The sequence below is a fragment of the Sinorhizobium sp. BG8 genome (genome assembly GCF_016864555.1).
GTDB lineage: Bacteria > Pseudomonadota > Alphaproteobacteria > Rhizobiales > Rhizobiaceae > BG8.
Genome location: NZ_CP044011.1, coordinates 952313 through 1063384 on the forward strand (window position 1 = coordinate 952313; position 111072 = coordinate 1063384).

The window sequence follows — 111072 nt, forward strand, 5'->3', positions numbered from 1 at the left end:
TTGAGCGGCAAGGCGGAAGTCATCATCGATTCTCCGGCCGGTCCAATTAAACTTGCCGAAATGGGTTGCAACGCCGTGCTGGGAGAAATCGCGATCCTTTGCGATGGGGTACGCACTGCCACCGTCAAGGCATCCACACCTCTCGAAGTCCTGCGCATCAGCAAGGACCATTTCCTCAAGCTGATGTCCGACAATCCTGCCGTGACGATTCAAATCATGCGCGTCCTGGCCCAGCGGCTGACAAATACGACAAACGAACTGGGTCTTGCCCGCGCGAGGCAGGATGCATGAGCCTTCTCTGCTAGGTCTCTCCCTCTCCGGTACCGCCAGCGGCGACGACACTGTGAGCATGCCGATCGCTGCCGGAGCCTTCATCGGTTGCAAGCAAGGCGAGTGCCGACATATGCTGGGATTTTCATAGGTATTTTCTGTAAAGGTCCTTCTTATGAGCAGTTCAACTGGCCTTGCGTCTGACCCGACGAAAGACGCAGGTACGGTTACGGTCAAGTTCTGGGGCGTCAGGGGAACCCTGCCGGTGGCCGGTCCGGAGTTCGCACACTATGGCGGCAACACCATCTGCATTGAAGTGCGCTGCGGGCCTCATGTCCTCCTTTTCGATGCGGGATCGGGTTTGCGGCCGGCCGGAAAGGTGCTAGCAGCCGAGGGACTGACCGACATCAACCTCTTCTTCTCCCACTGTCACTACGACCACATCATCGGATTTCCGTATTTCGATCCGATGTTCAAGAAGAAGACGTCGATCTGCGTGTGGTCCGGTCATCTCGCGGGGGTAAAGACCACCAGCGACATGCTGCGGGAGTTCATGAGCCCGCCCTGGTTTCCCGCTCCCCTGGATATCTGTACCGCAACACTGGAAACCCGAGACTTCGACCCGGGCGACACACTGTCGGTGGCGGAAGGCCTGACGATCAGAACCGGAATGCTGAACCATCCCGGAAACGCGGTCGGCTATCGCGTGGAATGGGGCGGCCGCGTCATCGCCATCATTACGGACACCGAACATGAACCGGGTGTCAACGATCCGACAGTTCTCCAGTTGATCGAGGGCGCCGATCTCTTCATCTACGACAGCACCTACAGCGACGAGGAGATGAAGCGGTATCGCGGCTACGGTCACTCTTCATGGCAGCAGGGGATCCGTCTTGCGGAGGAGGCAAAAGCCCGCAAGGTCGCCTTCATCCATCATGCCCAGTGGCGAACGGACCCCGAGCTCGCAACGATTGACGAGCGCGCGCGCCTCCAGTTCCCCGGGGCATTCGTGGCAAGGGACGGACAGACCCTGGTGCTTTGACGTCAGGCGTTCGCGCGTGTGGTCCCCGCGCGCGTAGCGTGGCATGACACTGGGATGGACCCTGCGTGGGCCTTGTTTGGGGCCTGTTCCGGCGCGTAGAGTTTTCGTCTTCGGCCGCTCCGGCGAGAATTGCGCTTCCCCATCGCAGGAAGTCCCGGCTATGTAAGGCAATGCCCTTTCCCCGTCCCTCCGACAAGACGCTCAGAACGCTTAGGCTCGCATCTGGCCTTGTCATGCTCCTCTTCGTGATGATGCACTTCACTAACCACGCGCTGACGCTCGTGTCGCTGGGTGCGGCCGAGCGTGCCAGATACTGGATCGGATCGCTGTGGTGGAACCCCGTGGGAACGACGCTGTTTTATGGGGCGCTTGCCGTTCACCTGTCGCTGGTGTTGCGCTCGATCTACCTGCGGCGAACCCTTAGAATGCCCATTCACGAGGCATTGCAGATCGTCCTCGGCCTCCTGATCCCCCTGCTGATCGTCCAGCATGTCGTGGGGGTCCGGTTTTCCCGCCTTCTCTACGGTGCGGACATCGACTACCAGACCGTTATCTACAAGCTGTGGGTCATTTCGCCCCTCGGCGGACTTCGCCAGAGCGTCGCACTTGTCGTCATCTGGACGCACGCTTGCCTCGGAGTGTTCTTCTGGCTTCGGTATCGAAATTGGTATCGGTTCGCCTCGCCTTACCTTCTGGTCGTCGCAATATTGCTGCCAGTGCTCGCGCTCCTCGGTTTCGCCACGACCGGAAGGGCACTGGAGGCGATCGCGATCGACGCGGGTCTCGTCGGGCGAAATCCCCAGATTGAGGAGCAGTCCGTTCCTCGCGAGGATCGGGGCATCGATCAGGAGGCCATGAATGCGAATCTCGAAAGGATAGAGCGAACAGCCATCGGGGTGTTCGGGGGCATGCTGCTATCGGTGTTGTTGCTTCGCGCCTTGCGTGCCTGGAGGCAGAGATCGACGGACATTGAGATAAGCTACGAGGGCGGCGCCATGGTGAGGGCACCGAGAGGGCTCAGCCTGCTTGAGGCAAGCCGTCTCGGAGCGGTGCCGCACTATGCGGTCTGTGGCGGCAAAGGGCGCTGTTCCACATGCCGGGTGCGGATACTGAGCAGCAAGTTCCCGCTGCCTCCGCCGGGAGACATCGAGCAGGCGACGCTCCGCCGCATTCATGCCGATCCCGATGTCCGTCTGGGCTGTCAGCTCCACCCCGAACACGACCTGAAGATCGCTCTCGTCCTTGCCCCGCAGGAGGAAGTCGAGTTGCCGGTCGGAAGCGGCAGCGTGCGGCCGGGGCGCGAGGCGGAGATCGCCATCCTCTTCTGCGACATCCGCAACTTCACGATGCTCACGGAGACGCGGCTCCCCTATGACGTCGTCTTCTTGCTCAACCGCTACTTCGCCATCGTCGGTCAGGCGGTGGAGCAGGCCGACGGCCGGCTCGACAAGTTCATCGGCGATGGCGCCATGGCGCTCTTTGGTCTGGATGGAAATTCGGAAAACGCCTGTCGAAACGCGCTGAAGGCCGCCGCAAACATCATTCGCAACATCGATCGTCTCAACGAAGAGCTCAGCCGAGAGTTCACCTTGACCATTCGGGTTGCGATCGGAATCCACGCCGGCCCTTCGATCGTCGGCGTGATGGGCTACGGCGCGGCAAAGAATCTGACGGCGATCGGTGACACGGTGAATGTGGCAAGCCGCCTCGAAAGCGTGGCAAAGGAGTACGACAGCGCGATCGTCGTATCCGAACCGGCGATCGTTCAGGCACGGGCCGAGAGAGGGGATCTGCAGAGCCGCAAGATTGCCATCCGGGGGCGCGTCTCGGAAATGCGTGTGTATCTCGTGACCGAGGAAGAGAGTGGGCGCTTCGCCTGAACCCCGGGCGCGGCCTCTCCAGCGCTTCGTTCACCCCTGGGAGGCGGGAGTGGCTGGGGGGTAGTGTGTGCCCCGCCTAAGGTCACCGGCTTCAGGATGAGGTCACGCCCAAATGCGAGGCGCTTTGGCGTGAGTGGCGAAGCCGAGGAATCGCGACGCCCCCTGGAGGCCTTGGCCGTTAGCTCGCGTCGGTCCGGCGATAGAGGAAGTATCTATCTGGATCGATGGTTGCGGGCTTGGGGAGCGCACTGAGCGCGGCGTGATCGAGCGGCAGGCCACTGACAGCGAGGCCGCCGGGAGCAAGCATGGCTGCGACGCGCTGGGGCAGCCATGTCAGGGTGATCGCATCCTTGTCGGGATAGCCGGTGCCGATATCGGCATGCACCAGCGCGGCGCCGCAGCCGGCAAACGTGGCAGCCGTCTCCTTGATCTCGCCGATCACGAGGTTTTCCGGATCGGGCACTGATGAGGAATGTGCGGCATTCGCTCGATCGAAGGCAACGATCCGGCGGTCCGGAAAGATTTCCCGAAGATGGTGGTAAGTCCTGCCGTTGCCGAGGCCGATCTCAAGGATCGGCCCACCGTCGACCAGGCCGATCTGGTCCCGGACGTGGTTGAGGATATCGCGCTGGGCCGTGAGGCGGCGAATGAAACTGTCCAGTCGACTCATCCTGCTGCATTCCCTCCTGGCTTGCGCCCTGCGGCCTGCTTGTTCAGGCCTTGATGATCGTTTCTCTGGCAATGCCCCGGCGCGCAAAGACGTTGCGTGTGTCGATGACGAGTGGTGACCATTCGGCCAGGGCGGCATAGTCCACGCCGTCATGGTCCGTTGCGACCAGTACGGCATCAAAAGCGGAAATGCTCTCCTTCGTCCACGGTACCGACCGCATGCCCTTCAGCGCGCTGTATTCGCGCGTGCGCGGGATCTCGGCTATGTGCGGATCGAAATAGGACGCCCGGCCGCCGCGCTCGATGATCAGCTCAAGGAGCTTCAACGAGGGACTTTCACGTATGTCCGGAACGTTCTTCTTGTAGGCCAGTCCCAGGACCAGCACGTTCGACCGGCTGAGCGCCTTGCCGAGCCTGACATCGAGAGCCTCGGCCAGCCTCGATATGACATGGCGCGGCATCGCGGTATTGATTTCGCCCGCAAGCTCGATGAATCGCGTGGGCAGGTCGTATTCCCGCGACTTCCAGGTCAGATAGAAGGGATCAATCGGTATGCAGTGACCGCCAAGCCCGGGACCGGGATAAAACGGCATGAAGCCGAAGGGCTTCGTCTTGGCGGCGTCGATCACTTCCCAGACGTCGATCCCCATGGCCTCGTAGACGATCTTCAGCTCGTTCACGAGCGCGATGTTGACCGCGCGGAACACGTTTTCTGTAAGCTTGACCGCCTCGGCGGTCGCATTGGACGACACCGGCACCACGGTCTTGACCACGGCGCCATAGAACGCCTTCATCAGCTCCGCCGCAGCTTCACCCTCGCCGGCGACGACCTTCGGTATCGTGGAGGTCTCGAAGTCGCGGTTGCCGGGGTCCTCGCGCTCCGGAGAGAATCCGAGAAAGAAATCGGTGCCGCAGACAAGGCCCGAATCCTCGAGGATCCTTTTGACCGGCCCGTCCGTGGTACCGGGATAGGTGGTGGACTCGAGCACCACGAGTTGGCCCGGCCGCAGTCGCTTGGCAATCTCGCGGGAGGTATTCTCCACAAAGGAAAGATCCGGATCGCGATGGCGGGTAAGCGGCGTGGGCACGCAGATGGCGATCACATCGCATTCCGAAAGGCGAGAGAAATCGCAAGTCGCCTCGAAACGGCCGGCGGCCCGCTCCTCGTTGAGCACCTTTTCCGGCACGGCTTCGATGTAGCTGCGGCCGGCGTCGATGGAAACGATCTTGTCCGGATCGATGTCGAAGCCCGTCACCTGGAAACCGCCGCGCGCGATCGTCATGGAAAGCGGCAGTCCCACATAGCCGAGGCCGATCACGCCCGCCTTTGCCCGTCTCTGTTCGATCAGCGAGTGAAGGCTTTCGAAATGCGAAGACTTTGATGTCAAGGCCGCCGTGGCTCCATGCATATTAGGAAGAGGCCCTCAGTTGAGAGAGAACCGGGCGGGTGTCAAGGGTGCCACGTGGCGAAACATTGCTACCCTACATTAGGGTATACGACGTCCGGTCTGGATTTTGCGGATGTTTTGTACTTTATTGCCGCCGTCGGGCGGACGGTCCCGATCGCAGCTGCAAGTGACGCCGGGCAAGAGAATTGATCGCCTATCCCAAATCGCAAGAGGTGCAGGAAATCTGGACTTTCCGAGCCCAGCCAATGCGGTTTGTTCCTGCGAAAGCCCGGAAATCGGCCGACGATGAAGCCGCGGCCGGCATGGTCCTCGGATGAGGATCGCATTCTATTCTCCGCTGAAGTCGCCCCGTCATCCCGTTCCGTCCGGCGACCGGCTGATGGCCCGGCAGATCGTTGGAATTCTCCAAAGCGCCGGCCACGAGCTCGAAGTCGCATCGGAGTTCCGCTCGTTTTCTCCGTCGCTGACGGCTGGCGAATGGCAGGGTCTGCTGGATGGCTCCCACAAGGAGAAAGACCGCCTCGCCGAGGCCTGGGAGGCGGCAGCACCGCCGGACCTCTGGTTCACCTACCATCCCTACTACAAGGCGCCAGACCTAATCGGTCCGGACCTGTGCCGCCGCTTTTCGATCCCCTATGTCACGGCGGAATGCTCCTATTCGCAGCGAAGGAACCAGGGGTTTCACGCGAAGACGCAGGACCTGCTGCTCCAGGGGCTCGAGCTGGCGGCGGTCAACATCTGCTTCACGGCGCGCGATCGCGCCGGACTGGAGGCCGCAGCACCCGGTGCCGCCTTCGCAACGCTCCCGCCATTCATCGACTCGGCCCGGTTCCTGGAACGCCCGTTGGCGTCGGGAGACGGGCGCCTCGTCGCCGTGGCGATGATGCGGAGCGGGGACAAGTTCGACAGCTACGTGGCACTCGCAAAGGCGCTCGCCGAAATCTCGCACCTGCCGTGGACGCTTTCCGTGGTCGGGGATGGGCAGCGTCGCGAGGAGGTCAAGGCTCTCTATTCGCGCTTCGCGCCGGACCGGATCGAATGGCAGGGCGAGAAGACGCCCGACGAGATTGCAGAAGTCTTTTCGGCAAGCAGCATCTATGTCTGGCCCGGGCACGGCGAGGCCTACGGCCTTGCCTATCTCGAAGCGCAGGCGTCGGGGTTGCCGGTAGTAGCCGAACGGACGGCGGGCGTGAGCGAGGTCGTTCGAAACGGTGAGACGGGTTTCCTGACGCCCGAGCGGGATACTACCGCCTATGCCGCTGCGATTGCGGGGCTGCTGACCAATTCCGAAAGGCGCCGTTCAATGGCCGAAGCCGCCCGCAGGTTTGTCGGGGAGGAGCGCTCGCTTGCCCCCGCGACCGCTCGACTTGCCGAAATCCTCGAAAGTCACCTGGGAAGGAAGCCATGACGCTCGCAGCGCTTCGCACCGTGCTCGACATCCGCGCCGACGCGGGGAACCCCGCCACCTTGTGGCTGAGGGATGATGATGTCGTCGAGCCCTGTGGTCCGCTTGATCGACTGCTCGGGCTTGCCGAGCGTGCGGCAGTGCCGGTGACGATAGCCGTTATTCCGGCTTTCACCGGAAACCCGCTCGCTGAGCGTCTCAAGGATACGCCGCTGGCCGAAGTGGCGGTCCATGGCTGGTCGCACGAGAACTACGCCGGTCCCCGAGAGAAGAAGCAGGAACTCGGACCGCATCGTCCGCTCGCTGACGTGGTCGAGGAGCTGCGTGCCGGGCGTGATCGCCTGTCCGTACTTCATGGCGAACGTTTCCTGCCGATGATGGTGCCACCCTGGAACCGGATCGACCGTGCCGTCGTCGAAAGCCTGCCCGCCTGCGGATACGAATCCCTCTCGGTCTTCGGGACGGAAAAGCGGGCACCGCTGGCAGTCCTCAATACCCATGTCGATATCATCGACTGGCACGGCACCCGTGGAGGCCGGGATCATGACACGCTGTTCGCAGAAATTGCTGCGCGTCTCTCCCTGCCGGCGCATGCCGGGTCGCCCACGGGGTTCCTGACCCATTGCCTCGTGCACGACGCTGCGGCCTGGGAATTCCTTGAACAACTCTTCGAGGCGACCCAAGATCATCCGGGTTGCCGGTGGAGCCCCGCATCCGAGCTCACACGGGCAGGCCCTACACGATCACCAGGATTTCCAGGCCAGGAGTAGCCCGGCCTCGTTCTCATCTGCCGCCTTGCACAGGGCCTTGACCTCCTCGTGAGGCGTCCCGCGGGCGACGCTGGCCGCGACGAACGATGCGTCGGGGATAGACACCGGGCCGCCCCTGGAGACGACTGTGAAGATCAGCGGGCCGGTCGACCACCAGGCGGGTGCGCCGGGCATTGCCTCCCTCAGATGCGGGAGCGCTTCGAGCGTCCTGCGGAAAACCAGATGGCGCGGCGGTGCGGCGATGAAGGAGTTGGTGAGCAGCAGGCTACCGGCGGAAGTATTGCGGGGGACATCCTCGGCAAGCGCCGAGAGGCCGACGAGAGGCAGGAAATCGTGGAAGCTCACATCCCGCCTTGCCGGATACCAGTCGCAGTCGAGATAGATCCCGCCGAATTCCTCGAGGATCGCATAGCGGGCCACGTCCACCGCCCCGGGATAGTCACCGTCTTCAAGCATGCCGGCAAAGACCGGATCGCCATCGAAGCCCGCTTCACTGAGCTCGCCTTCACGCCAGAGACGGTACTCGTAGCCGTGTGCTGCCGCGTGCTCCGCCCATGCCACGGTCGATGCCGGAGGCTCGTTCGGGCCTATCCAGATCTGGTGGATCACCCGGGGCACGGCCTCGCGGCTCGCGGCGGCGAGAGCCTTGCGCTCTGCGGCATCGAACCGTCCGTACTTTTCCGTCATCGCGGGCGGAGGCACCAGATTGAACTGGTAGCCGATGCGCTTCAGAGGGTCGCCTTCCGCCTTGGCAAGACGGAGCATCGCCGCGTGAAGGCGCCGTGGCAAACCGATTGCGGTTGGTGTTCCGAGCAGGTGGTTGTCGGGGTCCGCGACCAACGCGTCGTACATGACCCGAACCTCGTCGAACCGTCGCTGCTCCTGCAAGGCCCGGGCCTCCTCCAGAATTGCGGCGTAGTGATGCTTCGTCTTCATGCCTAACCTTCCCGGTGCGCAGTCGGCCGCTATTGCCGCGGGCGGATCGCTTTATGGCCCGAGATGGGCCCCATCTCAATGCCTCTGTCATGATTGCCCGCTAAGCGTGTTGCGAAAATCAGCCGGTCCGCGAGCACCGTTTGCGACCTGAGATTTTATGCGAATGAGGAAATATGGACAGACGTCAATGGCTGCGATAGCCTCAAGAGATAACAATAAATTCCTCTGTCCGCGTCAGCAGGATGGAGGTGGGGGGCAAGGAACCCGCTCCGCATGAGTTCAGGTGCAGATCTACTTCGAATTGAAAGCCTGGGAATTTCGTTTTCCATGCTCGGCCACCATGTCGATGCGGTCAGGAGTGCGAGCCTGCGCATCCTCCCGGCAAGGTGACGGCACTGGTCGGCGAGTCCGGTTCAGGCAAGTCCGTGATCGGGCAGACGATCATGGGCATCCAGCCCAAGAACGCCACGTCGCGCGGCAAGGTGCTGTTCAACGATGTGAGATCCGGCAATGGGCCGATCGACCTCCAGCAGCTCCCGCGGGATGGTGCCGAGATTCGAGCGATCCGCGGCAATCGCATCGGGATGATTTTTCAGGAGCCGATGACCTCCTTCTCGCCGCTCCACACGATCGGCAACCAGATCAGCGAAGCGCTGCGCATCCATAGCGAGGCGACCGAGGAGGAGATCACGGCGCGATGCCATGAGATGCTTGGTCTCGTGGGCTTCTCCGATCCGGCAAAGGTTTTCCATCTCTATCCCTTCGAACTCTCCGGCGGCATGCGCCAGCGGGCGATGATCGCGATGGCTCTGATCTGCAATCCCGCCCTGCTGATTGCCGACGAGCCGACCACGGCCCTCGACGTCACGATCCAGGCGCAGATCCTGAAGCTCCTCAAGGATCTCCAGTCCCAGTTGAACATGGCGATGCTTTTGATCACTCACGATCTCGGAGTGGTCGCCAATCTCGCGGACGAGGTGGTGGTGATCTACCAGGGAGAGATCATGGAGGCCGGGCCGGTCGAGGAAATCTTCAAGGCGCCGACACATCCCTATCTCAAGGGGCTCATGGCTGCGGTGCCGCACTTCCACATGGAGCGGGGTCAGAGGCTGAAGCCGCTGCGCGAAGTATCGGTGCACAGCGCCAACCTTCTCGGCAAGAAGGACCATGCGGTCCGGCACGACAGGCCGGATATTCTCCTGTCAGCGACCAATCTCAGCAAGACCTTCGGGATGCGCAAGTCGGGCTGGTTCGGTGGGGCAGCGGCCACGGGGACGCGCGCCGTCGATGATGTGAGCTTTGAAGTCAAGCGTGGTGAAAGCCTCGGCCTCGTTGGTGAAAGCGGCTGTGGCAAGACGACCGTCAGCAAGATCCTCATGCGCGCGGTGACGCCCGATACCGGCTCAGTCATTTTCGAGAGCGCGGACGGTCCCGTCGATGTCCTGGCGGCCGAAGGCGATTCACTGCAGTCGCTGCGCACGAAGATCCAGATGGTGTTCCAGGATCCTGTTTCCTCCCTGTCCCCGCGCATGACGATCCGGCGCATCCTGAGCGAGCCGCTGGAGATACATCGACGTGGTGATGCCCGGACGCGAGCGGATGCGGTGAAGGCTCTCATCCGGGCGATCGGCCTGGACGAACAGGCCCTGAGCCGATACCCGCACAGCTTCTCCGGCGGTCAACGGCAGCGGATCGGCATAGCAAGGGCACTGGCCCTCGGGCCCGAGCTCATCATATGCGACGAGCCGGTCTCTGCGCTCGACGTCTCCGTGCAGGCGCAAATCCTGAACCTGCTCAAGGATCTGCAGAAGGATCTCGGCCTCACCTACCTGTTCATTTCGCATAATCTGGCGGTCGTGAACTACATGGCGGATCGGGTTGCGGTCATGTGTGCAGGGCGGATCGTGGAGGTTGCGCCGTGCGAGATACTCATGAGCTCGCCCGTCCACCCCTATACCAAGTCGCTTCTCGCCGCCGTTCCCTATCCGGATCTCGACCGGCCGCTCGACTATGCGGTGCTGGAACAGGGTGGGGCGGCGAACAAGCACGTTTGGGGACCGCAGTTCGACGACGAGGACCAGGAGGGCGTGATGGCCGCCGCCGATCTCGGCGGCGGGCACTATGTGCTGGCGCGAAGGAGCGTTGATGCGAGGGAATTGCGCCCATGAGCGTCACCCGTCGCACCACGCTTGCCATGCTGGCCTCCACGCTCCTGCCGTTGCAGGCGCGTGCTGCCTTCCAGGGATCTGACTTCTTCAAGCAGAAGGTCGAGGAAGGCCTTCTGCCGGAAACAGCCGCACGGCTGCCCAAAAACCCACGCGTCGTGCCTCTTGCCCAGATGGGACGGGAAGCGGGTCGCCATGGCGGTGGTGTCCGGATGTTGATCGGCGGACAACGCGACATCCGCGTCATGCCCGTGATCGGTTATTCCCGTCTGGTCGGCTACGACGAGAAGCTCGCGCTCCAGCCGGACATCCTGGAGAGTTTCGAAGTCGCCGAGGCGCGGATCTTCACGTTCCATTTGCGCGAGGGACACAGATGGTCCGACGGCAACGAGCTGACGTCGGAGGATTTTCGCTACTGTTGGGAAGACGTCTCGCTCAACAAGGAGATCCACAAGGGGGGCCACCCATCGATCTCCTCGTAAACGGCAAGCCGCCGCACTTCGAGGTCCTCGACAAGTGGACCATACGCTACACCTGGGATGGTCCTAACCCGGTTTTCCTTGCAAAGCTCGCCGCACCGTCACCGGTACGCATTGTGCTTCCGTCGGCCTACATGCGCCAGTTCCACGTGCGCTACCAGGATCCGGAGGTGCTCGCACGGCTCGTCAAGGAGAACGACGTCGACGACTGGAGTGGGCTGCACATCAAGATGTCGCGCCAGGTGCGACCCGAGAATCCGGACCTTCCGACCCTCGATCCCTGGCGCAACATGACCGCGCCGCCGGCCGAGCAGTTCATTTTCGAGCGAAACCCGTACTTCCATCGCGTCGATGAGAACGGCCTGCAACTGCCCTACATCGACCGTTTCGTCCTGAACGTGAGTTCGTCGGAAATCATTCCGGCGAAGACCGGATCGGGCGAGAGCGACCTGCAATTCGCGGGCATCGACTTTGCCGACTACACCTTTCTCAAGGATGCACAAGGGCGGTATCCGTTCAAGGTCGACCTCTGGAAGCGCACGCAGGGGTCTCGCATCGCAATGCTGCCCAATCTCAACTGCGGCGACGAGGTCTGGCGGAAACTCTTCTCGGATGTCAACGTGCGTCGCGCACTGTCGGTGGCGATAAACCGGCGTGAGATCAACGCCGTCTGCTTCTACGGTCTCGCACACGAGAGTGCGGATACGGTCTTGCCTGAAAGCCAGCTCTTCAAGCCGGAATATGCGACTGCATGGGCCCAGTTCGATCCCGACCTGGCCAACAAGCTGCTCGATGACGCCGGCCTGAAGGAGAGGGGCAGTGACGGAATTCGCCGGCTCCCCGATGGGCGGCAGGCGCAGATCGTGGTGGAAAGCGCCGGCGAAAGCACGCTCGAGACCGACGTGCTGGAACTGGTGACCGATCATTGGCGCCAGGTCGGAATTTCGCTCTTCACCCGCGTATCGCAACGCGACGTTTTCCGCAGTCGCGCGCTCGGCGGGCAGATCATGATGTCGGTCTGGATGGGGCTGGACAACGGCATTCCCACGCCCGACATGTCGCCCGAAGGTCTCGCGCCCACCATGGACGACCAGCTGCAATGGCCAGTCTGGGGAATGTACTATCTCTCGGGCGGCAGCGACGGCCATCCGCCGGATCTTCCTGATGTCAAGGAACTGGTCGAACTCCTGCGCCAATGGTTTTCCTCGATCACCAGTGAAGCGCGTCGGGCCATTTGGCATCGCATGCTCGAACTGCGTGCGCAGCAGGTCTACACGATTGGCATCGTGAACGGTGCACTGACACCCATCGTGCGCTCTTCGCGGTTGCGTAACGTGCCTGAAAAGGCACTGTTCGGCTTCGATCCCACCTGCTATCTCGGTGTCTACATGCCGGACACGTTCTGGTACGACAAGGGGGCCTGACGATGCTGCGATATATGCTGTGGCGCATCGCGATGATGGTGCCGACCCTGTTCCTGATCTCGGTGCTCGTTTTCACGATCATCGAGTTGCCGCCGGGTGACTATTTCGAGAGCTACGTCGCCGAGCTGCGCGCGGTGGGCGAATCCGCCGACATGGCCGAGATCGAGGCGCTGCGTTCCCGCTATGGCTTCGATCAGCCCGCGCCAATACGCTACCTCCACTGGGTCGGCGGCATGATGGTGGGGGATTTCGGCTACTCCTTCGAGTATCAGATGCCGGTGAGCGATGTGGTCGGCGATCGCCTATGGCTGACGGTGATGGTCTCGTTCGTCACCATCGTCGTCACCTGGATCCTTGCGTTTCCGATCGGCATCTATTCGGCGACCCATCAGTATAGCTGGGGCGACTACGGGCTGACCCTCCTCGGCCTCATCGGCATTGCCGTTCCGAACTTCATGCTCGCGCTGCTCCTGATGTATTTCGCCAACATGTGGTTCGGGACCTCGATCGGCCATCTCATGGACAGGGAGTATCTCGGCGCTCCGATGAGCTGGGACAAGTTCAAGTCCATTCTCGAGCATCTCTGGATCCCGGTGCTGATCATCGGCACGGCGGGAACGGCGGGCATGGTGCGGAGGCTGAGGGCCAATCTTCTCGACGAGATGAACAAGCAGTACGTGGTCACGGCCCGGGCCAAGGGGCTGCATCCGTTTCGCGTCCTGGTGAAGTATCCGTTGCGCATGGCGCTCAACTTCTTCATCTCCGATATAGGATCCATCCTGCCTTCGGTGATCTCGGGTGCTGAAATAACCGCGATCGTCCTGTCGCTGGAGACGACCGGCCCCATGCTGATCCGGGCGCTCCAAAGTCAGGACATGTATCTTGCCGGTTCCTTCCTCATGTTCCTGGCCTTCCTGACGGTGATCGGCGTGCTGGTGTCCGACATTGCACTTGCCATTCTCGATCCCCGCATCCGGCTCGGCGGAGGCAGCACCAAATGAAGACTCCACTTCCTGAACCGGGCGCGCCACTCGGGCACTTTGTCTCTTCGGCACCTTTCGATCCGTATCTGACGGAATCAAGTGCCGCCACCCAGAGCCGGTTCAGCCAGGCCTCCCAGCTGCAGCTGATGTGGTGGAAGTTCAAGCGCCACCGGGTAGCGTTGATTTCCGGTATCTTCCTGGTCGCGATGTACCTGATGATCGTGGTTGCAGAGTTTCTCGCGCCATACAATCTTCACACGCGGCACATAGATTTCATCTATTCCCCACCCCAGAGGGTGCGTCTTTTCCATGAGGGAAGCTTCGTAGGTCCGTTCGTTTATGGGCGCGAGATGACGTTGAACATGGAGAACCTCCAGCGGGTGTACACGGACAATACGTCCGATATTCAACCGCTTCGCTTCTTCTGCCGGGGGGATGGATATCGCTTCTGGGGCCTTTTTGACGCCAACTTGCATCTCGTTTGCCCCGCAGTCGACGGACAGATGTTCCTGCTCGGCACGGACCGATTGGGGCGCGATGTGCTGTCCCGCATCATCTATGGTGCGCGCATTTCGCTCACAATCGGCATCCTGGGCGTTGCGATGAGTTTCGTCCTTGGCATCGTGATCGGTGGTTTCGCCGGCTACCACGGCGGCATTTTCGACATGGTCGTGCAGCGTGTGATCGAGGTGTTGCAGTCCATTCCGAGTATTCCGCTCTGGCTTGCGCTTGCCGCGATCATGCCTGTCACCTGGAGCCCGATACTCGTCTATCTCGGCATAACGATCATCCTCGGCCTTCTCGACTGGACCGGTCTTGCGCGTGCCGTCCGATCGAAGCTGTTGTCGCTGCGAGAAGAGGACTACGTTCTCGCCGCGCAGCTCATGGGTGCGAGCAGCAAGCGGATCATCGCCCACCACCTGATCCCCGGCTTCATGTCCCATCTCATCGCATCGGTAACGCTGACAATCCCAGGGATGATTCTCGGCGAAACCGCGCTCAGCTTCCTCGGCCTCGGCCTGCGACCGCCGATCACCAGCTGGGGCATTCTTCTGACCGAGGCGCGCAGCGTCAACACGATCGCGCTCTATCCGTGGCTGTTGTTGCCCACGATTCCGGTGATTCTTGTGATCCTGGCATTCAATTTCCTGGGAGATGGATTGAGGGATGCCGCCGACCCCCTTAAGTGAAGTGGAATGAAGCGTGCGTAAGAGCATTCATCGTCAAGCAGGTGCGAGCGTCTACGCTGCGAGGTTTTAACACATGCTACGCCCACTGAAGGATGCCCGCATCCTCATGTACAGCCACGATTCCTTCGGCCTCGGTCATCTGAGACGATGCCGGACGATCGCGCATTCGTTGGTCGAGGACTACCGTGGCCTCAACGTACTGATCATTTCCGGAGCCACGATCGCAGGCGCGTTCGACTATCGAACGCGCGTGGATTTCGTGAAGATCCCGAGCGTGATCAAGCTGCGCGACGGCGACTACACCTCGCTCGACCAGCACATCGATCTTCAGGAAACGCTGAAGATGCGCCGTTCGATCATCCGGCACACCGCCGAAACCTTCCAGCCGGATATCTTCATCGTCGACAAGGAGCCTATGGGCCTGCGCGGCGAAGTCGAGGAAACGCTTTCCTATCTCCAGCGCCAGGGCACGCGACTTGTGCTTGGCCTGCGCGATGTCATGGACGCCCCGCATTTGCTCGAGGCCGAATGGAGGCGCGGCGGTGTGGTGAAGAAGATCGATCGGTTCTTCGATCACGTCTGGGTCTATGGTCCGGAGGATTTTCACGATCCACTGAAGGGGCTCGACGTGCCGCAATCGGTGCGGGGAAGGATGGATTTCATCGGCTTCCTCCAGCGCAGCACCGCGCAGAACGAGCTTCAGTCCCATCGGCCGAAGGAGAAGTACATTCTCGCCACCACCGGTGGCGGAGGTGACGGCGCGGATCTGATCGACAATGTCATCAACGCCTATCATCACGACAAGACCCTGACGCAGAAGGTTCTCATCGTTCTCGGGCCTTACATGCCGAGCGAACAGCGGCAGCGCTTCAGCCAGAGTGCCGCCTCCCTTCCGCAGGTCGAGATAATCGAGTTCGATTCCCGCATGGAGGACTTGATCGCCGGCGCGGAGGCTGTGGTGTCCATGGGAGGCTACAACACCTTCTGCGAGATCCTGTCTTTCGACAAGCCGGCCTTGATCGTTCCGAGGCTGATTCCGCGCATGGAGCAACTGATCCGGGCGCGAAGGGCTTCCGAGATGGGATTCGTCGACATGCTTCTGCCCGAAGAGGCGGACGATCCGGCTCGCATGGCCGCCGCGCTGAAGGCCTTGCTCGGTCGGGCCGCGCCTTCTGCCAGTGGGCAGAGGCTCGAGCTTGATGGCCTCTCCAACATCTCCCGCATCGTCGGAACCTGGCTCGAATCCGACGAAATGCAGGATGCCTCCACGGCAACAGGATAAAGCAGGCCGCAATGCAGAATCGCAAGGTAGTTGTCCTTCTCAAAGGATACCCGCGCCTGTCCGAAACCTTCATTGCCCAGGAGCTTCTGGGCCTGGAAAAGGCGGGCTTCGAACTTGAGCTCGTCGCCATGCGGCGGCCCACGGACAAGAAGCGCCATCCCATCCACGATGAAATCCGTGCCCCGGTTCACTACCTGCCGGAATATCTGCACCAGGAGCCGATCCGGGTACTGAAGGCGCTGCTTGCCGTGCGAAAGAAAGCCGGCTTCCGCAAGGCTTTTCGCTCCTTCCTTGCCGATCTCAAGCGCGATGTCAGCCGCAATCGCTTCCGGCGCTTCGGCCAGGCGGCGGTGCTCGTTGCGGAGTGGCCGGGCGATGCGCACTGGCTGCACGCTCATTTCATTCACACCCCTGCATCCGTCGCGGCCTATGCGAGCCAGATCGCCGATATTCCCTGGACCGTCTCGGCCCATGCGAAGGACATATGGACGTCGCAGGATTGGGAGCTCGCCGGCAAGCTCGCGAGTGCTCGCTGGGTGGTCACATGCACGCGCACCGGTTTTGATCATCTGAAGATGCTGGCCGGCGGCAAGGGCGACGTACACCTGAGCTATCACGGTCTGGACCTCGACCGCTTCCCACCTTTCACCGAGAGGCATTCGCTTCGCGACGGTTCTGATCCGAACGATCCGGTGAGAATTCTCAGCGTCGGCCGTGCCGTCAGCAAGAAGGGCTTCGACTACCTGATGAAGTCCCTTGCGCTCCTGCCATCTGAAATCAACTGGCGGTTCGAGCATATCGGGGGTGGGGAACAGTTGCCGAAGCTGCAGGCGCTCGCCCGCGAGCTCGGTATCGCCGATCGGGTGACATGGAAGGGCGCGCTCGACCAGAAGGACGTGCTCGAGCACTACCGCCAGGCGGATCTCTTCGTGATGGCCTGTCGCGTCACCGACGACGGCGATCGGGACGGCTTGCCGAACGTGCTGGTGGAGGCGGCGAGCCAGCGCCTTGCCTGCGTGGCTACAGACATTTCCGGCATTCCGGAGCTCTTTACGGATCGTGAGAATGGTTTGCTCGTGCCGCCGGAGCAGCCGCAAGCGATGGCGACGGCGCTCGAAACGGCAATCCGCGATCCGCAGCTGCGCGTGCGCCTCGGGGACGCGGCGGAGGCAAGGGTTCGAAACGACTTCGACCATGTATCGAGCATCGGCCAGCTTCGTACGCTGTTTCATGCGGAGTGGAGCCGCACATGACGACGCCGCAAGGAGACACGACCCTCCCAGGCGCCGCGGCGCCGCGCGTTCTGTTTTACGTTCAGCACCTGCTTGGCATCGGCCACCTCGCACGGGCGAGCCGCATCTCCGAAGCGCTTCATGCGGACGGATTCGATGTGACGATCGTGACGGGGGGCATGCCGGTGCAGGGCTTTCCCGGACCGGGGGTGCACCATGTCATGCTGCCGCCTGTCGCTGTCGGCGATGCCGGTTTCTCGGGGCTGGTGACGTCCGAAGGCGTTGCCGTCGACGAAGCTTTCATGAAGAACCGCGCCGGCCTTTTGCTCGAGGCCTTCCACGATTGCAGCCCGGATATCGTCATCGTGGAGGCTTTTCCATTCGGCAGGCGGCAGGTCCGCTTTGAGCTTCTGCCGCTTCTCGACGCAATCGAGAAGAGCCGGCCGAGACCGCTCCTGGTCACCTCGCTGAGGGACATCCTGCAGGAGCGCAGCAAACCCGGCCGCGACGAGGAGACCGTTGCACTGGTGAAGCGGCATTTCGACCGGGTTCTGGTCCATGGCGATCCGACCTTCGTGCGCCTTGAGGATACATTCCCGCTCGCGGCGGAGATTGGCGACAAGGTCGTCTATACCGGCCTGGTCGCTCCCCCGCCGCCGCCATCGCCCGCCGAGAATTTCGACGTGATCGTGTCTGCCGGTGGCGGTGCCGTCGGCGCTTCGCTGATCCGCGGCGCGCTGGATGCTTACCGCCTCCTCGGTGCTACCGGTCGATGGTGCATGATTGCCGGCCCCAATCTCCCGAAGGAAGATTTCGAGAGCCTTGCCGACGAGGCACCGTCCGGCGTCAGCCTCGTACGGTTCCGCACGGACTTTGCAAGCCTCCTCGCCGGCGCGCAGCTTTCCATATCTCAGGCCGGATACAATACGGTCTGCGACATCTTGCGTGCCGGTTGCCGGTCGCTGCTGGTTCCGTTCGCGGCAGGCGGTGAGACCGAACAAACCGTGCGGGCCGAACGCCTGCAGCGACTGGGCCTGGCGAGGGTCTTGAAGGAAGATGGCTTGTCCGGCCCCGCGATGGCCGAGGCAATTCGCTCTGCGCTGGCGACCGATTCCCCGTGCGAAGTTCTGCTGGAACTCGAAGGCGCCCACAACACGGCGTCGATCCTGCGCGAACTGATCGGCCGGGCGTAGCAGACACCGGTCGACGGTAACCCTCGACAGCCGGGCCATTGTCGGCCCGATGCGGCTGGCGCACATCCGATTGCTGCGATCGTTCTACTTCCTGCCGTGAGTTTGTTCACATTGCCGCGGGATAAGCGCAGGCAGCGTGTCGAATCCAGGAGACCTGGTGCAGGCAACCTGCAACGGCGGCCCAGCAGGCTGCCCCTTCGTTCGCAAGACCCGCCAGGCGTCTGAATCGAGCAACCATTCGACGCCAGTGGCTTCCCACTGATCTTGAGATACCGATTTCCGAAGTGAGTAGAAACCCGCGCTGCCCCATCCGACGGTCCGTCGGCACAGGACGCCAAAGGGCGTCTGGTAACAGCATATGGAAAAATCAGGATATTGATCTGGCAGTGATCAATAGGAAATGGTGCCCAGAAGAGGACTCGAACCTCCACGCCTCGCGGCACAGGTACCTGAAACCTGCGCGTCTACCAATTCCGCCATCTGGGCGACGGACCGGCATGTAAGGGGCTCCCCGCCCGGTGTCAACAGGCATTTTGAAGTTTTCACCATGGCGGGCGAGAATTCTTCTATTTCTTGCCCGCAGCCCACTCTGTGATGAGCTTAAGTCCTTGCGCGAGCAGTGCCTTTGCCGCTGTCTCGTCCCGTGCCTCCACATAGCAGCGCATTTCGGGCGCATTTCCTGATGGTCGGAAGTGGATGATTCGGTGATCCTCCAGTGTCACGCGCAGGCCGTCCACGTCGCTTGTCTCGGCGGGTACGCCGATGGGGCGAGGAAGCTGGCGAGCGCCTCACTACCGGAGCGCAGGTGCCTCATAAGCGCCGCGCTCGTCTCGACCGGGAAATTCTCAAGACGGTCTCCGGCTGCCACCGGCAGGCCGAAGGACGACGCGATGTAGGAGAGGGATTGCCCTCTGCGGGCCGCAAGCGCGAGCGCTGCCAGGACCGGCAGAAAACTGTCGCGAGTCGGCAGTGGCGAAAGGACGTTGCCGTTGACGGTGAACGGGGATGCGGTCAGCGTTCCGCCATTGGCCTCAAACCCCATGACGCCCTGCCTGCCGGACTGGACTTCCGCCTGCATGCCCGCGATCACGAAGGGCGACCCGACCTGCGTCCGCATCACCCGATACCGACCGGCCGCTTCAATCCCCGAATTCGAGGTTACCGGTGTCACCACCACCGCCGCGCCGAGGAATCCGGCGGCAATGAGCCCCAGGAGATCGCCACGGAGCGGCGTGCCCGTCTCATCGGCGACGAGCGGTCTGTCGCCGTCCCCGTCCGCCGAGACGATGGCATCGAGCTTCTGCGTGGTCGCCCATTCCCTCAGGCGTACGATCGTCTCCGGCGATACCGCTTCAGTGTCGACTGGAATGAAGACGTCCGACCGTCCGAGCGCCACGGTTTCGGCGCCGAAGTGGGCGAGTACGGTCATGAACAGGTCGCGCGCCACCGTGCTGTGCTGGTACACGCCGATCCTCAGCCCTGCCAGCGCGTTTTCACCGAGGATCCCCGTGACCCGGGCGAGGAACAGCGCTTCCGTCTCCTGTCGGCCATCCGGAGCGGTCTCCGGTCGAACATTCAAGGCCATGCCCTCTGGGCGTATCGCATCCGCTATCGCCGTTATCGCTTTCTCGTCGTCCTTGTCGATTTCACCGTCCGGACGGTAGAACTTGATCCCGTTGCGATCCGCGGGGATGTGCGAGCCGGTCACCATGAGGCTCGCCGCACCGCGCGCAAGTCCCGAAAGCGCAAGGGCAGGGGTCGGAACCGCGCCGCAATCAAGCGCCTCGAAACCCGCCGCCCGCAAAGCACCGATGGCGATTGCGCTGATCGCCGGGCTGGACTCGCGGAAGTCCCGGCCGACGAGTATCGTGTCGCCCGGCTTGGCGATACCGCGGGCGAGCAGATGCCGCGCAAACGCCGTGGCATACAGCGCCGTTGCCGGGCCTTCGAGGTCAACGGAAAGGCCGCGAAGGCCGCTTGTGCCGAACTTGAGGCTCAATGTCTCGTCTCCTAAGGTGTCGACGGAAAGATGGGGCGCGGGGAGAAAGGATCAATCCTCGGTCCTCCTCAGCGCCGTCTGCCTGCCACTGTTGACACACCGGTTTTCGTCATAGTTTCAAGCGCGAAGGCCTACAATCCTGTCGCGGCGACCATGAATAAAACAAAAAGAGTGAACGTAATGGAACGAGGGACGCCAATGGGAGATTCTCCCGCTCGAAATTAAGAGGATCTGTAATGTCGAGCATACGCAATCTTGTCTTTGGGTCCGCGATGACCGTCGCTGCCGCTATCCCTGCTTTCACGCCTGCCCAAGCTCTCCCGCTCGCCGCCCCCGATGTGAAGATCGAGGCGGGGCGCGATGTGGTGAAGGCTCGCGTCGTTTGCAACGCCTATCGATGCTGGAATACCGGTCCGGCGTACTACCGCCCCTATTACCGGCCGTACTACCGCCCTTACCGGCCCTACTATCGCCCATACTACGCCCCGGGATACTACAGGCCGCCGGCCTATGGTGGCTATAGCTCCCACGTGCAGTGGTGCCTCAATCGATATCGCACGTACAATCCGGAGACGAACCGCTACCACGCGGGGGGTGGCGTCTATCCGGTCTGCATTTCGCCCTATCGCTGACGCCGACGAGAATGGTCGGACAGAAAGGAGAGGCGGGCCGAAAGCCCGCCTCTCACCTTTATGTCCTGTCGGTGTGCCCGAGATCCCGCCCCGGCTCGATGACGTCGCGGATGCACTGCTTGAGCTCCTTCGGGCCGGGAAATCCACCGTTGCGCTTGCGTTCCCAGACGATTTCGCCGTTGACGCGAATCTCGAAATTTCCGCCTGTCCCGGGAATGAGCGAGACCTCGCCCAGGCTGTCCGAGAAGGTTGAAAGAAGCTCTTGTGCCATCCAGGCGGCGCGTAGCAGCCAGTTGCACTGGGTGCAGTAGAGAATGGAAACACGCGGCTTCTCGGCGGTCATTGGCAGATTCCTGTCTGGATTTCCGGGTTTTCGATGCGGCCAGGCATGCAGCCGGTCACGACTGCGCCATCCTACACCAGACATCCGGCATTGAAAGCGCGCTCGGCAAGTCACGCGTTCTCACGGAAATGTCAGCTGATTTCATAAGCTTTTATCGGTCACCGCCTTGATTGCGCGAGGGGTTGGTAAAAGAGAATGCCGCATTGCAACATACTTTCTGGAAGGAAGAGAAATGTCCGAACTGAGCAATGCTCGCCCGCGGCTGATCCTGCCCTCGCTCGGCGGGCTTTATGGCGCGCTCGGCGAGAGCGCTGAAACCTTGCTGCGCGTCGTCGCCGGCCTGCTTCTTGTCACGCATGGCTACGGCAAGATCATCAACCCCTTCGGCGCGGTCGGCATGGTGGAAAGTCTCGGCTTCTATCCGGGTGTGTTCTGGTCGCCGCTTCTTGCCGCAACGGAGTTCTTCGGCGGCATTCTCCTGGCGCTCGGGCTGCTGACGCGGCCGGCTGCTGTCGCCACCACCATCGTGCTAGCCGTTACCATCTACTTCCACTGGATCGTGAAGGCTGAGGGCCTCGGCGGTGCCGAAAAGTCGATTCTGTGGGCTGCGATCACTCTCTTCTTTGCGATCCGCGGGGCCAACAGCCAGTCGGTGGACGCCAAGCTTGGACGTCAGTTCTGACCTCTCGTCGCAGGGGTTTTCGAGCCCTCGCGTTTTGTTGCCTCTGCAACGGTGTCGCGTAAATGGTCACCGTTGTAGGGCTTCATCACGATCGGAATTTTCTCGAAGCCCGCAACACCCGCGCGGTGTGATTCGCAGACGGTGGTAAACAGCATCGTCACGTCGAGGTCCAGCAAACGCCGGGCGCGGCGCAGCGCAGGCGACGGATCGAGCGGCAGGTCCATCAGGCAGAGATCGACGGTCCTGAGATCCAGGTCGCGCTGCTCGTCCACCTGCTCCAGCCGCATGACCGAGACACGGCAGTCCATTGCAGCCTTGATCTGGTATTCGGCGTCGAGGGCTATGAGGTACTCTCCCTCGACGATCAGAATGTGGGGGAGACTTCCATTCATGTCGACGCATTCTCCGCATTCGAAGCCGTGCTGCTCGCCGGCTCAAGCGGACATATGTGGGCCTGCGAGCCCCAAGTGTCATTTAAAAATGACATAGCCTTGTCACTTGACGGAACATGTTCGGATCTTCGGCATTGACGCTGAATGCGGGTCTGTCGGAGAGCGAAACCTATGGGGGAAAGTGGGAGTGAGCGGCTCCGCCGAGGCACAGGAGGCGGGTCATGACGGCACCAGCATCATCTCGCACCGCCACCAAATGGCGGACCCCCTGCACGCAGTGTCCGTTGAGATCACTCCACTATTTCCGGGACTTCACCAAGCCGGAACTCGATTTCGTATCGGGGTTCAAGACAGGGGAGCTCTCTGTCGATCGCGGCGCGACCATATTGGTGGAAGGCACGCACAGCGCCCACATCTTCACGGTGCTCGGCGGATGGGGCTTTCGCTACAAACTGCTGTCCGACGGTCGCAGGCAGATCCTGAATTTTGTGCTCCCGGGCGACCTCGTGGGCCTGCAGGGCGGTCTGATGGGCGAGATGGATCATTCAGTCGAGGCGCTCTCTGCCGTCACGCTGTGCGTTTTCGAGCGGTCCAAGCTCGAAAGCCTGTTCGAAAAGCATCCTTCGCTTGCCTACGATCTGACCTGGATCGCCGCACACGAGGAGCGAATTCTCGACGAGAACCTGCTCAGCATCGGTCGCCGCTCGGCCGTCGAGCGAACCGCCTACCTCATTTCGTTCCTCAAAATCAAGGCCGAGGCGGTCGGCATGGTCACGGACTCGAAGAGAGTCATCCCCATTACCCAGCAGCACGTCGCCGACACGCTGGGGCTGTCGCTCGTTCATACCAACAAGACGCTGCGCAAACTGGCACAGGGCGGGCTCATCCGCTGGCTGGACCGCGGCTGCGAAGTGCTTGATCCGGAAGGTCTGCTTCGCCTCTCGCGCTGGGAAGGCGTGAAGGAGAAGAAGCGACCCTTCATCTGAAAGTCCAGACTTACGAAACGACGTCCCAGTGCAGCGGGAACATCGGATCGAAGACAGTGACGGAACCTGCGCCGGTCATCCTCTTCGGCGGAAATTCGATCGGCTCGGCGCGGCGCACGAGGGTTATCGTTTCCTCGTTGGCAGGCAGACCGTACCAGGCTGGTCCGTTCAAGGAGGTGAATGCCTCGAACTTGTCGAGAGCGCCTTCCTCTTCGAAGACGTGGGCCAGGCAGCTCAAGGTATTCAGCGACGAGTAGATGCCGGCGCAGCCACAGGCGCACTCCTTCAGCGGATCGACGTGAGGCGCGGAATCGGTGCCCAGGAAGAAGCGCGGGTCGCCGGAGATCGCCGCAGCGCGCAGCGCAACGCGGTGGGACTCGCGCTTGGCCACCGGCAGGCAATAGTAGTGCGGGCGGATACCGCCGACCAGAATGGCATTCCGGTTGATGATCAGGTGATGGGTCGTAATCGAGCCGGCAAGATTGGCCTTGGAGGATTTGATGTAGTCGATGCCGTCCTGCGTGGTGACATGCTCCATGGTGATCCTGAGCTCAGGCAACCGCCGGCGCAGCGGATCGAGAACAGTCTCGATGAACACGGCCTCGCGATCGAAAATGTCGACTTCAGGCGATGTCACTTCCCCGTGCACGCATAGGGGCAGGCCGATCTTCGCCATGCGCTCCAGCACCGGCATGGCTTTTTCCATGTCGCGAACCCCGCTGTGGGAGTTGGTCGTGGCGCCCGCGGGATACAGCTTGACCGCAGTGATGAGGCCGCTCTGCTTTCCCTTCTCGACATCATCGGGATCGGTGTGTTCGGTGAGGTAGAGCGTCATCAGTGGCTGGAAACGGTCAGCCGCCGGCAGTGCCGCGACAATGCGCTCTCGATAGGCGGCCGCGTCCTCGGTCGTAACGACGGGCGGCACCAGATTTGGCATGATGATCGCCCGCGCGAAATGCCTGCTGCTGTCGGCGATCACGCCTTTCAGCATTTCGCCGTCGCGCAGATGCAGATGCCAGTCGTCCGGGCGCCGCAGGGTGAGTTCGGTGATCGGCAGGTCGTTCATGGCGATGTCTCCGCAAGCGTGGTCGACGGATGCGATAACACCAACCTCCGTCGCAGAACAACGGCAAGGCCTCAGAAACTGTCGATTTGTATGTCAGCCGGTCGGGAATTTTCGAGAATGCGCCGGCCGTTCGGAAGATCGTTGCCGTCGAGCTTCCAGGCGATACCCTCTTCATCGAGACCGTAGTGCACCCAGCGCTGCCGCAGACGTTCCCTGAGTACGTCGAAAGAGGGGGCGACAAGAACGGTGACGTCGAAGCTGTCTTCAAGCGCAGTCCAGGGCGCTTCGTTGAGCAGGAGATAGTTGCCTTCGGCAAGCACGAACCTCGTATCCGGCGCGATCGCACGCGCCGAGGCGATGGCGATCTCGCGCGAGCGATCGAAGACGGGGACCAGCACCTCCTGATCGCCCTTGCGCACGGCATTGACGATATCGACGAAGCCTCGGACATCGAAGGTCTCCGGCGCACCCTTGCGGGGAAGAAGGCCGCGTTCCTCCAGGATCCCGTTGTCCATATGGAAGCCGTCCATGGGAAGCACTTCGGCCGTTTCGCCCTGGCGCAGCAGCTCATCGCGCAACGCCTCGGCGAGCGTCGATTTTCCCGCACCCGGGGACCGGCAATCCCCGCGACGAAACGGCGGGCACCAGTGGCCCGCCGAATGATTTCCTCCGCTATCTGTGCTGCTGTCATGCTCATGCTGCCAACAATTCCTTTGGTGCTTCCTTCGCTCCGGTCATGAAGGCGACCGCGTCGGACATCGTATATTCCTTCGGATTGATGACACAGAGGCGGCTGCCGAGGCGGTGGATGTGAATCCTGTCCGCGACCTCGAACACGTGCGGCATGTTGTGGGAGATGAGGACAATCGGGATGCCTCTCCGGCGAACGTCGAGAATGAGCTCGAGCACGCGTCGGCTCTCCTTCACGCCGAGGGCTGCCGTCGGCTCGTCCAGGATGATTACCTTGGACCCGAAGGCCGCCGCGCGTGCCACGGCGACGCCCTGCCGCTGTCCGCCGGAAAGCGTTTCTACCGCCTGGTTGATGTTCTGGATGGTCATGAGCCCAAGTTCGGTCAGCTTCTCGCGGGAAAATTTCTCCATGGCGGTGCGGTCGAGCTTGCGAAGCCACTTGCCCATGAACCCCGGTTTGCGCAGCTCCCGCCCGAGGAACAGGTTGTCCGCTATGGACAGGGCAGGAGACAGTGCGAGGTTTTGGTAGACCGTCTCGATACCGGCCTTCCGTGCCTCGATCGGCGAGCGGAAATGGACCGGCGAGCCGTCGATGCGGATCTCACCTTCGTCCGGCGTGACCGCGCCGGAGATGGCCTTGATCAGGGTCGACTTGCCGGCGCCGTTGTCGCCGATCACCGCCAGGATTTCACCGGGGTACAGGTCGAAGTCGGCGTGGTCGAGAGCGGTAACCCGCCCGTAGCGCTTGACGAGGTTGCGCGCGGTGAGAATGGGTTCCTGAGCCATCAGCCTGCTACCTTTCTGATCCATTGATCGATTGCGACGGCGGTGATGATGAGCATGCCGATTAGCAGATAGGTCCATTGCGGGTCGGTTCCGATCAGGCGCAGGCCGAGCGAGAACACGCCAACGATGAGAGCGCCGAAAAGCATGCCGAGGATCGAACCGCGGCCGCCGAACAGCGAGATGCCGCCGATCACCACTGCGGTGATGGATTCGATGTTGGCGAACTGTCCTGCCGTGGGCGACACCGAGCCGATGCGTCCGATGAGGGCCCAGCCGGCAAGCGCGCAGATGAGGCCGGAGAGCGTGTAGACCGAGATGAGCATGCCCTTGACGTTAACGCCTGCGAGCTCTGCCGCGTCCGGGTCGTCTCCCACCGCATAGACATGTCGGCCCCATGCCGTACGGTTCAACACGTACCAGAGCAGGCCGACAAGGAGCACCATCGCGATCGCTCCGTAGGTGAACACGGCGCTTCCGAAGCGGATATTCTGGCCGAAGAACTGCAGGATCGGCGCCTGCTGGGCGATGTCTTGGCCACGGATTGTCTCGTTGGCCGAGTAGAGGAAGTTCGACGCGAGAATGATCTGCCACATGCCGAGCGTGACGATGAACGGCGGCAGCTTCATGCGAGCGACGAGGACGCCGTTGATGTAGCCGCAGATTGCGCCTACCGCGAGACCGCAGGCGACCGACATGACGGGCGGCAGGCCATAGCGGAACGTGAACTGCCCCATGACGACGGAAGAAAGCACCATGATCGCGCCGACCGACAGATCGATGCCGGCGGTCAGGATCACGAGTGTCTGAGCCGCCCCGACCATGCCGACGATCGCCACCTGCTGCAGGATGAGCGTGAGGGAGAAGGCCGAGAAGAACTTGCCGCCGAGGATGGTGCCGAATATGGCCAGCGAGAGAACAAGAACGATCAACGGCACGGCTGCCGGACTCGAATGCAGGAAGTGCTGGAACTTTTGAAGAGGCGTCTTATCGTGCGTGTCGAAGGATGCGACCTGCGTCGAACTCCCCGACAGGACCTTTTCATAATCGTGATGCGGATGCGCGGCGGCTTGAGGCTCGCTCATGGGATTTCCTCCGACTGAACCCCGCTCCCGAGGGGTGGCTGTGCCAGTTGGTGCGTCCCGGATGCTGAATGTCCGGTACGGCATCAGCTTTGAAAGCAGCGCATGTTTCGTGCACTTTGTCAAAGCCGTCTGCGTCTATGCGAAGGGCGGCCGGGGCCGCCCTCCAGTGTCAGAATGCGCCGGTCGGCCTTCTCAGCCCCAGCACTTGTCGGTGCCGGCCTTCGTGTCGATCGATTCGACGCCGGTAGCCGGCTTGTCGGTCACGAGCGCGACGCCCGTGTCGAAGAAGTTCTTGCCTTCCGTCGCAGCCGGCTTTTCGCCGGTATCAGCGAATTTCTTGATCGCCTCGATGCCGAGTGCCGCCATCATCAGCGGATATTGCTGCGAGGTGGCGCCGATCACACCCTCGGCGACGTTCTTGACGCCCGGGCAACCGCCGTCGACCGAAACGATCAGCACGTCCTTTTCCTTGCCGACGGCCTTCAGCGCCTCATAGGCGCCGGCTGCAGCCGGTTCGTTGATCGTGTGAACGACGGTGATGGAAGGATCCTTCTGGAGAAGGTTTTCCATGGCGGCGCGACCGCCTTCCTCGTTGCCGTTTGTGATGTCATGGCCGACGATGCGCGGATCGTCCTCGTCGCCGATCTTATTGGGATCCTTGGGATCGATGCCGAAGCCGATCATGAAGCCCTGGTCGCGCAGTACGTCGACGGAGGGCTGCGAGGGTGTCAGGTCGAGGAATGCGATGCGAGCGTCCTTCGCTGCATCGCCAAGCGTTGCTGCTGCCCACTGACCGATCAGCTTGCCGGCGAGCAGGTTGTCCGTGGCGAAGGTCATGTCAGCCGAATCGACCGGCTCGAGCGGCGTGTCGAGCGCGATGACGAGCAGGCCCGCTTCCCGTGCCTTCTGGACCGATGGAACGATGCCCTTGGTGTCGGATGCGGCAATCAGGATCCCCTTGGCACCATCGGCGATGCACGTTTCGATCGCTGCGACCTGGCTTTCGGAGTCACCGTCGACCTTGCCGGCATAGGCCTTCAGCGTAACGCCGAGTTCCTGTGCCTTGGCGGTGGCGCCTTCCTTCATCTTGACGAAAAATGGATTGGTATCAGTCTTCGTGATCAGGCAGGCGGACACGTCGGCAGCCGATGCCGGGGTCGCATATGCGGCGCCAAGCGCCAGCGCGCCAAGAGCGGCGGAAACAATAGTCTTCTTCATGTAATCCTCCCAAGGGACAAGAGTGGGCACCTTCCTCTCGGTTGCCCGGAGACATGAGCGGGCGGCAATTCCACCGCGTCCGATCGTGCTTCCGTTTTCAGAGAACCATCAATGTGGAAGTCTGTCAATAAATAAATCGAATTGAATTATTAATCAAATGTGGCATGCTGCGCGTAAACAGGGCATAGCCTGGAGCGTTGGAAGTTTTGCCGCCGGGGTCTGGTGGCGACCGGAAACGCTCGAATGAAAGCCTCGATGGGCTTCGGGAGGAGACTGGCATGGCGGAGGTAGCCGGACCGGCGCAGGGCGCGTCGGCGGTTGTTCTGGACGCAACGGGAGGAGCGAACCAGATTCGCGTGCGCGCCTACAACGAGAGGCTCGTGATGTCGCTCGTCCGGCGGCATGGCGAGCTTTCCAAGGCCGAAATTGCGCGCCGCAGCGGCCTTTCGGCCCAGACCGTCACTGTCATCATGCGATCGCTCGAGGCGGATGGGCTGCTTGACCGCGGAGAGCCGATGCGCGGCAAGGTCGGACAACCCTCCGTGCCGATGAGGCTGAATGCGGATGCGGTCTATTCCTTCGGCGTCAAGATCGGACGGCGGAGCGCAGACCTCGTCCTGATGGATTTCGTCGGCCGTGTCAGGTTCGAGGTGCGCCGGATCTATGCCTATCCCATGCCCAAAGAGATCCTGGAGTTCATTACGAGCGGGATAGCCGAGCTGGAAAGCCGCCTGACGCCCGAGGAGCGCCAGCGCATCGCCGGAGTTGGCATTGCGGCTCCCTTCGAGTTGTGGAACTGGGCGGAGGAGGTGGGGGCACCCAAGGCCGCAATGGACCAGTGGCACGGCATCGATCTCCGGCAGGAAGTCGCTTCCCGCATTTCCTATCCCGTATTCCTGCAGAACGATGCCACCAGCGCCTGTGGCGCGGAACTCGTCTTCGGCCTTGGCCAGCGTTACCCGGATTTCATCTATTTCTTCATAGGGTCGTTCATCGGTGGCGGCGTGGTGCTGAACTCGGCGCTCTTCTCCGGCCGAACGGGAACGGCAGGTGCCGTAGGGTCGTTGCCGGTCCAGAGACGCGACGGCAAGACCGTCCAGCTTCTGAAGATTGCATCCATCTTCGTACTTGAGAACCTGCTGCGCGCCCACGGCATCGACCCCCAACCGTTGTGGTATTCTCCCGACGACTGGATCGACTTCGGCGAACCGCTGGAAATCTGGATACAGGATGCGGGCGCCGCACTTGCCCAGGCAGTGATTGCGGCCGCCTCGGTCATCGATTTCTCTGCCGCCGTCATCGATGGCGGATTCCCGCCATGGGTCCGCGTCCGCATCGTCGCGGCTGCGCGTGCCGCACTCGATGCGCACGACCTTCAGGGCGTGTCGATGCCTGAGATTCTCGAGGGCGAAGCCGGCAGCAGGGCCCGCGCGCTCGGCGGGGCCAGCCTGCCCCTCTTCGCACGCTACCTTCTCGACCAGAACGTCCTCTTCAAGGAGCTCGCATGATGCTGAAGGGAATAGATCCGATACTGAGCCCGGAGTTGCTCTTCACCCTGAGAGCCATGGGTCATGGCGATGAGATAGCAATCGTGGACGGGAACTATCCGGGCCTCGAGCACGCGCGACGTCTCATCCGCCTCGACGGCGTGCCTCTGATCCCCGTCCTCGAGGCCATCATGAGCGTCCTGCCGATCGACGACTTCGTCCCCGAGGCGATATTCCGCTCGACCGTCAAGCAGGATCGGGACCTGCTCGATCCCGTTCATCGGGAGATCATCTCGAGCTGCGCGCGGCTTGCGCCCGGAATGGCCGTCGTGCCGCTTCTGGGAGGTGATTTCTATCCGCGCGTGCGCGCGGCCCATACGGTGGTCCAGACGAGCGAGCCGCGGCTCTATGCCAATGTGATCTTGCGCAAGGGCGTGATCTATCCCTGACAGCTCTCCCTGTTCCCCGCGGAACAGCCTCGCCCTTGGTAAGGTGCGAAAATCCTGCTTGCCGGATGGAACCGACCATTCGGGAACTGAACAGGAGAGACCCTGATGCGCAAGTTCATCCTCCTCGCCGCGGCCCTTGGAGTTTTCGCCGTATCGTTCGCAGTTCCTTCGAAAGCCGGTTACTACGGCTATTCCAGCGAGCCCGGGCACCAGGTTTATTGCTACGTCAAAAAAATCCGCACCTACGATTTTTACGGCAATCTGATCGTCAAGCGCATCCGTATCTGCGATTAACCGGTTTCGCGAATCCTCCCCGCCTCGCCCGGCTGGCAGTTCCAGCCGGGCTCTTTGTTCGGGGTCTCGTCGGCTCAAAGCTCCCAATAGGGAGGCGTGCCGAAAGCCGCGCGAAGATGTTCTGCCAGGGCACGAAGCTTCGCAGAGGGGTTCCGTCCGTCCGGGTGTGCCATGTAGATGAACTCGTCTTCGGGACGCACGCCGATATCGACCACCTTCAGTGCACCTTCGCGGATCGCAGGGCCTGCGATGAACATGGGCAGCAGGGCGATGCCGAGACCGGCAATTGCCGCGTCCCTGATCATGTCTCCATTGTTGAGGCCGAGAGCCAGCCGGCCGCGCACCACGATCGTTTCGCGCGCGCCTTCCACATTGGTGAAACGCCAGTCCGCCACGCCGCGGTTCGTGTAGAAAATGCCCCTGTGACCATCCAGTTCTTCGAGTGTCGCCGGCGCGCCGTTTCGCTGGACATAATCGGGTGCAGCAACGAGAACCCGTCGGCTCGGCGCCAGGCGCCACGCCATCAGGCGAGAGTCGGGGATCGGGCCGTTCCGGATGACGGCGTCGTAACCTCCTGAACTTACGTCGACCCGCCGATCGTCGAGATCGAGCGTCATCTCGATCTGTGGATACTTTGCCAGGAACGGGTAGAGTGCAGGCCCGAGATGCAGGCGGCCGAAGGTGACGGGGGCGGATATCCTCAACGGTCCGATAAGCATGCCGCGGCGTTCCGCAATGTCGGACGTGGCGTCGGAGACTTCCCGGGCTATGCGGTTCGCGCGCGTCAGAAATGCCTCACCGTCTTCCGTCAGCGTGAGTTTGCGCGTCGTGCGATGAAGAAGGACGGTGCCGAGTTCCACTTCCAGGTCGGCCAGTCTCTCGCTGACGACGGATTTCGATAGTCGCAGCCGCCGGGCCGCTTCGCTGATTGAACCCGATTCCGCGATGGCAACGAAACAGAGGATTGCGTCGAGTTTCATCATTGTTCGGAAAATCCGGAAAGCAGTTCTCGAATTCTCAGACTAATCCGAACGAATGGAATGCGCCATATTCGTTTTCAACAAGGGGCGGAAGTGAGGGCCACGACGGCGCCTCCACCCCAACCGAAGAGGATACGAGCATGTCACGTCTCAATGGAAAGGTAGCAATCGTCACCGGCGCCAGTGCCGGGATCGGCCGGGCAACGGCCAAGCTGTTCGTAGCCGAAGGCGCGAAACTCGTCGTTGGCGCTCGCCGGCAGGGCGAGCTTGATGAACTCGTGGCGGAAATCAGGGCAGCCGGCGGCGAGGCTGTCGCTCTCTCCGGCGACGTACGTTCCGAGGAATATGCCAAGGCGTTGGTGGAACTCGCCGCAAAGACCTACGGCCGGCTCGACATCGCCTTCAACAATGCCGGGACGCTCGGCGAGGGCGGCCCCAGCACGGGAGTCTCCGAAGAGGGGTGGAACGATGCCATCGCGATCAACCTCACGGGTTCGTTCCTCGGCGCCAAGCACCAGATTGCCGAAATGGAAAAGCAGGGCGGGGGCTCGGTGATCTTCACATCGACGTTCGTCGGCTACAGCTTCGCCTTTCCCGGTGTCGCCGCCTATGCGGCAAGCAAGGCAGGGCTGATCGGGCTGACGCAGGCACTCGCCGCCGAATATGGGCCGAAGGGTATTCGCGTGAACGCAATTCTTCCTGGAGCCGTCGATACCGCGATGTATCGTGAGAAGAACAACACGGCGGAATCCCAGTCCTTCATCACCAACCTTCACGCCCTGAAGCGTGTCGCCGCTCCCGAGGAACTGGCACGTTCAGTGCTCTATCTCGCTTCCGACGACGCGGCCTTCGTTACCGGCACGGCCTCGCTGGTCGATGGTGGCATCTCGATCACCCGGACCTGAGGGAAGCCCTCCACGCTTGGAAACACTAGTCTCCCAAAACAGGAACGGGCGGCCGAGGCCGCCCGTTTCCGCATTTCGAATGGTTTCGTAAGGCGTTGGCTATTCGTCGCCCATCTTGAGTGCCGCGATGAAGGCTTCCTGCGGAATTTCGACCTTGCCGAACTGACGCATGCGCTTCTTGCCTTCCTTCTGTTTTTCCAGAAGTTTGCGCTTACGGGTAGCGTCGCCGCCGTAGCACTTCGCCGTCACGTCCTTGCGCAGTGCACGAACCGTCTCGCGGGCGATGATGCGTCCGCCGATAGCGGCTTGGATCGGGATCTGGAACATGTGTTGCGGGATCAGGTCCTTGAGCTTCTCGCACATGACGCGGCCGCGCTTTTCCGCCGCCGAGCGATGGACGAGCATGGACAGCGCATCCACAGGCTCGGCATTGACGAGGATCGACATCTTCACGAGATCGCTCTCGCGGTAGTCGGAAAGATTGTAGTCGAAGGAAGCGTAGCCCTTGGAGATCGACTTCAGCCGGTCATAGAAGTCGAAGACAACCTCGTTGAGCGGCAGATCGTAGGTCAGCATCGCGCGATTGCCGACATAGGTCAGCTCGGTCTGGATGCCCCGCCGATCCTGGCAGAGCTTGAGGATGCCGCCGAGATATTCGTCGGGCGTCAGGATCGTCGCCTTGATCCAGGGCTCACGGAACTCGGAGATCTTCACCACATCCGGCATGTCGGCCGGGTTGTGCAGTTCCTTCTCGGTGCCGTCGGTCATCGTCAGCTGGTAAACCACCGACGGCGCGGTCGCGATCAGGTCGAGGTCGAATTCGCGGGACAGGCGTTCCTGGATGATCTCGAGGTGCAGGAGCCCAAGGAAGCCGCACCGGAAGCCGAAGCCGAGTGCAGCCGAGCTTTCCATCTCGAACGAGAAGGACGCGTCGTTCAGGCGCAGCTTGCCCATGGCGCCGCGCAGTTCCTCGAAGTCGGCGGCGTCGACGGGGAAAAGGCCGCAGAAAACCACCGGCTGCGCCGGCTTGAAGCCAGGAAGCGCTTCGGTCGTCGGGCGCTTGTCCTCGGTGATCGTGTCGCCGACGCGTGTATCCGCGACCTCCTTGATCGAGGCAGTGATGAAGCCGATTTCGCCCGGACCGAGCGAATCCATCGCGACCATCTTTGGTGTCAGAACGCCAACGCGCTCGATCGAGTACTTCGCGCCGGTGCCCATCATTCGGATCGTCTGGCCCTTGCTGAGTCGACCCTCGATGATGCGAACCAGAACCATGACGCCGAGATAGGTGTCGTACCAGCTGTCGACCAGGAGCGCCTTCAGCGGCGCTTTCTCGCCGCCCGGGCTCTTGGGAGCCGGCAGCCGGTTGACGATCGCTTCGAGCACGTCGGGAATGCCGAGGCCCGTCTTGGCCGAGATCAGGACCGCGTCGGAAGCGTCGATGCCGATCACTTCCTCGATCTGGTCCTTGATGCGGTCGGGCTCGGCCGCCGGCAGGTCGATCTTGTTGAGAACCGTCACGAGCTCGTGGTTGTTGTCGATCGCCTGGTAGACGTTGGCGAGCGTCTGAGCTTCCACGCCCTGCGAAGCGTCGACGACGAGCAGCGATCCCTCGCAGGCCGACAGCGAGCGCGAGACTTCGTAGGCAAAGTCCACGTGGCCGGGCGTGTCGATCAGGTTGAGGACGTAGGTCTCGCCGTTGTTCGCCTTGTAGTGCAGGCGCACGGTCTGAGCCTTGATGGTGATCCCCCGCTCGCGCTCGATCTCCATGTTGTCGAGCACCTGCTCGGACATTTCGCGATCCGCAAGACCTCCCGTCGACTGGATCAGCCGGTCGGCGAGCGTCGATTTGCCGTGGTCGATATGGGCCACGATCGAGAAGTTGCGGATGTGGTCGAGGGGCGTGGAGGAATTGGTGCTCATGGGCGCCATATAGCAGCGGCTTGAACGCCCGCAAAGCGGTAAATCGACGGTCTGTTCACCATGTTCGGGCATGCACCAGGGTTTCGCAGCCGGCAGCATCCCGGCCCGGGCATGAAGTGCGTTGCCGATCCCGTATGTCAGAGGTTTGCGAGGTGGGACCAACCCGGTGTGCGGTGAGGGCAAGATTACCCCTTCAGTTAGGTCGCAAGGGACCGAGTCGGTTGCCTTGAATGTCCTTCGCGAGCAAGCTCCTCTGCTCTTGACTCCATTAAAATGGATAAATAATCTATCATAATGGAGACCGAAAACCACAATCTCGAAGGCGCGATCGGCGATCGCGTCCGGCTGCTTCGGACAGCGAAGTCGTTGACGCTCGATGAGCTCGCGACACGCGCCGGTGTGAGCCGCGCCATGATTTCCCGGATCGAGCGCGGGGAGGCGAGCCCCACGGCGCAGCTTCTCGCCCGCCTCTGTCCTCCGCTCGGCGTGACGCTCTCGACCTTCTTCGCGTTTGGCGAAACGCTGGAGAGCCCGCTGTCGAGACGCACGGAGCAGATTGTGTGGCGCGATCCCGAGACTGGGTATCTCCGCCGCTCGGTCTCCCCGCCGGGCACCCCATCGCGCGTGGAGATCATCGAGGTGGAGTTTCCGGCAGGTGCCCGCATTCCCTATCCGCCGGAAACGGCGAAGGAGGGGATGACACAGCATGTCTGGCTTTTCGCAGGTGAACTGGAGATGACGGTCGGCGACATCGTCCACCGGCTGAAGCCCGGAGATTGCCTCTACATGGGCATCACTGACAACCATGTGTTCCACAATCCCGGCAGCACGATTGCACACTACGCGGTCGTCCTCGACCGTGGTCGCGGCTGAGCGACGAAAGGCGACAAGATGAGTGATATCCGTTTGATCGAAGCAGCCGAGGCGCGGGCCCGCATCGATGAGCTTTCCGCGGTGCTGGTCGATTGCGTGGAAGGAGGTGCTTCGGTCGGCTTCATGTCTCCATACCGGCTCGAAGACGCGCGTCCCTTCTGGGAGGCCGTCATTGCGGCTGTCGCTGAGGATGCGACGCTGCTCTTTATCGCCGAGGTGGAAGGTGAAATCGTCGGAACAGTACAGGTCGGAATCCGGCAAATGCCGAATCAGCTCCACCGCGCGGACGTCAAGAAACTGCTCGTCGTGGAGCGTGCCCGCCGCCTCGGACTTGCCCGAGCCCTGATGTCTGCTGCGGAAGAGGCGGCGGCCAGGCGCGGCAAGACGGTCCTCGTGCTGGACACGGCCACGGGAAGTCCGGCGGAGGAGGTCTATGCACGCCTTGGCTGGGAACGCGTCGGCGTCATTCCGGACTATGCGCTCTATCCGGATGGACGCTATTGCGGAACAACGCTGTTCTACAAGCGGGTCGGCCCTGTCGCGATGGCTGCCGCCTGACCACGCACCCATAAGCGCGCGGACACGATCTTTGCCATGCTTCCGCCTCGGGCGCGACCTTGCGCGGAAATCCGCGGACCTTCGAAAAATTCAATCCTGCGAACTGCTTCCATTTGGACAGCTGCCGCTCTAACGTGCGCGCAAAACAAGAGGGAGCACGTTATGCGCGTCATATTTTCCGAAGACCACAAGCTCAGGAATTCGAAGACCGAACTCTACGGGGGGCAGTTGGTGCCACCCTTCGAGGCGCCCTTTCGTGCCGAGTGGATCCTGGCAGCGGTCAAGGAAGCGGGTTTCACCGACGTGGTTGCGCCCAACGAGTATGGCATGGAGACGGCTCTCAAGGTCCATGACGCGGGATTTCTGAAATTCCTAGAAACCGCCTGGGAGCGTTGGCAGGCCGCCGGCTTCAAGGGCGAGGCAATCGCGACGTCGTTCCCCGTTCGCCGCACTTCCCGCCGCATCCCGAAGGATATCGACGGGCAGATCGGTTACTACTGCAACGCCGCCGAGACGTCGATTTCCCCTGGTACCTGGGAAGCTGCGCTGTCGGCCATGTATTCGGCGCTCTCGGGCGCGGATCTGGTGGCGAGCGGCCACAAGGCAGCATTCTCGCTCTGCCGTCCCCCGGGGCATCACGCCGGGATCGACATGTTCGGTGGCTACTGCTTCATCAACAATGCTGCCGTCGCCGCCCAGCGCTTGCTCGACAAGGGCGCAGGCAAGGTCGCGATCCTGGATGTGGACTTCCATCACGGCAACGGGACGCAGGACATCTTCTATGAGCGCGGCGATGTGTTCTTCGCCTCGCTGCATGGCGATCCAGCGGAAGCCTTCCCTCACTTCCTCGGCTATGCGGAAGAGACCGGCAAGGGGGCCGGCGAAGGAACGACACAGAACTATCCCATGGCGCGCGGTACGCCCTACAGCGTCTGGAGCGCGGCGATGGAAGATGCCTTGCAGCGTATCGCCGCCTTCGGAGCGGAGGCGATCGTTGTCTCCCTCGGGGTCGATACCTTCGAGAAGGACCCGATATCCTTCTTCAAGCTGACCTCGCCCGACTATCTGACCATGGGCCGGCGGATTGCCGCGAGCGGCGTGCCACTGCTGGTAGTCATGGAAGGCGGTTACGGCGTTCCGGAAATAGGCCTCAACGTCGCCAACGTGCTCACGGGCATTGTCGGCTGACGGGCGTCGGGATCTGTGGGCGGCGGCGGTTTTGCGCCGCCGTATCATGTTCCTGCCGCAATCGGTAGCTTGAAGCAGAATCACGCAGAACTCTCGGGAGCCTTCATGTACAAGAAAATTGCAATCGTTGCCGTTGCCGCCGCCTACCTCTCCGGTTGTACGACGACTGATCCCTATACGGGCGAACAGAAGATGTCGAACACGGCCGGCGGTGCGCTGATTGGCGCGGGACTCGGCGCGGCGACGGGCCTGCTCGTCGGCAACAATCCCGTTCAGCGGCGCAACGCGGCCCTGATCGGCGCCGGTATCGGTGCGCTCGGTGGCGGTGCGATCGGCAACTACATGGACAACCAGGAATCGGAGTTGCGCGCCCAGCTGCAGGGAACCGGTGTTTCGGTAACCCGCGCCGGCGACCGGATCATCCTCAACATGCCCTCGAACATCACGTTCGCAACGGATGCGGACCAGGTGATTCCGGCCTTCTATCCGACGCTCGATTCTGTCGCGCTGGTGCTGAAGAAGTTCAACAAGACCCTTGTCGACGTCGACGGTCACACGGATTCCACCGGTAGCGCGGCACACAACCAGGCTCTTTCCGAGCGCCGTGCCGGCTCGGTTGCAAACTACCTCGCGGCGCGTGGTGTCGACCAGCGGCGCATGTCCGCCGTGGGTTACGGCAAGGATCGGCCGATCGCTTCGAACGCCACCGAGGCCGGTCGCGCTCAGAACCGCCGCGTCGAGATCTCGATCTCTCCGTTGCGCGAGAGCTGATCCTTCCTGCCGGGACGGGCCATATGCTTCGTCCCGGCATGGCTTGCCGGCTATCATAGATAGATTTCGGCCTGGCGATCTTGTTTGCAGGGCGTGACAGCAGGCATTCCATCAAATTCGCTGAACTTCAGTGTCATAACTATCAATTTGAACATGCATGCGCTTCCAGCTAGGACCTCTTTCCCTAGGAGGATGCATCATGGATCAAAAAATCGTCGCCCGGCCGCTTGCTGGTGATCCCGTAGCGGTGCGAAAAGCCGGCGCAGTGAAGGCCTCGCTGCTGACCGGAACGATTCTGTGTCTCCTCTCGATTTCGAGCGTGCAGTTCGGCGCTGCGCTGTCGGCCGACATCATTTCCGCCCATGGCCCTTTCGCCACAAGCTTCCTGCGCCTGCTTCTCGCCGCCGCGATCCTGGCGGCGATCGTTCGTCCACGAATTCTATCCTACGATGCCCGGCAGTGGAAAAACGCCCTGTTCCTCGGTGTGGCAATGGCGGGGATGACGACCTGCTTCTATGCCTCCATCGAACGCATACCGCTCGGCCTCGCGGTCGCGATCGAATTCCTCGGGCCACTCGCGGTCGCGAGTTTCGGGATGGGATTCGGGCGGAAGCTCTTCTGGCCCCTGGCGGCGCTGGCGGGTGTCATACTGCTTTCGCACAATGGCGAGACCTGGACAGGCGACACGGTCGGGGTTCTGCTCGCCGCGGGCGCCGGCGTGGGCTGGGGTTGCTACATTCTGCTGATGAAGGGCGCGGGCAAGCTCTTTCCGGGCCTCGAAGGTCTTGCGATGTCGCTCGCCGTGGCGGCTGTGGTTTGCGCTCCCCTTGGCCTCGTACGGGCGCCGGAGATGATGGCGCCGGATACTCTTGCGCTGATGACCGGGCTGGCGATCCTTGTGCCGCTCGTTCCCTATGCCCTGGAGATGATCGCACTTCGCCATCTGCCGACCTCGGCCTTCGGCATTCTCATGAGCCTCGAGCCCGCGGTCGGTGCGATAGCTGGGTTCATGGTGCTCGGGCAGGTCATGACCCCCCTGCAGATGCTGGGCACGGGGTTCGTGGTCGCCGCCAGCGCCGGTGTGACGGCAGCTGCCGAGTAACGCCGATCCTGCTTGATTATGCCCGCTTCAGCGCGGGGTCGTCGTCTGCCGGATTGTAGAAGAGGGAGAGAACCAGGCTCTTGGCGATCCGCTCCGCGGTCTCCATGAACCATGCCTTCGCCTCCTGCGAGGGCGCTATGTCGTCCAGTGTTTCCGAGAAAAGCCCGAGCCAGGCCTGAAACAGCGGGGGCTGCAGGCCGGCGATACCCTGATGCGCCATCACCGGCTTGCCACCATAGCCGCCATCCTTGAAGGCCACCGCCGACCAGAAACGCTTCATCTTTTCCATGTGCTCCGGCCAGCGTCCGGCAAGGCGTGCCTCGAAGACCGGCCCCAGCATATCGTGTGCCCGGACGCGTCCATAGAACGTGTCGACAAGAAGCGGGATGAAGCCGGGTGTCACACCGATCTGTTCCATGTCCGCATCTGCCCGGTTGCGGATGGCTTCGAAATGCGACTGGCGGGATGGTGCGGCGGTCTGTTCCATGCCCTTACAGATAGGCAAGCGCGCCGGCCGGCGCAATCGCTCCCTTTGTCGCAGCCGTTCGCGGAGGGCGAACTAGGGTTTCCGCGGATCGTCGCAGCTGCAGTGGGCAGGCCGGAAAGATGATTGCGCGTCCACGCCACTTCGTGGATGGTACCACCAGACGGCGATTCAGTTCTGCAAACGAGGCGTGCATGTTTCCACTCTCGCATATGATGAAGGCCTTCATTCGCAAGGGTCAGTTGACCGTGATCGACGCGACCGGCAGGCGGCACGTCTTTTCCGGAGAACCGGGGCCGAAGGTGACCATGCGCCTCACGGATCCGAAGCTCTATCGCACGCTCGTCTTCAATTCCGAACTCGCGGCTGGCGAGGCCTACATGGATGGGACGATGCGTTTCGAGGATGGGTCGACGCTCCGAGACTTCCTGCGGCTCTTTTCCATCAACCGCCTCTCGCTCGGTTCCTATCCGATCCAGAAGGTGCTGCGTGCGATCAAGATGCGCTTTCGCAAGCGCCAGCAATCCAACCGCAAGGGCCAGGCGCAACAGAACGTCGCGCACCACTACGATCTCGGCAATGATTTCTACAAGCTCTTCCTCGACGAGAACATGCTCTATTCCTGCGCATATTTCCGCGAGGAGGATGAAAGCCTGGAAGCGGCGCAGCGCAACAAGCTGAGGCTGCTTGCCTCCAAGCTTTGCCTCAGGCCGGGGATGAAGGTTCTCGATATCGGCTCGGGCTGGGGCGATCTTGCCCTCTATCTCGCGAAGCTGGAAGACGTCGAGGTACTCGGCGTGACCCTTTCCAAGGAGCAACAGGCGCTTGCTACCAGTCGCGCCGAGGCGGCGGGGCTCGCCGGACGCGTCAAATTCGAGCTCCGTGATTATCGCGACGTCTCCGGGCCGTTCGACCGCATCGTTTCGGTCGGCATGTTCGAGCACGTGGGCGTTCACCACTACGACGAATTCTTCAAGAAGCTGAATGCCCTGATGCCGGACAACGGCCTGGCGGTGCTGCATTCGATCGGACACATGAGCCCGCCGGGCATGGCGAGCGCATGGCTACGGAAGTACATCTTCCCGGGCGCTTATTCGCCGGCTCTTTCCGAGGTTTTTGAGGTGGTGGAGCAGAACAGCCTCTGGGTGAGCGACCTCGAATTCCTGCGCGTTCACTATGCGACGACGCTGGCCCACTGGGGAGAGAGATTCGAGAAGAACCGCGACAAGGTCGTTGCAATGTATGACGAGCGCTTCGCGCGGATGTGGGAGTTCTATCTCATCAGCGCTGAGATGATGTTCCGCACCGGCAGCCAGCTCGTCTTCCATATGCAGCTCTCCCGCTCGCGTGACGCCGCGCCGATCGTGCGTGATTACGTGACCGACAGGCAGCGCGACTACATGGCCCGGGAAAAGGCTCTGTCCCTGGAGGTTTGACGATCTCGGGTGCGACGTCTTGGCCGCGGCAAAGCCTGCCGTATCGCTTGACCGTGGATGCGTGAAATCCTACATTTAGAATTATTCTAAAGAAGGATTTTTCATGCTCTCCCGTTTTCTTCCGTCGTCCAAGCGCTCCCTCGAAACTTTGGGGGAGCAGGAGATCCTGGCACTCGCCATCTCGTCGGAGGAAGATGACGGGCGGATCTACCTCGCCTACGCGGATGCCTTGCGCGACGCCTATCCTCACTCGGCCAGGGTGTTCGAGGAAATGGCTGCGGAGGAGAGCCACCACCGGCAGATGTTGATCGACCTGCATGTCGCCCGGTTCGGAAACCGCATTCCACTGGTCCGGCGCGAGCATGTGCACGATTTTCCCGAGAGGAAGCCTGACTGGCTAATCGCCAACCTGTCGATCGAAACGGCTCGGACGCAGGCCGAGGCGATGGAAGAAGCGGCCCACCGGTTCTATGTGACGGCGGCCGCGCGCGCCACCGATGCGGCCACCCGCAAGCTGCTTGGTGATCTCGCCCTGGCCGAGAAATCCCACGAGTCGCTCGCACGCCGCCTTGGCGAGAAATTCACGCCCGAAGACGTCCAGGCGGACGAGGCGCAGACGGCGAAGCGGCAATTCCTCCTGACCTACATCCAGCCGGGCCTCGCCGGTCTCATGGATGGTTCCGTATCGACGCTGGCGCCGATCTTCGCAGCCGCCTTCGCCACCCAGGATACCTGGCAGACCTTCCTCGTGGGCCTCTCTGCCTCGGTCGGCGCCGGTATCTCCATGGGGTTCACGGAAGCCGCGCACGATGACGGCAAGCTTTCCGGCCGTGGCTCGCCCATCAAGCGCGGTCTTTCTTCCGGCCTGATGACGGCGATCGGCGGGCTCGGCCACGCGCTTCCCTACCTGATCCCGCATTTCATGCTCGCAACGGCAATCGCCGTGGCGGTCGTGTTCGTGGAACTCTGGGCCATCGCCTTCATTCAGAACAAGTATATGGAAACGCCTTTCCTGCGTGCGGCCTTCCAGGTCGTGCTTGGTGGCGGGCTGGTGCTGGCCGCCGGCGTATTGATCGGAAACGCCTGAAGCGCGTTCCCGTCAGCCCTGACTCGATCTTGAAGGTTACTTTGCCTCGGGCCTGATGCGGAAGATTGCAAGTGCCGTGTCGCTGCTGTCCAACCGCTCGAGATAGGGAGGAACGTCTCCTGCCAGCAGCCGTGCATAGAGCCCCTGGGGCTCGGCCTTCGCGACACTTCGCAACTGCATGTCCGACGGGCAGAAGGCGAGTAGGGTGACGCCGGCACCCCTGAGGAAGGCTTCCGCCTGCTTCGGGGGCGCAAGGCCGATGTGGAGCTCCGTCAGCATGCCGCCCTGATTGCGATGGTAGGGTCCGGCGAGTGCTCGATGCTTGGTGTAGCGCAAGATCGACGCACCGAGATCCGGCGGACCGGCCACAACACCTGCAGGTTCGCGCGCGAGTTCCGCCATGGCGAGTGGACTGGTGCAGGAAGGTTTCGCGCGGCTCGGTCCGAGGTTCGCAAGAAGCCGTTCGCGTGACATGCCGGGTACTGCAAGACCCGCAATCGCCCAGGCGGGCGGGACGGAGGCGATCGTCAGCGCCGCAAAAGCAATGCCGAGCTCCAGGTTTTTCGGGTTGGCGTTGGAGAGGCGTCGAAGGTCTGCGATCGCCATTGCGAGCGGAACAACCGCGAGCAGGTTCGAGAAGGCAGATCCGCGCACCTGCATGAGGGCGATCGCGAAAGCGCAGCCGATCATCGCCATCAGCGTGGCATGCGCCTCGATCTCCTCGCCTCGCACCATGCGAACCGCGCAGACGATGAGCGCCAGGACTGCGACAGCGTAAAACCCGCCGATGGAGCCTGGATCTATGCCGAACTGGGCGGTGATCGACTGCGCTTCGATCACCCGGAGAGCCAGAAGGTCTTGAGGAGGGGATCGAGTTCGTTCAGCGGATTCTGCAGGCAGCCGGGCGCGATCGCAAGCGTCGCGGCCGCAATCACCGCGCCGGCGACGAGGAGCGCGACGAAGCGCCCGTTGCGTTCAAGGCGACTGGCCTGCGTTGCCACGAGGAAGAGGGCGCCTCCGCCAAACGTGGCCAGCGCATAGAAGCCATAGGAGAGGTTGTCGCACGTCACCTGGCGATAGTGTGCGGGCGCGATGGTACCGAAGAATGCGAGTGTTGTCACAAGTGCGAGCGCCAAACCGAAGGCGGAGGCAGCACGCAGGAACGGTTCGCCGTGCCAGGCCCACTTGAAGGCAACGAGCAGGCAGACGACCGCGACAAGCGGCGTGGTTTCGGCCCCGATCGCGATCGCAAGGGCGCAGCCCGCGCCGGCGACCGCGAAGCTTCGCGCCCGAAATCTTCCATCGAGGAGCATCGCAGCGACGATTGCGATCAATGCCAGCTGTACATTGTGATGATCGATCGAACCTGGTTGGAAACGGTTGATTGAGACGACGAAGATGGCGCTGAGAAGAAGCGCCACGTGCATGGTCGGTCGCCCGCCGAGGCGCAGGCCCGCGAGCCCCATGCCGTAGAGAAGTGGCACCGTCAGTGCCAGCGGCCAGATAGCAAGGGCCAGCGCCTCGGCGCGTTCCCTGCCCGCAAACACCGAGAAGATGTCGATCAGGTTGGCGATCGGCAGATCGACCAGCCGTGACCAGTGCATGAGCGTTCCGCCCTCTAGCCCCAGCCTGTACTGGGTCGGATCGAACCAGCTCTGGCCCGCGAGAAGGTCGCGTACGACGACGAGGCGCATGATGTCGTCATTGTCCGCACCGACATAGTCGGTGGCAAAGGGCAGGGACACGAGAAGGATGGCGGCGATAGCCGCTACCGCATAGGCGGCGAGGACCTTGAGGGGAAGCTCGGCACGAAGGCTCCGATCATCCGCCTGTGAAGGATGCGGTAGGTCCATCGATACCGTTTTTGCCACCCGCCCGCACCTTTCTCCAGCATTCCCGCGCCGGCGAAACCTAGCCTTAACCTTCTCAAGAAATAGTAAAATACACGGGATGCGTTCAGACCCGCCAACCTTGCAGGAAACGATAGCCGTCATGACGGAAGCCGAATTCCAGGAATATCAGGTGGCGGTCCTGCTGCCATGCTACAACGAGGCGCAGACCATCGGCGACGTCGTCGCCGGCTTCAGGGCGGCACTGCCCCATGCCCGCATCTACGTCTACGACAACAACTCGACCGACAGCACGGCGCTTAGGGCCGCGCTCGCCGGCGCGAGAGTGGTGCGCGAGCGTCGCCAGGGCAAGGGCAACGTGGTGCGCCGGATGTTTTCCGATATCGACGCCGACATCTACCTGATGGCCGATGGCGACGGCACCTATCCTCCGCGGGATGCGCAGGAACTGATACGAACGCTTCTGACCGAAGGGGCGGACATGGTCGTCGGCACGCGTCGCGGCGTGCGCGCCGATGCCGGGCGGCAGGGACACGCCATCGGCAACCGCATCTTCAACCTTCTCTATCGTTCGCTGTTCGGCAGCGACTTCACCGATATCTTCTCCGGCTATCGCGCTTTCTCACGCCGTTTCGCGAAGAGCTTTCCGGCCGTATCCGGTGGGTTCGAGATCGAAACCGAGATGTCGGTCCATGCCTCGCGCCTGCGCCTGCCGGTCGCGGAGCTGGAGCTTGACTATGGCCGCAGGCCGGAGGGCTCCCATTCCAAGCTCTCGACCTTCCGCGACGGCGGAAAGATCCTCTGGATGTTCGCGATGCTGATGAAGGAGACGCGACCGTTCACCTTCTTCGGCGCGATCAGCGGCGCCTTCATGCTGTCGAGCCTCCTGTTCATGGCGCCGGTGGTCACAGCATATTTCCAGACCGGGCTCGTCGACCGGCTCCCGACCTGGGTTCTGTCCATGGCGCTGATGATGATCTCTTTCATGATCTTCACGGCGGGGCTCATTCTCGATTCACTTGCCCGCGCCCGCAGCGAACAGCTGCGCATCCACTACATGGGTCTCCCGTCCACGCGCGGCGAAACCGCGGTCGTTCCTGTTGCTGCCCTGACGGGTCGCGACGATGCAAGGGCCGAAGCCGCATGAGGAAACTTCTCTGGTTCGCCGTGGCCGGCGGAACGGGTTTCCTTGTCGATGCCGGCATGCTCGCCATTCTGCTCTCGCTAACGCCGCTCGGCCCGTTCGCGGCGCGGATCGTTGCGATAGCCGTTGCAATGGCAGCGACCTGGATGATCAATCGCAGCCTCACCTTCGGACGCAGCCGCCACTCGCTCGCGACGGAGGGCGCGCGCTACGGCAGCATCGGCCTGTCATCGGCGTTGCTCAACTATGGGATCTATTCCGGCCTGCTGCTCGCGGTTCCGGAGCTTCCGCCGCTTGTCGCCGTCGCCCTGTCGTCCGGATTGGCGACGGCCTGGTCATGGTTCGGCTATTCGCGTTTCGTGTTTGGCGGGGCAGCCGCGACGACGGAGTGATCGCGGCGCCTGGCGGCTGGATTTACACCGCCTCCCAGCCGTCCTTCTCGCTTGCTCGATAGATCGCATCGATCAGCTTCTGGTTGTTCAGCGAATTCTCAAGCGTGACGACCTCTTCGTCTTGCCCCATGGCCGCACGTGAGAAAGCCTCGGCCTCGCGCTTGTACTGGCGGGCGTCCTGGAAGCGGAAATGCTGCGATTCCGAGTGGGTCTGGTTGGTGAGTTCGACTTCCTCCGTGCCATAACGGTCGGCATTGAAGGGAGATTTCACCTCGATGAATCCCTTGTCGCCGTGGAACACCATCACCTGGCGCTGTGCGAGCTGCGTCGAGATGTAGAAACTCAGTTCGAAATCGCCGAAGTCTGCCCGGACGCTCGAATAGATGTCCGTGCCGAATTCCGGATCGCGGTCCGTTGTGGCCTGCACGCGAAGCGCTTCCTTGCCGGTCGCAAAGCGCGTTGTAATTGTCGGATACACGCCGATGTCAGGCAGGCCGCCGCCGCCGAGTTCCGGAACGTTGCGCATGTTGCCGGGATCGCGATTGTAATAGGTGAATGCACCCTGCACGTGGCGCAACTTTCCGATTGCGCCTTCCCGCAGCAGATCCCGCACTTTCCGCCAGACGGGACTGTAGGTCACCATGTACGCTTCCGAGACAAGAACCTTGTTCCTGTCGCGGGCCTCGATCAACCCGTTGATCTGCGATGCCTTCAATGCGATCGGCTTTTCGCACAGGACGTGCTTTCCGGCTTCCGCCGCCTTGATGGTCCATTCCACGTGCTGTGCGGTTGGAAGCGGAATGTAGACGGCGTCGATCGTGTCTGATGCCAGCATTTCCTCGTAGGAACCGAAGGCATGGGTCACCGAGAACCGGTCGGCCATCGCGCGCGCCTTGGCCTGGTCGCGGCTCGCAATCGCAGTGACCACGCAATTCTCCGCATCCTGGATAGCGGGAACCACGAGTTCTCGACCGATCTTTGCCGTTGACAGAATACCGAAGCGCAACATGGAAATTCCTCCCTGAGTTTTGTCCGCAGACTAGAGCAACGGATCCTCAAATGGAAACATTCTGTTGGCTTGGAGGGAGCCATCCCCCGAAGAACGCCGAGTAAGGGCGCCGCTCTCACACCACATTCCAGTCGGATGTTCACGTCGGTCGCCGGCTCTCGTGGCACCGGGAAAACCCGGTCCCTCGGTTGTTCCTCCAAGACTCGCCGCCCGCAGGAGATCGATCCGTAAAATATCTGTGGCAGAGCGTGAAATTGGCCTCTCGCATCGCTATGTTCCTAGAATCCTTGTTCCTTTCAAAATCCCACCATGGAGAAACCTATGCAGAAGCGCACTCTCGGTCGTACCGACCTCCAGATCGCACCTCTCGTGTTTGGCGGCAATGTCTTTGGCTGGACGGCCGACGAGGCCACGTCTTTCGATCTTCTGGACGGATTTGTTGGCGGAGGTTTCAACGCGATCGATACGGCTGATGTCTATTCTCGCTGGGCGCCGGGCAACAGCGGGGGCGAATCCGAGACCATCATTGGCAAATGGCTGAAGCGCTCTGCCGTTCCCCGGGACAAGGTCGTGATCATCACCAAGGTCGGGTCAGACATGGGGCAAGGCCGCACGGACCTTTCCAGGAAGTGGATCGTCAAGGCTGTCGAGGATTCGCTGAAACGTCTCCAGACGGACCACATCGATCTCTATCTCTCCCATTGGCCGGATGACTCAACGCCCTACGAGGAAACGCTGGAGGCCCATGCAGACCTCGTGAAGCAGGGAAAGATCCGGCACTTCGGTGCTTCCAACCTCGACGCCGTTCAGCTTCAGGCCTCCTTCGACGCGGCTGAGAAGGCAGGCCTGCCGCGCTACACGGTCCTGCAGCCGGAATACAATCTCTATGACCGAGCCGCATTCGAGGGACCGCTCGCCGAACTGTGCCGGCGGGAAGAGATTGGCGTGATCACGTATTTCAGCCTCGCATCCGGCTTCCTGACTGGAAAGTACCGTTCCAAGGCGGATGTGGTGGGGCACACCCGTGGCGAGGGCGTTGCCAAGTATCTCGATGATCGCGGAACGAGGATACTTGCCGCTCTCGACGACGTCGCGGCGGCCACCGGCGCAAAGCCCGCTGAGATCGCTCTTGCCTGGCTTATGGCGAAGCCTGCCGTGACGGCGCCGATTGCGAGCGCGACGAGCACGACCCAGTTGGAAAGCCTGATCAAGTCAGCGCAACTGAAGCTTTCGGCCGAAGATCTGGCTCGCCTGGACCAGGCTGGCGCCATTTGACGCAGGCAGGCGATCCGTCAACGCCGCGAGGCGGGGTTGACGGATCGCCTCCGATCGCGTCATTGTTTCTACTATTACGAGTGGAAATAGTATTGAGCTCGCCAGTTCCTGTGGATAGTCCAGCGATCGCAGTAATTCGTGCAGCTTATAGTTGACCCAATTTTGAGCAATTGATAATACAATTTAAGTTGATCGTGTTTGCATCCCATAATTTTTGAGGGGTATTGTGGACGATGAATGAGGATGTGCCCGAGATCCAAACAGCGGACGACAACATCCTCCTAAAGATCCCGAAGCCGCGACTTCCGGACTCTCTGGATGAAATTCTCAGGCCAAAAACGCAGATTGCGCACCGCTACAGTGTAAGTGCGAACATCGATGAAGCGCGCATAGCGGCTTTCTTCCAGGCAATCGATGCAGTGGCAAAGAAGAGCGGCGCTACCGAATGCGTGAATTTTTCCGTCGACGTGCTCTACGATGACGGATCCAGCAAGTCATTTCGAAGTGTCGATGCCCTCTTGCTGAACAGTCACACCGTGCATGCGACCTCGATTTCGGCAGTGCTTCGCCTCACCTATCTCGTGAAGTTTGCGGGACGCGACCTCGCGACAGAGCAGGACATAAACGTCTACGTGACGTCGAATCGCAGCGGAGTACAATGGCTGCGCGGGAGTACATCGTCCGAGCCCAATCTGGTCATTTCGGTCTCCACGACGCGCCTTCCGTGGGCCGAGGGGATCATCCGCAGGTTTTCACGCCACGTGAGAAACGAGTTCGGCACAGTTGGCAGGCTCTCGAAAGCCATTTCTTCACTTTACTTCAGACGGCCGACAAGCTTCCTCATTCACGGACTGGCCGTTGCGGTCCTCGCGCTTTTCTCGGTCTTCTACCTCGATGATTGTCTGGAGCAGGTGCTGCGAATTCGATCGGCCGAGGGCGAGATTTCCCGCATTGCCCCGATTTCGAGCCTCAGTGACAAGGCATCGGTATTGATGGATCTGGTCAGAACCGATCCGCTCTCGCTCGTCGATCCTCGTCTGTTCCTGAAATACCTCTTCTACTCGCTGACGGTGCTCATCGTCTTCTTCATTCTGCCGGTAGCCTATGCCGATTTCAGCGCGCGCAGCTACGTTTCCATCGGCAAGGTGTCCGAGCATCGCAACCGTAAGGCATCCAGAAGCCTCAACTCCATTATGCTTTGCGTCATCGGCTGTGCGGTTCTTTTGCTTGCCGCAAGCCTGACCATCAGCCGGTTCTGACAAAAAGGCCCCCGAATCCGATGGATTCGAGGGGCTCGTATGCCGATAGCTGGGAGATGGCCGGGGCGCCCCATTCGAAGAACTGAACGCCGTCCTCGCGTCAGGGCTCTGTTTATCCCCTGAGCACACCGCCAGTCGTTTTTGCGACGTTCGCGATGATCTTGGCCGTGAGAGCCTCGAAATCCTCGTCCGTCAGCGTACGTTCCGCCGGCTGGATCACGACTTCGATCGCGATCGATTTCTTTCCCTCGCCGAGCGCTGCGCCCTCGAACACATCGAAGACGTTTACTGCGGTTACGAGCTTGCGATCGGCCCCCGAAGCGGCGCGAAGGATTGCGCCCGCTTCCACCGTCTTGTCGACGACGAAGGCGAAGTCGCGCTTCACGGCCTGAAGGGGGAAAGCTCGAGCGCCGGCTTGGTACGGGTGGCCTTCCTCTTCGGCTCGGACATGGCGTCGATGTAGATCTCGAAGCCGCAGAGTGCACCCGAGACGTCGAGCGCCTCGAGGGTCTTCGGATGGAATTCGCCGAAGTAGCCAAGCACCACCTTCGGCCCCATCTTTATCGTGCCCGACCGGCCGGGATGGTACCAGGCCGGACCGCCGCGCTCGATCTGGACATTGCCCATCGGCAGGCCGCAGGCCTCGAGAACGGCCAGTGCGTCGGCCTTGGCATCATAGACGTCGACCGGCTTGCCGCCGCCCTTGGCCGCGTTCGACCACATGCGTGCAGCCCCTGCGAGCGAGGCCGTGCCGCGACGCACGCCACCGGCAACCCGGCGCTGGCCTTCCGGCCGATCGTTCTCGTAGGTTCCGGAGACTTCGAAGATCGCAACGTCGCCATAGCCCTTGTCGGCATTGCGCTGCGCCGCAGTCAGGAGCCCGGGAAGCAGGGACGGACGCATGTCCGACATGTCGGCAGCGATTGGATTGGACAAGGCAAGCTCGGGCGCTCCGCCACCGAACAGGATGGCATGCGCCTTCGGAATGAACGACCAGGTGACGGCCTCCATCATTCCGCGCGAAGCAAGTGCGCGCTTTGCGGTCCGCGAGCGTATCTGCAGCGTGGTCAGGATCTTGCAATTGACGCTTGTATGGTTCGGCAGAGGCTCGGCACGGATCTGGTCCACGCCGTGGATGCGCATCACCTCTTCCACCAGGTCGGCCTTGCCGTCTACGTCGGGACGCCAGGACGGTACGGAAACCGAGATGCGTTCGCCGTTGCCGGATACGCCGAACCCCAGCCTGGTCAGGATATCGCGGCTTTCCTCGGCCGAAACCTCGAGGCCGGTGAGGCGCTTGACTTCGGAGAGCGGGAAATCGACGACCTTTGCAGTGTGGCCCTTGTAGCCAACGACATTGGCCTTGCCGGCAATGCCGCCGCAAAGCTGCAGCACCAGTTCCGTGGTGCGCTCCAGCCCGGGCACCATGTATTCCGGATCCACGCCACGCTCGAAGCGGTAGCGCGCATCTGTGATGATGCCCAGCGTGCGTCCGGTCTTGGCAATGTTCATCGGGTCCCAGAGCGCGGACTCGATCAGCACGTCGACTGTATTCTCGTCGCATCCGGAATGTTCGCCACCCATCACGCCGCCGATCGATTCGATCCCGTCCTCGTCAGAGATGACGACGTTGTTCGGGGCGAGCGTATATTCGCGCTGGTCGAGTGCGAGCACTGTCTCGCCTTCCTTCGCGCGACGGACCGTCAGGTTGCCCGTAACCTTGGCGGCATCGAACACATGCATCGGCCGGCCCTGGTCGAAGGTCATGTAGTTGGTGATGTCGACCAGAGCATTGATCGGACGGAGGCCGATCGCCAGCAGACGCCGCTGCATCCAGGCCGGGCTCGGTCCGTTCTTCACGCCACGCACGATGCGCAGAGCGAAGCCGGGGCAAAGGTGGGTGTCCTCGCCGAGTTCGAGGGAAACCCGCACGGGCGTCTCCCCCTCGACCTTGAAGGACGGCGCCCGGACATCCTTCAGGGTGCCGAGGCCGGAGGCTGCGAGGTCACGCGCAATTCCGTGCACACTGGTGCAATCGGGCCGGTTCGGTGTGAGATTGATCTCGATGACCGGATCGTCGAGGCCCGCATAGGAGGCAAAGCTGGTGCCGATCGGGGCGTCCGCGGGCAGATCGATGATGCCGTCGTGGTTATCCGACATCTCGAGTTCTTTTTCGGAACACATCATGCCGCGGCTTTCGACCCCGCGGATGTTGCCGACCGAAAGCGTCACGTCGATGCCCGGCACGTAGGTGCCGGGTGCTGCGAAGGCGCCGACGAGGCCTGCACGCGCATTCGGCGCACCGCAAACCACCTGCACCGGCGCGCCCGTGCCGGTATCAACCATCAGCACGCGCAGCTTATCGGCGTTCGGGTGCTGTTCGGCCGAAACCACCTTGGCGATCACGAAGGGTCGGAATGATGCCTTGTCGTCGACATCCTCGACCTCGAGCCCGATCGCAGTGAGGCGTTCGCATATCTGTTCGAGCGAGGCGTCCGTTTCCAGATGCTCTTTGAGCCAGGAGAGGGTGAATTTCATGATTTTTTCCTTAGGCGCTCAACTCAGGCACTCAGACCGCCGAACAGCGTCGGCATGTCCAGTGGACGGAAACCGTAGTGGCTCATCCAGCGCACGTCGGCGTTGAAGAAGTCGCGCAGGTCCGGCATGCCGTATTTCAGCATGGCGATACGGTCGAGACCCATTCCCCAGGCAAAGCCCTGATACTCGTCGGGATCGAGCCCGCCGGCCTTGAGCACGTTGGGATGCACCATGCCGCAGCCGAGGATTTCCATCCAGTCGGTTCCCTCGCCGAACTTGACGATCGGGCCTGAAGAGCGATCGCACTGGATGTCGACCTCGAAGGACGGCTCGGTGAAGGGGAAGAAGGACGGGCGGAAACGCATCGTCACGCTGTCCACCTCGAAGAAGGCCTTGCAGAACTCCTCCAGCACCCAGCGCATGTTGGCGACATTCGCCGCCTTGTCCACCACCAGACCCTCGACCTGGTGGAACATCGGCGAGTGCGTCGCGTCAGAGTCCTGGCGATAGGTCTTGCCGGGGATGATGATGCGGATCGGCGGCTTCTGCGCTTCCATCGTGCGCACCTGCACCGGGGAGGTATGGGTGCGCAACACCCTGCGCTCGCCGTTCGCATCGGGCGGGAAGAAGAACGTGTCGTGCATCTCGCGGGCTGGGTGACCCTCGGGGAAGTTCAGCGCGGTGAAGTTGTAGTAGTCCGTCTCGATGTCCGGGCCTTCGGCGATCGCAAACCCCATGTCGGCGAAGATCGCGGTGATCTCGTCGACGATCTGGCTGATCGGGTGGATGCGCCCGCGCTCGGCGGGGGAGGAACGAACCGGCAGGCTGATGTCCACCGTTTCGGCAGCGAGACGCGCTGCGATTGCGGCGTCCTTCAATGCGCTCTTGCGGGACGCGATCGCCTCGGTCAGTTCGTTCTTCAGGGCATTGATCGCGGCTCCACGGGTCTGGCGCTCTTCCGGCGACATCGAACCAAGCGTCTTCAGGAGTTCGGAGACCGAACCCTTCTTGCCCAGAGCGGCGACGCGGAGCGCCTCGATGCCCGCCTCATCTTCAGCGGTGGCAACGTCGGCAAGCAGTGTCTGTTTGAGGGAGTCGAGATCGGACATCGGTCAAAATCCATTCGGAAAAAGAAAAAACCCGCGCTAGCCCTGCCAGCGCGGGTTTCCCAACTTGAAGTGTCAAAGGCTTGGGAAGCGCTGGTCTTAACGAACCGCGCTTTCAAACTCGTTTGCCGTACCGGCTTCCTTGAGGTAGGCGAGTGCCTTCTTCGCGGCTTCGACGAGAACGCCGAATGCCGGTGCGTCATGGATAGCCATATCGGACAGAACCTTGCGGTCCACTTCGATGCCGGCCTTGTTCAGGCCGTCGATGAAGCGGCCATAGGTCAGGCCGTGCTCGCGGACGGCAGCGTTGATGCGCTGGATCCAGAGCGCGCGGAAATTGCGCTTGTTGACCTTGCGGTCGCGGTAGGCGTACTGCTTCGAACGGTCAACCGCTGCCTTGGCGGCGCGGATGGTGTTCTTGCGGCGGCCGTAGAAACCCTTGGCTGCCTTGAGTGTCTTCTTGTGCTTGGCGTGGGCGGTAACGCCGCGTTTTACACGTGCCATGTCATGATCTCCTTAACGTGTCCAAAATGCCTGAAAGTCTCAGAGACCGTTCGGCAGGTAGTTCTTGATGACTTTCTTGCCATCGGGCTCGGCGAGCACCATGGTGCCGCGCGCGTCGCGGATGAACTTGTTGGACCGCTTGATCATGCCGTGGCGCTTGCCTGCGGCAGCCGCTACGACCTTGCCGGTTGCGGTGATCTTGAACCGCTTCTTGGCAGACGATTTCGTCTTCATCTTGGGCATTTTGCTACTCCATTCTTCTTGAATTCGAGACGGGCTGACGAGGCACGTCTCCAGCGTAAAGAACGGCCACGGCATGCCCTGCCGGACCGTTCGGACGGGGGCTTGTAACCGAAGTCCCCGGAAAGAGCAACCGGAATCATGAACCCGGTGCCCGGCATTGCCCTGAAACGCAAAAGCCGCCCCATATGAGGCGGCCTGAACGTCCGGATCGGCTCTTGTCGGTTACTTCGGTGCCAGAACCATCATCATCTGCCGGCCCTCGAGCTTCGGCTCGGCTTCGACCTTGGCGATGGCAACGGTATCTTCCTTGACCTGCATCAGCAGCTTCATTCCGAGTTCCTGGTGGGCCATTTCGCGGCCGCGGAACTTCAGCGTCACCTTCACCTTGTCGCCTTCGTCGAAGAAGCGGTTCATCGCCTTCATCTTCACATCATAGTCATGGGTGTCGATGTTGGGACGCATCTTGATCTCTTTGATCTCGACGATTTTCTGCTTCTTGCGCGCTTCGGCCGCCTTCTTCTGGTTGGCGTACTTCAGCTTGCCCAGATCCAGGATCTTGCAGACCGGGGGCTCGGAATTCGGCGAGATCTCCACGAGATCCAGGCCGGCTTCCTCGGCCATGCGAAGTGCCTGATCGGTGGGGACTATGCCGTGGTTGGTGCCTTCGGCATCGATGAGCTGAATCCGGGGTATCCGGATTTCCTTGTTGGAACGCGGGCCGTCCTTGACGGGGGCCTCCGTTTTGAAGGGTCTGCGAATGGTCGTACTCTCCTCGAATCGTTAAAGGTAGGGATGTCTTTGCGCTTGGCGATCCCCCGCTGAGCCGCAAACCACGGCGTCGAGCGGCAATGTGTAGATTGCCTCGGCCCTGTCAATAGCATGGCTCGCGGAAAAAATCACCATCTGTCCCGTTTTGCGCGAATCTGGTCTAGGACAGCAGCAGAAACGGGGCCAATCGACGAATGTCGGCCCTTGCGAGCCATTCTTATATGGAGAGGAGCACGGCGATGAACAAGGACGATCCGGCAGAAAGCGGCATCGAACGTCTCATGGTCGGAGAGGGTGCCGCCGAGCGCGCCATAGCCATGCGGATCGATCGGCCAGGATCCGAAAACCGCTTGCCACATGTCGTGTGGCTCGGGGGATACCGCTCCGACATGACCGGGACGAAGGCGGCGGAACTGGCACGGCGTGCGGTCGAGCTCGGTACCGGCTGCATCCGGTTCGACTATTCGGGGCACGGCGCCTCGGGCGGCCAGTTCGTCGAGGGCACGATCTCGCGCTGGCTCGAGGAGGCGCTGGCCGTGATGGATCATGCCCGCTCGACGCTCGGTACGCAGCGGATGCTGCTGGTTGGTTCGTCGATGGGCGGTTGGATCGCCCTTCGTGCAATCGAGGAACTGCGCAAGCGCGGCGAGGGAGGTCGCGTGGGGGCGATGGTTCTCATCGCACCCGCCCCGGATTTCACGTCCGAACTCGTGGAGCCAAATCTCACCGATGCGGAACGGAACTCGCTCGCGGAACGGGGCTTCTTCGAGGAGCCGACGCCCTACGGACCGGATGCAAACATCTATACCCGCGCGCTGATCGAGGATGGGCGCGCCAACCGCGTGCTCGAAGGCCTGATCGACACCGGATGCCCTGTTCACATCCTGCAGGGCATGAATGATCCCGATGTACCCTTCACCCATGCCGTGAGGCTGATGGAACACCTCGCAGGCGACGATGCTGTGCTGACATTGATCCGCGACGGCGACCATCGTCTCTCGCGTCCCCAGGACATCGCGAAGATGCTGGAGACGGTTTCGTCGCTGGCAACCGCCGTATCCTGAGGCTTTGAGGGCCGTTCAAATGAGCGGCCCCGGCCCCATCTTAACCATAATTCACGGTCGCGAATTATGATTATTGACTCGTTGCCCGCTTAAATCTTAACTTTTTGTTAAGGATTCAGGGGACGTTTCATGGCGCGGATGACAGGTGCGAAAGCTTTGATGGTGGCTGTTGCCGCCATGTTCGTATCCACTTCCGCTGCAACGCCGGCACCGGCATCGGCTCTGTCGATGCGCACCGGCAGCATCACGTCCCAGCCGATCGGGCACTACGAGTTCTGCCGTACCCATCGCGACGAGTGCCAGGCGGGTCCGCGTGGAGTGCAGCCCGCCAAGGTCACCGAATTCGGCTGGAGCGTCGTTCGCGAGATCAATGCGAGCGTCAATCGCGAGATCACCCCAATGACGGACAAGGAGCTTTTCGGCAAGGATGAGTTCTGGGCCTATCCCGAGGGCGCCGGCGATTGCGAGGACTATGTCCTGCTGAAGCGCAGGATGCTGATGGAACGCGGCTTCGCCGCGGCAGATCTGCTGATCACCGTCGTTCGCAAGCCCGACGGGGAAGGCCACGCCGTTCTCACCGTCCGCAGCACGGATGGCGATTTCATCCTGGACAACCTGAACAGCGACGTGAAGCTCTGGACGAAGACACCCTACCGCTACCTGAAGCGGCAGTCCTCCTTCCACGCCGGGCGCTGGGTTTCGATCGAGAACGGCGATGCCGTCATGGTCTCTTCGGTCGGCAACTGACGCAGACTGCTTTCTCGTTGATCTTCCGGCCGCCTCACTGGGCGGCCGTTTCATTTGTGATGCCGCCGCCAGGGCCCTGGCGCGTCAGTAGAGCCCCACCAGCCCCTCCGCAGTGGTGCCCGTCTCGAGCACGCGGCTTGCCCTCAGCGGCACGATCGCACCCGCCACGAGGTTCACGAAGGAGACGGCGTCTCCCGAGAGCATGACGACGGATAGGTCGCCGCCCCTGCCGATGTAGAGCGCGCGCGTTGCGGCAGGCAAGTCGGTCCCGTCATCGGGAGTGATGGCGAAGGCATGCGTAGCGGGCGCATCAAACGATGCATTGTATCCGGAAAAGAAATCGGTCATGGCGCTGTCCTTTCGAATGAAAACGCGCCCATTCTGCCGTGAGCCGGACCGGCGGGGATATTTGCGGCGCGGATATTCTCCCGCAGGAATGCGGGGGAAACGGACCAGCCGCGGTGCCAACGCAAAGAATCTGCGATAGAAATCGCGAATGAGCATGTTTTCGGACAACGATTCGCCCTCGAACCTCGCCGAGTATTCTGTCTCGGAGCTATCCGGCTCGATCAAGCGCACGGTGGAACAGGCATTCGATCACGTTCGCGTTCGCGGCGAGATTTCCGGCTATCGCGGTCCGCATTCCTCCGGCCATGCCTACTTCTCGCTGAAGGACGACCGTGCGCGCATTGACGCGGTCATCTGGAAGGGCAGCTTCTCGCGGCTCAGGTTCAAGCCGGAGGAGGGCATGGAGGTGATCGCCACCGGCAAGATCACCACCTTCCCTGGGTCCTCGAAGTACCAGATCGTTATCGAGGCGCTCGAACCGGCGGGGGCGGAGCGTTGATGGCGCTTCTCGAGGAGCGCCGCAGGAAGCTTGCGGCCGAAGGACTGTTCGAACAGGAGCGCAAGCGGTCGCTGCCATTCATGCCCCGCGTGATCGGTGTCGTCACGTCGCCTACGGGCGCTGTCATTCGCGATATCCTGCACCGAATTTCGGATCGTTTCCCCGTCCATGTCATCGTCTGGCCGGTCAAGGTGCAGGGCGATGGGTCCGGCGAGGAGGTGGCGGCGGCAATCGACGGCTTCAATGCGCTGGCGGGAGATCCGCTTTTGCCTCGTCCGGATGTGCTGATAGTCGCGAGGGGAGGGGGAAGTCTCGAGGACCTCTGGAGCTTCAACGACGAAATTGTGGTCCGGGCCGCTGCCCGCTCGACAATTCCGCTGATTTCGGCAGTTGGTCACGAGACCGACTGGACGCTCATCGACCATGCCGCCGACCGCCGTGCTCCGACACCTACGGGCGCTGCCGAGATGGCCGTGCCGGTGAAGGCGGACCTGGAGGCACAGGTGGCGGCCCTGTCCGCCCGTCTCAAGGCAGCCGCCAATCGCCAGATGGAGACGCGCCGGCAGGGCCTGCGCGCCCTGACGAGAGCGCTTCCGTCGCTTGATCAACTGCTCGCGCTGCCCCGCCGCCGCTTTGACGAAGCCTCAAACGGGCTCGGGCGCGGGCTGCAGATGAACACCGCAAACAAGCGGCGCTCCTTCGAACGGATTTCCGCTCATCTGAGACCCGATGTGCTGTCCAACCGGATTGCGCAGCGCCGCCAGCTTGTGGCGGATGCGGCCCGGCGTGCCGAACGCGTGATCGAGCGCAGGATCGACCAGTTGAGGGCGCGGGTCTCCTCCTTCGATGCCGCGCTGAGGGCAATCCCCGCACGCATTGCAGGGCAGACCGGCCGCTCGCGGGACCGGCTAAACGGCCTCGCGGGACGGGCGGAGACGGCACTTCTGGGCACGCTGGCGCGCCGTCGCGCCCTGGTCGTCGCGCAGGATCGGGTGTTGCAGTCGCTCTCCTACCGCAATGTTCTCAACCGTGGCTATGCTCTGGTCCGCGACGAGCATGGACATTCGGTGAACGCGGCAGCCGCCCTTTCCCCGGGCATGGCAATCGCGATCGAGTTTGCGGATGGCAGCGTCGATGCCGTTACCGGCAAGGACGGAGCGCCGCCGGCCGATCGTTCACCGAAGGCGAAGGCGGCAAAGACCCCGGGTTCTCCGACGCCTGGCCCGCCGAAGCAGGGCTCGTTGTTCTGAGAAGGCTTGCCGTTGCCGCTCGTTCAGGAGGCAACCGCGTTCATTCAGCGACTTGCTGCCTTTGCAGCTCGCCGGGCGTAATTCCGAATACTGCGCGAAAGGCCGCGACGAACGCGCTCGCAGAGGCATAACCGCAGTCGGCCGCCAGAACTTTTACAGGGCAACCCCGTAGCAGAGGTTCGACTGCCGCGAACAACACCACTTTCTGCCGCCAACGCCGAAAGGTAAGGCCGGTCGCCGCCAGAACCCGTCGTTGCAGCGTGCGCGGCGAGACCGCGAGCCGTGCCGCGCATTCGGAAAGGTCGATATCACGGCCGCTTCCGGCCAGCCATTCTTCCTGGAGACGCGCCAGCGCCCTGTCGGAGGGAATGGCGAGTGTGCCGTGAAGGCGTTGCGTCGGGCGGAGGCGATCGAAAAGTACTTCCACGAGCCGGCCATGCGCGGCATCTGCCAGATCCGGCACGCCCGCCTCCGCTGCCGTGCGAATGAGTTCGCGCTCGAGAGGTCCGAGCCCCAGCACCCGTGGACGATTGCCGAGCGAGGAGGCGTATGCCGGTTCGATGTAGAGATTGAGGGCGGTTCGCCGCGTCGTCGCGCTAAGGCGGTGGAGCAGGTCCCCTGGTATCCACGCCGCTTGATCCCTTCCCAGGACAAAGGTGGAGCCGCCGGCCGTGACGCGCAACGGTGCGTCCGGACAATAGGCGATCTGACCGCGCCGATGGCTGTGCGGAGGCGGCGAAGCAGCCGTTTCGAACGTGGCCTTGTACCCCACGATGCGCTGACTGCCGTCTTCGAAGCCGGCTATCGGGTCCACTCGCATGTTGTCATCCCGGCGATAGTGACTGTCATCTCCGCAACACCGGCTGGGGTCGAAATGCCCTAGGGTCAAATCCCAGACCTGAGCGGAGGTGATATGAACAGCATGGAGACGGCACTTCTGGCAAGCGCCGGGATCGCGGGAGGCTTCTGCAATGCCATTGCCGGAGGCGGTACCTTCTTCACACTGCCTGCTCTGCTTCTCGCCGGTCTTCCGCCGGTCGTGGCAGGCGCCACGAGCGCTGTGGCGATCTGGCCGGGGCATGCCGTCGCTCTGGCGAGTTATGGCAGAGTGGGAGGAGGAGGCACCCTTTCGGGCAATCTCGTCACGATCGGAGGTGCGGTCGCCGGCGCCGGACTGCTGATCCTCGCGGGAGATGAGATATTCCGCGCACTCGTTCCCTGGCTGATCCTCGCCGCGACCCTGCTCTTCGTGGCCGCGCCCCGTGTCAGGGCCGTGGTGGCCAAACGGTCCGGGGCCTTCCGCGCATGGCGGCTCGGAGATTTCACCGTCGCCGTCTACGGCGGCTACTTCGGCGCCGGGCTCGGCATTCTCCTGCTTGCCCTGCTGACTGCCCAGGGGACGAGGGACCTGCGGGATGCAAATGCCGCAAAGAACGTCCGGGCCACGCTGATCTCATCGGTCGCGGTTGCGATTTTCATTGCGACTGGCAATGTCGCCTGGCGAGAAGGAGCCGTCGTGCTCGCGGGCGCCATTGCGGGTGGATACCTGGGCGGAAGGCTGACGCGGCTTGTCAGCGCAGATCTGCTGCGGCTCGGCGTTGTTGTCGTGGGGGTTGCGCTCTTCGTCGCCTATCTATGACCCATCGGTCTTTGAAGGGGGTGTCGATGGATCCTCGAACACCGAGAGAAATTTGCCGAGAAGGGTATCAAGGGTCGAGCGCTCGTCTTTGGTAAGGGCCTCGACGAGCCGGTGTTGATTGGCCACATGGGCGGTCACGGCCCGGTCAACGAGTTCAAGACCTGCGGGGGTGAGCCCGATGATGACGCTGCGACGGTCGTCCGGATTGTGCAGGCGTTCGATGAGGCCGGATTTTTCCAGTTGATCGAGGCGGTTGGTCATCGTGCCGGACGTGACCATGGTCATCGCGGCCAGATCCGAGGGCGACAATCGGTACGGAGCCCCGGAGCGGCGGAGCGTTGCAAGGACATCGAAGCCGGACGCCGACAGCGAGAAATCTGCGAGTGCCTTCTCGATCTCGCGCTGTAGATGCATCCGCAGGCGCGCGAGACGGCCCATCAACCCCATCGGGGCGATGTCCAGATCCGGACGTTCGGCACTCCACTGCGCAAGAATTCTGTCGACGTGATCCATGGGATGACTATCGCTCAAATTATCTTGACGTCAAGATAGAATGAGATATCTTGACGTCAAGATAACTCTCTGGCGGCTGCACCAAGATCGCAGTTGGCTGGAGTGTGCGACGGGCGTGCAGCCCTCCATTTGACAGCGCGACAACAGGACATCCCATGGGACGACGAACCGATATCATGCTGACGGCCGTTGCTCCGGCCGTGTGGGGCAGCACCTACATCGTCACCACCGAACTGTTACCCCAAGGCTATCCGTTGACGGTTGCCATGTTGCGGGCGCTTCCGGCCGGCCTTCTGCTACTGGCTCTGGTTCGAAGGCTGCCTAAGGGCATTTGGTGGGTCCGCGCCTTCCTGTTGGGCGCCCTGAATTTCTCGTTCTTCTGGGCCATGCTCTTTGTCTCGGCCTATCGGCTGCCGGGTGGGGTGGCTGCGACCGTCGGCGCCATCCAGCCGTTGATCGTCATTCTGCTGTCGCGCATCATCCTCGGTTCGCCTGTGCGGGCACTGTCCGTGCTGGCCGGCGTGGCAGGTATTGGCGGGGTAGCCCTGCTGGTGCTGACGCCGCACGCGAAGCTCGATTTCGTCGGTGTCGTTGCGGGGCTCGCCGGTGCCCTTTCCATGGCGTTCGGCACGGTGCTCACGCGACGCTGGCAGCCGCCCGTGACGCCGCTTGTCTACACCGCCTGGCAGCTTGCGGCGGGCGGGATCATGCTGGTGCCTGCTGCACTTCTACTGGAGCCGGCGCTGCCGGCTCCGACGGCCGCCAATCTGGTCGGCTTCGCCTATCTCGGCCTCGTCGGCGGCGCGCTCACCTACATTCTCTGGTTCCGGGGGCTGTCGCGGCTCGAACCCTCGGCTGTTTCGCCCCTCGGCTTCCTGAGCCCGCTGGTCGCCGTCCTCCTTGGCTGGGGCTTGCTTGGACAGACCCTTGCCCTCCTCCAGATCCTGGGAATGGCGATCGTTCTCGGCGGCGTCTGGCTCAGCCAGCGCGCGCAGATGGCAGCGCCGGCAATGCCGCGTTCTCCCCGCCTCGATGCATGTCTTCCGAAACCGTGAAGCGGGCAGTGGGCTAGGACCTCAAGGACATAAGCCTGCAGAGTAGTGGCTGGGCTTGAGGGATCCCGGTAAGCCTCATGCCACTCCCTGTGCCGCCTTTTTCCACGCCGCGTTGAGCCCCTGAAGATCGGCGTAGCGATGTCCTCGTCGATCATCGTGGCAAGGCCAGCTGCGGTCGTGCCGCGATGCTCCATGAAGGTATCGATGATATCCGCAGGGCTCGCTTCGGACTCCGCGATGAGCATGCTCGCACCCAGGAAAAGCTGGCGCACCGCCGCGTCGGCGGCTTCCGGATCGATCCCCACCTCCACCGCGTGGCGGATCATCGCGTCGGCGAAGAGAGCGAGAAAAGCAGGCCCGGACCCCGTGAGGGCGGTGTAGTAGTCAAGCTCGGCTTCATCAGCGATAAGCTGCGACCTGCCCGACGCGGAGAATAGCCGATGGGCGAAATCGGCTTCCTCGTCCGTTACGCTGTCCGTTGCGAACCAGGGCGTGAAGGAGAGGCGCTGCTCGGCGCAGGCATTCGGCATCGCGCGGATGATCCGTTCCGACCCGAAGCGCTCTTCCAGCTCATCGATGTCGATACCCGCCATTACGGAAATCACAAGCTTGTCGGAGAGGTCTAGGTCTATGTCGTCGAGCTGCGCCGGCCTGACGGAAAGCATGACCACATCGCACATCGATGCGAGCAGTTCGTTGTCCGACACGAGGCGGATGGCCGGCCAGGAACCGAAGCCGTCCGCACTGCCCGAGCGGGAGGACAATACCAGCCGCGACGGCGATACCACGCCCTCCACGATGGCTGGGCGAAGGAGCGCTCCCGCCAGCCAGCCACCGCCTCCTATGACGCCGAAGGTCGTCAAACCCATTCCCCTCCACGCATGACGCGGACGCGGGTGCCGTCCGGCTTGATGCCGTCGATATCGACCTTGTCCGAACCGATCATCCAGTCGATGTGGATGAGGCTGGAGTTGCCACCCTGCGACTTGATCTGCTCCTCCGTGAGCTTGGCCCCGTCGAGGAAGCACTTGGAATAGCATTGCCCGAGCGCGATATGGCAGGAGGCGTTCTCGTCGAAGAGCGTGTTGTAGAACAGGATGCCGCTCGCCGAGATCGGGGAGGAGTGCGGCACCAGCGCGACTTCGCCGAGCCGGCGTGCGCCCTCGTCCGTGTCGAGCACCTTCTGCAGGACCGCCTCTCCCTTGGAGGCCTTGGCCTCGACTATTCTTCCGCCCTCGAAGCGCACCTGTATGTCGTCAATGAGCGTGCCCTGATGGGAGAGCGGCTTCGTCGACGAAACAAAACCCTCGGCGCGCAATGCATGCGGGGTCGTGAACACTTCCTCGGTCGGAATGTTCGGGTTGCAGGTGATGCCGTTCTTGGCGGTTGAGGCGCCGCCATGCCATTCGTGACCGTCGGCGAGACCGAGCGTGAGGTCGGTGCCTGGTCCCTTAAAGTGCAGCGCCGCGAAGCGCTCCTCGTTCAGCCAGGATGAACGCTTTCTCAGGTTTGCGTTGTGGGCCTCCCAGGCGGAGATCGGGTCGTCCTGATCGACGCGAGACGCGGCGAAGATGGCATCCGCGAGCTTGCCGACGGCGATTTCTGCCGGATCATCGGGGAACACCTGGCGTGCCCAGGAGGGGTTCGGATAGGAAACGATGTTCCAGTTGATGTCGAAATTGGAGATCTTCTCGAGCGCCGGCTTGTAGGCCATGGAATTGGCCTTGTTCGCCCGGGCGACCTTGGCTGGATCCTCACCGGAAAGCAGCATCGGATTGTCGCCGGCGATCGCAAGGCGCGCCGCATTGTTGGCATAGGCTTTCGCCATTCCCTCGTAGAGCCAGTCCGTGGCCCTGTCGAAGCTCTCGTCCGGCCCGTAGCGGTACCGCGAAAGCGTCGCATCCTCGTCGGAGTAGAATGTGGTCACGAGGCCGGCGCCTGCGAGATAGGCGTGCTTCGTGATCAGCCGGGCGAGCGGAAGCGCGTTCACCGGTGCAGTCATGACCAGATCCTGCCCCTTCTGGAGGCGAAGGCCGATCTTCACCGCGACTTCCGCAAGCTTTTCAAGCCTTTCGGGATCAACGGGTGCTGGGGAATTTGCCGGATAGGTCATGACGTGCCTGCTTTGCTGATGTGCCAGTTCGATTCTCGGCCGGCATTCGCTGCCGGCAAGTGCTCCAGCGCAAAATTGAAGGCGAACGATCGCCCGGTCAAGCGCCGAGAGCGGCACTGACGGCAGCGATGTTGCTTTGGTGCACGTCCTCGTAGGGTGCAAAGTATATGATCGCCCCGGAGGCGGCTTCATCGGCGATGAATGTCTTCAGGCTGGACTCGACCGCTCTCGCTTGTGCGACGTCCGCGCAAAGGCGCGTGAGGTAAGAGCGGTTCGCATCGATCAAACCGGTCGTATAGCCGCCAGCGGCAATGCGCTCCCGGTCGCCGTGGGCCGGCAGGATCCTGTCGATCGGCCATTGTCTGAGCCGTTCAAGCTCGCGAACATGCGTCGCGATCTCGGCCGGTTCTGCAATATAGGTGACGGTATCTTCCAGCGTGTCGCCCGCGAGCAGCAGCTTTTGATCGGGCAGCCAGATGACATTGCCATCAGCGCTATGGATTGCGAAGTGATGCAGTTCGACGCGACGTCCGCCGACCGTGAGCGCAAGGCTTCCTTCGAAAAGGTGCGTAGGCATGACGAGGGGCGATATCGGCGGGTTTGCGGATTCGATTCTGTTCCGGTTCTCCGCAAGCTTCTCGCCGGTCAGTCGCAAGGCGATGATCTCGCAGTCGGAAAAGATGGCGTTGCCGGCCACGTGATCCTTGTGCCAATGACTCAGCACCACCCGAATTCTGCGTACCCCCAGCGCTTCGATGTGCCTGCGTATCGCGCGGGCGTGATCGAGTGAAATGTGTGTGTCGTGGACGATCGCCTCGTCCCGGTCGACGATCGCATAGGAAGCGACGCCAAGCGAGTAGGCTCCGTCATCAAGCCAGTTCGCACCGTCGGAATGCAGTCGCTTGCCGGGTACCCGGCCGTCATAATAGGCAAAAATGCCGGGATACGGCTCGAGGATTGAAAGCGTGGTGGTGAGGTCGGGCGTATCCATGTCAGGCAACCACTGCGGCGGCCACCGCCCTCAACGCTGCCTGCGCATCCGTCGGAGCAAGCCGAACCTGGAGACCGCGCTGGCCGCCGTTCATGTAGATCGCGTCGTGGGCGAGCGCCTCTATCTCGATCGCGGTCGGCACGGTCCTTCTCTGGCCGAAGGGGCTGATACCGCCCACGTGATAACCGGTGAGCCGTTCCGCATCTGCCGGTTTCATCATGCTGGCTGCCTTGCCTTTGAAAGCGGCGGCCAGTTTCTTCATGCTGACCTCGCGGTCGGAAGGGACGATGACGCAGACCGGCTTTCCGTCGACCTCAGCCATCAGAGTCTTCAATACCTTCGACGGCGATTCCCCAAGCGCCTCGGCCGCCTGGATCCCGACCTTGTCCGCTGTCGGATCATAGTCGTAGGTGTGGACCGTGAAGGCGACCTTCGCTTTTTCGAGGGCCTGGGTGGCGCGTGTTGTCTTGGACATGGCGAGACCGGAGATATGCTGATCGGACGCCTATGCCTGCCGGAAAGCCGGAGGTCTTGTCAATGGTGCGCGTATTCGGATAGCCGGCTAAAGATATTCGCCGGCCATCGTAACGAGGTCCTCCCACAAGGTTTCGGCGAAGCTGCGCGTCACGATGATTTCAAACGCATTGTCCTGCATCCGCGTTACATGCGTCGAAAGATGCCCGATCATCGTCGTCACCGACTTTCCGACCGGAAAATTGGACGGGGCGAGATCGACGGGCATTCCCTTGGCGAGCACCGCTTCCACTGCCTCGCCCTCGATGAGGATCCGCACGCGCCCATGGCTCTGGTCGACAATTGCGGCCTTGCCCGAAAGCGCGGCGCCGAGATCGTCGATCGCCTGCGCAGAAAGCGCGGACGTCGTGACGAGAAGCCATTGGCCAGGGCCGGCCGCACGAACGGCGTTGCTCTCCTGACCGGCAGCTTTCGCAAGGATCGCAGACAGATCGCCGGCATCGGCGGAAGCGATCACCAGGAGGATCGTCTCCTCCGGGAGGGACTGGAGCCGGATCAAATCCCCCACGGCTGACCGGTTGTCGAGAACGGGTCGGGTCTTGAGCGCGATATCAGGCATGCAGCTTTCCATTCTCGGGATCGAGGAAGACCGGGTCGCAGAGGAGCGCCGGCGTGTATTCGGCGCGAAGCGCATTCCAGACGAGCACCTCCTCGCCGTGGCGTTCCGGGCCGTGCTTCACGAGTGCAAGGCCGATCGTGTGACCGAGGTGCGGGGAATATGCGCTGGACGTCACATAGCCCTGGTCGTTGTCGAGGCTTGGAGACGCTCCCTTCACGAGAATGTGCGACCCGGTCCGGAAACTCGTGGCCGGATCGATCGGCTTGACGCCGACCAGGCGCGGACGATCCGGCGCCTGGAGCCCCTCGCGTGCGAGCATCGCCTTGCCGATGAAGTCCGGCTTGGACGCCGAGACCATCCTGCCGAAGCCGAGATCGCCCGGCGTCACGGTGCCGTTGATTTCGGAATGGGTCACATGCCCTTTCTCGATCCGCAGCACTCCCAGTGCCTCGGCGCCGTAGGCGCAGATTCCGTGCTCGCGCCCAGCGTTCATCAAGGCATCCGCCACGGCCTCGCCATAGCCTGCCGGAACCGCAAGCTCGTAGGCAAGTTCACCGGAGAAGGAGATGCGGAAGAGACGTCCCTGGAGCTTTCCGTCGAAGAGCTGGACGCTCCTCGCGGCGAGATAGGGGAAGGCCTCGTTGCCGATATCCTCGTCGACGATCTGCTGCAGGACCGCGCGGGACTTCGGTCCGGCGATCGCCATCTGCGCCCATTGATCCGAGGTAGATGCAAGCTGCACGTCGAGTTCCGGCCACAACACCTGTGCGCAGAACTCGAGATGGTTCATCACCCCGGCGGCATAGGCGGTGGTGGTGGTCATGAAATAGTGATTTTCACCGAGGCGGCTTGTGGTGCCGTCGTCATAGATGAATCCGTCCTCCCGCAGCATGATGCCATAGCGCGCCTTGCCGACCGGAAGCTTGAGGAAGGCGTTGGAATAGACGCGATTCAGGAATTCCGCTGCGTCCTTGCCGAAGATCTCGATCTTGCCGAGCGTGGAGACATCGCAGAGACCCGCGTTCCGGCGGACATTCAGCACTTCCCGGTCGACACTTTCGCGCCAGGTCTTCTCGCCCTGGCGTGGAAACCAGGATGAGCGATACCAAAGGCCCGTTTCGACAAAGACCGCGCCATTCTTCTCAGCCCAATGGTGCAGGGGCGATTTTCGAGCAGGCTGGAAATGCTTGCCGCGGGAAGTGCCGGCAAGCGCGCCGAAGGAAACCGGCGTGTAGAATGGACGGAACGTGGTCGTGCCCACATCCGCCGGCGAAACGCCGCGATGCTCGGCAAGGATGCCGATCGCGTTGATGTTGGAAAGCTTGCCCTGGTCGGTGGCCATGCCGTTGGTGGTGTAGCGCTTGGCGAGCTCGACGTGAGCATAGCCCTCCTGCACGGCAAGCCCGAGATCCTTCAGGTGTACGTCGTTCTGGAAGTCGACGAAGGCCTTGCCCTTGCAGCCCTTCACAGACCAGAGTGGTTTCGAAGAGCCCTCGCTCGCGCCGCCGACAACTGCTCCAAACGAAGCGATGCTGGCCGTCACCCCGATTTCCGCAAGAGCTTCCACGGCCATCCGTGTGCCGCCCAAGAGGCAGTCTTCCAGCGTCCCATCTCCTGTGACCGCACCGGCCAGTCTCAGACCGGAAAGGTCCGAGGGTGCAAGGAAGGCCGATTTTGCCGCGTCCCAAGTCGGTCTGCCGCCACGGTGGCAGGCGAGGTGTATGACCGGCGAGAAGCCGCCCGACATGCCGAGTGCATCGGCCGCGATCACTTCGCTGCCTCCGCGAGAGGAAACAGTGATCGCCGAAAGCGATTTCCCGCCCTTGGTATCGGTGATGGTGGCGCCCGTGATCAGGCGTGCCCGGCCGGACCAACTGGCGGAGGGTGCGTCACGGCTGTCGATGATAGCCGCGACCTCGACGCCTCGAGCTTCGAGGTCCGAAGCGGTCGCGTACGCAGTATCGTTCGTGGTGAAGAGAGCGACCCGCTTGCCTGCGGCGACTGCATATCGATTGAGATAGGTGCGCAGCGCACCCGCCATCATCACACCCGGCCGGTCGTTGCCGCCGAACACCAGCGGACGCTCCTCCGCTCCGGTTGCCAGGATCGCCTGTCTTGCGGCGATGCGCCAGAGGCGCTCCACCGGGCGCTTCGGATCGGGCAGCGCGACATGCTTCTGGACGCGCTCGATCGCACCGAAGACATTGCCGTCATACCATCCGAAGGCGGTGGTGCGCGGCATGACGCGAACGTTCGGCAGGCTTTCGAGTTCGGAAAGAACCGAGGCTGCAAGCTCGGGAGCCACCACTCCGCCGATCGTGGCCGTTTCGCACAGAAGACCTCCTCCGGCTGCGTGCCCTTCGTCGAGAAGAATGACGCGAGCCCCGGACCGGCCGGCCGTCAGTGCGGCCGCAAGCCCGGCGGGTCCGGCGCCGATCACGAGGAGATCGCAATGTGCCCAGCTCTTTTCGTAGGAATCGGGATCGGCCTCGTAGGAGGCACGCCCCAGTCCCGCTGCCTTGCGGATCATCGGCTCGTAGATCTTCTCCCAGAAGGCTGCCGGCCACATGAAGGTCTTGTAATAGAAACCGGCTCCAAGGACCGGCGAAAGCAGGCTGTTGACGCTGCCGATGTCGAAGGCGAGCGAAGGCCAGCGGTTCTGGCTCACCGCTTCGAGACCGGCATAGAGTTCCTGGACGGTGGCGCGGGTATTGGGTTCGGTGCGGCCTCCGCGCCCGATGGTGACCAGTGCGTTGGGCTCCGCCGCGCCCGCGGTCAGGATCCCCCGCGGACGATGGTACTTGAAGCTGCGGCCGACGAGGCGAACGCCGTTTGCAAGCAGGGCCGAAGCGAGCGTATCGCCCGCGTGACCTTCAAGGCGGCGGCCATCGAAGCTGAAGTTCACGCTTGCCGCTCGATCGATCGATCCGCCCTTTGGAAGACGATGGGAAGTCATGCTTCGCCTCCCTTGCGCGAGACGGTGGCGGCGTCATCGACCGCATAGATGTGATGGGTGGCTGTATCCCGTTCAACGATCAGCCAGCGGCGGCATCCGCCTGAGTGGAACCAGTGTTCCTTGTGCGCACCGCGCGGATTTTCGCGCTGGTAGACGTAGGCGAACCATGCTGGCTCGCCCGCTTCGGGTGAAGGGCGAACGACGCTTGCGTCACCACGGATGGTAAACTCTTCCTTCGGCCGTTGGCCGCAATGGGGGCAGGGGATAAGGCTTGCCATGTGATTTCGGTCCTAATGCAAGTTCGCCTGGGCGCCGACGCCCTTTTCGTCGATGAGATAACCGCGCGCAAAACGGTCAAGGCGGAAGGCGCGTGCGGTCTCATGTGGCTCGTTCTTGGCCAGGAGATGCGCAAAGCAGTATCCCGAGGCGGGTGTCGCCTTGAAGCCGCCGTAACACCAGCCGGCGTTGAGATAGAGATTGTCGATCTCTGTCCGGTCGATGATCGGAGAGCCATCCATGCTCATGTCCATGATGCCGCCCCATGACCTCAGCACGCGAACCCGGGAAAGTGCCGGGATCATCGCGACTCCCGCTTCCGCCACGTGCTCCACCGTCGCGAGATTGCCGCGCTGGGCATAGGAGTTGTATCCGTCGATGTCTCCGCCGAAGACGAGACCGCCCTTGTCGGACTGGGAAACATAGAAATGCCCTGCGCCGAAGGTGACGACGTTGTCGATGAAGGGCTTGAGCCCCTCCGAGACGAAGGCCTGCAGAACATGGCTCTCGATCGGGAGCGTCAGGCCCGCCATTTTCGCAGTCCGGCCCGAGTTGCCGGCGGTCGCCAGCGCGAGCTTCTTGCAGCCGATAAACCCCTTGCTGGTTTCCACGCCGATCACCTTGCCGCCTTCGCGGCGGATTGCGGTGACCTCGCAGTTCTGGATGATGTCCACGCCGCGGGAATCGGCCCCGCGCGCATAGCCCCAGGCGACAGCGTCATGGCGCACCGTGCCGCCGCGCCGTTGCAGGAGGCCGCCCTGGATCGGGAAGCGGGCGTTGTCGAAATCGAGGAACGGCAGCATCTCGCGAACCTGGGCGCGATCGAGAAGCTCGGCATCGACCCCATGCAGGCGCATGGCGTTGCCACGGCGCGTGTATGCGTCGCGCTGTGCGTCCGAGTGATAGAGATTGAGAACGCCGCGCTGCGAGACCATGGCGTTGAAATTGAAGTCCTGCTCCAGCCCTTCCCACAGCTTCATCGACAGCTCGTAGAAGGGATTGTTTCCGGGAAGCAGATAGTTCGAGCGGACGATGGTGGTGTTTCGTCCAACGTTGCCGGAGCCGACGTAGCCCTTTTCAAGCACGGCAACATTCGTGATGCCGAAGGTCCGGGCGAGATAGTAGGCCGTAGACAGTCCGTGGCCGCCCCCGCCCACGATGATCACGTCGTATTGTTGCTTCGGCTGCGGATCACGCCAGTGCGGCGACCAGCGCCGGTTTCCGGAAAGCGCATTGCGAAGAAGGGAGAGAGCGGAGTAGCGCATGTGTCACCTGTTTTACGTCCGGCCATCATTGCAGAAGGGAAAAATCCGACTTGCAGGAAAGGGACGATAAATTCTAAAAATGGGACATGCAGCAAGATGACAGGCATATTCAGGACATCGGCTTTCTTCTCATCGACGGCTTCGCGTTGATGTCCTACGCCTCGGCCTCCGAGCCCCTTCGTGCGGCCAACCTGCTTGCTGGCCGGGACATCTACCGGCAGCATCTCTTCTCGGCAGACGGGCATGCCGGGGTGGCATCGTCGGGTGCAGTGTTTTCAGCGGAATCACTCCCGCAAAGTGCGGATGGCCTGCACACAGTCTTCGTCTGCGCTGGTGGCGGACCGGAGCACTGGAATGTGCCTCTGGTGCATGCGGGACTTCGTCGTCTTGCCCGCCAGGGGGTTCGCATCGGCGGAATTTCCGGCGGTCCCTATGTGATGGCGGCAGCCGGGCTGCTTGCTGGTCATCGCTTCACGATCCATTGGGAGCACGCGACGGCGCTGATCGAAGCCTTCCCGGACCTGATGCCGGAGAGGGCCCGGTTCGTCATCGACGGCAGCCGTATCACCTGTGGCGGAGGGGTTGCGCCGCTCGACATGATGCATGCGCTGATCGCCGAGCGCATGGGTGATGGATTTGCCAGGCGTGTCAGCGATTGGTACCTGCACACGGCAGTAGGCGAGTCTGCCGCACCGCAGCGCGCCTCGCTGGCCGAGCGTCACGGCGTACATCATCCGGCTCTGCTGACTGCACTCGAGAAGATGGAGGCGACGGTGGAATCGCCGCTGTCGCGATCCGAAATCGCGGACCTGGCCGGCGTTACGCCCCGGCATCTCGACCGGCTTTTCGCCAACCGGATGCGCTCCACCTTTGTCGCAGAATACCGCCGCATCAGGCTGGACCATGCGCGTCGCCTGTTGACGCAGAGCCCCCTGTCGGTGTCCGAAATCGCATTTGCCTGCGGTTACTCGAGTGCAGGCCATTTTTCGGCGGCGTACCGGACTCACTTCGGCATGTCGCCAAGAGCGGCCCGCCAGGCACGATGAGCGGAGCCCTCTTTCTTCATGGTTGAGAAATTTTCACCCTGAGGATAGGCTTATTTTCGTCAATGCGTATGGAGCGGCGGGAAATGGCGAAGAAGGCATCGTACACGGAAGAGGCGCAGGATCACGATGTAGTGGCCTCGAAGCCTGCCCTCCTGCAGGATCCCCATGCTCTTCGGGAGCCCAAGGAAAACAATCTCGAGATGGCAATCGGCCACGAGGTTCGGGCATTTCGCAAGAAACTCGGCATCACCGTGACGGACCTGTCGGCAGCCACCGGCATCTCCCTCGGAATGCTGTCCAAGATAGAGAATGGCAACATCTCGCCGTCGCTGACCACGCTACAATCCCTGTCGCGGGCGCTTGGCGTTCCGCTCACCGCCTTCTTCCGCCGTTTCGAAGAGCCGCGGAATGCGATGTTCGTCAAGGCGGGAGAGGGCGTCGAGATCGAGCGCCGCGGTACCCGCTCCGGCCACCAGTATAATCTGCTGGGTCACATCGACAACAACACCAGCGGTGTGGTCGTGGAACCCTATCTCATCACGCTGTCGGCCGATTCCGACGTCTTTCCTGCCTTCCAGCACGAAGGCATGGAGTTCCTCTACATGCTCGAGGGAGAGGTTGTTTATCGCCACGGCGATCAACTCTACACGATGCAGCCCGGTGACAGCCTCTTCTTCGATGCAGACGCCCGCCATGGCCCCGAGGAACTCGTAAAGCTTCCGGCACGATATCTCTCCATCATCTCCTATCCGCAGGGATAGCGACAGGTCGGCGTCTGCCGGGAACGGGATGCGGCGCTCCAACTCTCTGAATGCTGAAGTTGTCCGAACGCTTGTCGGCGTCCGGTCCCTCTTCCGTGCGCGCTTTCGCCTATCGGATTAGGTTACCGAATATTCTTATAGAGAAATTATTTTTCTTCTTAGTTGAAATCTGTTTCCTGTCCTGCTAGACAATCTCCAACACGAAAACGGAGGTTCTCCCATGTGCGGGATTGTCGGATTGTTCCTCAAGGATAAGGCCCTCGAGCCTCAGCTCGGCGCGCTTCTTTCGGACATGCTGGTGACTATGACGGATCGCGGGCCGGACTCGGCCGGCATCGCGATCTACGGCGCGCCAACGGATGGCAAAGCCAAGATCACGGTTCAATCGGCAGATCCGGCCGCTGATTTCGCGGGCTTGGCCGACCTGCTCAAGACCATCGATCCTGCAACCGGTGTCGCACTCAAGAGCACGCATGCCGTCATTGACGTTGATGCTGCAAAGGCTGTGGCCGTTCGCGAACTGCTTCTGCAGCAGCGTCCCGGCATTCGCATCATGGGTAGCGGCGACAGCGTCGAAATCTACAAGGAAGTTGGCCTGCCGAAAGACGTGGTTTCCCGTTTCGGCATCCGCGAGATGGCGGGCAGCCATGGTATCGGCCATACCCGCATGGCGACCGAATCTGCCGTCACGACACTTGGTGCGCACCCCTTCTCGACGGGTGCGGACCAGTGCCTCGTGCACAATGGCTCCCTGTCCAACCACAACAACCTGCGTCGCGAACTTGTTCGCGAGGGCATGGCGTTCGAGACCCAGAACGACTCGGAAGTTGCGGCCGCTTACCTGACGGCGGAGATGGCCAAGGGCAAGGACCTGGGGGAGGCGTTGACCAGCGCGCTCGACGACCTCGACGGCTTCTTCACCTTCGTCGTCGGCACGAAATCCGGCTTCGGCGTCCTGCGCGACCCGATCGCGTGCAAGCCCGCCGTCATGGCCGAGACCGACCAGTATATCGCGTTCGGTTCCGAATACCGCGCCTTGGTGAACCTGCCGGGAATCGAGAACGCACGCGTATGGGAGCCTGAGCCCGCCACCGTCTATTTCTGGGACCACGAAAAGGCTGCCTGATCCAAGATGCATCGGGAAATGTGGGAGCCGGTTGCGGCCGGCCTTCCGTCTGAAGGGAAAAACATGCCGACATTCGATCTTTCCAATACGCCGCTTCGCGAGCTGAACAGCGCGCTTCACAGTATCCCGCACGGGTCGAACGAAACCGCTTTCGAGGTCGTCAATCCGCGCGGCAGCCATTCCGTCGCAGTCGGCATAGACCAGCCGGTCACCGTGGATGTGCACGGTAGCGTTGGCTACTACTGCGCCGGTATGAACGACGGCGGCACGGTCACCGTCCATGGCTCGGCAGGACCGGGTGTCGCCGAGAACATGATGTCGGGCAAGGTCGTCATCGAGGGCGACGCGAGCCAGTATGCTGGCGCTACCGGACGCGGCGGCCTTCTCGTGATCAAGGGCAACGCCGCATCACGCTGCGGCATTTCCATGAAGGGCATCGATATCGTCGTCGGCGGCAGCATCGGCCATATGTCTGCCTTCATGGGACAGTCCGGCAATCTTGTCGTGCTCGGCGATGCCGGCGATGCACTGGGCGACTCCCTCTATGAGGCGCGTCTGTTCGTGCGTGGCAGCGTGAAGAGCCTCGGTGCTGACTGCATCCAGAAGGAGATGCGGCCGGAGCACCTGTCGCTGCTCGCAGGGCTTCTGGAAAAGGCCGGCATCACCGACGTGAAGCCCGATGAGTTCAAGCGCTACGGCTCCGCCCGCACGCTCTACAACTTCAACATCGACAACGCCGACGCGTACTGAGCCGGAAGAGGGTTTCGATCATGTCCTATCACAATCCGCCCACCCCGCCGCGCAAGTCGGCGACGTTCGACGACTATACGCTCGCCGAGATCCGCCGCGCGGCTGCGACCGGCATCTATGACATTCGTGGCGCGGGCACCAAGCGCAAGGTCCCGCACTTCGACGACCTGCTGTTTCTCGGCGCCTCGATCTCACGCTATCCGCTCGAAGGCTATCGTGAGAAATGCGACACCTCGGTTGTGCTCGGCTCTCGGTTTGCGAAGAAGCCGATACGCCTCAAGACGCCGATCACCATCGCCGGCATGAGCTTTGGCGCGCTTTCGGGCCATGCGAAGGAGGCCCTCGGCCGCGGAGCTACGATCGCCGGCACCTCAACCACCACCGGCGACGGCGGCATGACGGATGAGGAACGCGGCCATTCGCAGACGCTCGTCTACCAGTACCTCCCCTCCCGCTATGGCATGAACCCCAAGGACCTTCGTCGCGCGGACGCCATCGAGGTCGTGGTCGGGCAAGGCGCCAAGCCTGGTGGCGGCGGGATGCTGCTCGGCCAGAAGATATCCGACCGTGTCGCCGAGATGCGCACCCTGCCGAAGGGGATCGACCAGCGCTCGGCCTGCCGACATCCGGATTGGACCGGCCCTGACGATCTCGAAATCAAGATCCTCGAGCTGCGCGAGATCACCGACTGGGAAAAGCCGATCTACGTGAAGGTTGGCGGCGCGCGCCCCTACTATGACACGGCGCTGGCCGTAAAAGCCGGTGCCGATGTCGTCGTGCTCGACGGCATGCAGGGCGGCACCGCCGCCACCCAGGACGTCTTCATCGAGAATGTCGGTATGCCGACGCTTGCCTGCATCCGCCCGGCCGTCCAGGCCCTCCAGGATCTCGGCATGCACCGCAAGGTGCAGCTGATCATCTCGGGCGGCATTCGTTCCGGTGCTGATGTCGCCAAGGCCCTGGCGCTCGGCGCGGATGCGGTTGCCATCGGCACTGCCGCACTGGTCGCAATCGGCGACAACGATCCGCGCTGGGAAGCGGAATACCAGGCGCTCGGCACGACGGCAGGCGCTTACGACGACTGGCACGAGGGTAAGGATCCGGCCGGCATCACCACGCAGGATCCTGAGCTGATGAAGCGCCTCGATCCGATTGCTGCCGGACGACGGCTCGCCAACTACCTCAAGGTAATGACGCTGGAAGCCCAGACCATTGCGCGTGCCTGCGGCAAGAACCACCTGCACAACCTCGAACCGGAGGATCTGGTGGCCTTGACCATCGAAGCTTCGGCCATGGCCCAAGTGCCGCTCGCCGGCACGAGCTGGATCCCGGGCAAGGGGGGCTTCTGAGAATTTAGAGACCGGGCCGCGCAGTTTGGGAGGACTGAGCGGCCTTTTGACGAACAAGTGTCAAATCCAAAAAAGGGGAACACAGTGACACTCGATCTCGCAGCATACGCCGCAGACAAGGGCGTGAAATACTTCATGATCAGCTACACGGACCTGTTCGGCGCCCAGCGTGCCAAGCTGGTGCCGACAGCGGCGATCGCCGACATGCAGAAGGACGGTGCGGGTTTCGCCGGATTTGCGACCTGGCTCGACCTGACCCCCGCCCACCCCGATCTATTCGCCATTCCTGATGCCTCCTCCGTCATCCAGCTCCCGTGGAAGAAGGATGTTGCGTGGGTGGCGGCCGATTGCATCATGGACGACAAGCCCGTCGAACAGGCCCCGCGCGTTGTGCTGAAGAAGCTGATCGCCGAGGCGGAAAGGGAGGGCTTGAGGGTCAAGACAGGTGTCGAGGCGGAGTTTTTCCTGATCTCGCAAGACGGTTCCGTGATTTCCGACAGCTTCGATACGGCGGAGAAGCCCTGCTACGACCAGCAGGCGGTGATGCGCCGGTACGACGTCATCGCCGAAATCTGCGACTACATGCTCGAACTCGGCTGGAAGCCCTACCAGAACGACCATGAGGACGCGAACGGCCAGTTCGAGATGAACTGGGAATTCGATGATGCGCTGGCAACCGCCGACAAGCATTCCTTCTTCAAGTTCATGGTGAAGTCCGTCGCCGAGAAGCATGGACTGCGCGCAACCTTCATGCCGAAGCCCTTCAAGGGGCTGACCGGCAACGGGTGCCATTGCCACATCTCCGTCTGGGACACCGCCGGAAAGGTCAACGCCTTCGCCGACAGGGAGATGCCATTCGGCCTTTCCCAACAGGGTCGTACCTTCCTCGGCGGCATCATGAAACATGCCTCGGCGCTTGCGGCGGTCACGAACCCGACGGTGAATTCATACAAGCGCATCAACGCGCCCCGCACGATCTCGGGCGCGACATGGGCGCCGAATACGGTCACCTGGACCGGCAACAACCGCACGCACATGGTGCGTGTACCGGGTCCCGGCCGCTTCGAGCTGCGGCTTCCGGACGGTGCGGTCAATCCTTACCTCCTGCAGGCGATCATCATCGCCGCGGGTCTGAGCGGCATGCGCTCGAAGGCCGATCCCGGGCCGCATTACGACATAGATATGTACAAGGACGGGCACACGGTAACGGGCGCGCCGAAATTGCCGCTGAACCTTCTCGATGCCTTGCGGGAATACGAGGCGGACGAGGCGCTCCAGCAGGCGCTGGGCACGGAGTTCTCCGCGGCCTACCTCAAGCTCAAGCACGGCGAGTGGAATACCTACTGCTCGCAGTTCACGCCCTGGGAACACCAGACGACCCTCGACATCTAACAGCCGGTACGCCGGCATTCGTCTCCCGATGCCCCGTGCCGACGCACGGGGCATCGTCAAGCATGCCGACACAGATGGGAAGCCTCGCAATGCTCAAGTTCGTCCTGACCGTCACCTGCCCGACAAAAAGGGGCATCGTTGCCGCGATATCGCAGTTCCTGGCGGAAAACGGTTGCAACATCGTCGATAGCGCACAGTTCGATGATCTGCATACCGGGACCTTCTTCATGCGGGTCACCTGCGTCAGCGAGGAGAAGGCAACGCTTGCCGCGCTCGAATCCGGCTTCGAATCCATCGCTTCCACCTTGGACATGACATACGCGTTTCACGACAGCGAGAAGCGGATGAAGGTTCTGCTGATGGTGTCGCGGTTCGGGCATTGCCTGAACGACCTTCTGTATCGCTGGAAGATCGGGGCGCTGCCGATCGACATCGTCGGTGTCGTCTCCAACCACTTCGATTATCAGAAGGTGGTGGTCAACCACGACATCCCGTTCCACCACGTCAAGGTGACGAAGGACAACAAGCCGCAGGCCGAGGCGCGGCTGATGGAGATCGTCGAGCAGACCGAGGCCGATCTCATCGTGCTCGCCCGCTACATGCAGGTGCTGTCGGATGCGGTGTGCAAGAAGATGTCCGGCCGCATCATCAACATCCACCACTCGTTCCTGCCGTCGTTCAAGGGGGCCAACCCCTACAAGCAGGCCTATGAGCGCGGAGTGAAGCTGATCGGCGCGACGGCGCACTACGTCACCGAGGATCTCGACGAGGGTCCGATCATCGAGCAGGACACCGCCCGCATCACCCATGCGCAGAGCCCGGAGGACTACGTCTCGATCGGCCGCGACGTCGAGAGCCAGGTGCTGGCGCGGGCGGTGCATGCGCATATCCACCACCGCGTCTTCATGAACGGCCACCGCACCATCGTGTTCCCGGCAAGCCCCGGCTCCTACGCTTCCGAGCGCATGGGCTGAGACAGAGACCGGCGGAACAGAAAACGGCCGGCGAGGGAAACCTCGCCGGCCGATTGCGTTCCGGTTTCTGCTTTGGCGGAAGCTCAGACGCGTTCGAGTGCGATCGCGATCCCCTGGCCGACGCCGATGCACATCATCGAGAGCGAATAGCGCCCGCCGGTTTCGCCAAGTTCGAGCGCAGCCGTGCCGGTGATGCGCGCGCCCGACATGCCGAGCGGATGGCCGAGCGCGATTGCACCGCCATTGCGGTTGACACGTCCGTCGTCGTCGGCGATCCCGAGCTGGCGAAGCGTGGCGAGGCCCTGGCTGGCAAAGGCTTCGTTGAGCTCGATCACGTCGAACTGGTCCTGTGTCATGCCGAGCCGGGCCATCAGCTTCTGCGAAGCGGGTGCCGGACCGATGCCCATGATGCGTGGTGGGACGCCGGCGGTTGCACCGCCGAGAATGCGGGCGATCGGCGTCAACCCGTGCTTGCGCGCAGCCGCCTCGGAGGCAATGACGAGCGCTGCGGCGCCGTCATTGACGCCGGACGCATTGCCGGCAGTTACCGTGCCGCCTTCCTTCCTGAAGGGCGTGCCAAGCTTGGCGAGCGCTTCCATTGTGGTCGCGCGCGGATGTTCGTCCTTGTCGACCACGATCGGATCGCCCTTTCGCTGCGGGATCGTGACGGAGGTGATCTCCTTGGCGAGGCGCCCATTGGCCTGGGCGGCCGCCGCCTTGTCCTGGCTGCGGACGGCAAAGGCATCCTGATCCGTGCGGGAGACCATGAAGTCTTCAGCGACGTTCTCGCCTGTCTCCGGCATGGAATCGACGCCGTACTGCTTCTTCATCAGCGGATTGACGAAGCGCCAACCGATCGTGGTGTCGTAGATCTCCGCGCTGCGGGAAAAGGCCGTTTCAGCCTTGGGAAGCACGAAGGGGGCACGGGACATGCTCTCGACACCGCCGGCGATCATGAGCTCGGCCTCGCCGGACTTGATCGCCCGGGCGGCGGCGATCACGGCGTCCATGCCTGACCCGCAAAGCCGGTTGATCGTGGTGCCGGAGACGCCGACCGGCAGACCCGCGAGCAGCAGGGACATGCGCGCGACGTTGCGGTTGTCCTCGCCCGCCTGGTTGGCACAGCCGAAAATGACGTCGTCTACGGCTTCCCAGTCGACAGAGGCATTGCGCCCCATGAGCGCCTTCAGCGGTACCGCGCCGAGATCGTCGGCGCGAACGGCGGAAAGCGAGCCGCCGAAGCGGCCGATGGGCGTGCGGATATAGTCGCAGATGTAAGCGTCGGTCATGTCAGGCAGCCTCGTGCGCTTTCTTGGTGCGGGCATTGATGTCGCGGAGCACGGAAAGCTCGGCTTCCGTGGGCACCGGCGTTTCCGCAACGTCATCGGCAAACCTGATCGGCCAGCCGCAATTGTCGATGATCTGTTCGCGGGTGACACCCTTGTGGATCGAAGTGACGGTCAGTTCCTTCGTGTCCGGATCCGGCTCGAGGATGCAAAGATCGGTAATCACCTGGGTCGGCCCCTTGGTCCTCATTCCGAGCCGTTCGCGATGATTTCCGCCCTCGCCGTGCCCCATCGAGGTGATGAAGGGGAGCTTGTCCACGAAGCCGCGCTTCGAGAGTGCCATGGTGATGAAGATCCGGCCGCAGTTGGAAGCGATCTCCGGCGCGCCGCCGCCGCCCGGCAGGCGAACCTTGGGATGATCGTAGGGGCCGACAACGGTGGTGTTCAGGTTCGCGAAGCGGTCGATCTGCGCCCCGCCAAGGAACCCGGTGGTGATGTGGCCACCCTGGAGCCAGTAGCGGAACATTTCAGGTACCGCGACCGTGAACAGCGCGGTATCGCAGAGTTCGCCGTCGCCGATCGATAGCGGCAGGACATCCGGCTTGGTGCCAACGGTCCCGCTCTCGTAGATGAGCGTAATGTCGGGCGCATGGGTCAGGCGGGCGACATTGCAGGCGGCCGAAGGGGCGCCGATGCCGACGAAGCAGACGTCGTCGTTGGTGAGCGCACGCGCGGCGGCAATGGTCATCATCTCGTTGGGCGTAAATTCGTTGCTCATCGTTCGTCCTCCCTTATGCAGCTCTGGCTGGCTTCTTGGTGGAGTACTTGGCGAAGTCTTCCGGCTTGCCTTTCATCACGTTCTCCTCGATCCAGGCCTGGAAGCTCTCGCGGTCGCGGGCGATCGCATCCCATGCAATGTAGAAGGCGTTCGAACGGGGATAGTACCCTTGCGCATAGGACGGGAAGGCGCCGCCCGGAACTTCGCAAACGGCAGTCACCGCCCAGGAGGGCAGCACGACCGAGTTGGGCGACGGCGGGTTCAACTCGTCCACGATTTCCTCGACGGTGACGATCGAACGCCTGGCCGCGAGAACCGCTTCCTTCTGCACGCCCACGATGCCCTCGAGCAGCACATTGCCCTTGCGGTCGGCGCGCAGCGCATGAATGACGCTGACGTCCGGGCGGATCGACGGGACGGCGGCGAGAACCTCACCGGTGAAGGGGCAGGTCACCGACTTGATGTTCGGGTTCACCTTCGGCAGGTCGGCGCCGATATAGCCGCGCAGCATGGCGAAGGGGAGGTTGGCGGCGCCGGCCTCGTAGGCATTGGCCATGGCCGCGTGGGAGTGTTCTTCGATCTCGAGCGGCCGCGGCCACTGGTTCTCCACCGCGTCGCGGAAGCGGTGCAGCGAACCGACGCCGGGGTTGCCGCCCCAGGAGAACTTCATGCCGCGGGCAGCACCCACGCCGATCAGCTGGTCGTAGATCAGGTCGGGCGTCATGCGGACGAGAAAGAGATCCTTGCGGCCCTGGCGGATGATTTCGTGTCCGGCGGCGTAGGGGATCAGATGGGTGAAGCCCTCCATGGCGATGGTGTCGCCGTCTTTCAGGTTTTCGCCGATTGCCTCGGCAAGCGATGTGATCTTCGCCATGGTTCCTCCTTAAGGCTGTCGTCGTGCATGGGATGGCGCTGCCTTCGTTCGAAGTCACCGCGGCACGAAGGCCGCGTCCCGCGCGTTGGTTCTCGCTAGCGGGCGAAGAAAGCCAGGGCGCCGATCCGGAGCCGGCACCAGCCCATTGCGTGGCCGGAAATAAGCACCCGATCAGACGGTCTCGTCAAATGTTTTGTGCGATAATTGACATTTGTTCAAATATCGCACAAAATGCTTTCAAAATTGCAGGAGAGAGCATGCGGGAAACGGATTATGTGGGCGGGTTCGCCAAGGGTCTGAAGGTAATCGAGGCCTTCGGGGAAACGCACCCGAGATTGACCATCACCGACGTTGCCAAGCAGACGGGCCTGGACCGCGCGACGGCGCGCCGCTGCCTGCTGACGCTGTCGGAGCTCGGCTATGCGGAGTATGACGGAAAGTTCTTCGAGCTGACGCCGCGGATTCTGCGGCTCGGTCACAGCTATCTCTCGGCGACGCCGCTGCCTCGCCTCGTACAGCCCTATCTCGATGGGCTCTCCGAGAAGGTAGGGCAGAGCGCATCCGCTTCCGTACTTGACGGTGCTGAGGTCGTCTATGTGGCGCGCGCCTCCCAGAAACGGGTCATGTCGATTAATCTGATGGCGGGGTCTCGGCTTCCTGCTTACTGCGCGTCGATGGGGCGTGTGCTTTTGGCAGCGTTGCCGGAAGCGGAGGCCCGCGGTCTGATCGAGAAGTCGGAACTCAAGGCGAATACGGAGCGAACGCTGACCGATCCGGATGCGCTGATGGCTGAACTCGCCCGCGTCCGCCGTCAGGGCTACGCGGTTATCGATCAGGAACTGGAGATTGGCCTCTGCTCCATTGCCGTTCCGCTCGAAAATGCCCGCGGACGCGTCGTCGCGGCACTCAACATCGGCGCACCGGCTGCACTCGTTCCGGCTGCCGAGATGCCTGAACGCTATCTCTCGGCGATGGCCGAGGTTCAAGCGGCGCTGCGTCCGCTGCTTGCATGAGGCGCTTTCCTTGACATCATGCCTGCGTGCTTCTCTAATCTTGCCGCATTGCAGCAAAGAGGTGCATCATGAGCGACGGCGACCAGACCTCGGAAACGAAGTTGACCCTGTCGAAGCGGCGCTGGGCCGAGCAGGGAAAATTTCTGACCGGACGGGTCTCCCGTCCCGAAGAGGAGCGCCTCCCTCCAGGCCAGCACCTCGTCAAGAATTGGCCGGTGCTCGACCTCGGCCAGCAGCCGGTCGTCCGTAAGGAGAGCTGGCGGCTGGACGTCGCGGGCGAGGTGGAGAACCCCGTATCGTTCTCCTGGCGGGCCTTCGAGGCGCTGCCTTCGACCTCGAAGCTGTCCGACATCCACTGTGTGACGACATGGTCCCGCTATGATAACCGATGGGACGGCGTCTCCATTCACGATCTCCTGGATCTCGTCATGCCCAAGCCGCATGCGTCGCATGTGATGCTCACGTGCTATGACGGCTATACGACAAATCTCCCGCTCGCCGACTTTGCCGTCGAGGACGCCATCCTTGCCACCCATTGGGAAGGCGAGGCTCTGACGGCAGAACATGGTGGTCCGGTCCGCGTTGTCGTCCCGCATCTTTATTTCTGGAAGAGTGCCAAGTGGATCAACCGGATTGAGTTCATGACCGGCGATCGGGCGGGTTTCTGGGAGCGTAACGGTTATCACATGCGCGGCGATCCATGGGCCGAGGAGCGCTACTCGGACGACTGAGGCGCTTCGTCTGTGGTCCGCGCCGCCGGATCGCGCTTGGCGCGCTCCGCCTCCCGCCAGCCTCTTGGCGTCTTGCCCGTCTGGCGCAGGAAGAACCGGGAGAAGTAGGCGGGATCGGTAAAGCCGAGCCGGAATGCGATTTCCTGGGCGCTTTCCTGCGAGAAGACGAGTTCCCGCTTGATCTCGTCCGTGAGTTTCCGCGCAATAAAGTCGCGCACGCTCTGGCCCGTGACGGAGCGTACGACGCGATTGAGGTGGGTCGGGGTGATGCCGAGTTCGCGGGCATAGAAGGCTGCCGGTTTGTGGGACCGGAAATGCTGGTGCACGAGCGAGGCCAGCCTCTCGACCCGCCGCTCATTGCCGTCCGAATCGACCGGCCCTCCCGCTTCGCGTCCGCCGATCAACCGAGCGGTGAGCGCCAGCGCCGCGGTTACGTAGGCTTCCATCAGGTCGGTGCGCCCGCGGTTCCGAAGACCCCATTCGGTGGCGAGCCGGGTTAGCGTTTCGCCGATATAGAGGGCGTCCCCGTCGCCAAGCGGCAAAGCCGTCACCCGCGGCTCAGCGAGGAAAGCTCCGAAGCGGCTTCGCTCGCCCGGAGCCACGCGCAGGTGCGATGTAAGCAGCGTGAAGATGAACCCGTCGATATCCCTGGAGAAACGGAATCCGTGGCCGACCCGTGGCGGGACGGTGACAACGGCGGGCGGAACGATGGACAGTGAGCGGCCTTCGAAGACCGCATCGCCGGAACCGCGCGAAATGTACAGGATCTGGAAGAAGCTTTCGTGGCGATGGAGCCCGATCTCCCAGTGGTGCAGGCTGCTACGCGACGGGATCGTCTCGCAATGCAGCCAGAAATCCGGACCATTGTCGAACCTTTCGCCGTAGAGATCGTAAGTGGGGACTAACTTTTTCATCGGCGGCCTCGTTCGCGGATGTTCGATTTGTGCAATTTTCCGACTGGAGAGTCCATTGCCCGGGAGCGTCCCGGCTCGCAGAATTTGCGTAAAAGCAAGTTCGGGAGGAACCATGCGCACCAAGGTCGCCATCATCGGCTCGGGCCCGTCTGGCCTGCTGCTCGGCCAGTTGCTCAGCAATGCCGGCATCGACAACATCATTCTCGATCGCTCCAGCAAGGAGCACATTCTCGGGCGCGTGCGCGCCGGCGTTCTGGAGGAGGGCACTGTCGCACTTCTCGACAAGGCCGGTGTCGGTGCAAGGATGCACGCCGAAGGCCTGCCGCATGACGGCTTCTCGCTCGCCTTCGACGGGCGCGACCATCGCATCGATCTCTTCGGGCTCACGGGCGGCAAGCGCGTCATGGTCTACGGCCAGACCGAGTTGACACGCGACCTGATGATGCGTCGCGATGCAGAAGGAACGCCGGCCGTCTACGAGGCGGAGAACGTGACGCCGCATGCCTTCGATGGTGCCAAGCCCTTCATCACCTACGACAAGGACGGCACGAGCCACACGATCGACTGCGACTTCATCGCCGGGTGCGATGGTTTTCATGGGCCCAGCCGCAAGGCCGTGCCCGCCGGAGCGATCCGCACGTTCGAGAAGGTCTATCCTTTCGGCTGGCTAGGTCTGCTTGCCGACGTGCCGCCGGTCAACCACGAGCTGATCTATGCCAATCATCCGCGTGGCTTTGCCCTGTGTTCGATGCGCTCGGAAACCCGAAGCCGCTACTACGTGCAGTGTCCGCTGGACGAGAAAGTGGAAGCCTGGTCGGACGACCGGTTCTGGGACGAGTTGCGCCGGCGTATCCCGGCCCATCACGCCGAGGCGCTTGTGACAGGCCCCTCCTTCGAAAAGTCCATCGCGCCGCTTCGTTCGTTTGTCGCCGAGCCGATGCGGTTTGGCCGCCTCTTCCTGGTCGGTGACGCTGCCCATATCGTGCCGCCGACTGGCGCGAAGGGTCTCAATCTTGCGGCAAGCGACGTGCACTACTTGTTTTCGGGCCTATTGGAGCACTACGAGGAGAAATCGGCCGCCGCTCTCGACGCCTATTCGGCGCGTGCACTCGCACGGGTCTGGAAAGCGGTCCGCTTCTCGTGGTCGATGACGACCATGCTGCATCGCTTCCCGGAAACCGGCGATTTCGACCAGAAGATCCAGGAAGCGGAACTCGATTACCTCACGCATTCGCGGGCGGCTTCGACTGCGCTTGCGGAGAACTATGTGGGTTTGCCCTATTAGGCACCATTCCTTGCGAGCATCGGCCGACGCCAACCCAGACCAGCGCCTCAGACCCGGGCAGAAACCTCTCGCGCAGCTTCCCTGATCGTCTGCATCAGCATCGATTGCGGCATTGAGGGCGAGGCATCGGTGCGTACCGTCAGACCGACCGGTCCGCGGGTCTCGCTGGTATCGATGGGCAACGCGACGAGCGTTCCATCTTCGATGTCGTCGGCAACGACGCCCGCCGAGATGATCCAGACGGCATCGCTGGAGCGCACGAAGGCGCGGCCGAACGAATCGGACACCGTTTCGATGTGGTTCGGCAAACCGGCAATGCCGTTGGCAATCAGGAAACGCTCGACGAAGGGGCGGATGATGGAGGCTCGCGTCGGCATCAGGACCGGATAGGCTCCCAGCCCGGAGAAAACCGACCGGGGCGTCGAGAGAAGGGGATGCCCGGCGCGCACGCAGAAGACGACCTGCTCGGAGTAGAGGTGCTCGAAGGAGAAGCCGGTCATCTTGTCGGGCGCTGCAAGACGTCCCACGACAAGATCGAGATCGCCGACGCGCAGCTGCTCCAGAAGGACGGCGTTCTCCCCCGTGACGATCTTGATACGCGCGCCGGTTTCCTCCTTGAGGAAGAGCGAGATCGCACGCGGCATGATGCGGGTCGAAACCGTCGGCAGTGCCCCGACACGCACGGGTATCCCGTCTCCCTGCCGCTCCTGCGAAATGGAATCAAAGCCCTGGCGAAGCGCGGATAGGGCCGCCCCGGCATGCTTGAGGAACACTTCGCCATATCGCGTGATCTTGATGCCGCGTCCGTCGCGCTCGAAAACGGCGACGCCCAGTACCTCTTCGAGTTCACGGATGGTCTTGGTCACCGCCGGCTGGCTCACATGCAGGAGCCCTGCAGCCTTCATCACGCTCTTCTGTCGCGCGACTTCCACGAATGTCTGCAGATGACGGAACTTGATGCGGCTGTCCATCGCGGTACATATAACCCATCAGTTAATGAATGGGCAGAAAATATCATTTTACCTAACCAGATCAAGCTAGCAATCTGCGGATGGGAGGAGAGATCTCGTGCAATTCGCTCGTATCAACGACATCACCCTGCATTATCAGGTCATTGGCGGTCCGGCGGACAAGCCGGTCATCGTCTTCGTAAACTCGCTGGGCACCGACTTCCGCATCTGGCGGGATGTCATTGTTCGCCTTGCGGGAGACTATGCGATCCTCGCCTATGACAAGCGCGGCCATGGCCTATCGGATATCGGGCGTGTGCCCTACGCGATCGAGGACCACGTCAACGACCTCGCGGCGCTTCTCGACCTGCATGCGATCAAGGGCGCTATCATCTGCGGCCTTTCCGTCGGCGGCCTGATCGCCCAGGGGCTTTCCGCCGCCCGGCCGGACCTCGTGAGGGCGCTCGTGCTTTGCGACACGGCCCACAAGATCGGTACTGCGGAAACCTGGAACGCCCGCATCGCCGCTGTGGAAAGCGGGGGGCTAGAGCCGATCGCCGACGCCATCATGGAGCGGTGGTTTACCCCGTCCTTCCGCCGTCCGGAAAACACCGCCTATGCCGGCTACTGGAACATGCTGGTGCGCCAGCCCCCGGTCGGATATGCGGCGACCTGCGCGGCGATACGCGATGCCGATTTCACCGCCGTTGCGCGCTCCATCGCCGTGCCAACCCTTTGCGTCGTGGGGGATCAGGACGGATCCACCCCGCCCGATCTCGTGCTTTCGACAGCGAAGCTGATCCCCGGCGCCCGCTACGAAGTCATTGCCGACGCGGGACACATCCCCTGCGTCGAGCAGCCGGAAGCGCTGACAGCGGTGCTGCGCGCCTTCCTCGATCCGCTCTTGCATGGAGACACGCCAAATGGCTGATGCGCATACTTTTTCCGACCGCTATCGACAGGGCATGCTGACGCGCCGCTCGGTCCTCGGAGACAGCCACGTGGATCGTGCCCAGTCGTCTGCCACGCCTTTCGACGAGCCCTTCCAGGAGCTCATCACGGAGGCCGCGTGGGGAAATGTCTGGTCCCGGCCAACCTGGACGAAGCGGGAGCGGTCGATGGTGACCATTGCGCTGCTCGCGGCGCTGGGCCACGACGAGGAAGTGGCAATGCATGTGCGGGCCACCGCCAACACCGGCGCGAGCCGCGCCGATATCGGCGAGGCGTTGCTGCACGTCGCTATTTACGCGGGCGTTCCGGCGGCTAATCGGGCGATCAAGATCGCCAAGCACGTTTTTGAGGAAATGGACGCCGGAAAGGCTGCCTGAGGTAGGGATATGTCAGATTTGCCGAACACGAAGCCCGAAACGGGCGCATTTTTCCCCCGGGACAGAAGCTGGCACCCGCCCGGCCTGACGCCGGGCTACAAGACGTCCGTCCTGCGGTCCCCGCAGAAGGCGCTGCTTTCCCTCGACGGCACGATTTCGGAGATAACAGGACCGGTCTTCGGTCATTCGCTCCTCGGCGAACTCGATAACGACCTCATCCACAACTACGCGAAACCCGGCGAGAGCGCGATCGGTGAGCGGATCATCGTGCACGGGCGGGTGCTCGACGAGAGGTCAAGGCCTGTTCCCGGCGCTCTTCTCGAATTCTGGCAGGCCAATGCCGGCGGCCGCTACCGTCACAAGAAGGAAAGCTACCTCGCCGCCCTGGATCCGAACTTCGGCGGTTGCGGTCGAACGATCACGGACGAGAACGGCTACTACGCGTTTCGCACGATCAAGCCGGGTCCCTATCCCTGGCCGAATGGCGTGAACGACTGGAGGCCGGCGCACATCCATTTCTCCGTCTTCGGACATGGCTTCGCCCAACGGCTGATCACCCAGATGTACTTCGAGGGCGATCCGATGATCTGGAAATGTCCGATCGTCGCGACCATCCCGGATCGTGCCGCGGTCGAGCAGCTCGTGGCGCCGCTCGACTGGGCCAGCACGATCCCGATGGACGCGCGCGCCTACAAGTTCGATATCGTACTGCGCGGCCGCCGCTCGACACTTTTTGAAAACCGGCTGGAGGGGAACTGATGGTTCAGTCGCTTGGCTACCTGAAGGAAACACCTTCTCAGACCGCCGGACCCTACGTCCACATAGGGCTCACGCCCAATTTCTGCGCGATCGAAGGCGTCTACGAGAGCGATCTCGGGCGCCAGATGGTGAACGGAAAGACGAAGGGCGAGAGGATCACGATCACCGGTTCGGTCATGGATGGTACCGGTACGCCGCTGAAGGATGTGCTGATCGAGATCTGGCAGGCCGACAGCGCAGGCCTCTACAACAGCCCGTCCGAGATGCGGGGATCTGCCGATCCGAACTTTACCGGTTGGGGTCGCTGCGCCGCCGACGGCACAACCGGCGAGTTCGTCTTCGAAACGGTCAAACCCGGCCGCGTTCCATTCAAGGACGGACGTCTGATGGCGCCGCACATCAGCTTCTGGATCGTTGCCCGAGGCATCAACGTCGGCCTCAATACCCGGATGTATTTCGGTGACGAGCAGGCCTCCAATGCTGAGGATCCGGTGCTTGCCCGCATCGAGCATCGCACGCGGGTCGCAACCCTGATCGCCGAGGCGACAGGACCTTCGAGCTATCGCTTCGACATCCACCTCCAGGGGGACAAGGAGACGGTATTCTTCGACGTCTGAGGCTCGCGAGCACTCTTGATGTTGGATTGGCCGCGTCCTGTCGTGATAGTCTGGGCCGCTGTCTGCGGCCCAGGATGGATGCCGCCACGAGAAAAGAACAATGACCGTTTCGCCCTTCGACCACCCCTATCTTTCCGGATTGCTCGGAGACGAGGAGATTGCTGCGCAGTTTTCCGTTGTCGCCGAGATCGAGGCGATGCTTGCCTTCGAACGAGCGCTGGCGGAAGTCGAGGCCGTTCACGGCTTGATCCCGGCCGCGGCCGCGGAGCGTATAGCCGAAGCAGTCGCGCGCTTCGCGCCGGACGTTTCGGCACTTCGCACTGCCACCCAGCGGGACGGCGTTGTCGTGCCGGAACTTGTTCGGCAGTTGCGCGCTGCCGTCGGTGACGACCACGGCGCCCATGTGCATTTCGGCGCTACCAGCCAGGATGTTGTCGATACCGGTTTCATGCTGCGGGCAAGCCGCATTGCCCACATCCTCCTCGGGCGCGTCATGGATCTCGTCGACCGTCTGAACGGGCTCGCAGACAGGTTCGGTGCCAATTCCCTCATGGGCAAGACGCGCATGCAGGCGGCGATCGAGATCTCTGCCGCCGATCGCATCGCCGCATGGCGCCAACCACTTGAAAGACACGTGGAGAGGCTTAAGGACCTGCTGGCGAACGGCTTTGCGCTCCAGTTCGGCGGGGCGGCCGGAACACTCGAAAAGCTTGGTCTCGATGCCTCCGCCGTTCGCGCCGGTCTCGCGAATGCGCTCGGTCTCGTGGACGCACCCCAATGGCAATCCCAGCGCGATCGAGTGGCGGAACTGGCAGGCGTGCTCTCGATGATCACGGGCAGTTTAGGGAAGATCGGCCAGGACCTTGCGCTCATGGCGCTTGAGGGTGGGGAGGTCACCCTCTCCGGTGGAGGCGGCTCTTCCGCCATGCCACACAAGCAGAACCCGGTCGCCGCGGAGGTGCTGGTCACTCTCGCACGCTTCAACGCGACACTGCTCGCTGGCGCGCATCAGGCCCTCGTGCACGAACAGGAGCGTTCCGGTAGCGCCTGGACTCTGGAGTGGCTCATCCTTCCGCAGATGGCCGTGTGCACCGGCGCTTCGATGCGACGGGCGGAAGCGGTTCTCTCCGCCATCGAATCCTTCGGTGTTGCAAAAGCCGATTCATAACCTTTGTGTTATGGGAGTGGCCGATAGATTTCATTTTACATTACCTTCTCATCTGTCAATTTTCCCTGCGGTAGCTGGACCACTATCTGGAGTATGTGACCGGCCGCGGGCTGGTCCCAAAGGGAGGAAATCATGAAGAACTTTGCGATCGCCGCGGTCGCGGCCGCTCTTATGGCCGGTGTTGCACATGCCGATACCATCAAGGTCGGCGTCATCGGTCCCTTCTCGGGCCCATTCGCCCTGCAGGGCAAGAATTTCAAGGCCGGTATAGACGCCTACATGGCTCTCAACGGCTCGACCGTCGGCGACGACACCATCGAGGTGGTCTACCGCGACGTTCCTACCCCTGATCCCGCGCAATCCAAGGCGCTCTCGCAGGAACTCGTGGTCAAGGAAGGCGTGCAGTACCTGGCGGGCTACTATTTCACCCCCGATGCGATGGCCGCGACGCCGCTGCTGGAGCAGGGCAATGTCCCCATGGTGGTGATGAATGCCGCAACATCGGCGATCGTGACGAAGAGCCCCTACGTCGTGCGCACCTCCTTCACCACCTGGCAGACGTCAACGCCCATGGCCAAGGTCGCCTTTGACAGCGGCGTGAAGAAAATCATCACGGTGGTGAGCGACTATGGTCCGGGCGTCGATGCGGAGAATGCCTTCAAGGCAGGGTTCACTGCCGCGGGCGGTGAGATCGTCGAATCGATCCGCATGCCGCTTGCGACGAATGATTTCTCCCCGATCATGCAGCGTATCAAGGATTCGGGCGCTACCGGTGCTTTCGTGTTCCTTCCGTCCGGTCCGACGACGCTCGGCTTCGTCAAGTCGTTCAACGAGAACGGCCTGAAGGATGCCGGTATCAAGTTCTTCGCGCCTGGCGATCTTACGCAGGAGTCCGATCTTCCCGCGCTCGGTGATGCCGCGCTCGGCCTGCAGACCACCTTCCATTATGCGGTGTCGCACGATTCTGCCGAGAACAAGAAGTTCGTCGAGGCAGCAGGCAAGGCGATTGGCAATCCAGCCGAACTCTCTTTCCCCGCGGTCGGCGCCTATGATGGGATGCACGTCATCTACAAGATGATTGAGGCGACCGAAGGCGAGCAGGATGCCGCCAAGGCCGTCGAGGCGGTGAAAGGCCTCTCCTGGGAGAGCCCGCGCGGTCCCGTGACAATCGATGCGGAGACGCGCCACATTACCCAGAACATTTACCTGCGTGAGGTTTCGAAAGCCGCTGACGGCACCTACTACAACAAGGAAGTTCAGACTTTCGAGAAGCAGGGCGATCCCGGACTGGCCGCCGCGAAGTAAGGGCGCCCAGCCGGTCGGGCAACCCGATCCCGTTGACATTCTTCCCCTCGGCTTGACGGGGGGAAGATGGCGGCACGCAAGACGGGCGGCTCTGCCGCATCCTCTTCCGGCTTCCGGGACAGAGGGAGTGCGGGCAAAGGATAGACGAATTCAGGACAATCACTATGCAAACGGTTTTCAGCATAGCCATCGATGCTCTCGCCTATGGCATGGTGCTCTTCGTGATCTCCATCGGCCTTTCGGTCACCATGGGGCTCATGCGCGTCGTCAATCTCGCGCACGGTGCCTTCGCGATGATCGGAGGATACATCGCCTCCTATGCGGCGCGTGACCTTGGCATTGCCTACGGCTTTGCCGTCATGATCGCGGTTGCCGGAACGATCCTGATCGCGATACCGATCGAACGGTTTCTGTATCGCCGCATCTATGGTGCCCCGGAACTGACCCAGGTTCTGATGACCATCGGCATCACCTTTTGCATCATCGGCATTGCCAACTACGTTTTCGGTCCGACCCTGAAGACGATTCCGCTTCCCGATGAAATGCGCCAGTCCGTTGGAATAGGCTTCCGTTCCATTGCCGCCCACCGACTGTTTGCGATCGCATGCGGTCTGGTTGTCGCCGTCGGCCTCTGGTTTTTCATCGAACGCACAGCCTTCGGCGTGAAACTGAGAGCCGCGGTCGACAATGCCGCCATGGCGGCCGCCCTCGGGGTGCGGACCCAGATCGTCTACGCGATCAGCTTCGCCGTGGCGGTGGGACTCGCTGCCTTCGGCGGTGTCGTCGGCGCTGAGCTGCTGCCGATCGAGCCCTACTACGCGCTCCGCTACATGGTGACCTTCCTCGTCGTCGTCTCCGTTGGCGGCGCAGGCTCCATTCCCGGTGCGCTCGTTGCCTGTCTGCTGCTCGGCGGCATCGACACCACCGGCCGTTATCTCATGCCGGAATATGGCGAATTCTTCTTCTACCTTGCCGTGATCGTGATCATCTGCCTGTTCCCGCGCGGCCTTGCCGGGAGGCTCAAACAATGACCATTCCCTTGAGCTCTTCCCTCGCCAGCGCAGGGTCCGGCCGCCGCGGGCGCCTCACCCGCGATGGCATCGGCGTTCTCGCAATTGTCGTGATCGCTGTCGGCGGATACTTCCTGTTTCCCAATAACCTCGCGCTGTTGACCCGGATCACCTCGATTGCGCTGCTTGTGCTGTCGCTCGATCTCGTCACCGGCTACTGCGGCGTGGCGACGCTCGGCCACGCGGCACTGTTCGGTGCCGGCGCCTATGGAGCGGGGATCGCAGCAGTCAGCTTCGGCATCACCGATCCGATCGCCATGCTGGCGTGCGGGATCGTTGCGGGGCTGGCCGCCGGCCTGATCTCGGGTGTTGTCATCCTGCGCGCCCACGGGCTTCCGCAACTGGTCCTGTCGATCGCCATCATTCACCTGGCACACGAGGCCGCCAACAAGGCATCCGCCTGGACGGGCGGCAGCGACGGCCTCGCGGGCATATCGCCCGATGCCGTCTTCGGCGTGTTCCAGTTCGACCTGTGGGGACGGACGGCCTACGTCTTCGGGATCGTGCTCCTTGTCGTCATTTTCGTGATCTTGCGACAGCTTGTTCGTTCTCCCTTCGGCATGCTCTGCCGTGGCATCAAGCAGGACCCGATCCGCGTAAGGGCCATGGGTGCCTTCGTTCAGGGAACCCTGCTGAAGATGTACGTGATCTCCGGCGCCGTGGCCGGCGCGGGAGGAGCGCTCAATGCGATATCGACGCAGGTCGTTGGACTCGACAGCCTGTCTTTCACCCTGTCGGCGGAGGCTCTCGTCATGCTGGTCCTCGGCGGCACCGGCTCGCTCTACGGAGCCCTCGTCGGAACGCTTTCCTTCATGTGGTTCGAGGATGTGGTCTCCGCGGCCAATCCCTTCCACTGGCTCACCATCGTCGGCGCCCTGCTGATCGCCGTGGTCCTGTTCGCTCCGAAGGGGCTGTTCGGCACCGCTTCTGCTTTCTTCGCTGCACGCAAGGGGAAGGGCCTATGACGGCAATCTTCGAAGTCCGGAACCTGAAGAAGACCTTCGGTGGTCTTCACGTCACCAATGACGTTTCCATCTCCATGTCGCCCGGTGACCGCGTCGCTCTGATCGGGCCGAACGGGGCGGGAAAGACCACCTTCGTCAATCTCGTGACGGGAAATCTCAAGGCCAGTTCCGGTAGCGTTCACCTCGCGGGCGACGACGTCACGCGGCTCGGCGCAATGGAGCGGGTTCGCCGCGGCCTCGTGCGGTCGTTCCAGGTGACCCGGCTCTTCTCGGAGATGACGCCGGAAGAACATATTGCTCTGGCGATCCTACAGCGCGAGGGACATTCCGGCCGGATGTTCGGAAGCCATCGCGGTATGCCGTCGGTCGTCGCGGAAACCGAGCACTGGCTTTCGACGCTCGGCATCGCGCACCTCTCGGAGCGCAAGGTGAGCGAGATTGCCTACGGCCAGCAGAGGCTTCTGGAGCTGGCGCTGGCGCTCGCCCTCAAGCCGAAGGTCTTGCTGCTCGACGAACCCGCCGCCGGCGTGCCGCAGAGCGATACCGGTCGGATCGAGCAGGCCCTTGCCGAGCTCCCTGCCGACCTTGCCGTGCTGATGATCGAGCACGACATGGACCTCGTCTTCCGTTTCGCCCGGCGCGTGGTCGTGCTTGCCGCCGGCGAGATCATTTTTGATGGATTGCCGGCGGACGTCACCAGGGACCCGCGGGTCCGACAGGCCTACCTCGGGAGCTATGCCGATGACCGCAGCGTCGCTTGAAATTACTGGCCTCAGCGCCGGCTACGGCCAGACGCGTGTTCTGGAAGAGATTGCCTTCTCGGTCGAAGCCGGTTCGCGGCTTGCCGTTCTCGGCCGCAACGGCATGGGCAAGTCCACGTTGTTCGCCACGCTGGCCGGCCAAACCCGTCGCTATGGCGGTGAGATCCGGCTCGGCGGCCAGGATATCACCGGATTAGACAGCTCCTCCCGTGCCTTGAAGGGCCTCGGCTACGTTCCCCAGTCCCGCGACGTCTTCCCCACCTTGACCGTCGAGGAAAACCTGTTCGTCGGGCTGAAGGATCGACCCCGCTCGGCGCTCGAGGAGGCGTACGCGATGTTTCCGCGGCTCAAGGAGCGGCGACGGAACCTGGGGTCGCAGCTTTCGGGCGGCGAGCAGCAAATGCTCTCAACGGCAAGGACGATCCTCGGTCGCCCGTCCGTCTTGCTGCTCGACGAGCCGCTGGAAGGGCTCGCACCTGTCATTTGTGAAGAGCTCATGGCGGCTTTCGGCAAGCTCGCCGCCGAGGGAGCGATGACGATCCTCCTCGTCGAGCAGCGCATCCAGAGCGCCCTCGATTTCGCCGAGCAGGTCATCGTTCTGGAGCGCGGCCGTATTGTCTGGTCGGGCACGCCGGCGGCGCTCGCCGCCGACGAGCATGCGATCGAGACGCTTCTCGGGGTCGGCGGTTTGCACTGACGCCCTGCCGGCGCGGTCCTAGGGCTTGATCGCAGGGGCTGGCGCTAGAGGCCGAAAGCCTGCGCATAGGCATCCGGCTTGAATCCGGCAAAGTAGCGCCCGTCGAGGTCAAGAATCGGTCGCTTGATCATCGACGGCTGGCCAATCATCAGCGCGATTGCTTTTGAGGCGTCCAGATTTTCCTTGTCGGAGTCCGGCAGGGCGCGAAATGTCGTGCCCTGCCGGTTGAGAACGCTTTCCCATCCCAGAGCATCGCTCCAGCGCCGCAGCGAATCGCCGTCGATGCCGGCTGCCTTGTAATCGTGGAACGCATAGCCGATGCCGTGGCTGTCGAGCCAGATCCGGGCCTTCTTCATCGTGTCGCAGTTCTTGATGCCGTAGATCGTGACGGTCACCGATATCTCCTTGAGGATGTCAATGTACGAAGTTGGGTGCGGTTTCCGAAACGGCCGGGCTGTCAGAGGGTCAGGAATTTCTCGATCACCGCATCGACCTCCGCGCTCTTCAGGCCCGCGATGTTGATACGGCCCGACGTCGGCATGTAGATCGCGTGGTTCGCACGCAGCGCCAAAACGTCGGCTTCCTCCAGCGGCAGAAGCGAAAACATGCCTTCCTGCCCGGCGACTGCCGTCAGCGACTGCCATCGCCGCGACATGCCGGCGGCCAGTTTGTCGCGTATCGAGGTGATCCGGCCGCGCATGGAGCTCAGCTCAGAGATCCAGTCAGCCTTGAGCGTGTCGTCTCCGAGAATGGTGCTGACGACGGCCGCGCCGTGGTCCGGTGGCATCGAATAGCTGACGCGGGCGATGAGCGCGAGATTGCTGCGGGCGATGGACGCGATCTTGTCGGATGCGGCGACCGCATAGATCGCGCCGGTGCGTTCGCGGTAAAGTCCGAAGGACTTGGAGCAGGAAACGGCGACAAGCGCCTCGGGCACACGGGTGATCAGCATGCGCAGTCCGGCGGCATCCTCTTCGATGCCCTTGCCGAACCCCTGGTAGGCGATATCGATGAGCGGCAGGAGACCGCGGCTTTCGATAATCTCCGTCAGTTCCTTCCACTGCTCCGGCGCAATTGCCCCACCCGTCGGGTTATGGCAGCTCGCATGCAGCAAGACGGCATCGCCGGGCGCAGCCTTTGCGAGCGCATCGGCCATGCTCTCGAAGAGAACGGCCTGAGAGGGGACGTCGAAGAAGGGATAGGTGGCGATTTCGAGGCCGGCCGCCTTGAAGATGCTGGCGTGGTTCGGCCACGTCGGAACGCCCAGCCAGATCTTGCGGCCACCGGCGCGCACGATGAGATCGGCGGCCAGCCGCAATGCTCCCGAACCGCCCGGAGTCTGCACGGCTGCCGTCGCGAGGCCCCGGCCGGCAGAGCCGGCAGTGAGTTCCCAGAGTCGGTCGAGGAAGACAGGATCGCCTTCGGGACCGACATAGGCCTTGCTTTCCTGCGTTTCGAGCAGCCTGCGCTCGGCCGCCTTGACGGCGCGGAAAATTGGAGTGGCGCCCTGCTCGTCGCGATAGACGCCGACGCCAAGGTCGACTTTGCCTTTCCGGTCATCGGTCTTGTAGAGCCCTATGAGGGCGAGCAACGGATCATCCGGCTGGGGGTGGAGGGCATCGAACATGGGTCTATCCTTCGCATGGACGCGGTCCCGATGGTCTAAGGGAAAAGTGCAGAGATTTCGAGATCCTTCTTCGCGGATGTCAACGCACCCCTGTGTTCCCGTGAAGGCGAGGGGAACCTATATCGGCCCAGAACAGTTGTCGGTGGGGCGACAATCACCATATGCTGACAGGATCGAGCGAGGGAAACCAGTGGACAGCAAGTTTCGTGGAAGACTGAATTCCGCGGCCATCCTGTCGGCCATCCGCAACAGGCAGGGGCATCGTCCGCTGTCGGCGAACAGACGCGCCGGTGATACGGTGATCGCGTCCTACAACGTCCACAAGTGCGTGGGCGTCGACCGGAGGTTCGATCCCGTCCGCACCGCCAGCGTGATTGCCGAGATCGATGCGGACCTGATTGCCGTCCAGGAGGCCGACAAGCGCTTCGGCGAGCGCTCCGGCCTTCTCGATCTCAACGCATTGGAGCGTGAAAGTGGCCTGGTCCCAGTCCCCATAACGGCCCTTTCGAGCACCGGACATGGCTGGCACGGCAACATGCTGATGATCCGCAAGGGGACGGTGCGCAATGTCCAGCAGCTGAAGCTGCCGGGCGTGGAGCCACGTGGGGCGCTCGTGGTGAACCTCGAGTTTGCCGTTGGCAGGCTTCGCGTCGTCGCCGCCCATTTCGGCCTGCTGAAACGCTCGCGTGAACAGCAGGCGAAGGCGATCCTGGCGACGCTCGCCGGCGAGGACTCCGTCCCAACACTTCTGATCGGGGATCTGAACGAGTGGCGCGTCGGCAAGAGATCGTCGCTCGCAAGCCTGCGGCCGGTCTTCGACCCGACGTCCGGCGCCGTGCCGAGTTTCCCGTCCCGCTTTCCGGTGCTGGCCCTCGACCGGGCGCTCGGCCATCCCCATGATCTCGTGACAGCGGTCGAGGCCCACGACACGCCCCTTGCCCGCGTTGCCTCCGATCACCTTCCCATCAAGGCACATCTCGACCTTCAGTCGGTCTGGAAGCGCGACAGGGAGCAGGTGCTATCCCCCGCTAGAGATAGGGTGACCCAAGCCAGGTAATCCGCTCGATCAGCCGACGAATGAAGGGGCGGTTGCGCCACCCGTCAAGGTCGACAACGGTGGCGCCGGCGAGCGCGTCGTGGATCCGTGTCTCGATCTCGGTCGCGAAGGCGGGATCGATCACCTCGATGTCGACCTCGAAGTTCAGCCTGAGGGAGCGAGGATCGAGGTTCGACGAACCGATGTAGGACCATGTGCCGTCGATCACGGTGAGCTTGGAGTGGTTGAACACGCCGGCCGCGCGCCAGATCCTGCAGCCGTGCTTCAGAAGCTGGTCGAACTGGGCCGTCATCGCGAGGTCGACGAGCTTGAGATTGTTGGAGCCGGGAACCACGATGTCGATTGCGACGCCGCGGCGGGCGGCCGTCGCCAGCGCGCTGATGAGTTCCCGATCCGGGAGGAAATAGGGCGACATGATGCGAATGTAGTGCTTGGCGACCGAGAAGGCGCCGATCAGCATGCGCTGGTTCGATTCGAGGCTTCTGTCCGGCCCGGAGGGAATGACGCGGGCGAAGAGGCCGCTGCCGGGCTCTTCTGCAGGCGGGGCGATCTGCCAGGTTTCCACGTTCACCATCTCGCCGCCGGAAAAGCGCCAGTCTTCGTAGGCGATGTGGAACAGGTCTCCGACGGCGGGGCCCGTCACGCGGAAATGGGTGTCCCGCGCCGGGTCGTCCCCCGACATTTCGCCGGAAAAGGCGGCGCGGATGTTCAGGCCGCCGGTGAAGGCCACCCGCCCGTCGACAACGAGAATCTTGCGGTGGGTTCTGAGGTTCGCATAGGGCAGCCTGAGCCCCATCACGATGTTGCCGTTGAAAATCTCCACGGGAATGCCGCGCTTCTGGAGCTCTCCCACGACGCTGGGAATGGAGTAGCGCGCGCCGACAGCGTCGATGAGGATCCTCACATCCACCCCGCGCTGCTTGGCGGTGGCAAAGGCTTCCACGAACCGGAGGCCGATGGGATCACGGTCGAAGATGTAGGTCTCGAGCAGGATGCTGCGTTCGGCGGCATCGATCGCCTCCAGCATCGCCGAATAGGCGGCATCGCCCGTGCCGAGAAGCATGACGTCGTTGCCCGTCGTCATGGGAAAGCGGCCGACCGCGTCACCCAGCCGCTTCATGGCGGTGATCGCGCCACCGAAACGCCGCCGTACCTCGTCGGTCGAAGCGTCGTAGTCCTCGAGGTGGTGCTGGCCGGGGGGATGATGCCTTCGCGCTGGATGTTCAGCGTCTTTCGCCGAATGCGGTTGATCCCGCCGACAGCGTATATGACCGCGCCGAGGACCGGCGACAGGACGATGACACCGACCCATCCGATTGCCGCGCGCACCTCTTCCTTGGTCATGGTCGCGTGGATCGCAGCCGGCACGCCGAGTATCAGCGACAGGACGATCAGGATATGGGGCCAGTAGTCCGTGAACGTCTGCAGCATGGATTGGGTTTGGTCTGGGACGCAAAGAGGTCGGTTTTGAAGATTATTGTGCGAGTATATTGTCAGTTTTTCCGGCAAAGCGAGACCGTTCGACCAAAAAAGTGACGACATTGTTCCAATCGTGCAGGCGTCCTTTCGCGATAGCGCGCGCAAGGCGCCGGGAGGATGACGATGACGGAAGCAAATGTGGAAATCGCCTCGTCCCTGGTATCAAGGATCATCCCGGCGCCCCGCCGAAAGGTCTATGGTGCCTTTCTCGATCCGGGAAAGCTCGCCGGCTGGCTCCCTCCGGGTCATATGAACTGCAAGGTTCACAGCTTCGACCCACGGGTCGGAGGACATTTTCGGCTGTCTCTGTTCTACACCGATCCCGCCGAGGCAGCGCTCGCGAAGTCGAGTGACGAATGCGACACTTTCTGGGGGACGTTCGTCGAGCTTCATCCGGGCCTGCGGATAGTCGAGACGATTCGCTTCGAGACGAGGCTTGCGGAATTCACCGGAGAAATGAGGATCACCGTCACTTTTCACGACGACGAGGAGGGAACCGAGGTGCGCGTTCTGTGCGAGAACATTCCGCCTGGCATTCCTCCCGAAAGCAATGAGGCCGGATGGCTCTCCTCGCTCGACAAGCTCCGGAGGCTTCTGGTCTGCGATGGAACGTCGGGGGGACGCGCTTAGTCCTCGAGCGTTCCCGGCTTGCGGTTCGCGCTGGTGCGCTCGTTGCAGACGATCTTCATGAGGTCGCCGCCGCGGCGTACGAAACGGTCGGATGTGCGTGTGGCAATGAGGCCCGGGCGGGCCGCCCTTACCTCTATGGTGACATCGTCCATGCCGGGACGTGTGACGATCTCTGCCAGAAGGTCCCCGGTCTCGATGCGTTCGCCCACATTGCGATGAAAGAGCACCGTGCCTGGTTCGGCTGCGCGGATCATCTCGATGTTGTCGAGCGGAACGGCCGGTCCGCGATAGGCCGCGAGCGAGACGGCAGGATCAGCCACAACGCCGCGGGAGGCGAGGAAGCGCCAAAGGCCGTCTGCATCCTTCCGGGCCATTTGCGGATAGACGTCACGCGTGCCGCGCAGCTCCAGCGTCACGGCCAGCTTGTCCGTCACCCGTTTGAGTTTCTCCCCACCCCGGCGCTTGAAGGCATAGCCGACAGCCTCCTCGAAGGCAGTGCTCTCGCCGTCGGACAGGAATACGGCTTCCATCTCCAATGCCGAGGCGAGATCGGCCGCATCCGGCCAGAAGACTTCGTCGATATAGGCATACTGCACCGACTCGTCGTCGCAGTGGAGATCGAGCACAAGATCGGCTCCGAGTGCCAAGTGCAGGAGCGTACGTTTCAACCGGTTGGTAGCGGTTAGTCTGGAGAAGTCCTCGAGCAGGCTCTCGCGCTCGGCGAGTGCGACCAGCGGAAACTCCCGATTGAAATTCGTGCGCGAGCCGAGTTCGAAGCGACCCTGCATCTCGCCGAAATGTGACTGGGCGAGGCCGATGGGATTGGCCTGGGGAACGATGGTGATTTCGCCGAGAATGTCTCCCCTGGCCTCGGCCTCCCGCAGCCGCGCGCACAGGAAGTGGATCAGCGCCGTTCCGGGAAGCTCGTTGGCGTGGAGGGCCGCCTGGATATAGACCTTGGGGGCCGAAGCAGAACCGCCTTCGAATGTTACGACCGGCATGCGCCACTCGATGCCCGGCGTATCCCCCGCGATCGCAATCTCGGAGACCTTCAAGCGATCACTCCCACTCGATCGTGCCCGGCGGTTTCGACGTCACGTCGTAGACCACCCGGTTGATCCCGCGGACCTCATTGATGATGCGGGTCGCAGCGCGGCCGAGGAAATTCATGTCGTAGTGGTAGAAATCGGCTGTCATGCCGTCGACCGAAGTCACCGCCCGAAGCGCGCAAACGAATTCGTACGTGCGCCCGTCGCCCATCACGCCGACAGTCTGAACCGGCAGGAGAACTGCGAAGGCCTGCCAGATCTTGTCGTAGAGGCCTGCCTTGCGGATTTCATCGAGATAGATGGCATCCGCCTCGCGCAGGATCTCGAGCTTGTCGCGTGAGATGCCGCCCGGGCAGCGGATGGCAAGGCCCGGACCCGGGAAGGGGTGGCGACCGATGAAGCTGTCGGGCAGTCCGAGTTCGCGGCCGAGGACGCGTACCTCGTCCTTGAACAGTTCGCGAAGCGGCTCCACGAGCTTCATGTTCATGCGCTCGGGCAGGCCGCCGACATTGTGGTGCGACTTGATCGTGACCGACGGGCCGCCGGTGAAGGAAACGCTTTCGATCACATCCGGATAGAGCGTGCCCTGCGCCAGGAATTCTGCACCGCCAAGCTTCTTCGCTTCGTCCTCGAATACCTCGATGAAGAGGCGGCCGATGATCTTGCGCTTGGTTTCCGGATCGCTCACGCCCTCAAGTTCGCCGATGAAGCGGTCGGAGGCATCGACGTGGATGAGATGCAGGTTGTAGTGCTCGCGGAACATGGCGACGACATCCGCCGCCTCGTTCTTGCGCATCAGGCCGTGGTCGACCAGGATGCAGGTCAGCTGGTCACCGACGGCTTCATGGATGAGAAGGGCCGCCACGGAGGAGTCGACACCACCCGACAGCGCGCAGATGACCCGCTTGTCGCCGACTTCCTTGCGGATGGCTTCGACGGCCTTTGACCGGTAGGCGGACATCGACCAGTCGCCCTTGATGCCGGCAATCTTGTGTACGAAGTTCGACAGAAGCTTCGCGCCATCAGGCGTGTGCACCACTTCCGGATGGAACATCGTCGTATAGTAGCGCTTGGCTTCGTTGACGCAGATCGCGAATGGCGCGTTCTCGGACGTCCCGATGATCTCGAAGCCTTCAGGTGCGACGGTAACGCGGTCGCCGTGGCTCATCCAGACCGGGTATTTCTTGCCGACTTCCCAGAAACCCTCGAAAAGCGGGCTCGCCTTCAGGATTTCGACGTCCGCCCGTCCGAATTCGCGGGCGTGTCCGCCTTCCACCTTGCCGCCGAGCTGGGTCGCCAGCGTCTGCTGGCCGTAACAGATCGCCAGGATGGGCAACCCGGATTCGAACGCGATCTGCGGCGCGCGCGGACTGCCGTGGTCAAGGACGGAAGCTGGCCCGCCAGAGAAGATGATCGCTTTCGGCTTGAGGCGCCTGTAGCCTTCTTCTGCGGATTGGAAGGGAACGATTTCGCAATAGACGCCTGCTTCGCGCACGCGCCGCCCGATGAGCTGTGTCACCTGGCTGCCGAAATCGATGATGAGGACGGTGTCGGGATGGGCTGTCTGGGTCATGGCGAGCCTTTAAAGAAAAACGCTCTGACGCGCAACGGGGGAGGCCGGAAATTCCGCGTTTCCGGCGCGGGCGAGCCTTCTCTCCCTCCCGGTTGCCGCTCTTTACCCGATCAGGGCGTGATCGTGCCTTCGCGCAGCCCGCCTTCGAGCGTGTCGATGACGTCAGAAAGCTTTTCATCGATGATGTGAAGGTACTCGGTCCAGTCGCCGATATGCTTCAGCTCGGCCTTGCCGTCGGAAATGCCGCGCAGCCCGACGAGCTTGACGTCATAGGCCTGGCAGGCACGCAGCACGGCGAATGTCTCCATCTCGACCATGTCCGCATCGATTGTCGCGTAGGCGTTCCCGGAGACAATGTTCGCGCCGGTCGAAAGACGTGCCTCCGGAACACCCGGTATCCGGATGGGCAGCGGGACCGTGACAGGTAGGTCGAGGAAGGGTGTCGCGCCCTTCTCGAAGCCGAGGGGCGAGGCGTCCATGTCGCGATAGGAGACCGAGGTCGCCTGATAGACTTCCGCCTGTTCCAGCTTTGCCGATCCGGCGGAACCGAGGCAGACGACCAGGTCGGGCAGAGTGTTGCGGGCATGGAGCTCGGCAAGCGCGCGGGTCACGCTGACGGCCGCCTCGACAGGCCCTACGCCGGTCATCAGCGGTCGTATCCGCGCCCGCAGATGCGGGCCATACTCGGCTACGGCGGCCATGACGTAGAGCAGCCGGAAGGGGGCCACCTTCTTCAATTCATAGGTCATCCGGCAATGCCCTCGCGTCCCCTTACCACCATCATCGTGCCGGTCATGGAGGCGATCAGCTTGGCCGGTCCCTCGGTCAACGCATAACCCCGCCCGTCCGCAACGATGATGGTCGTGCCGGGCTTCGTCACCTCGCCGCGAAAGAGAAAGCGCTCCCCTCGACCCGGGGACATGAGGTTTACCTTGAATTCGATGGTGAGGATCGACGCATCGGGATCGATCATGGTGTAGGCCGCTAGGCCGCAGGCGGAGTCGAGCGCCGCCGAAATCACGCCGGCATGCAATATGCCGTGCTGCTGTGTGAGCTCGTCATTGAAGGGGAGCTCAATCTCGATGGTGCCGTGTTCGATGCGTGTGAGTTCGGCACCGATGAGGCGCATCGCTCCCTGTCTGGCAAAGCCGTCCGTCACACGTTGATGGAAATCCGCTGAAGGAAAATCTGTCATGCTACATGCATTCGCTTTCGCCGGGAAACCACGGCTCGCTTCGTTCGATGCGGCAACCTCGCACGGCTTTCCCTTCGCCGCAAGTTTAGCCGTTGCCGCACCATTCCCGGACCCGTTTCAGTTCAGCATGACGACCGCGGCATTGAGGGCCGTCGCAAAGGCGACCCACAGAAGATAGGGGATGAAGAGAACGGCCGATGGCCGGTCGTCGTGCCACGAGGCGGCGATGAACAGCGCGACCGCGAACAGCAGGCCGAGGATGATGATCAGCGCCATGGCGGGTTCCTGCCATCCGAAGAAGGCGGGCGACCAGGCGAAGTTCAAGACGAGTTGTGCGAACCACAGCCGCATTGCCCTTGATCGCCGCCGCGTCAGCCAGGTGCGCGCGCCGGCAAAGGCGATCATGACGTAGAGAATGCTCCAGGCAGGTGCGAACAGCCAGTTCGGGGGAGTGAACGACGGTTTGGACAGGGACCGGTACCACTCTCCAGGCACGTTGTTCGCCCCGATGAGTAGACCGCCGCCGAGAACGAGAATGATAAAGACGAGATAAGTGGGAGATTTGTTGTTCATATACAGGCAGATAGAGCATCGACCGCTCTTGTCCAGTGATGGATTGCCAGTCTGGTCGGCGATCTTCAAACGTGCGCCGCGGCCTGAACTGCGCTAAGCTCCACGGATGAGGAAGCGCGAGCAGATCGAAATCCGAAAGGGCTGGACGGGCGACGTTTTCAGCATAGGACGCATCATCGTCGAGACATGGAAGTCAGCATTCCATGGAATTCTCGATGAGGCTTTTCTCGACCGGCTCTCGCCCGCCGAACAGGCGGTCCGCCATCTTGCGCGCCGCAGCACGCCGGGAGTGCAGCATTTCGTCGCCATCGACGTAGCGACGCAGGAGGCCATCGGTTTCGCCAATTTCGGACCTGCCCGGGCATCGATGCCTTCTGACGTGCGCGAACTCTATGCGCTCTACGTTCGCCCCTCCTATCAGGGCAGAGGCGCGGGCGCGGGGCTCGTGCGGCAGGTGGCGCGCCATAGCCTGGAAACCGGTGCAACCAGGCTCTACGCCTGGGTCCTGGCCGACAATCCCAATCGTGCGTTCTACGAGCGCCTTGGCGCAAACCCCGGGGAGATGAGCACGATAACGCTTGGCGGCCGAACCTATCAGCAGGTCGCCTATGCATGGGATGACCTGGAGGCGCTCGCAGGCCGTTCCAAGCGGGCCGAATGATCCTGATCAGAGGCGCCCCAGAATCAGAGGCGTCCGAGACGCACGATATGCTGATCCCACGCGACATTGTCGTGCGCGCCGGCGAAGTACCCCCCATAGGAGGATACGGCAAAACCCTGCTGGGCTGGTGCGACCCCGGCGGCATCCGTCACCGTTTCCTGCCGGACGACTGCACCCGTCGCTGCGTCGAGCGTGACGGCAACACTGCCCTTTGGCGAAGTGATGCCGACGGTATTTTCCCGCCGATTGACGGCGATCGCCCCGACATAGTTCGCAAGCGCCGACGTCGTTTCCTCCGGCAGGTCGACGAACGCAATGTCCTCGCCAAGTGAAAACGAGCCGACGAGCGGGGGAAGATCGTTGCGTGCACCCTCATACTGACAGGCAAACCAGATGCGGCCGTCGCTCCCCAGGTCGACATGGCGCGTCGAAAGCTGCCTGAGCGTTGCCGGCATGTCGTGCTTTTGCACGAGTGCGCCCGTTGCGGCGTCGATGAGCGCCAGCGACGGCTCCATGTGGTCGAGATTGAGTTTGGTGCGTCCGAAGTCCGGGTGCGTTTCGATCCCGCCATTGGCCGCGATCAGTGTCCTGCCATCGTCGGAAACGGCAAGGTCATGCGTTCCGATCCCGTGGGTGTCGAATTCGCCCACCCTTCTAAATCCGTCCCGGGCGTCGTAGAGCCCGATGACGCCGCGATTGGCGTCGAAGTCGTTCTCGCTCACGTACAGCAAATGCCCGTTCGGCGAAAAACAGCCGTGCCCGAAGAAATGTCGTCCTTCGCGCGCCTGGATGACGATCGGCTCGCCGGTGCCGCGGGTGTCGATCACCATCGCGGTGGTCCCGGGGCGCCTAGCAAAAGCGACAGCCCTGCCGGAGACGCCGTCGAACGCCATCCCGTGGCCGCGGGTCGGTAGCGGTACGCGCTCGATGATGTCCCCGCGCTCAGTCACGGTCGCGATCCCGTAGCTGCCGTCCGGATCCCTGAAACCCGATGCATAGACGGCATCGGCTCTGTCGAGTGCGAACACCGCCTTAGGAGCGAGCGTCGAAGCCCACGTCGCTCCCGCCATGCGCAGGAAGGCGCGCCGATCGATCAGGGGGCTGCGCATGGGGTCGAGCCGCGAGCCCATCAGTCGCCGTCCGAGAAGGAGAAGCCCGCGCCCATTCCGATCGCGGCACCATACTCGTCGTTCAGACGGACGATGAGATCTCGCGTGTTGACGAGAAGGAAGTCGATCTTTGCCCGTTGGTTTTCGTCGCCGACGGCATTCTCGATATCCGGGTCGATGTTGGGGCCGATGCGTGTCAGCGATTTCATCACGAATTCGATCGAGCCCGCAATCGAGGCCACACCCGGGTCGAGCAGCTGCTCCATCCCCGATTTCGTGAAAAGCGTTTGCAGTCCGGCAATGTTCGCGTCGATCGATTTCCAGGTGTTGCCGGATCGCCAGTAGATCGCCGATTTCGGCCGCACCGGTTGATCCTTGCCCTTGTAGAAGGTTTCGATCCGCTGGTCCCTGACGGTTTCCGCCCCATGGACGAGGATGCCAAGAAGTGCGGTCATGGCCTCTTTGCCGTCGCGGAATTCGGGATTATCAGGTCCGGGATGCTTCCAGGCGTCCTGGATGCCGCCGGGCTTCTCCCATTCGGCGACAAGTTCTGCCGCGATGCTTTCGATGTTGGACGCGACCGCTGCCCCGTAGCGGCAGCGGAAGCTTTCCTTCTCCGACAAAGCTTCCTTGGCACCGGAGCCGTAAAGGACGAATTCGAGGGCTCCAAGGCCCTGCATCGCCACGCTCTTTCCTTTGAGCGCGGGCGCCTCGGTATCGGCTTCATCCGGCTTTGCGAGCAGTGCCTGCACCTGCTTGAGGCCGGTGCTCTTGCGGTCCGGATAGAAGAGGATACGCTCGAAGCGATTCTGGGAGAGAACCGGACCGATGCGCACGATCTCGATCATGGACCAGGTGCGGACCACTTCGTCGAAGGCGGCGTGCGCCGCATCTTCCGTGGAGGCCGATGGTGCCGCGCAGTAGGTTGCCATCGCCTTGGTGAGCGCCTGCGCCGCGCCATGGAAGGTGCGGTAGCCCGGGCGGATGACGTCGTCGACCGCACGGCCCATCACCTGCTCGACCTGCGCCTGCGTGAGCGTGACCGGCGCCGGAGCGTTGCCTTCCTGCGCGACGGCGGGCGGCGAGACGGCAAAAGCCGCAACGGCGAGCGCCAGGCTTGGCAGGAGGCGTGAAAACAGGTGTCGCGGCAAACGCATCAGAGGGACTCCAGGAAAGCCAAAAGTGTGTCTCGATCTGTCTTTTCGAGCTGCGCAAAGCGGTCGCGTGCCTTCTCGGCCTCGCCACCATGCCAGAGGATCGCCTCCGTCAGGTTTCGGGCTCGGCCGTCGTGCAGGAAGAATGTGTGTCCGCTCACGGTCTGCGTAAGGCCGATACCCCAAAGCGGCGGCGTGCGCCACTCGCTTCCGCTGGCCGAGCCGACCTGCTGGCCGTCGGCAAGCCCCTCGCCCATGTCATGCAGCAGGAAATCGGAATAGGGCCAGATGAGCTGGAAGGCTTGTGCCTTGTTGGCCGCATCCCGCCGCGTCACGAATTTCGGCGTGTGACAGGAAACGCAGCCGATCTCGTAGAAGAGCTTTTTTCCGGCGAGCGTTTGCTCGAAGCTTGCCTTGCGCCGCGCCGGGACCGCGAGGTTCTCGGCGTAGAACGTGACGAGGTCGAGAACGGGTGCGGGCGCCTCCGTGTCGCCTAGGCGAGGTTGCACGCCGGTCGGAAGCGCGAGGCAGTCGACCTGAGCCTCGGTGCAATCGCCGTGGGACCGTTTTACCTCCGGGGTGGAGATGCCGATATCGTTGGCGAAGGCCTCGGCGCTCTGGTGGCGGACGGTAGCGTTCTGCGCCTTCCACCCGAAGCGTCCGAGCGCCGGCTTGCCTGTTGTAGGGTCCTTGACGATAGCGGCGCGGCCGCTGATGCCGTCGCCGTCGAGATCATCAGGATCGGCTTTGGCGAGGATGTCGACCTCGTGGATGGCCTGGATCAGACCGAGGCCGCTCATCGGTTGGGTGACGCGCGGCGAAAGCGTCGTCGCCTTGTCGAGGGGGCCATAGGCCAGGTCGGCAACGGAGTAGCGCGGGTGGCGAAGCGAAACGCGTTCGCCGCCCGCAAGTGTGACGCTTTGCTCCTCGTATTCGATGACCATGCGACCCTCGCGTGCGAGCCCTGGAACCGCGAGGTCCTGCAGTTGCCTGCCGTATGTGGGGTCGGGAAAATTCAGAACGTCGAGATCGTCGACCCTTGCCCTCTCTTCCGCACTCGAGGCTTCCCGGGCCAGCCGCAGGAACATCGAGGTCGCGTCCGTACTTCCCTCCGGCGGGCGGCCGCGGCCGTCCTTGAGGTGGCAGGTGTGGCAGGCGCGGGCATTGAACAGCGGGCCAAGACCGTCGGACGCCTGTGTGGAGGAGGGGGAGGAGACCCAGAGCTTGCGAAACAGCGCGTTGCCGAGCTTGAAGGCCTCTTCTTCCTTGAACGTAATGTTGGCTGAGAAATGCGAGAAGATGTCCGCATTGATGGGGGCGATCGTCGTCGCCGCGCCGCCGGACATTGCTTCATATTGTTCGGGCTTGGAGAAATCGGTCGTGGGCTGCGTCACCCTGGCAACACGCACCCGGTCCTTCGCCGACAGATCGTGCCTTTCAGTCGGCAACGCCGACATCGATGGCTCGGCCCCGGTGCTGTCCGTCGACCCCAACAGGACCAGAAAAAGGGCCGGAACCAAACGGTGCATGGCGAACTCGTCTTCGCTGGGATCGAACCGCGCCCGAAAGATCGGGCGCGGTTCGTATTGGCGTCTTATTGGAAGACGGCGTTAGGATTGTCCAGGCTATCCGAACCTTCAAGTTCGATCTTTCCGAGGTCGAGTGCCGCGATCACGCGCTCGATGGTCTTGGTCTGGTCGACCAGTCCGTCGATCGCAGCCTGCACGACCGCATTGCCCGCGGCATTGCCTTCGCCGATCATCTGGTCATAGGCCTCGGTGGTCTCGGCGCGCTTCGCCATGGCCTCCATCGCCGTGACCGTCGTCGCGAGCTTGGTCTTCATCTCAGTGTCGAGTGCCCCGTCCTTGGCCGCAAGCAGCTCAGAGAGAGAGGGACCGATCATCTTCGTACCGTCGGTCCGGGTATATTCGCCCGTGTAGACGGTCTGGATTCCGAGCGCATCGTTGAGGTGCGAATTGTAGGTGTTGTCGGAGAAGCAATCATGCTCCTCTTCCGGATCGTGAAGAAGCAGGCCGAGCTTCATGCGTTCGCCGGCGAGCTCGCCATAGGAGAGCGAGCCCATGCCCGTCAGCATCGCCGAGAGGCCGGCCTTCGGATCGGCATTCACGGTATTGGTCGCTTCACCTTCCGGCGCCCAAGCGGCAACCATCTCTTCGAGATCCGTCACGAGGAGGGATGAGGCCGCCTTCAGGTAGGCAGCCCGGCGATCGCAATTGCCGCCCGTGCAATTCTTGGTGTCGTAGTCCGTGGCCGGACGGTTGCCGGCGCCCGGTCCGGTGCCGTTCAGATCCTGGCCCCAGAGGAGGAACTCGATGGCGTGATAACCGGTCGCGACGTTGGCTTCCACGCCGGCTGCTTCCTGCAGCGAGCCAGAAAGAAGCTCCGGTGTGATCTTCGAGGCGTCAACGTCCTTGCCGTCGATCTTGATGGACGGATTGGCGATGACGTTCGCGACGAATAGCGCGTTCTCGTCGCTTTCCGTGCCATAGCTCGCATCGACATAGTCGATCAGGCCCTCGTCGAGCGGCCAGGCGTTTACCTTGCCTTCCCACTCGTCGACGATCGCATTGCCGAAGCGGTAGGCCTCGGTCTGCTGGTAGGGAACGCGCGCCTTGATCCAGGCCGCACGAGCGGCCTTGAGCGTTTCGTCCGTCGGGGTGGCAATCAGCGCGTCGATGGCGGCATCGAGTTCCTTTGCCGTCGCCAGGGAATCGGAGAATTTCGCGTAGGCAATGTCGGAATAGTGCTTCACGACCGCGGCGGCGTCAGTGGCAGCCGCTGCGGGCTGCACCGCAAGGGCGGAAGTTGCCGCCAGCAGCGCAAACGCGGCGGCGCGGAGGAGGGAAGTTTTCATGGCGACTCCTGGTGTCCCGTTCAGGTGGTGCCCTCCCCATTGCGCCTCCCCTCGGGGCAAAGACATCGCGGGCGCGAATGCGTTCAGGCTCAAAGTGTCTTGGCGCAAAAACAAACTGGTGTCAAAGCGTATAGTTTAGAACTGTTTGAACCTCGAAAATCTGCCCTTCGCGTGGGTCGACGTCGCCGGCTCCCGTGCCAATTGGTTGAGGATTTTTCCGGCCAAATCCCTGTAGCGAGAAAACTTTGCCAACGGGAAATGCAACGAACAGCGTTTTGGTGCTTTTACTGATCAAAAAATGTGCTGTATGGTCAAATCGTAGCCATTGCCACATACTCTCCCTGCACGGAAAATATGCGTCACCACATCAAGCACTTCACGCGCCGCCACGAGCCGCGCGGCCAGTTCATCAACCATGTCAAATCCGGTATTGGCGCGATCGTTTCGCTGGGCGCCGTCGGCTTCCTGTCCATCGAAACCGGTATGCCGCTTCTGATCGCGCCCTTCGGTGCCAGCGCCGTCCTCTTGTTCGGTCAGCCGAAGAGCCCGCTCGCCCAGCCTGCGAACGTCGTCGGCGGATACATGATCGCGGCGCTGCTGAGCGTAGCGATCATGCTGGGCTTTCCAGGCGAGCCGGTTGCGGCCGTCATCGCGGTGGGTGTGACGATTGCCACGATGCTGGTGTTGCGCGTCACGCATCCGCCGGCGGGAGCCGTTCCGCTCGTTGCCCTCGCTTCACCCTTTCTGCCGACCGAACTTTTCGAGGCGGTTATGCTGGGCAGCCTGCTCCTGGTGACGCTTGCCGTCCTGCATCACCTGATCCCGCCGCGTGCGCAGTATCCTGTTCGGGTGGAGTGACGAGGTCGGGCGGCAGGGCTGTCAGCCCTTGCGGCCCATCGCACAGAAGAAGAATCCGTCCGTATCCGTCGAGGCGGGCGTGAGCGTCACGGTCTTCATGTCGGTGGACCATGGTTTGCGCTCGGATCCGCCGAGCAGATCCCCCAGACCTCGGCTGCCGACAGAACCTCGAACTCGGGATTGTCGTCGCAGAAGGCGTAGACCTGGTTCTCGTTTTCTTCCGGCAGGACCGAGCAGGTCACATAAAGGAGATAGCCGCCGGGCCGCACGTAGGTCGCGGCGTTGGCGAGCGCTTCCTCCTGCTGTGCGAGCCGTTCCTCTAGGTTCTTTTCCGTCAGTCGCCATTTCGTGTCAGGGCGGCGGCGCCAGGTGCCGGTACCCGTGCAGGGGGCATCGACGAGGACGCGGTCGAAGCGGCCCGTGAGCGGGGTCAGCGAGGAAAGGCTTTCGTGCACCTGGACATTGCGGGTGCCCGCGCGCTTCAGCCGTTCGATGATCGGCGCGAGACGCTTTCGGTCGGTATCGTAGGCGTGGACCTGTCCCTTGTTGTTCATCGCGGCAGCCATCGCCAGCGTCTTGCCGCCGCCTCCGGCGCAGAAGTCGAGGACCTGTTCGCCTTCCTGGGCAAACACAAGGTCGGCAACGATCTGCGATCCTTCGTCCTGCACCTCGAACCAGCCCTTCTGGAAGGAGAGCTCGGCCGTGACGTTGGGAAGCCGCGACGGGCCTTCACCCGCAGGAATCCGCACCCCATGACGGGCGATAGCCGTTGGTTCCGCACCGTTGCGTTCCAGGGCCTTCAGGACCTTCTCGCGGCTGGCCTTAAGGGTATTGGCCCGCAGGTCCAGCGTCGGCCGGCCAGCCAATGCCTTCGCCTCTGCCAGCCAGTCATCGGAAAAATTGGCTTCGAAGGAGGGCTGGACCCACTCGGGAATGTCGCCCTGCACATGGAGGGGCGCGTCTTCCAGCCTTCGGCTTGTAAGGGCTGCAATGTGCTTGGGAGAAAGTTCTGGAGCGAAGCGGTCGCCATCGAGCTCGGCCGCGATCCCTTCGGGCGAGAGGCCCCACTGGCGGAACATCACCGCGAAGCCCAGGGCGGCAGCGCTGTCGTCGTCCATCATGTATGCGTGGGACAGTTTCATCCTCAGCGCATCGTAGACGATGTTGCCGATCGCCGCGCGATCGCCGGAGCCGGCGAACCGGTGGGACAGGCCCCAGTCCTTCAGTGCATCTGCCACCGGGCGCCTGCGCGCCTCTATGTCCGAGAGAACCTCGATGGCTCCTGAAAGCCGTCCACCCAACCGCATTTTTATACTCCGTTTTCGCCGTGGTAGCCGCGATGTGCCGCCAGAGCAAGCGGTCGACGGGCGAATTCGGAGATCGTCAGGAGTTGATGATCTCGTAACAGATCTTGGCGTGGCCGGATCGGATCATGCCGATGTTGGATGCCGCAGCCTTGGAGAGGTCGAGCACGCGGCCACGGATGAAGGGACCGCGGTCGTTCACCCTCACGATAACGCTCTTGCCATTCCTGGCATTCGTGACGCGCAACTTCGTGCCGAAGCGCAGGCTCCGATGAGCGGCAGTAAGCTTGGTGGGGTTCATGCGTTCCCCGGATGCAGTGCGCGACGTCAGCGCGTACCAGGAGGCGCCGCCGCAGCCGCTGCTGGCAGCATTCGCATCTGAAATTGATG

General features: G+C 62.4%; 104 protein-coding genes, 1 tRNA gene and 8 pseudogenes (2 of these 113 only partly in view). 61 read left to right on the forward strand and 52 right to left on the reverse strand.

Annotation, left to right across the window (positions count from 1 at the left end; genetic code table 11):
- The 3 genes from F3Y30_RS04350 to F3Y30_RS04360 all read left to right on the forward strand — a co-directional run.
- Positions 1-291, forward strand: the 3' portion of a protein-coding gene (locus F3Y30_RS04350; RefSeq protein WP_203425310.1) for a cyclic nucleotide-binding domain-containing protein. 165 nt of this gene lie to the left of the window's left edge; 291 of the gene's 456 nt are visible here — the last part of the coding sequence; its start codon lies off the left edge, out of view; the stop codon is at positions 289-291.
- A gap of 154 nt (positions 292-445) precedes the next feature.
- Positions 446-1312, forward strand: a complete 867-nt coding sequence (locus F3Y30_RS04355) for an MBL fold metallo-hydrolase (RefSeq protein ID WP_203425311.1) — start codon at positions 446-448, stop codon at positions 1310-1312.
- A gap of 170 nt (positions 1313-1482) precedes the next feature.
- A complete protein-coding gene (locus F3Y30_RS04360; protein ID WP_246752864.1) occupies positions 1483-3192 on the forward strand; it encodes an adenylate/guanylate cyclase domain-containing protein in 1710 nt (569 codons plus the stop codon).
- Between the two features lie 178 nt (positions 3193-3370).
- Here F3Y30_RS04360 and F3Y30_RS04365 read toward each other — a convergent pair whose 3' ends face one another.
- Together F3Y30_RS04365 and F3Y30_RS04370 are read right to left on the reverse strand one after the other, a co-directional pair.
- Positions 3371-3862, reverse strand: coding sequence for a class I SAM-dependent methyltransferase (locus tag F3Y30_RS04365; RefSeq protein WP_203425312.1), 492 nt, complete (start codon positions 3860-3862; stop codon positions 3371-3373).
- Between the two features lie 43 nt (positions 3863-3905).
- Positions 3906-5249, reverse strand: a complete 1344-nt coding sequence (locus F3Y30_RS04370; protein WP_246752865.1) for a nucleotide sugar dehydrogenase — start codon at positions 5247-5249, stop codon at positions 3906-3908.
- 334 nt (positions 5250-5583) lie between these two features.
- Between F3Y30_RS04370 and F3Y30_RS04375 the strand changes: the two genes are divergently transcribed.
- Both F3Y30_RS04375 and F3Y30_RS04380 read left to right on the forward strand, forming a co-directional pair.
- A complete protein-coding gene (locus F3Y30_RS04375) occupies positions 5584-6678 on the forward strand; it encodes a glycosyltransferase family 4 protein (protein ID WP_203425314.1) in 1095 nt (364 codons plus the stop codon).
- The gene (locus F3Y30_RS04380; protein WP_203425315.1) at positions 6675-7445 is read left to right on the forward strand and encodes a polysaccharide deacetylase family protein; all 771 of its coding nucleotides are present in this window, start codon (positions 6675-6677) and stop codon (positions 7443-7445) included. Before F3Y30_RS04375 ends, F3Y30_RS04380 begins: the two co-directional genes overlap by 4 nt.
- On the opposite strand, the gene F3Y30_RS04385 is transcribed toward F3Y30_RS04380, so the two are convergent.
- Positions 7419-8381, reverse strand: coding sequence for a glycosyltransferase (locus F3Y30_RS04385; protein ID WP_203425316.1), 963 nt, complete (start codon positions 8379-8381; stop codon positions 7419-7421). The genes F3Y30_RS04380 and F3Y30_RS04385 overlap by 27 nt on opposite strands.
- Positions 8382-8654: 273 nt before the next feature.
- Here F3Y30_RS04385 and F3Y30_RS04390 point away from each other — a divergent pair.
- The 7 genes and pseudogenes from F3Y30_RS04390 (at position 8655) to F3Y30_RS04420 (ending at position 18329) form a co-directional block, all read left to right on the forward strand.
- Positions 8655-10549: pseudogene (locus tag F3Y30_RS04390) on the forward strand (ABC transporter ATP-binding protein).
- Positions 10546-12449 (forward strand): annotated as a pseudogene (locus tag F3Y30_RS04395) (ABC transporter substrate-binding protein). Before F3Y30_RS04390 ends, F3Y30_RS04395 begins: the two co-directional pseudogenes overlap by 4 nt.
- A gap of 2 nt (positions 12450-12451) precedes the next feature.
- On the forward strand, positions 12452-13450 hold the full coding sequence (locus tag F3Y30_RS04400) for an ABC transporter permease (RefSeq protein WP_203425317.1): 999 nt from the start codon (positions 12452-12454) through the stop codon (positions 13448-13450).
- Entirely contained in the window at positions 13447-14622 is a 1176-nt protein-coding gene (locus tag F3Y30_RS04405) for an ABC transporter permease (protein WP_203425318.1), read from the forward strand. The genes F3Y30_RS04400 and F3Y30_RS04405 overlap by 4 nt, the downstream gene beginning before the upstream one ends.
- 73 nt (positions 14623-14695) lie before the next feature.
- Positions 14696-15904, forward strand: coding sequence for a glycosyltransferase family protein (locus F3Y30_RS04410; protein WP_203425319.1), 1209 nt, complete (start codon positions 14696-14698; stop codon positions 15902-15904).
- An 11-nt stretch (positions 15905-15915) separates the two neighbouring features.
- Positions 15916-17157, forward strand: a complete 1242-nt coding sequence (locus F3Y30_RS04415) for a glycosyltransferase (RefSeq protein ID WP_203425320.1) — start codon at positions 15916-15918, stop codon at positions 17155-17157.
- Positions 17154-18329 (forward strand): glycosyltransferase, encoded by a 1176-nt coding sequence (locus F3Y30_RS04420; protein WP_203425321.1) that lies wholly within the window; start codon positions 17154-17156, stop codon positions 18327-18329. Before F3Y30_RS04415 ends, F3Y30_RS04420 begins: the two co-directional genes overlap by 4 nt.
- 401 nt (positions 18330-18730) lie before the next feature.
- On the opposite strand, the gene F3Y30_RS04425 is transcribed toward F3Y30_RS04420, so the two are convergent.
- Both F3Y30_RS04425 and F3Y30_RS04430 read right to left on the reverse strand, forming a co-directional pair.
- Positions 18731-18815 (reverse strand) — tRNA-Leu (locus F3Y30_RS04425).
- A gap of 80 nt (positions 18816-18895) precedes the next feature.
- Positions 18896-20328 (reverse strand): annotated as a pseudogene (locus F3Y30_RS04430) (phosphomannomutase).
- Between the two features lie 236 nt (positions 20329-20564).
- Here F3Y30_RS04430 and F3Y30_RS04435 point away from each other — a divergent pair.
- Entirely contained in the window at positions 20565-20960 is a 396-nt protein-coding gene (locus tag F3Y30_RS04435) for a BA14K family protein (RefSeq protein ID WP_203425322.1), read from the forward strand.
- 58 nt (positions 20961-21018) lie between these two features.
- Here the strand turns inward: F3Y30_RS04435 and F3Y30_RS04440 are convergent, their stop codons facing one another.
- On the reverse strand, positions 21019-21303 hold the full coding sequence (locus F3Y30_RS04440) for a SelT/SelW/SelH family protein (RefSeq protein ID WP_203425323.1): 285 nt from the start codon (positions 21301-21303) through the stop codon (positions 21019-21021).
- Positions 21304-21535: 232 nt separating this feature from the next.
- Between F3Y30_RS04440 and F3Y30_RS04445 the strand changes: the two genes are divergently transcribed.
- The gene (locus tag F3Y30_RS04445; protein ID WP_203425324.1) at positions 21536-21985 is read left to right on the forward strand and encodes a DoxX family protein; all 450 of its coding nucleotides are present in this window, start codon (positions 21536-21538) and stop codon (positions 21983-21985) included.
- On the opposite strand, the gene F3Y30_RS04450 is transcribed toward F3Y30_RS04445, so the two are convergent.
- On the reverse strand, positions 21976-22377 hold the full coding sequence (locus tag F3Y30_RS04450; RefSeq protein WP_203425325.1) for a hypothetical protein: 402 nt from the start codon (positions 22375-22377) through the stop codon (positions 21976-21978). The genes F3Y30_RS04445 and F3Y30_RS04450 overlap by 10 nt on opposite strands.
- A 221-nt stretch (positions 22378-22598) precedes the next feature.
- On the opposite strand from F3Y30_RS04450, the gene F3Y30_RS04455 reads away from it, so the two are divergent.
- The gene (locus F3Y30_RS04455; RefSeq protein WP_203425326.1) at positions 22599-23363 is read left to right on the forward strand and encodes a Crp/Fnr family transcriptional regulator; all 765 of its coding nucleotides are present in this window, start codon (positions 22599-22601) and stop codon (positions 23361-23363) included.
- 10 nt (positions 23364-23373) lie between these two features.
- Here the strand turns inward: F3Y30_RS04455 and pyrC are convergent, their stop codons facing one another.
- From pyrC to F3Y30_RS04480, 5 genes and pseudogenes are all read right to left on the reverse strand, one after another.
- Positions 23374-24414 (reverse strand): dihydroorotase, encoded by a 1041-nt coding sequence (gene pyrC, locus F3Y30_RS04460; RefSeq protein WP_203426484.1) that lies wholly within the window; start codon positions 24412-24414, stop codon positions 23374-23376.
- A gap of 86 nt (positions 24415-24500) precedes the next feature.
- Positions 24501-25126, reverse strand: a pseudogene (locus F3Y30_RS04465) (nucleoside/nucleotide kinase family protein).
- Positions 25123-25905, reverse strand: coding sequence for an ATP-binding cassette domain-containing protein (locus F3Y30_RS04470; protein WP_203425327.1), 783 nt, complete (start codon positions 25903-25905; stop codon positions 25123-25125). Before F3Y30_RS04470 ends, F3Y30_RS04465 begins: the two are co-directional and overlap by 4 nt.
- Positions 25905-26987, reverse strand: coding sequence for an ABC transporter permease (locus tag F3Y30_RS04475; protein ID WP_203425328.1), 1083 nt, complete (start codon positions 26985-26987; stop codon positions 25905-25907). The genes F3Y30_RS04470 and F3Y30_RS04475 overlap by 1 nt, the downstream gene beginning before the upstream one ends.
- A 192-nt stretch (positions 26988-27179) precedes the next feature.
- Positions 27180-28205, reverse strand: coding sequence for a sugar ABC transporter substrate-binding protein (locus F3Y30_RS04480; RefSeq protein WP_203425329.1), 1026 nt, complete (start codon positions 28203-28205; stop codon positions 27180-27182).
- Positions 28206-28483: 278 nt separating this feature from the next.
- Between F3Y30_RS04480 and F3Y30_RS04485 the strand changes: the two genes are divergently transcribed.
- From F3Y30_RS04485 to F3Y30_RS04495, 3 genes are all read left to right on the forward strand, one after another.
- Complete coding sequence (locus F3Y30_RS04485; protein WP_203425330.1) at positions 28484-29713, forward strand: ROK family transcriptional regulator; 1230 nt, start codon at positions 28484-28486, stop codon at positions 29711-29713.
- Entirely contained in the window at positions 29713-30141 is a 429-nt protein-coding gene (locus tag F3Y30_RS04490) for an RbsD/FucU domain-containing protein (protein WP_203426485.1), read from the forward strand. The genes F3Y30_RS04485 and F3Y30_RS04490 overlap by 1 nt, the downstream gene beginning before the upstream one ends.
- 105 nt (positions 30142-30246) lie before the next feature.
- A complete protein-coding gene (locus tag F3Y30_RS04495; protein ID WP_203425331.1) occupies positions 30247-30435 on the forward strand; it encodes a hypothetical protein in 189 nt (62 codons plus the stop codon).
- Positions 30436-30509: 74 nt separating this feature from the next.
- Here F3Y30_RS04495 and F3Y30_RS04500 read toward each other — a convergent pair whose 3' ends face one another.
- Entirely contained in the window at positions 30510-31418 is a 909-nt protein-coding gene (locus tag F3Y30_RS04500; RefSeq protein WP_203425332.1) for a LysR family transcriptional regulator, read from the reverse strand.
- 137 nt (positions 31419-31555) lie between these two features.
- On the opposite strand from F3Y30_RS04500, the gene F3Y30_RS04505 reads away from it, so the two are divergent.
- Positions 31556-32320, forward strand: coding sequence for an SDR family oxidoreductase (locus F3Y30_RS04505; RefSeq protein WP_203425333.1), 765 nt, complete (start codon positions 31556-31558; stop codon positions 32318-32320).
- Between the two features lie 99 nt (positions 32321-32419).
- Here the strand turns inward: F3Y30_RS04505 and lepA are convergent, their stop codons facing one another.
- The gene (lepA, locus tag F3Y30_RS04510) at positions 32420-34252 is read right to left on the reverse strand and encodes a translation elongation factor 4 (protein ID WP_203425334.1); all 1833 of its coding nucleotides are present in this window, start codon (positions 34250-34252) and stop codon (positions 32420-32422) included.
- A gap of 285 nt (positions 34253-34537) precedes the next feature.
- Here lepA and F3Y30_RS04515 point away from each other — a divergent pair, with 285 nt between their 5' ends.
- The 5 genes from F3Y30_RS04515 (at position 34538) to F3Y30_RS04535 (ending at position 38735) form a co-directional block, all read left to right on the forward strand.
- Positions 34538-35116, forward strand: coding sequence for a helix-turn-helix domain-containing protein (locus F3Y30_RS04515; protein ID WP_203425335.1), 579 nt, complete (start codon positions 34538-34540; stop codon positions 35114-35116).
- Positions 35117-35134: 18 nt separating this feature from the next.
- On the forward strand, positions 35135-35674 hold the full coding sequence (locus F3Y30_RS04520; RefSeq protein WP_203425336.1) for a GNAT family N-acetyltransferase: 540 nt from the start codon (positions 35135-35137) through the stop codon (positions 35672-35674).
- A gap of 162 nt (positions 35675-35836) precedes the next feature.
- Positions 35837-36862 carry a histone deacetylase family protein gene (locus F3Y30_RS04525; protein ID WP_203425337.1) on the forward strand — a complete coding sequence of 342 codons (1026 nt, stop codon included), beginning with the start codon at positions 35837-35839 and terminating at the stop codon, positions 36860-36862.
- A gap of 105 nt (positions 36863-36967) precedes the next feature.
- On the forward strand, positions 36968-37633 hold the full coding sequence (locus F3Y30_RS04530) for an OmpA family protein (protein WP_203425338.1): 666 nt from the start codon (positions 36968-36970) through the stop codon (positions 37631-37633).
- Positions 37634-37832: 199 nt separating this feature from the next.
- Positions 37833-38735 (forward strand): EamA family transporter, encoded by a 903-nt coding sequence (locus F3Y30_RS04535; RefSeq protein WP_203425339.1) that lies wholly within the window; start codon positions 37833-37835, stop codon positions 38733-38735.
- A 16-nt stretch (positions 38736-38751) separates the two neighbouring features.
- On the opposite strand, the gene F3Y30_RS04540 is transcribed toward F3Y30_RS04535, so the two are convergent.
- On the reverse strand, positions 38752-39222 hold the full coding sequence (locus F3Y30_RS04540) for a truncated hemoglobin (protein WP_203425340.1): 471 nt from the start codon (positions 39220-39222) through the stop codon (positions 38752-38754).
- A 191-nt stretch (positions 39223-39413) separates the two neighbouring features.
- Between F3Y30_RS04540 and F3Y30_RS04545 the strand changes: the two genes are divergently transcribed.
- The gene (locus F3Y30_RS04545; RefSeq protein ID WP_203425341.1) at positions 39414-40655 is read left to right on the forward strand and encodes a cyclopropane-fatty-acyl-phospholipid synthase family protein; all 1242 of its coding nucleotides are present in this window, start codon (positions 39414-39416) and stop codon (positions 40653-40655) included.
- A gap of 103 nt (positions 40656-40758) precedes the next feature.
- Positions 40759-41742, forward strand: coding sequence for an iron exporter MbfA (mbfA, locus tag F3Y30_RS04550; RefSeq protein WP_203425342.1), 984 nt, complete (start codon positions 40759-40761; stop codon positions 41740-41742).
- Between the two features lie 36 nt (positions 41743-41778).
- On the opposite strand, the gene F3Y30_RS26160 is transcribed toward mbfA, so the two are convergent.
- Together F3Y30_RS26160 and F3Y30_RS26165 are read right to left on the reverse strand one after the other, a co-directional pair.
- Positions 41779-42582, reverse strand: a complete 804-nt coding sequence (locus F3Y30_RS26160; protein WP_246752866.1) for a hypothetical protein — start codon at positions 42580-42582, stop codon at positions 41779-41781.
- The gene (locus F3Y30_RS26165) at positions 42579-43613 is read right to left on the reverse strand and encodes a hypothetical protein (RefSeq protein WP_246752867.1); all 1035 of its coding nucleotides are present in this window, start codon (positions 43611-43613) and stop codon (positions 42579-42581) included. The genes F3Y30_RS26160 and F3Y30_RS26165 overlap by 4 nt, the downstream gene beginning before the upstream one ends.
- 121 nt (positions 43614-43734) lie before the next feature.
- Between F3Y30_RS26165 and F3Y30_RS04560 the strand changes: the two genes are divergently transcribed.
- Both F3Y30_RS04560 and F3Y30_RS04565 read left to right on the forward strand, forming a co-directional pair.
- Positions 43735-44739, forward strand: a complete 1005-nt coding sequence (locus F3Y30_RS04560) for a glycosyltransferase (protein ID WP_203425343.1) — start codon at positions 43735-43737, stop codon at positions 44737-44739.
- Positions 44736-45128 carry a GtrA family protein gene (locus tag F3Y30_RS04565; RefSeq protein ID WP_203425344.1) on the forward strand — a complete coding sequence of 131 codons (393 nt, stop codon included), beginning with the start codon at positions 44736-44738 and terminating at the stop codon, positions 45126-45128. Before F3Y30_RS04560 ends, F3Y30_RS04565 begins: the two co-directional genes overlap by 4 nt.
- A 22-nt stretch (positions 45129-45150) precedes the next feature.
- Here the strand turns inward: F3Y30_RS04565 and F3Y30_RS04570 are convergent, their stop codons facing one another.
- Entirely contained in the window at positions 45151-46137 is a 987-nt protein-coding gene (locus F3Y30_RS04570) for a Gfo/Idh/MocA family oxidoreductase (protein WP_203425345.1), read from the reverse strand.
- A 321-nt stretch (positions 46138-46458) separates the two neighbouring features.
- Between F3Y30_RS04570 and F3Y30_RS04575 the strand changes: the two genes are divergently transcribed.
- Positions 46459-47412 carry an aldo/keto reductase gene (locus F3Y30_RS04575; protein ID WP_203425346.1) on the forward strand — a complete coding sequence of 318 codons (954 nt, stop codon included), beginning with the start codon at positions 46459-46461 and terminating at the stop codon, positions 47410-47412.
- 233 nt (positions 47413-47645) lie between these two features.
- Positions 47646-48671, forward strand: a complete 1026-nt coding sequence (locus F3Y30_RS04580) for a hypothetical protein (RefSeq protein WP_203425347.1) — start codon at positions 47646-47648, stop codon at positions 48669-48671.
- Between the two features lie 112 nt (positions 48672-48783).
- On the opposite strand, the pseudogene pheT reads toward F3Y30_RS04580, so the two are convergent.
- The 5 genes and pseudogenes from pheT to infC all read right to left on the reverse strand — a co-directional run bounded on the left by pheT (position 48784) and on the right by infC (position 53821).
- Positions 48784-51209: pseudogene (gene pheT, locus F3Y30_RS04585) on the reverse strand (phenylalanine--tRNA ligase subunit beta).
- 23 nt (positions 51210-51232) lie between these two features.
- Complete coding sequence (pheS, locus tag F3Y30_RS04590; RefSeq protein WP_203425348.1) at positions 51233-52318, reverse strand: phenylalanine--tRNA ligase subunit alpha; 1086 nt, start codon at positions 52316-52318, stop codon at positions 51233-51235.
- Positions 52319-52414: 96 nt separating this feature from the next.
- The gene (gene rplT, locus F3Y30_RS04595) at positions 52415-52819 is read right to left on the reverse strand and encodes a 50S ribosomal protein L20 (protein WP_203425349.1); all 405 of its coding nucleotides are present in this window, start codon (positions 52817-52819) and stop codon (positions 52415-52417) included.
- A 39-nt stretch (positions 52820-52858) separates the two neighbouring features.
- Positions 52859-53062, reverse strand: a complete 204-nt coding sequence (gene rpmI, locus F3Y30_RS04600) for a 50S ribosomal protein L35 (protein WP_029620731.1) — start codon at positions 53060-53062, stop codon at positions 52859-52861.
- A gap of 222 nt (positions 53063-53284) precedes the next feature.
- The gene (gene infC, locus F3Y30_RS04605; protein WP_203426486.1) at positions 53285-53821 is read right to left on the reverse strand and encodes a translation initiation factor IF-3; all 537 of its coding nucleotides are present in this window, start codon (positions 53819-53821) and stop codon (positions 53285-53287) included.
- 248 nt (positions 53822-54069) lie between these two features.
- Here infC and F3Y30_RS04610 point away from each other — a divergent pair, with 248 nt between their 5' ends.
- Together F3Y30_RS04610 and F3Y30_RS04615 are read left to right on the forward strand one after the other, a co-directional pair.
- Entirely contained in the window at positions 54070-54894 is an 825-nt protein-coding gene (locus F3Y30_RS04610; protein WP_203425350.1) for an alpha/beta hydrolase, read from the forward strand.
- Positions 54895-55023: 129 nt separating this feature from the next.
- The gene (locus tag F3Y30_RS04615) at positions 55024-55641 is read left to right on the forward strand and encodes a transglutaminase-like cysteine peptidase (protein ID WP_203425351.1); all 618 of its coding nucleotides are present in this window, start codon (positions 55024-55026) and stop codon (positions 55639-55641) included.
- Positions 55642-55725: 84 nt separating this feature from the next.
- Here F3Y30_RS04615 and F3Y30_RS04620 read toward each other — a convergent pair whose 3' ends face one another.
- A complete protein-coding gene (locus F3Y30_RS04620; RefSeq protein WP_203425352.1) occupies positions 55726-55989 on the reverse strand; it encodes a hypothetical protein in 264 nt (87 codons plus the stop codon).
- A 148-nt stretch (positions 55990-56137) separates the two neighbouring features.
- Between F3Y30_RS04620 and xseA the strand changes: the two are divergent.
- Positions 56138-57738 (forward strand): annotated as a pseudogene (gene xseA / locus F3Y30_RS04625) (exodeoxyribonuclease VII large subunit).
- 40 nt (positions 57739-57778) lie between these two features.
- On the opposite strand, the gene F3Y30_RS04630 reads toward xseA, so the two are convergent.
- Entirely contained in the window at positions 57779-58558 is a 780-nt protein-coding gene (locus F3Y30_RS04630) for a helix-turn-helix transcriptional regulator (RefSeq protein WP_203425353.1), read from the reverse strand.
- Positions 58559-58651: 93 nt separating this feature from the next.
- Here F3Y30_RS04630 and F3Y30_RS04635 point away from each other — a divergent pair, with 93 nt between their 5' ends.
- Positions 58652-59377, forward strand: a complete 726-nt coding sequence (locus tag F3Y30_RS04635) for a sulfite exporter TauE/SafE family protein (RefSeq protein ID WP_203425354.1) — start codon at positions 58652-58654, stop codon at positions 59375-59377.
- Here the strand turns inward: F3Y30_RS04635 and F3Y30_RS04640 are convergent.
- Entirely contained in the window at positions 59372-59890 is a 519-nt protein-coding gene (locus F3Y30_RS04640; RefSeq protein WP_203425355.1) for a MarR family transcriptional regulator, read from the reverse strand. The two genes, F3Y30_RS04635 and F3Y30_RS04640, sit on opposite strands and share 6 nt — an antisense overlap.
- 155 nt (positions 59891-60045) lie before the next feature.
- On the opposite strand from F3Y30_RS04640, the gene F3Y30_RS26170 reads away from it, so the two are divergent.
- From F3Y30_RS26170 to F3Y30_RS26180, 3 genes are all read left to right on the forward strand, one after another.
- Positions 60046-60945: an EamA family transporter gene (locus tag F3Y30_RS26170; protein WP_246752868.1), complete on the forward strand. Its 900-nt coding sequence runs from the start codon at positions 60046-60048 to the stop codon at positions 60943-60945.
- 440 nt (positions 60946-61385) lie between these two features.
- A complete protein-coding gene (locus tag F3Y30_RS26175) occupies positions 61386-61571 on the forward strand; it encodes a hypothetical protein (RefSeq protein WP_246752869.1) in 186 nt (61 codons plus the stop codon).
- Positions 61572-61575: 4 nt separating this feature from the next.
- Positions 61576-61830 carry a hypothetical protein gene (locus tag F3Y30_RS26180; protein WP_246752870.1) on the forward strand — a complete coding sequence of 85 codons (255 nt, stop codon included), beginning with the start codon at positions 61576-61578 and terminating at the stop codon, positions 61828-61830.
- On the opposite strand, the gene F3Y30_RS04650 is transcribed toward F3Y30_RS26180, so the two are convergent.
- The 7 genes from F3Y30_RS04650 to F3Y30_RS04680 all read right to left on the reverse strand — a co-directional run bounded on the left by F3Y30_RS04650 (position 61805) and on the right by F3Y30_RS04680 (position 69639).
- A complete protein-coding gene (locus F3Y30_RS04650; RefSeq protein WP_203425357.1) occupies positions 61805-63058 on the reverse strand; it encodes an aminopeptidase in 1254 nt (417 codons plus the stop codon). The genes F3Y30_RS26180 and F3Y30_RS04650 overlap by 26 nt on opposite strands.
- Before the next feature lie 97 nt (positions 63059-63155).
- Positions 63156-64049: an MBL fold metallo-hydrolase gene (locus F3Y30_RS04655; RefSeq protein ID WP_203425358.1), complete on the reverse strand. Its 894-nt coding sequence runs from the start codon at positions 64047-64049 to the stop codon at positions 63156-63158.
- A gap of 1 nt (position 64050) precedes the next feature.
- On the reverse strand, positions 64051-64524 hold the full coding sequence (gene ybaK / locus F3Y30_RS04660) for a Cys-tRNA(Pro) deacylase (RefSeq protein ID WP_203425359.1): 474 nt from the start codon (positions 64522-64524) through the stop codon (positions 64051-64053).
- 87 nt (positions 64525-64611) lie between these two features.
- On the reverse strand, positions 64612-65142 hold the full coding sequence (locus F3Y30_RS04665) for a sarcosine oxidase subunit gamma family protein (RefSeq protein ID WP_246752871.1): 531 nt from the start codon (positions 65140-65142) through the stop codon (positions 64612-64614).
- The gene (locus tag F3Y30_RS04670) at positions 65135-68098 is read right to left on the reverse strand and encodes a sarcosine oxidase subunit alpha family protein (protein WP_203425361.1); all 2964 of its coding nucleotides are present in this window, start codon (positions 68096-68098) and stop codon (positions 65135-65137) included. Before F3Y30_RS04670 ends, F3Y30_RS04665 begins: the two co-directional genes overlap by 8 nt.
- The gene (locus tag F3Y30_RS04675; protein ID WP_203425362.1) at positions 68095-68376 is read right to left on the reverse strand and encodes a sarcosine oxidase subunit delta; all 282 of its coding nucleotides are present in this window, start codon (positions 68374-68376) and stop codon (positions 68095-68097) included. The genes F3Y30_RS04670 and F3Y30_RS04675 overlap by 4 nt, the downstream gene beginning before the upstream one ends.
- A 12-nt stretch (positions 68377-68388) precedes the next feature.
- Complete coding sequence (locus F3Y30_RS04680) at positions 68389-69639, reverse strand: sarcosine oxidase subunit beta family protein (RefSeq protein WP_203425363.1); 1251 nt, start codon at positions 69637-69639, stop codon at positions 68389-68391.
- 86 nt (positions 69640-69725) lie between these two features.
- Here F3Y30_RS04680 and F3Y30_RS04685 point away from each other — a divergent pair, with 86 nt between their 5' ends.
- The 7 genes from F3Y30_RS04685 (at position 69726) to purU (ending at position 77037) form a co-directional block, all read left to right on the forward strand.
- A complete protein-coding gene (locus F3Y30_RS04685) occupies positions 69726-70685 on the forward strand; it encodes a GlxA family transcriptional regulator (RefSeq protein ID WP_203425364.1) in 960 nt (319 codons plus the stop codon).
- An 83-nt stretch (positions 70686-70768) separates the two neighbouring features.
- Positions 70769-71446: an XRE family transcriptional regulator gene (locus tag F3Y30_RS04690; protein ID WP_203425365.1), complete on the forward strand. Its 678-nt coding sequence runs from the start codon at positions 70769-70771 to the stop codon at positions 71444-71446.
- A gap of 220 nt (positions 71447-71666) precedes the next feature.
- Positions 71667-72572, forward strand: a complete 906-nt coding sequence (locus F3Y30_RS04695) for a glutamine amidotransferase family protein (RefSeq protein WP_203425366.1) — start codon at positions 71667-71669, stop codon at positions 72570-72572.
- 63 nt (positions 72573-72635) lie between these two features.
- A complete protein-coding gene (locus F3Y30_RS04700) occupies positions 72636-73322 on the forward strand; it encodes a GXGXG domain-containing protein (RefSeq protein ID WP_203425367.1) in 687 nt (228 codons plus the stop codon).
- 20 nt (positions 73323-73342) lie between these two features.
- On the forward strand, positions 73343-74671 hold the full coding sequence (locus tag F3Y30_RS04705; RefSeq protein ID WP_203425368.1) for an FMN-binding glutamate synthase family protein: 1329 nt from the start codon (positions 73343-73345) through the stop codon (positions 74669-74671).
- Between the two features lie 84 nt (positions 74672-74755).
- Positions 74756-76063, forward strand: coding sequence for a type III glutamate--ammonia ligase (gene glnT / locus F3Y30_RS04710; RefSeq protein WP_203425369.1), 1308 nt, complete (start codon positions 74756-74758; stop codon positions 76061-76063).
- Between the two features lie 89 nt (positions 76064-76152).
- Positions 76153-77037 carry a formyltetrahydrofolate deformylase gene (purU, locus tag F3Y30_RS04715; RefSeq protein ID WP_203425370.1) on the forward strand — a complete coding sequence of 295 codons (885 nt, stop codon included), beginning with the start codon at positions 76153-76155 and terminating at the stop codon, positions 77035-77037.
- Between the two features lie 83 nt (positions 77038-77120).
- On the opposite strand, the gene pcaF is transcribed toward purU, so the two are convergent.
- Genes pcaF through F3Y30_RS04730 form a run of 3 tightly spaced genes read right to left on the reverse strand, consistent with a single transcriptional unit; the run spans position 77121 to position 79975 of the window.
- Positions 77121-78326: a 3-oxoadipyl-CoA thiolase gene (gene pcaF, locus F3Y30_RS04720; RefSeq protein ID WP_203425371.1), complete on the reverse strand. Its 1206-nt coding sequence runs from the start codon at positions 78324-78326 to the stop codon at positions 77121-77123.
- A gap of 1 nt (position 78327) precedes the next feature.
- Positions 78328-79101 carry a CoA-transferase subunit beta gene (locus tag F3Y30_RS04725; RefSeq protein WP_203425372.1) on the reverse strand — a complete coding sequence of 258 codons (774 nt, stop codon included), beginning with the start codon at positions 79099-79101 and terminating at the stop codon, positions 78328-78330.
- A 13-nt stretch (positions 79102-79114) separates the two neighbouring features.
- Positions 79115-79975, reverse strand: a complete 861-nt coding sequence (locus tag F3Y30_RS04730) for a CoA transferase subunit A (RefSeq protein WP_203425373.1) — start codon at positions 79973-79975, stop codon at positions 79115-79117.
- Between the two features lie 257 nt (positions 79976-80232).
- Between F3Y30_RS04730 and F3Y30_RS04735 the strand changes: the two genes are divergently transcribed.
- Together F3Y30_RS04735 and F3Y30_RS04740 are read left to right on the forward strand one after the other, a co-directional pair.
- On the forward strand, positions 80233-80988 hold the full coding sequence (locus F3Y30_RS04735) for an IclR family transcriptional regulator (protein ID WP_203425374.1): 756 nt from the start codon (positions 80233-80235) through the stop codon (positions 80986-80988).
- Positions 80989-81056: 68 nt separating this feature from the next.
- Positions 81057-81719 carry a sulfite oxidase-like oxidoreductase gene (locus tag F3Y30_RS04740; RefSeq protein WP_203425375.1) on the forward strand — a complete coding sequence of 221 codons (663 nt, stop codon included), beginning with the start codon at positions 81057-81059 and terminating at the stop codon, positions 81717-81719.
- On the opposite strand, the gene F3Y30_RS04745 is transcribed toward F3Y30_RS04740, so the two are convergent.
- On the reverse strand, positions 81704-82633 hold the full coding sequence (locus F3Y30_RS04745) for a helix-turn-helix domain-containing protein (protein WP_203425376.1): 930 nt from the start codon (positions 82631-82633) through the stop codon (positions 81704-81706). The genes F3Y30_RS04740 and F3Y30_RS04745 overlap by 16 nt on opposite strands.
- Positions 82634-82745: 112 nt before the next feature.
- Between F3Y30_RS04745 and pobA the strand changes: the two genes are divergently transcribed.
- The gene (gene pobA, locus F3Y30_RS04750) at positions 82746-83918 is read left to right on the forward strand and encodes a 4-hydroxybenzoate 3-monooxygenase (protein ID WP_203425377.1); all 1173 of its coding nucleotides are present in this window, start codon (positions 82746-82748) and stop codon (positions 83916-83918) included.
- 47 nt (positions 83919-83965) lie between these two features.
- On the opposite strand, the gene pcaQ is transcribed toward pobA, so the two are convergent.
- Positions 83966-84889, reverse strand: coding sequence for a pca operon transcription factor PcaQ (gene pcaQ, locus F3Y30_RS04755; RefSeq protein ID WP_203425378.1), 924 nt, complete (start codon positions 84887-84889; stop codon positions 83966-83968).
- 97 nt (positions 84890-84986) lie between these two features.
- Between pcaQ and pcaD the strand changes: the two genes are divergently transcribed.
- The 10 genes from pcaD to F3Y30_RS04805 all read left to right on the forward strand — a co-directional run bounded on the left by pcaD (position 84987) and on the right by F3Y30_RS04805 (position 93538).
- Positions 84987-85799 carry a 3-oxoadipate enol-lactonase gene (gene pcaD, locus F3Y30_RS04760; RefSeq protein ID WP_203425379.1) on the forward strand — a complete coding sequence of 271 codons (813 nt, stop codon included), beginning with the start codon at positions 84987-84989 and terminating at the stop codon, positions 85797-85799.
- The gene (gene pcaC, locus F3Y30_RS04765) at positions 85792-86196 is read left to right on the forward strand and encodes a 4-carboxymuconolactone decarboxylase (RefSeq protein ID WP_203425380.1); all 405 of its coding nucleotides are present in this window, start codon (positions 85792-85794) and stop codon (positions 86194-86196) included. The genes pcaD and pcaC overlap by 8 nt, the downstream gene beginning before the upstream one ends.
- Positions 86197-86205: 9 nt before the next feature.
- Positions 86206-86955 carry a protocatechuate 3,4-dioxygenase subunit beta gene (pcaH, locus tag F3Y30_RS04770; RefSeq protein WP_203425381.1) on the forward strand — a complete coding sequence of 250 codons (750 nt, stop codon included), beginning with the start codon at positions 86206-86208 and terminating at the stop codon, positions 86953-86955.
- Positions 86955-87572, forward strand: coding sequence for a protocatechuate 3,4-dioxygenase subunit alpha (pcaG, locus tag F3Y30_RS04775; protein WP_203425382.1), 618 nt, complete (start codon positions 86955-86957; stop codon positions 87570-87572). The genes pcaH and pcaG overlap by 1 nt, the downstream gene beginning before the upstream one ends.
- Positions 87573-87672: 100 nt before the next feature.
- The gene (locus F3Y30_RS04780) at positions 87673-88740 is read left to right on the forward strand and encodes a 3-carboxy-cis,cis-muconate cycloisomerase (RefSeq protein WP_203425383.1); all 1068 of its coding nucleotides are present in this window, start codon (positions 87673-87675) and stop codon (positions 88738-88740) included.
- Positions 88741-88872: 132 nt separating this feature from the next.
- On the forward strand, positions 88873-90045 hold the full coding sequence (locus F3Y30_RS04785) for an ABC transporter substrate-binding protein (protein WP_203425384.1): 1173 nt from the start codon (positions 88873-88875) through the stop codon (positions 90043-90045).
- A gap of 164 nt (positions 90046-90209) precedes the next feature.
- On the forward strand, positions 90210-91076 hold the full coding sequence (locus F3Y30_RS04790; RefSeq protein WP_203425385.1) for a branched-chain amino acid ABC transporter permease: 867 nt from the start codon (positions 90210-90212) through the stop codon (positions 91074-91076).
- Positions 91073-92080: a branched-chain amino acid ABC transporter permease gene (locus F3Y30_RS04795; protein ID WP_203425386.1), complete on the forward strand. Its 1008-nt coding sequence runs from the start codon at positions 91073-91075 to the stop codon at positions 92078-92080. The genes F3Y30_RS04790 and F3Y30_RS04795 overlap by 4 nt, the downstream gene beginning before the upstream one ends.
- Complete coding sequence (locus F3Y30_RS04800; RefSeq protein ID WP_203425387.1) at positions 92077-92841, forward strand: ABC transporter ATP-binding protein; 765 nt, start codon at positions 92077-92079, stop codon at positions 92839-92841. Before F3Y30_RS04795 ends, F3Y30_RS04800 begins: the two co-directional genes overlap by 4 nt.
- Entirely contained in the window at positions 92822-93538 is a 717-nt protein-coding gene (locus F3Y30_RS04805; protein ID WP_203425388.1) for an ABC transporter ATP-binding protein, read from the forward strand. Before F3Y30_RS04800 ends, F3Y30_RS04805 begins: the two co-directional genes overlap by 20 nt.
- 44 nt (positions 93539-93582) lie before the next feature.
- Here the strand turns inward: F3Y30_RS04805 and F3Y30_RS04810 are convergent, their stop codons facing one another.
- Positions 93583-93933, reverse strand: coding sequence for an ArsC family reductase (locus F3Y30_RS04810; protein WP_203425389.1), 351 nt, complete (start codon positions 93931-93933; stop codon positions 93583-93585).
- A 62-nt stretch (positions 93934-93995) separates the two neighbouring features.
- The gene (locus tag F3Y30_RS04815; protein ID WP_203425390.1) at positions 93996-95165 is read right to left on the reverse strand and encodes an amino acid aminotransferase; all 1170 of its coding nucleotides are present in this window, start codon (positions 95163-95165) and stop codon (positions 93996-93998) included.
- Between the two features lie 190 nt (positions 95166-95355).
- Between F3Y30_RS04815 and F3Y30_RS04820 the strand changes: the two genes are divergently transcribed.
- On the forward strand, positions 95356-96222 hold the full coding sequence (locus F3Y30_RS04820; protein WP_203425391.1) for an endonuclease/exonuclease/phosphatase family protein: 867 nt from the start codon (positions 95356-95358) through the stop codon (positions 96220-96222).
- Here F3Y30_RS04820 and F3Y30_RS04825 read toward each other — a convergent pair.
- Positions 96194-97653 (reverse strand): annotated as a pseudogene (locus F3Y30_RS04825) (phospholipase D-like domain-containing protein). The gene F3Y30_RS04820 and the pseudogene F3Y30_RS04825 overlap by 29 nt on opposite strands.
- A gap of 171 nt (positions 97654-97824) precedes the next feature.
- Between F3Y30_RS04825 and F3Y30_RS04830 the strand changes: the two are divergent.
- Complete coding sequence (locus tag F3Y30_RS04830; RefSeq protein WP_203425392.1) at positions 97825-98331, forward strand: SRPBCC domain-containing protein; 507 nt, start codon at positions 97825-97827, stop codon at positions 98329-98331.
- Here F3Y30_RS04830 and F3Y30_RS04835 read toward each other — a convergent pair.
- The 5 genes from F3Y30_RS04835 to F3Y30_RS04855 form a co-directional block, all read right to left on the reverse strand.
- Positions 98328-99386 carry a succinylglutamate desuccinylase/aspartoacylase family protein gene (locus F3Y30_RS04835; protein WP_203425393.1) on the reverse strand — a complete coding sequence of 353 codons (1059 nt, stop codon included), beginning with the start codon at positions 99384-99386 and terminating at the stop codon, positions 98328-98330. The two genes, F3Y30_RS04830 and F3Y30_RS04835, sit on opposite strands and share 4 nt — an antisense overlap.
- Before the next feature lie 4 nt (positions 99387-99390).
- The gene (gene guaA / locus F3Y30_RS04840; RefSeq protein ID WP_203425394.1) at positions 99391-100953 is read right to left on the reverse strand and encodes a glutamine-hydrolyzing GMP synthase; all 1563 of its coding nucleotides are present in this window, start codon (positions 100951-100953) and stop codon (positions 99391-99393) included.
- 110 nt (positions 100954-101063) lie between these two features.
- Positions 101064-101702, reverse strand: coding sequence for a 5'-methylthioadenosine/S-adenosylhomocysteine nucleosidase (locus F3Y30_RS04845; RefSeq protein ID WP_203425395.1), 639 nt, complete (start codon positions 101700-101702; stop codon positions 101064-101066).
- Positions 101699-102148, reverse strand: coding sequence for a PaaI family thioesterase (locus tag F3Y30_RS04850; RefSeq protein WP_203425396.1), 450 nt, complete (start codon positions 102146-102148; stop codon positions 101699-101701). Before F3Y30_RS04850 ends, F3Y30_RS04845 begins: the two co-directional genes overlap by 4 nt.
- A gap of 117 nt (positions 102149-102265) precedes the next feature.
- Positions 102266-102721: a TspO/MBR family protein gene (locus tag F3Y30_RS04855; protein WP_203425397.1), complete on the reverse strand. Its 456-nt coding sequence runs from the start codon at positions 102719-102721 to the stop codon at positions 102266-102268.
- Positions 102722-102827: 106 nt separating this feature from the next.
- On the opposite strand from F3Y30_RS04855, the gene F3Y30_RS04860 reads away from it, so the two are divergent.
- Positions 102828-103382 (forward strand): GNAT family N-acetyltransferase, encoded by a 555-nt coding sequence (locus tag F3Y30_RS04860; RefSeq protein ID WP_203425398.1) that lies wholly within the window; start codon positions 102828-102830, stop codon positions 103380-103382.
- A gap of 23 nt (positions 103383-103405) precedes the next feature.
- On the opposite strand, the gene F3Y30_RS04865 is transcribed toward F3Y30_RS04860, so the two are convergent.
- From F3Y30_RS04865 to F3Y30_RS04880, 4 genes are all read right to left on the reverse strand, one after another.
- A complete protein-coding gene (locus F3Y30_RS04865; protein ID WP_246752872.1) occupies positions 103406-104512 on the reverse strand; it encodes a DUF1513 domain-containing protein in 1107 nt (368 codons plus the stop codon).
- Positions 104512-105648, reverse strand: a complete 1137-nt coding sequence (locus tag F3Y30_RS04870) for an imelysin family protein (protein WP_203425399.1) — start codon at positions 105646-105648, stop codon at positions 104512-104514. The genes F3Y30_RS04865 and F3Y30_RS04870 overlap by 1 nt, the downstream gene beginning before the upstream one ends.
- A complete protein-coding gene (locus F3Y30_RS04875; protein ID WP_246752946.1) occupies positions 105648-107102 on the reverse strand; it encodes a di-heme oxidoredictase family protein in 1455 nt (484 codons plus the stop codon). The genes F3Y30_RS04870 and F3Y30_RS04875 overlap by 1 nt, the downstream gene beginning before the upstream one ends.
- A gap of 137 nt (positions 107103-107239) precedes the next feature.
- A complete protein-coding gene (locus tag F3Y30_RS04880; RefSeq protein WP_203425401.1) occupies positions 107240-108520 on the reverse strand; it encodes an imelysin family protein in 1281 nt (426 codons plus the stop codon).
- Between the two features lie 354 nt (positions 108521-108874).
- Here F3Y30_RS04880 and F3Y30_RS04885 point away from each other — a divergent pair, with 354 nt between their 5' ends.
- Positions 108875-109378 (forward strand): HPP family protein, encoded by a 504-nt coding sequence (locus F3Y30_RS04885; RefSeq protein ID WP_203425402.1) that lies wholly within the window; start codon positions 108875-108877, stop codon positions 109376-109378.
- A gap of 21 nt (positions 109379-109399) precedes the next feature.
- Here F3Y30_RS04885 and F3Y30_RS04890 read toward each other — a convergent pair.
- Positions 109400-110685 (reverse strand): annotated as a pseudogene (locus F3Y30_RS04890) (RsmB/NOP family class I SAM-dependent RNA methyltransferase).
- Between the two features lie 76 nt (positions 110686-110761).
- Positions 110762-111072 carry the 3' portion of a septal ring lytic transglycosylase RlpA family protein gene (locus F3Y30_RS04895; protein WP_246752947.1) on the reverse strand. The gene runs 22 nt beyond the window's last position, so the window shows 311 of its 333 coding nt (coding positions 23-333); the start codon falls outside the window, past its right edge; the stop codon is at positions 110762-110764.

What these genes read in the sequence shown, in the direction of transcription:
- F3Y30_RS04740 (WP_203425375.1), top strand. Translation starts at nt 81,057, where the DNA reads ATGAGCGACGGCGACCAGACCTCGGAAACGAAGTTGACCCTGTCGAAG.
- F3Y30_RS26180 (WP_246752870.1), top strand. Translation starts at nt 61,576, where the DNA reads ATGTCGTCGAGCTGCGCCGGCCTGACGGAAAGCATGACCACATCGCAC.
- F3Y30_RS04485 (WP_203425330.1), top strand. Translation starts at nt 28,484, where the DNA reads ATGGCGGAGGTAGCCGGACCGGCGCAGGGCGCGTCGGCGGTTGTTCTG.
- F3Y30_RS04865 (WP_246752872.1), bottom strand. Translation starts at nt 104,512, where the DNA reads ATGGGCTCGCGGCTCGACCCCATGCGCAGCCCCCTGATCGATCGGCGC.
- guaA (WP_203425394.1), bottom strand. Translation starts at nt 100,953, where the DNA reads ATGACCCAGACAGCCCATCCCGACACCGTCCTCATCATCGATTTCGGC.
- F3Y30_RS04435 (WP_203425322.1), top strand. Translation starts at nt 20,565, where the DNA reads ATGTCGAGCATACGCAATCTTGTCTTTGGGTCCGCGATGACCGTCGCT.
- F3Y30_RS04670 (WP_203425361.1), bottom strand. Translation starts at nt 68,098, where the DNA reads ATGACTTCCCATCGTCTTCCAAAGGGCGGATCGATCGATCGAGCGGCA.
- F3Y30_RS04700 (WP_203425367.1), top strand. Translation starts at nt 72,636, where the DNA reads ATGCCGACATTCGATCTTTCCAATACGCCGCTTCGCGAGCTGAACAGC.
- F3Y30_RS04535 (WP_203425339.1), top strand. Translation starts at nt 37,833, where the DNA reads ATGGATCAAAAAATCGTCGCCCGGCCGCTTGCTGGTGATCCCGTAGCG.
- F3Y30_RS04800 (WP_203425387.1), top strand. Translation starts at nt 92,077, where the DNA reads ATGACGGCAATCTTCGAAGTCCGGAACCTGAAGAAGACCTTCGGTGGT.
- purU (WP_203425370.1), top strand. Translation starts at nt 76,153, where the DNA reads ATGCTCAAGTTCGTCCTGACCGTCACCTGCCCGACAAAAAGGGGCATC.
- F3Y30_RS04360 (WP_246752864.1), top strand. Translation starts at nt 1,483, where the DNA reads ATGCCCTTTCCCCGTCCCTCCGACAAGACGCTCAGAACGCTTAGGCTC.
- F3Y30_RS04630 (WP_203425353.1), bottom strand. Translation starts at nt 58,558, where the DNA reads ATGCGAGTGGACCCGATAGCCGGCTTCGAAGACGGCAGTCAGCGCATC.
- F3Y30_RS04495 (WP_203425331.1), top strand. Translation starts at nt 30,247, where the DNA reads ATGCGCAAGTTCATCCTCCTCGCCGCGGCCCTTGGAGTTTTCGCCGTA.
- F3Y30_RS04735 (WP_203425374.1), top strand. Translation starts at nt 80,233, where the DNA reads ATGCGGGAAACGGATTATGTGGGCGGGTTCGCCAAGGGTCTGAAGGTA.
- F3Y30_RS04870 (WP_203425399.1), bottom strand. Translation starts at nt 105,648, where the DNA reads ATGCGTTTGCCGCGACACCTGTTTTCACGCCTCCTGCCAAGCCTGGCG.
- F3Y30_RS04615 (WP_203425351.1), top strand. Translation starts at nt 55,024, where the DNA reads ATGGCGCGGATGACAGGTGCGAAAGCTTTGATGGTGGCTGTTGCCGCC.
- F3Y30_RS04405 (WP_203425318.1), top strand. Translation starts at nt 13,447, where the DNA reads ATGAAGACTCCACTTCCTGAACCGGGCGCGCCACTCGGGCACTTTGTC.
- F3Y30_RS04635 (WP_203425354.1), top strand. Translation starts at nt 58,652, where the DNA reads ATGAACAGCATGGAGACGGCACTTCTGGCAAGCGCCGGGATCGCGGGA.
- rpmI (WP_029620731.1), bottom strand. Translation starts at nt 53,062, where the DNA reads ATGCCCAAGATGAAGACGAAATCGTCTGCCAAGAAGCGGTTCAAGATC.
- F3Y30_RS04850 (WP_203425396.1), bottom strand. Translation starts at nt 102,148, where the DNA reads ATGACAGATTTTCCTTCAGCGGATTTCCATCAACGTGTGACGGACGGC.
- F3Y30_RS04385 (WP_203425316.1), bottom strand. Translation starts at nt 8,381, where the DNA reads ATGAAGACGAAGCATCACTACGCCGCAATTCTGGAGGAGGCCCGGGCC.
- mbfA (WP_203425342.1), top strand. Translation starts at nt 40,759, where the DNA reads ATGCTCTCCCGTTTTCTTCCGTCGTCCAAGCGCTCCCTCGAAACTTTG.
- F3Y30_RS04805 (WP_203425388.1), top strand. Translation starts at nt 92,822, where the DNA reads ATGACCGCAGCGTCGCTTGAAATTACTGGCCTCAGCGCCGGCTACGGC.
- F3Y30_RS04745 (WP_203425376.1), bottom strand. Translation starts at nt 82,633, where the DNA reads ATGAAAAAGTTAGTCCCCACTTACGATCTCTACGGCGAAAGGTTCGAC.
- pcaH (WP_203425381.1), top strand. Translation starts at nt 86,206, where the DNA reads ATGTCAGATTTGCCGAACACGAAGCCCGAAACGGGCGCATTTTTCCCC.
- F3Y30_RS04500 (WP_203425332.1), bottom strand. Translation starts at nt 31,418, where the DNA reads ATGATGAAACTCGACGCAATCCTCTGTTTCGTTGCCATCGCGGAATCG.
- F3Y30_RS04355 (WP_203425311.1), top strand. Translation starts at nt 446, where the DNA reads ATGAGCAGTTCAACTGGCCTTGCGTCTGACCCGACGAAAGACGCAGGT.
- F3Y30_RS04795 (WP_203425386.1), top strand. Translation starts at nt 91,073, where the DNA reads ATGACCATTCCCTTGAGCTCTTCCCTCGCCAGCGCAGGGTCCGGCCGC.
- pcaF (WP_203425371.1), bottom strand. Translation starts at nt 78,326, where the DNA reads ATGACCGACGCTTACATCTGCGACTATATCCGCACGCCCATCGGCCGC.
- F3Y30_RS04690 (WP_203425365.1), top strand. Translation starts at nt 70,769, where the DNA reads ATGGCGAAGAAGGCATCGTACACGGAAGAGGCGCAGGATCACGATGTA.
- F3Y30_RS04815 (WP_203425390.1), bottom strand. Translation starts at nt 95,165, where the DNA reads ATGTTCGATGCCCTCCACCCCCAGCCGGATGATCCGTTGCTCGCCCTC.
- F3Y30_RS04725 (WP_203425372.1), bottom strand. Translation starts at nt 79,101, where the DNA reads ATGAGCAACGAATTTACGCCCAACGAGATGATGACCATTGCCGCCGCG.
- F3Y30_RS04855 (WP_203425397.1), bottom strand. Translation starts at nt 102,721, where the DNA reads ATGAACAACAAATCTCCCACTTATCTCGTCTTTATCATTCTCGTTCTC.
- F3Y30_RS04525 (WP_203425337.1), top strand. Translation starts at nt 35,837, where the DNA reads ATGCGCGTCATATTTTCCGAAGACCACAAGCTCAGGAATTCGAAGACC.
- F3Y30_RS04455 (WP_203425326.1), top strand. Translation starts at nt 22,599, where the DNA reads ATGACGGCACCAGCATCATCTCGCACCGCCACCAAATGGCGGACCCCC.
- F3Y30_RS04675 (WP_203425362.1), bottom strand. Translation starts at nt 68,376, where the DNA reads ATGGCAAGCCTTATCCCCTGCCCCCATTGCGGCCAACGGCCGAAGGAA.
- F3Y30_RS04490 (WP_203426485.1), top strand. Translation starts at nt 29,713, where the DNA reads ATGCTGAAGGGAATAGATCCGATACTGAGCCCGGAGTTGCTCTTCACC.
- rplT (WP_203425349.1), bottom strand. Translation starts at nt 52,819, where the DNA reads ATGGCACGTGTAAAACGCGGCGTTACCGCCCACGCCAAGCACAAGAAG.
- F3Y30_RS04620 (WP_203425352.1), bottom strand. Translation starts at nt 55,989, where the DNA reads ATGACCGATTTCTTTTCCGGATACAATGCATCGTTTGATGCGCCCGCT.
- F3Y30_RS04475 (WP_203425328.1), bottom strand. Translation starts at nt 26,987, where the DNA reads ATGAGCGAGCCTCAAGCCGCCGCGCATCCGCATCACGATTATGAAAAG.
- pheS (WP_203425348.1), bottom strand. Translation starts at nt 52,318, where the DNA reads ATGTCCGATCTCGACTCCCTCAAACAGACACTGCTTGCCGACGTTGCC.
- F3Y30_RS04785 (WP_203425384.1), top strand. Translation starts at nt 88,873, where the DNA reads ATGAAGAACTTTGCGATCGCCGCGGTCGCGGCCGCTCTTATGGCCGGT.
- F3Y30_RS04655 (WP_203425358.1), bottom strand. Translation starts at nt 64,049, where the DNA reads ATGGATACGCCCGACCTCACCACCACGCTTTCAATCCTCGAGCCGTAT.
- F3Y30_RS04440 (WP_203425323.1), bottom strand. Translation starts at nt 21,303, where the DNA reads ATGACCGCCGAGAAGCCGCGTGTTTCCATTCTCTACTGCACCCAGTGC.
- F3Y30_RS04375 (WP_203425314.1), top strand. Translation starts at nt 5,584, where the DNA reads ATGAGGATCGCATTCTATTCTCCGCTGAAGTCGCCCCGTCATCCCGTT.
- F3Y30_RS04420 (WP_203425321.1), top strand. Translation starts at nt 17,154, where the DNA reads ATGACGACGCCGCAAGGAGACACGACCCTCCCAGGCGCCGCGGCGCCG.
- F3Y30_RS26175 (WP_246752869.1), top strand. Translation starts at nt 61,386, where the DNA reads ATGGGCGAAATCGGCTTCCTCGTCCGTTACGCTGTCCGTTGCGAACCA.
- F3Y30_RS04685 (WP_203425364.1), top strand. Translation starts at nt 69,726, where the DNA reads ATGCAGCAAGATGACAGGCATATTCAGGACATCGGCTTTCTTCTCATC.
- F3Y30_RS04520 (WP_203425336.1), top strand. Translation starts at nt 35,135, where the DNA reads ATGAGTGATATCCGTTTGATCGAAGCAGCCGAGGCGCGGGCCCGCATC.
- F3Y30_RS04480 (WP_203425329.1), bottom strand. Translation starts at nt 28,205, where the DNA reads ATGAAGAAGACTATTGTTTCCGCCGCTCTTGGCGCGCTGGCGCTTGGC.
- F3Y30_RS04730 (WP_203425373.1), bottom strand. Translation starts at nt 79,975, where the DNA reads ATGGCGAAGATCACATCGCTTGCCGAGGCAATCGGCGAAAACCTGAAA.
- F3Y30_RS04780 (WP_203425383.1), top strand. Translation starts at nt 87,673, where the DNA reads ATGACCGTTTCGCCCTTCGACCACCCCTATCTTTCCGGATTGCTCGGA.
- F3Y30_RS04545 (WP_203425341.1), top strand. Translation starts at nt 39,414, where the DNA reads ATGTTTCCACTCTCGCATATGATGAAGGCCTTCATTCGCAAGGGTCAG.
- F3Y30_RS04365 (WP_203425312.1), bottom strand. Translation starts at nt 3,862, where the DNA reads ATGAGTCGACTGGACAGTTTCATTCGCCGCCTCACGGCCCAGCGCGAT.
- F3Y30_RS04580 (WP_203425347.1), top strand. Translation starts at nt 47,646, where the DNA reads ATGAATGAGGATGTGCCCGAGATCCAAACAGCGGACGACAACATCCTC.
- F3Y30_RS04445 (WP_203425324.1), top strand. Translation starts at nt 21,536, where the DNA reads ATGTCCGAACTGAGCAATGCTCGCCCGCGGCTGATCCTGCCCTCGCTC.
- F3Y30_RS04560 (WP_203425343.1), top strand. Translation starts at nt 43,735, where the DNA reads ATGACGGAAGCCGAATTCCAGGAATATCAGGTGGCGGTCCTGCTGCCA.
- lepA (WP_203425334.1), bottom strand. Translation starts at nt 34,252, where the DNA reads ATGGCGCCCATGAGCACCAATTCCTCCACGCCCCTCGACCACATCCGC.
- F3Y30_RS04845 (WP_203425395.1), bottom strand. Translation starts at nt 101,702, where the DNA reads ATGACCTATGAATTGAAGAAGGTGGCCCCCTTCCGGCTGCTCTACGTC.
- F3Y30_RS04705 (WP_203425368.1), top strand. Translation starts at nt 73,343, where the DNA reads ATGTCCTATCACAATCCGCCCACCCCGCCGCGCAAGTCGGCGACGTTC.
- F3Y30_RS04530 (WP_203425338.1), top strand. Translation starts at nt 36,968, where the DNA reads ATGTACAAGAAAATTGCAATCGTTGCCGTTGCCGCCGCCTACCTCTCC.
- F3Y30_RS04515 (WP_203425335.1), top strand. Translation starts at nt 34,538, where the DNA reads ATGGAGACCGAAAACCACAATCTCGAAGGCGCGATCGGCGATCGCGTC.
- pobA (WP_203425377.1), top strand. Translation starts at nt 82,746, where the DNA reads ATGCGCACCAAGGTCGCCATCATCGGCTCGGGCCCGTCTGGCCTGCTG.
- F3Y30_RS04610 (WP_203425350.1), top strand. Translation starts at nt 54,070, where the DNA reads ATGAACAAGGACGATCCGGCAGAAAGCGGCATCGAACGTCTCATGGTC.
- F3Y30_RS04640 (WP_203425355.1), bottom strand. Translation starts at nt 59,890, where the DNA reads ATGGATCACGTCGACAGAATTCTTGCGCAGTGGAGTGCCGAACGTCCG.
- pcaC (WP_203425380.1), top strand. Translation starts at nt 85,792, where the DNA reads ATGGCTGATGCGCATACTTTTTCCGACCGCTATCGACAGGGCATGCTG.
- F3Y30_RS04410 (WP_203425319.1), top strand. Translation starts at nt 14,696, where the DNA reads ATGCTACGCCCACTGAAGGATGCCCGCATCCTCATGTACAGCCACGAT.
- F3Y30_RS04565 (WP_203425344.1), top strand. Translation starts at nt 44,736, where the DNA reads ATGAGGAAACTTCTCTGGTTCGCCGTGGCCGGCGGAACGGGTTTCCTT.
- ybaK (WP_203425359.1), bottom strand. Translation starts at nt 64,524, where the DNA reads ATGTCCAAGACAACACGCGCCACCCAGGCCCTCGAAAAAGCGAAGGTC.
- F3Y30_RS04650 (WP_203425357.1), bottom strand. Translation starts at nt 63,058, where the DNA reads ATGACCTATCCGGCAAATTCCCCAGCACCCGTTGATCCCGAAAGGCTT.
- F3Y30_RS04450 (WP_203425325.1), bottom strand. Translation starts at nt 22,377, where the DNA reads ATGAATGGAAGTCTCCCCCACATTCTGATCGTCGAGGGAGAGTACCTC.
- F3Y30_RS04505 (WP_203425333.1), top strand. Translation starts at nt 31,556, where the DNA reads ATGTCACGTCTCAATGGAAAGGTAGCAATCGTCACCGGCGCCAGTGCC.
- F3Y30_RS04570 (WP_203425345.1), bottom strand. Translation starts at nt 46,137, where the DNA reads ATGTTGCGCTTCGGTATTCTGTCAACGGCAAAGATCGGTCGAGAACTC.
- F3Y30_RS04880 (WP_203425401.1), bottom strand. Translation starts at nt 108,520, where the DNA reads ATGAAAACTTCCCTCCTCCGCGCCGCCGCGTTTGCGCTGCTGGCGGCA.
- F3Y30_RS04665 (WP_246752871.1), bottom strand. Translation starts at nt 65,142, where the DNA reads ATGCCTGATATCGCGCTCAAGACCCGACCCGTTCTCGACAACCGGTCA.
- F3Y30_RS04470 (WP_203425327.1), bottom strand. Translation starts at nt 25,905, where the DNA reads ATGGCTCAGGAACCCATTCTCACCGCGCGCAACCTCGTCAAGCGCTAC.
- F3Y30_RS26170 (WP_246752868.1), top strand. Translation starts at nt 60,046, where the DNA reads ATGGGACGACGAACCGATATCATGCTGACGGCCGTTGCTCCGGCCGTG.
- pcaG (WP_203425382.1), top strand. Translation starts at nt 86,955, where the DNA reads ATGGTTCAGTCGCTTGGCTACCTGAAGGAAACACCTTCTCAGACCGCC.
- F3Y30_RS04860 (WP_203425398.1), top strand. Translation starts at nt 102,828, where the DNA reads ATGAGGAAGCGCGAGCAGATCGAAATCCGAAAGGGCTGGACGGGCGAC.
- F3Y30_RS04885 (WP_203425402.1), top strand. Translation starts at nt 108,875, where the DNA reads ATGCGTCACCACATCAAGCACTTCACGCGCCGCCACGAGCCGCGCGGC.
- F3Y30_RS04680 (WP_203425363.1), bottom strand. Translation starts at nt 69,639, where the DNA reads ATGCGCTACTCCGCTCTCTCCCTTCTTCGCAATGCGCTTTCCGGAAAC.
- F3Y30_RS04875 (WP_246752946.1), bottom strand. Translation starts at nt 107,102, where the DNA reads ATGTCGGCGTTGCCGACTGAAAGGCACGATCTGTCGGCGAAGGACCGG.
- F3Y30_RS04415 (WP_203425320.1), top strand. Translation starts at nt 15,916, where the DNA reads ATGCAGAATCGCAAGGTAGTTGTCCTTCTCAAAGGATACCCGCGCCTG.
- F3Y30_RS04380 (WP_203425315.1), top strand. Translation starts at nt 6,675, where the DNA reads ATGACGCTCGCAGCGCTTCGCACCGTGCTCGACATCCGCGCCGACGCG.
- pcaQ (WP_203425378.1), bottom strand. Translation starts at nt 84,889, where the DNA reads ATGGACAGCCGCATCAAGTTCCGTCATCTGCAGACATTCGTGGAAGTC.
- F3Y30_RS04830 (WP_203425392.1), top strand. Translation starts at nt 97,825, where the DNA reads ATGACGGAAGCAAATGTGGAAATCGCCTCGTCCCTGGTATCAAGGATC.
- F3Y30_RS04400 (WP_203425317.1), top strand. Translation starts at nt 12,452, where the DNA reads ATGCTGCGATATATGCTGTGGCGCATCGCGATGATGGTGCCGACCCTG.
- F3Y30_RS04575 (WP_203425346.1), top strand. Translation starts at nt 46,459, where the DNA reads ATGCAGAAGCGCACTCTCGGTCGTACCGACCTCCAGATCGCACCTCTC.
- F3Y30_RS04540 (WP_203425340.1), bottom strand. Translation starts at nt 39,222, where the DNA reads ATGGAACAGACCGCCGCACCATCCCGCCAGTCGCATTTCGAAGCCATC.
- F3Y30_RS04790 (WP_203425385.1), top strand. Translation starts at nt 90,210, where the DNA reads ATGCAAACGGTTTTCAGCATAGCCATCGATGCTCTCGCCTATGGCATG.
- F3Y30_RS04695 (WP_203425366.1), top strand. Translation starts at nt 71,667, where the DNA reads ATGTGCGGGATTGTCGGATTGTTCCTCAAGGATAAGGCCCTCGAGCCT.